A 101882-nucleotide genomic window follows, 5' to 3' on the forward strand; every position below is an offset into this window, starting at 1 on the left:
ATGTGTAGCTCAACATAAATGATTGACTTTGCCAAAAAAATTCCTCCAACTTCTGTAATGCTTACTTCTTCTCTAAATAAGAAGTTTTATAATTCATTCATATCGACCAGAATATATCTGGTATCCTCTTCTGCAAGCTGCCTGATCTCTTCTGAAAAACCTTTTGCCGAAAACAGAAAGAAATACTTTGCATCAATTTTTGCCTGCTTCATACTCTTTAACAATTCTTCTTTCATCTCCATGGTAAATTCCGGCTGATTCCAGTTACAGTATCCGACAATATTCTCCCGCACAGAGTTCTGTGCAATAATGTCGATATTTCCTTCTTTTCCAATCCATGTTCCCATCTTACTGATCTTCATCGGAAGTTTTCCAATCAGATTCAAAAGTCCTACATATTCCATGCATACTTCCTTGAAATAGCGTTCCAGATATTCGTCGATTCCCGATGTGATATACGCATCGTAGAACTGTTCCGGACTCATCATATAAAGTTCGGAAAGATGTGGATACACAAAACGGAACCAGAAATTCACATAATTATCCTTAATACGATAGACACCTTTTTTCGTGTTTTCCCATCCACCTGTCTCAAAAGAGGTCTCCTTTTCCACAATATGGAAGGTTCCGAGATTCTTCATGTACACACTGATTTTTGCACGCGAATAGCCGGTTTTTAAATGAAGTTCATTTAACTTATCATAACCGCTTGCAATATAATAAAGAATCGTCTCATACACAGACAGTTCCCGCAGTTCTGCCGCGATCAGCTGCTCTGCCGCCCGGTGCATATAACCATTCCGATTTAAAATATTTCTGCATATATTGGTTTTCAGATCCACGCGCTGATCCCAGTGGTTGATATAGCCTGCAACGCCGCCGATAACACCGTAAGTTCTGATACAGTCACTGACCTGATACTGTGGAAATGCACGTACCACCTCTAAGAAATTCAAAGGATTAATCTTAATCTTTCCATCGATTCTTTCGCTCTGCTCACCGAGTGTTGCAGGCATCTCCTGTTCCACCCATGCAACCGAAGAACTGCACAAAAGGATCAACACCGGTCCCGGATAAAGACGTTTCATTCTTAATTTTTCAATGCTCTCCATAAAAGAGGCATCTTTTTTTGCGATCAATTGAAATTCATCAATCACAACCACAAGTTTTGACGCATCTCCACTTTTGATCCGGTTAAAAAATTCGTCATAGCTGTGCTTTGTAATATTCGCCGAAAACTTCTGCCGGATTTCTGCCTCCATCTGATTTCTCTGTTCCTGTTCCGATGCCTGTCTGCTGCGATAATAAAAGTACTTCTTATTTGAAAGAAACGCCTTCAATAACTGTTCTTTCTCAGAATCTGTCCGTCCATACAACACATAGAGCTGATTTCCACTCTTCTCATAAATTGTCTCAAGCTCTTTTAAAATGGATGTCTTCGCTACCATAAGAAACCTCCCATTTCTATCTGTTTGTTCGTTACCCTCAATATAGTAAAAATTATATCATTTTTTAACTTTTACGACAACCCGGTTCTTGCCATATAAAAAGATACATAAGAAATGACCGGAACAGCATTTTACTGTTCCGGTCATTTCTTTACAGTCCACACATCTGTGATACGGACTTTTTAAATCGCTATGATGTTCTTTCTTATTTCTTTGTGATGTAACCCTGTGCTTTTAACAGCTCTGCGCAGAGCACTGCACCACCTGCTGCACCTCTGACGGTATTGTGGGATAAACCGACAAACTTCCAGTCATAAACGGTGTCCTCTCTCAGACGTCCGACAGAGATTCCCATACCGTTCTCGAAGTTGACATCCAAGGAAATCTGTGGTCTGTTGTCCTCCTCTAAATACTGGATGAACTGCTTTGGAGCACTTGGAAGATTTAATTCCTGTGGAACTCCACTGTAGTTTCTCAATGCTTCGATCAACTGTTCTTTGGTTGGTTTCTTTTTGAATTTTACAAATACGGCTGCGGTATGTCCATTTAATACCGGAACACGGATACACTGGCATGTGATAACCGGAGATGCTGCAGGAACAATCTCTTTCTTCTCATCATCAATGTGTCCCCAGATCCGAAGCGGCTCTTTCTCGGATTTTTCTTCCTCACCACCGATGTATGGAATGATATTTCCAACCATTTCCGGCCAGTCTTTGAACGTTTTTCCTGCTCCGGAAATTGCCTGATAAGTAGTTGCCACTACTTCGTATGGCTCAAACTCTTTCCATGCGGTGAGAACAGGTGCATAAGACTGGATGGAGCAGTTTGGTTTTACAGCAACGAAACCGCGCTTTGTGCCAAGTCTTTCTCTCTGATATCTGATCACTTCCATATGTTCCGGATTGATCTCCGGTACGACCATCGGCACATCCGGTGTCCATCTGTGTGCACTGTTGTTGGATACAACCGGTGTCTCTGTCTTAGCGTATTCTTCCTCGATCTTTTTGATCTCTTCTTTTGTCATGTCCACTGCGGAGAAAACAAAATCTACTTCTGCAGCAACTTTTTCTACTTCGTTGACATTCATGACAACGATCTTTTTTACTGCTTCCGGCATTGGAGTATCCATTTTCCAACGATCACCAACTGCCTCTTCATATGTCTTACCGGCACTTCTTGGGCTGGCTGCAATCGTTGTCACCTCAAACCATGGATGATTCTCCAACAGAGAGATAAATCTCTGTCCTACCATACCTGTTCCACCAAGAATACCTACTTTTAACTTCTCACTCATTGCCTAATCTCCTCGTCTTTCCCTGTTCGTTCGAAGAACCGTCCCCTGTTACCCTGGCTCTTTTCATTCATGACAATCGAATATCCGCGGATCGTACGTCCTATTGTTTGTCCGTCTATCGCGAACAGATGTCGTTATAGTGAATATATTATGCTATTTTTCTCAAAAAAGCAATGGTCTATTTTGTAAAAAAATGTCATCTTTCCGGGTATTCTTTGTGCATTTTTTACAATAACGTTTTACCGTGTTAAAGTTTCCTTTTTTCCAATCCTCTGCAAGATATGCCTTTTCTGCCTCGATCACTTTCTCCATGGCTGCCTTTCCCGGCGCCCCGATCGTCAATCGGTTATTCACGCATGTCTCCATGGAAATCTCTTCATATATATCTTCCTCAAATACCGGACAGATAGCCTTTAACTCGTCTAAACTCATATCGTCGATCGCAATTCCGCGTTCAATACAGTAGAGAACGATTTTTCCGATAATGCCGTGCGCATCACGGAATGGAACACCATGTTTTACCAGATAATCTGCTGCATCGGTTGCATTGGTAAATCCGTTGTTTGCGGACAGACGCATTTTACCCTTATTAAACTTCATGGTTGCGAGCATTCCGGTAAATAATGCAATACATCCTTTGACGGTATCCATGGCATCAAAAGACAGTTCTTTGTCCTCCTGCATGTCCTTGTTGTAGGCAAGCGGGATTCCCTTCATCGTGGTAAGTAATGACATTAAAGCGCCATAAACACGTCCGGTCTTGCCGCGCACAAGCTCTGCGATATCCGGGTTCTTCTTCTGAGGCATAATACTGCTTCCGGTACTGTAAGCATCATCAATCTCGACAAACTGATATTCATTGGAGTTCCAGATAATGATCTCCTCGGAAAATCTGCTCAAATGCATCATGATGGTTGCACACGCGGACAAAAACTCGATCAGGTAATCACGGTCAGACACACCATCCATACTGTTTAATGTCGGTCCATAAAAGCCTAACAGTTCTGCAGTATATTCACGGTCCAAAGGATAGGTTGTTCCTGCTAATGCACCGGAACCGAGCGGACAGTAATTCATTCTCTCATAAATATCGTGCAGTCTCAGACGATCGCGTTTAAACATCTCAAAATATGCTCCCATATGGTGCGCCAGTGTGATCGGCTGAGCCTTCTGCAGATGGGTAAATCCCGGCATGATCGTCTCGGTATTTGCCTCCATGATCTTAAGGATTGTCTCTAATAATTCTTTTAAAAGATCATCCGTATGTAACAGTTCGTCTCTTGTATACAATCTCATATCAAGTGCAACCTGATCGTTACGGCTTCTTCCGGTATGCAGTTTCTTTCCGGTATCTCCGAGACGGTCAATCAGATTTGCCTCCACAAAACTGTGGATATCCTCGTATTCTGAAGTGATTTCAAGCTTGCCGCTCTCCACTTCATCGCGTATCTCTTTTAATGTGCGGACAATATCGTCTCTCTCCTGCTCTGTCAGAATGCCCTGTTTTGCGAGCATTGTCACATGCGCAATACTGCCTTCAATATCCTGCTTATAAAACTTCCGATCAAATGTAATGGACGCATTAAAATTATAAACAAGCTGATCTGTCTCCTTCGTAAAACGTCCTCCCCATAACTGTGCCATGGTGTTTTCCTCCTTTATATAGTCCTCTTATTGATTCTTCAGGGCAATTTCCCTGTCTCTCTGATTTTTTGAAAAAACACATCCGCAATAATACTGCCGGTACATGCCATACTGCTCGGATAATTCCACAGAACGCTTGTATCCATTCTTCTTCTTAAAATCAGAATTTAAATATGCAATGCCGTATTCTTCCGCCAGGGCATCTCCTATCTCATTGAGCTTTTCTGCATTTTTTAACGGACTGATGGATAAAGTCGTCGTAAAATAATCCATCTGCATTTTTTTTGCAAGCTCTGCCGCCTCCCGCAGTCTTAATTCATAACACAGGAAACAGCGTTCACCGCCCTCCGGGCAGTCCTCAAGTCCTTTTGCCATCTCATAAAAACGCTCTTTCTCATATGCACCCTCCACAAAGTGGATCGGATATTTCACCGGAAGTTTTTCAATAAACTTCTGCTGCTCTGCCACCCGCTTACGATACTCCTCCTCCGGATAAATATTCGGATTATAATAAAAAACAGTAATTTTAAAATAATTTGAAAGATATTCCAGGCAATAGGAACTGCACGGTGCACAGCAACTGTGTAAAAGCAGCGTCGGCACACGGTTTTCGCGCTCGTTTTTTTCAATGGTCTGTTCTAATATTTTTTGATAGTTTACTTTGTTCATATTAGCGAATTTCACCTTAAAGTGCAAGCCAAAAGCTGTTTTGCCTTCTCCTCCCATGTATATTTTTGTTTAAATTCCACGTAAGCATTGTTCTGGATATCTCTGCACAGCGCATGGTTTGTAAGAAGTTCCGCCGCATAATCCGACAAAGTCCTGATGTCCTTCAGTGAATACATGCAAACCTGCTCCCCGTCTTTTAAAATCCGTTTCAGATACGGATTCTGATCTGTCAGAACAGTGCAATGATTCGCCATACCTGCAAAAATGCGGTCATGTGCCCCATGATTAAAAAATGGCGACACATTTAACAGCACATCCGCATGGGCGATTTTCTCAAATGACAGTCCAAACACCACCGCTTTTTCTCTCGTCACATAAGCTTCGTTGCAGCTTTCATACTTTTCCCAGCCCTCGCCGACTAAGCGCACCGGTATTTTTGCTCTCACAAGTTCATCCACCGCCGCCTTGCGGAAATAATCGCGGATAAATGCATCCACCGGATACATTGCATTCATAAAAAGTGAAAACTTATCATCCGGCAATTTCTCGCCGTGCGCCTTTAAAAGCTGCCGGAATGCCTCCTCCATCGGAAGAATCGGGTCTTCGATGCGCATTTCGATCAGCTCTTTCATATAGGACCGCAGCGGTTCCGGGGACAGATCGACCATCTCGTAAATTTTGTCCGGTCTGTCATACGTTCCCATGAAAAGAACGGTGTCTGTCTCCGTCTTTTTGCCTCCTGTCACTGCCTCCGTAGCCCCAAGCGGCATGGTAAGTGTTTTCTTTACTCTCGGATAGTATCGTTTTACATATGCCTCCTGCGCCTCATCCAGAAAAATTCCATTCAGATTTTTCAGGTCAGCATTCAGACAGTTATAATGAAATAACGGATGATCTAAAATATAATCAAAGAATGGGCCATCCAGTTTATCAAGCACCGGTGTTCCGTCCTCCTCCACCATCCTTGTGATCGTGGAATTAAAATCTAAAAGCAGACGGTATTTCTGCCCGTAAAGCGGTTGAAACACCGCATCCAGATCATCGTGTTCATCAAATTCACACACCTGCACATCAAAACCAAGATTCTCAAAGGCATCTGCCATCTGGTTTGCAAAAAAACTGCTCGACTGATAACAGATCTCTCTCGAACTAAATACAATGATTTTTTCTTTTTCCGACATAACATTGATTCCTTTTTCAGAAAAAGACTGCCGCCGGGAAATCGCTTCCACTGTGCAGCAGCCTTCTGTTTTCTACTCTCTGATAAATTTTAAAGATAAAATTCCAACTACATAAACCAGTGCGCATAACACCATAAAAACCAGTTTTCCGCAAATCGCACCAGCTATGATCTGTACCAGCACAACCAGACCATGCAGCCAGATTGGAACATCGTGCAGACAAACCGCGATTCCTGCCTCTAACACAATGATGAGACACACCGGAACCACCGGAATCCTAAGTGCAAGAATGCTCACCAGAATTGCTGCAAGAGCAACTACGATCACTCCAAAAAGGAGCAGATACTGTTTATTATCCTCATAAAAAGCAAGTACCGGATTCTGCTGTCTGTGTCTGAACTTCTTCTTGGACTTCTTCGCATTCGTGCGCTTGAAATCCTCCACTACAACATTCTCCTGCTTATTCTCATTCTCTGCCATTTAAAAATCCTCCAAAAATATTGCTAAATATAAACGTGACCTCATTATATCAATTCCATTTCAAAAGAACAAGTAATTGTGGAAATATTCTTTTTTTTCCTATATAATGAGGCAGAAAATAAGAAAGGCATGGTTATGAATATGAACAATAAAAACTGGGTTTCCGTGTGGGGAAATGCCGTATCCATCGCAGAACACCACCCGGAAGCTTACGCAAAATACATTACATTACGTTATCCTGTATACATTCCATTTGACGGAGACACTCTCCGCTTTACATTTGATAATTACTGCGGAAGCGAGGCCGTTACTGTCACAAGAGCCACTGTTTCTGCAGCCACTTCCCCTGTTTATGAAAAAATGCCGCTCGCCTGTCCATGCAAAAAGGAAACGATCTGCGACATCACTTTTTCAAAAAACGAGTCCGTGACCATGGAAGCTCATCAGACCGCAGTCAGCGACCCGGTTTCATTTCCGGTCAAAAAGGGAATGACACTCACCGTAAGTCTTTATTTTGCTGATTTTACCTTAATGCAGTCCGCTGTTCTTGTGACTGGACCACTTTCCAAAGGATTTTTCTCCCTCGGCGACCAGACACACGCCGATGCCCTTCCAATGGACACGACCAAGACCACAAACTGGTTTTATTTTTTAAGCAATATCGAACTGATGACCGCTGAGGAAAACCATACAGTCATCTGCTATGGTGACTCCATCACCGCCGGTGCATGGCCGGACTACCTCACACTTCTGGCAAGGCAAAACCCGGACAACCACACGGCATTTATCAGACGTGCGACCAGCGGTTCCCGTGTACTGCGCCAGTATGAGTGCATTACCTATGATTCCTATGGGTTAAAGGGGACAAATCGCTTTCCACATGAGATTCCGACTACCGGGGCTGATACCGTGATCATCCAGCAGGGAATTAACGACATTATCCATCCGATCGGCATTGAAACAAATCCGTTCCGCCCGATGAGTGACCTGCCGACTGCAAAGGAACTGATTGACGGTTACCGCTATTACATAGAGGAAGCGAAGAAATTACATTTAAAAGTCTACATGGGCACTCTGCTGCCGATCTTTGGCTGGCGCACTTACGCAACCTTCCGCGATGATCTGCGCAATGAGTTGAATGCGTGGATCCGTTCTGCGAAAGAAATCGACGGATGTATCGACTTTGATCTGGCACTGCGCGGAAGCGAGAATCCATCCGCATTCCGGGAAGGCTTCGACAGCGGCGATCACCTGCACCCAAGCAGCAAAGCCTATCAGGCGATGGCAGAATGTGCATATGAGGTTTTACGGAAGTAAATGCGTGGAATATCTCATTGTATGTTATAGGAAAAGGGACGACCATCTTACAAGTCGTCCCTCTTCTACTTAAAATTAAGATTGCGAAACTTGTCGCACATTGTTATAATATCGACAGGGAAACCAAAGAGCCGGGCGGCTTACCCTCCTACTTCGGAGGGGTCAACCCTCCAGACGCAAGAAAGGAGGGCGTTGCCAATGTATATTACATACTCTGATTTGATTCAGACAGGAATATTCATTTGCGCCCTTGTGAGTCTGTGCTATAAGATTTTCAAGGACAAAAGAAAATAGCCGCCACTATTCCCAGTAGTGACGGCTGACCTCATATAAAGGTTAGTAACTCATTGCTTAGAGGGTAGCCGCTCCTTTGGCTTCCCTTTCTGTTTTCAATATAACACATCAAAAAACTTTTTACAACATCAAAATTCTTTGCCCGTTTTGCAATCTCCAAAAGAGAGTTTCAAATCGCAGTTCAAATTCATTTAATCCCAGTCAACGGCATCATGGGGAACTGTTCCATTTTTTGCTATGCTCTTATCTGCCCTCTCTATAGCTTCTATTTCGTCCGGAAGCGGTACATTTTCTGGTATAAACTTAACAACAACATTGTAAAGCGTTTCTATATCTTCTTCCGACACCAATTCAATGAGACCTTTCAACATTTCTTTGGTCATTTTGCACCTTCTTGTGTATTTGTTTGTAATCTTTGTGTATCATAATTTCAAAAAAATAAACCGACTCATGGTCGATTTATCCTTAGTAGCACTTTTACAGGAATCTCCTTTCCTGTGTGCAAACATTTGTTCTGATTACTATTGATCCCCTAAAATCTCGGAAGCCTTAATTTTACTAGAGTTTCAGAAAGCCAATAAGGGGACTCGAACCCCTGACCCACGCATTACGAATGCGTTGCTCTACCAACTGAGCCATATTGGCATGACGAATCAGTCACGAAAACTATTATATCGGATTTTAAAAAAATTGCAACTATTTTTTTCAGAAATTTACAGAAACTCTATTGACATTTTATTTATAGAATATAAAATGTTTTATAGTTTGTTTATTATTAGTAAACTTTTTGTAACCATTCAGTATTTTTCAGGATTGGAGGCATGCGGTATGGATATTGGGAAACGAATGAAAGAACTTCGTATTCAATATGGACTGACGCAGCAGGAACTTGCCGACCGTTCGGAGCTTACCAAGGGATTTATCTCCCAGCTGGAACGCAACCAGAACACACCGTCGATCGGAACACTGCTCGATATCATTCAGTGTCTCGGAACAACACCGGCAGAATTTTTTACCGATGAGGAACCGGAACAGATCGTATTTAAAAATGAAGACTTTTTCACGAAGGTGAATGAAGACAAACATAATATCATTGAATGGGTTGTTCCAAATGCCCAGAAAGATTCCATGGAACCCGTCAGATTAACCTTGAAAGCAGGTGGATCTTCCGACATTATGCAGCCCCATTCCGGTGAAGAGTTCGGCTACCTGATCAAGGGAACCGTCAAAATATATTATGGTGGAAAAAGCCATGTGCTGCACGCCGGCGAATCCTTTTACCTGAAAGCCGGCAAAAAGCATTACATAGAAAATCCCGGCAGCCGCGATGCCGTATTGATCTGGGTATCTACTCCGCCAAGCTTTTAGATCACGATTGGTAGGATTCAGAAAGGAATTATGTTATGAGCAAAAAGCTAATCAATTTTGTCGATATTTCCAAGTCTTATGGAAACAATCTGGTACTTGATGAATTAAATTTATATATCCGCGAAAATGAGTTTATCACGCTCCTCGGTCCATCAGGGTGTGGAAAAACAACAACGCTCCGTATTTTAGGCGGTTTTGAGATGCCTGATAAGGGACAGGTCATCTTCGATGATGTCGACATTACCAGCCTGCCTCCAAATAAAAGAAATCTGAATACTGTTTTCCAGAAATATGCCTTATTTCCGCACATGTCGATCGCGGAAAATATTGCGTTTGGATTAAAAATCAATAAAAAGAGCAAAGAATATATCAACGATAAAATCAAATACGCATTAAAATTAGTGAACCTGGACGGTTTTGAAAACCGTTCCATCGACTCCTTAAGCGGTGGCCAGCAGCAGCGGATCGCAATCGCGCGCGCGATCGTCAACGAGCCGAAAGTGCTCCTGTTAGACGAACCACTCGGTGCACTGGACTTAAAACTGCGTCAGGATATGCAGTACGAGCTGATCCGCCTGAAAAACGAACTTGGAATCACTTTCGTTTACGTCACACATGACCAGGAAGAAGCACTTACCATGTCCGATACGATCGTCGTTATGAATCAGGGATACATCCAGCAGATCGGTACACCGGAAATGATCTACAATGAACCTACGAACGCTTTCGTCGCAGACTTTATCGGTGACAGCAATATCATCGATGGAACTATGATCCAGGACAAAGTCGTGGAAATCCTCGGTGTAAAGATTCCTTGTGTCGATGAAGGTTTTGGAAATAACACTCCGGTGGACGTTGTGATCCGCCCGGAGGATATTGAGATCGTAGAACCGGAAAAAGGATTTATGGAAGGTGATATCACCTCTGTGATCTTCAAGGGTGTCCACTATGAAATCGAGATTGTGGCAAACGGCTTTGAATGGCTTGTCCACACCACCCTGCTCCACAATGTGGGGGAGCATGTCGGAATCAATGTCATTCCATTCAACATCCAGATCATGAACAAACCGGAATCCGAAGATGAGGAGGCAGTGGAGATCGATGCGTAAATCAGGAAGACAGTTATTCGCCGGTCCATACCTGATATGGATCATCGGTTTTATCCTCCTTCCGCTGGCAATGATCATTTATTATGCGTTCACTACCTCCGGAGGAACTTTTACTTTTGAAAATGTGGCTGCCATCGCAGATCCCGTGCATGTCAGATCCATCCTTTTATCCTTAAAGCTTGGTATAATCTGCACGATAGTCTGTCTGTTGTTAGCTTACCCGCTCGCTATGATTTTAAATGGCTTAAAAATCAAGCAGCAGAACTTTGTCGTATTCATTTTTATTCTGCCAATGTGGATGAACTTCATGCTCAGGATCTTAGCATGGCGTCTGCTGTTATCCAACAACGGAATTGTCAATGCAATCTTCCAGTTTTTTGGATTTGGCACCGTAAAAATGCTCAATACACAGACTGCCGTTGTATTTGGTATGGTCTACGATTTTCTTCCGTTTATGATACTGCCAATTTACAACTCCATGGCAAGAATCAAAAATGATGTCATTGAGGCAGCAAAAGACCTTGGTGCAAGTGACGCCATCATTTTATTCAAGATCATCATTCCGCTGACCTTATCCGGCATTATCAGCGGCATTATCATGGTCTTTGTTCCTGCACTGACCTCCTTTGTCATCTCTGACCTGTTAGGCGGTGGAAAGGTGCTTCTGATCGGTAACGTGATCGAGCAGGAATTTATGCAGGGAACCAACTGGAACTTGGGCTCCGGTCTTTCCGTTGTGTTAATGATTTTTGTCATCGCAAGCATGGCTCTCATGAATATTTTCGATAAAGACGGCGGAGGTACTGCGGTATGGTAAAAAAAGCTGCGTCAAGAATTTATCTTGCACTTATATTTTTATTTTTATATCTTCCAATTTTAGTGTTGATCGTCCTGTCTTTCAACAATTCCAAATCCCGTGTTGTGTGGGGTGGATTTACCTTAAAATGGTACGCAGAATGTTTTAAAAATGAGACGATCACAAATGCTTTTGTGACAACGATCCAGATCACACTCGCCGCTGCTATTATCTCAACGCTGCTCGGAACTCTGGCAGCGATCGGTATCAGCGCCATGAAAAAAAAGAATAAAGCGATCATGTTAGGTGCTACTAACATTCCGCTTTTAAATGCAGATATTGTAACCGGTATCGCAATGATGCTTTTATTTGTAAAATTTATAAACCTTGGCTTTGTCACGGTCCTGATCGCACATATCACCTTCGACATTCCCTATGTCATCTTAAATGTGCTTCCGAAATTAAATCAGGCAAACCGATACACTTACGAGGCTGCCTTAGACCTCGGTGCGACACCGCTCTATGCCTTTTTCAGGATCACATGGCCTGAGATCAAATCCGGTGTGTTCTCCGGATTTTTAATGGCAGTCACCATGTCGCTGGACGATTTTTCGATCACCTTCTTTACAAAAGGTGCGGGCGTCAACACACTCTCTACCATGCTCTACACAGAGCTCCGGAAGGGGATCCGCCCGGAATTATATGCTTTATCGACCATTTTATTTTTGATCGCCTTCCTGCTCCTTCTCGTGATGAACCACCGTTCTTCCTCCGAGGGAAAAGGTGCAAAACAGGCAATCTAGGAGGCAGCTATGAAAAAACGACTTGCAATGCTCTTTGCACTGTGCCTCATGACAGGTGTTCTCTCCTCCTGTGGAAAAGACTCCGGTTCCACTGAGACAACAAAGAAAGATGACAATACGCTTGTAATTTTAAATTACGGAAAATACATTGATGAATCTGTTCTTGATCAATTTGAAAAAGAGACCGGCATTAAGGTCAAATTAGAGGAATACGAAAGTCCTGAGGAAATGTATACCAAGTTTTCTGCAGGCTCCATCAATTATGATCTCGTCTGTACCTCAGATTACATGGTGGAGCGTCTGATCAACGAAGATCAGGTGTTAGAGATCAACTTTGATGATTTCGAATATTATAAAAATCTTGATTCATCCATTATTGAAGCATCACAGATTTTTGACCCGGAAAATAAATATTCCATGCCTTATTTTTACGGTACGCTCGGTATCCTCTACAACACGACGATGGTATCCGACGAGGAAGTATCCACCTGGAACGTTCTCTGGGATGAAGCATACAAAGACTCGATCATCATGCAGAACTCTGTCCGCGACAGCTTTACCCCGGCATTAAGACTATCAGGCTATGATATCAATACGACCGATGAAAATCAGTTAAATGATGCCCTTGATCTTCTGATCCGGCAGAAACCGCTCGTCTATGCCTATTATGTCGATGAGACCGGAGATGAAATGGCAATGGGAAATGCGGCGATGGCTCTTGTTTATTCCGGGGAAGCTGCTTACGCCATGGAATTAAATGATGACCTTTCCTACAGTGTCCCGGAAGAAGGCTCCAACCTCTGGATCGACTCCTGGTTTATGCCAAAATCCTGCCATAACACCGAATATGCAGAAAAATTTCTGGATTTTCTCTGCCGGGAAGACATTGGCATGCTAAACTTTGACTATGTTTATTATGCTACGCCAAATCTCGCTGTCAAAGAAAATTTAGATGAGGAAACATTATCCGACACAACGATTTTCCCGACAGATGAGACGCTTGCCAATTGTGAGGTGTATAAACAATATGACATCGACACGACAAAGTTATCGAATTATCTCTGGAAAAAATTAAAGTCCGAATAATAAAATTTTTCGAAACTTTTTTCTTTTCCTATTGTTTTTCCATTTTATCCATGATAAAGTAAATCCACGCAGTTCCCGATGCGTGGATTTTTTTATAACAGATGTTTGAATTTCCAGTCTGTTATCTGCATATCGTTTTATCATCCGACTGATACGGAATGTAATTGTTTTCCCAGGGCATCTGCCATTGGGAGGATTTTTATGACATATCAGGAATTCAAAGAAAATGTAACAACAGTCATTCAGAACCGGCTTGGTTCTAATGTGAAAGTGACGATTCAGGAGATCATCAAAAATAATGATACTCATTATGATGGTCTCACGATCTTATCCAATCAGCTGAATATATCCCCAACTATTTATCTGAACTTTTATTTTAAACAATATTTAAAGGGCAGATCCTTAGAAGAGATCTGCCATGATATTTTATCTGTTTATGAGGAGAACAAGCCGTCCGGAAATATCGATATCTCCTTTTTTACAAACTATGAGCAGGTAAAAAAACGTATTGTGTTTAAACTTATCAATTATGAACAGAATAAAAATTTGCTGCAAAAAATCCCTCACATAAAAATATTAGATCTCGCCATCATCTTCAATTGTCTTGTAGATGCTGACGAGACCGGAAATGCAACAATATTAATTTATAACCAGCATCTGTCTCTCTGGAATATCACCAAGGACGACCTCTATCATCTCGCCATGAAAAACACTCCTGCTCTCCTCACTTATGAACTGCGGGACATGTCAGATGTTCTGATCGAGTTAATGGCCGGTGTTCCCTGCAATTCCATGAAGGAAGAATTTGAATACATGGTTCCAATGTATGTGCTCTCCAACAAAAGCAAACTGAATGGCTCCGGCTGTATTTTTTACCACAACCTGTTGCATAATCTCTGTGAAAAACTAGAATGCGATCTCTATATTCTTCCAAGCAGTATTCACGAAGTAATCCTGATTCCTGCATACGACCATGATTCTTATGATGAACTCACCTCTATGGTAAAAGAAGTCAATTCTACACAGTTATCCAAAGAAGAGATTTTATCCGATCATGTCTACTTTTATTCCCGTGAGACTGGTCAGATTTCTATGTGATCACTTCTATGTAACTTTATTCAAAATCGGTAAGTTTTTCGTATAATGCTTCATATTTACCGGCAGAACGATTCCAGGAAAAATCCTGCTTCATTCCCCTCTGGATCAATCCATTCCAGTCTTTCTTCCTGTCACGGAAAACAGAGATGGCATAGCGGATTGTTCCAAGCATCTCATGGGCATTGTAATTTGCAAAAGAAAAACCGGTTCCCGTATGTTCATATTCGTTATACGCTTCCACGGTGTCTTTCAGACCACCGGTTTCCCTTACGATTGGCACGGTTCCATACCTCAGGCTCATCAACTGTGATAATCCACATGGTTCAAATAAGGATGGCATCAGAAAGGCATCGCAGGATGCGTAGATACGATGTGCCCGCTCCTCGGAATAACCGATCGTAGCCTGAATTTTATCAGGATATTTCTGTGTAAAATAGCGGAACATATCCTGATACTGTTCCTCGCCTGTTCCAAGCACAGCAAGCTGCACATCCTCGGTTGCCAGCAGTTCATCCATAATATAAGCCACCAGATCAAATCCCTTCTGGCTTGTCATTCTCGATACAATACCGATCAGCATGGTATTCTCTTTCACCGGAAGACCGAGTTCTTTCTGCAGTCTGGCTTTATTCAGCTTCTTGCCTTCCTGAAAATTCTGCTCATTAAAGTGATTATAAATATATCCATCTTTCTGTGGATCATATTCTTCGTAATCCAATCCATTTAAAATGCCATACAAATCATTTTTTCTGGCACGCAGCAGTCCGTCTAAGCCCTCTCCACCCTGTTCTGTTGTGATCTCACGGGCATAAGTCTCACTGACAGTCGTCACTGCATCCGCATAGACAATGCCACCCTTTAAATAATTGGCCTCCCCGTAAGATTCCAGTTTGTCCGCCGTGAAAATCTGTTCCGGCAGACCTGTGATATCCATAACTGCCGGAAGGCTCCAGCGTCCCTGAAACTTCAGATTATGGATGGAAAATACAGTCCTGATCCCCCTGTAATAATTCTCATCCCCATAAAGAGTTTTCAAGAATACCGGGATCAGACCTGTCTGCCAGTCATGGCAATGGATAATATCCGGACAGAAATCAAGAAACGGCAGTGCCTCTAAGACTGCTTTCGAGAAATATGCAAACTTCTCAATATCCTGATACAGTTCATTGTACGGCTTATCTCCGGCAAAATAAAATTCATTATCTACAAAATAATAGGTGATACCATCCTGTTTTGCTTCAAAAATGCCGGCATATTGTTTCCGCCAGCTCAAATTCACATAAAAATGACATTTAAAATGAAGCTGTCCCCTAAAACGTTCGTCCATGCACAGATACTTCGGTAATATGATGCGCACATCATACTTTTTCCTGTCAAAATACTTTGGCAGGGAACCCGTTACATCTGCAAGACCTCCTGTTTTGATAAAAGGAACAGCTTCTGAAGCAGCAAATAATATTTTTTTCATGTTATAAACCCTCCAAACCCCGAAATACTTCGAAATCTTAAGAATATTATAACTCTTTTTTTTCGCTCTGAAAAGCATTAATACATTTTGTATTCCAGCCGGATACGGTCTGTGATCAACGCGATAAATTCAGAGTTTGTCGGCTTTCCTTTGCCATTGTGAATGGTATAGCCAAACATCTCATCAATCGTATCCATCTTACCTCTGCTCCATGCCACCTCAATTGCATGACGGATGGCACGCTCCACGCGGCTTGAGGTTGTCTGGTATTTTTTTGCAATGGTCGGATATAAAATTTTTGTGATGGAATTTAACATATCCATATCATTGACCGACATGACAATGGCATCACGCAAATACTGATACCCCTTGATATGTGCCGGAACACCGATCTCATGAATGATCTCAGTCACATCTGCCTCAAGATTCTTCTCGCTGACATCCTCTGCCTTCTCGTAGGCATTCACCTTGCGCGGCTCCGTGCTCTTTCCTGTTTTTGCTGTCTTTGCCTTCTTGATCCGGTTGATCACCATGTCATTGTCAAACGGCTTCATAATATAGTAATCTGCACCTAATTCAAATGCATCTTCCGTAATTTTTTCCTGACCGATCGCACTGATCATAATAAACGTTGGATGTTTTTTGATTGTCTTATCATGATTCACACGGTCTAATACTCCAAGTCCATCTAATTTTGGCATTACAATATCAAGCAAGACAACATCCGGTTCCTTTGTCTTAATCACATTGTAAGCCTCTTCCCCATCTTTAGCAGTTCCAACGACATTGAGTTCCTCATCACTCTCGATGATAGCCCCCAATAACCGCAACATTCTCTCATTATCATCTGCGATTGCTACATTCAGTTTCTCCATGCTGGTCCTCCTGCTGACTTATTTCAAACATATGTAAAAGCCACGTCTTCCCTTTTCCTGGCAAATCTTTACATGTGTTATCAGCATACTCATTTTCCTCTCGTAAATTTTGTCGAACTTCGTCGGCAAGTGTACCAAAGGACTTTATTTTACAATTTCTTTTTTCATTCTACCATATTCTCAATAAAAATCCCATAGCCCATGGACGAATCTGAGACAAAGACATGTGTCACGGCGCCGATTATTTTTCCATCCTGAAGGATGGGACTGCCACTCATTCCCTGCACAATACCGCCTGTCATGTCTAAAAGCTGCTCATCCGTCACCCGGAATAGAATTCCTTTATTCGCCTCTCTTCCACTGTAATCAAGACTCTCTATCTCAATCGCATACTCTTTCTTCTCTCCGGTAAAACCACAGATGATCGTCGCCGGTCCCTGTTTAATATCCTGCTTGTAACAGATGTTATAGTAATCTCCACGCGGCAGTGCTGCAATATTCCCATCCAGTTTTCCATAAATACCAATGTCTGTATTTTCCTCGATTGTTCCAAGGCAGTCAGCACTCTGGTAACGGATCATTCCCGATAATTCGCCCGGATTTCCTTTTTGTCCTTTTTTCACTCCGATGATCTGTGCATTGTATACATAGCCTTCACTCATCTGGATGCGCCCGCCGACATCTCCATCGCTGACGGCATGCCCTAAAGCACCATAGGTTCCATCTTCTTTGTAATACGTCAAAGTTCCTATTCCGGCAAGATCATCACGCACCCATGCTCCTAGCATATACGTTCCATTTTTATTTTGTACGGGTGTCACACCAACCTCAACCTCTTCTCCCTTGCGGTTAATTTTAAGAATTTCTTTTTCTGCACCGTTCTGCTGTACCAGGCGCTGCAGATCCTCCTTCTCTGCAACCTTCTCCCCATTCACACTTAATATATAATCTCCGGCTTTCAAAATGTTCTCCGCAGGTGCAGCTTCACTTCCATCCGGCCGTTCCACTTCACTGGTACCGATCACGAGGACACCGCTTGTCTTCACATAGATGCCGATCGGCATCCCGCCTGCATAGACCGCATCTCCGTCCACAAGTACAACTTCTATATCTTTCACCGGAAAAATACCAAACAGGCGGCAGGTGACAATGTAGGACTGCCTCACATTGGCATTATTTGTGCTTTTTGCTACAGGCGAGTTGTCCTCCTGTATTTCCATTGTCACAGGCACCTGAAACCGGTAATCGATTGCTTCCCCTGCTTTCACATATATCTGATCCGGTATTGATTTTTCAAATGTATAGACCGCAAATAAAAATACGATACAATAACCTGCATATGCAATTCCACGAAAAAAACTTTTGTATCTGTCCATTTTTTATCTCCTGCACCCCAATGAATATCGGGCTATTTTCCTCGTCGCCATAACAATAGCATGCACGCCCTGCGGACATTCTATTGTCAAAAAAAAGAGTACATATACGCTATGTACCCTTTTATTATGTGTCTCTTTCTTTTTTTCAAACTGTCTTTTTCGTGTCAATTAATGGCATTTTTTCTGATGTGCAAGTTCTTTCATCTCTCTTGCACTCTCCCGGACTTTCTCTGTGATCTCCACACCGCCGAGCATTCTTGCCAGCTCGTCAATACTCTCCTCCCCGGAAAGACACTTGATCTTCGATACCGTGGTCTTATTTTCCACAGATTTTTCGATCAGATAATGTGCATCAGCCATTGCGGCGATCTGTGGTAAATGCGTGATACAGATGATCTGATGATTTTTTGCAAGCACATTCATTTTTTCCGAAACCATCTGCGCGGTGCGTCCGCTGATTCCACTGTCAATCTCATCGAAAATGAGTGTCTCGATTGCATCCTGATCTGCCAATACCGTTTTGATTGCAAGCATAATTCTCGAAAGTTCACCGCCGGATGCGACTTTACCCAACGGTTTTACGGGTTCTCCAGGATTGGTGGAAATCAAGAACTCCGGATCATCTGTTCCGTTTGCCGTATAGTCTGCGGTCTGTCCAAACTCCATCTCGAATTTCACATCTAAAAAGTTTAAGTCTTTCAATGCCTCTGTCACAGCACCTGTCAGTTTTTTTGCATATTTTTTACGGATTTTCGATACTTTATCACAGTATTTCTTTAAATCCTGCTCCGCATCTGCAAGTTTTTGCTTCAAATTTCCAATATACTGGTCAAAATCCTGCAATTGTTGCAATCGGCCTTGTTTTTCTCCAATTCAGACAATATATCTGCAATCGTGCTTCCGTACTTTGATTTTAAATGATTCAGCTCATCCAGACGTTTTTCCATCCGGTAAAACGTTTCATCGTCAAACTCCGTCTCGTCAATATAATCTGCAAGCTCACGATTAAAGTCATTTACAAGGTTATCGATTTCTAATAACTGCTCTTCCAGCCCTTTTACTTTTTCATCATATGCAGACGCCGCATTCAATTCCCGCAATGCCCTTCCGGTAAGTTCAGATACGTTGTCACTCTGATTTCCGGTATACTGATAGGCGGCATTCACCGCCTCCATAATCTTCTTTCCGTTGGAGAATTTCCGGTAGTCAGCCTCCAATGCCTCATCCTCGCCCTCTTTTAAGTCCGCATCCTCAATTTCTTTGATCTCGTATTCCAAAAATGAGATCTCCCGGAGCCGTTCTTCCTCGTCCACATCTGCCGCCTTCAGTTCTTCCAGCAGAGCACGGTAATTTTTGTAGGCTTCCCTTAACTTTTCCTTTGGATCAAAAATTTCTTCTTTTGCATAATCATCTAAGATTTCAAGATGTTTCTTTTTCGACAAAAGCGACTGATGTTCATGCTGTCCATGAATGTCGATCAAAATTGAGGCGATCTCACGCATTTTGGATGCCGGAACACTCTCTGCATTCACTTTTGCAACACCTCTGCCGTTGACGATCTTCCTGCTTAAGATGACTTCGTCATTCTCCGGGAACACGTCCAGCTCTCGTAAGAGTTCTTTCTGTTTTTCATCCGTCACAGAAAAAATAAGCTCCACCAACGCATAATCCGCATTTTCACGAAGCATCTCCTTCTGTACTTTTTCCCCTAACGCCAGATTGATAGAACCAATGATAATTGATTTTCCCGCACCGGTCTCACCGGATAAAATGTTTAACCCATTCCTGAAATCAACCTCTGTCTCGTCAATCAACGCCAGATTTTTCACATGTAGATTCTGTAACATATAGTCTCCTTCTACTCTCCCCAAAAGTATATGTTCTAATCTTCTACAAGCTTACGCAGACGACTCATCACTGCAATCGTGTCATCTACGCTTCGCACTGCACACATTATGGTATCATCACCGGCAATACAGCCGACGATCTCATGCAGATGCATGGCATCTATCGCTGCCGCAACTGCCATTGCCATTCCGGAAACCGTTTTGATCACCAGAATATTCTGCGCCATATCCATAGACACAAAAGCATCCCGAAAAACACGGGTATATTTTTCGGAAAGGTCTTCATTCGCCTCTGTCAGGGCAGCGTACTTCTGTCGACCATTACTCATAGCAACTTTCGTAAGTTTTAATTCCCGGATATCTCTGGAAACCGTTGCCTGTGTCACCTGATATCCTTCTTTCTGGAGATAATCGGATAACTCTTCCTGTGTCTCAATATCATGTTTTTTTATCAGTTCCAACATTTTTGTCTGACGTTTTGTCTTCATTTCCGGTCTGACCTCCTAAGCTTTGTGTTTATGTATAAGCTTTCATTTTTTTGCGCAGTATTTCCAGAAAGCTCATATTGTTGAGTTTACAGATTCTTGTTGTGGAATCTGCTTTCCGGATCAGAAACTTATCTCCAACCTCTAATCCCACAGCATTGTCCCCATCAAAGCTGACTTCCACTGTCTCGTCCTTCTGGGAACGTCTTTCGCCAATTTCGATCATCACTTCGTCTTCAGCACCGATCACAATACTTCTGGAATTCAAATTATGCGCATTGATTGGAGTGATAATGATCATGCTTGCCTTCGGATCGACGATCGGTCCGCCTGCGGACATATTATAGCCGGTAGACCCTGTCGGCGTGGAGATGATGATTCCATCTGCACGAAATGTATTCAGATATTCCCCATTGACAAAAACGATCAGATTTACCACTGACAGCGCCCCTGTCCGGTGGATGACGATATCATTGAGTGCCACTTTGCGCTCTGTCTTCTCACTCTGCTTGATTCCATAACCGCAAAGCATCATGCGTTTCTCAACGGTATAATGTTCTTCCATCAGTTCATCCACTGCTGTAAAAACATTTGACTCCTCCAGTTCGCAAAGATATCCGAGTGTTCCAAGATTGACTCCGATGAGCGCCATATTTTGTTCCACCAGTTTGGAAGCAGCCCTGATCAACGTACCATCTCCTCCTAACACAAGCACACACTCTGTCTCCGGTGCAACCGCATCAGCCTCAGGTGCTGCGTGTTTTGCATCATCTCCGGTACTCGTAAAGCACTGGCAGCTGCCACCCTTTTTTTCGATATACCCTTTGATCTCATTGGTCAGTTTTAAGTTTTTATCTTTGAATGCATTGGTGATAATCAAAAAATGTTTCATATTATTTGTCCAGTTCCCCATGTGCAGCCTCTACCACTGCATGAACATCAACGGATTCCTCTCTGCTGCCTTCGGCTTCTTTTCTGATATAGACAAGATACTCAATATTTCCTTCCGGTCCCTTGATCGGCGAATACTCCAGATTTAAAATGTGAAATCCAATCTCCACCGCATAATCGATCACTTTGTGGATGACTTCCTCATGAACCGCTTTATCCCTGACAACTCCCTTTTTTCCTACCTTTTCCCTGCCGGCTTCAAACTGCGGTTTAATAAGGCAAACCATCTCGCCATTATCGTTTAACAGCTCCCTTGCAGGTCCTAATACTTTGGTCAGAGAGATAAAGGAAACATCCACTGACGCAAAATCAAGGCGGTCTGCGATATCTTCCGGTTTCACATAACGGATGTTTGTCTTTTCCATACAGACAACCCGTTCATCCTGCCGCAGTTTCCACGCAAACTGACCATATCCCACGTCCACAGCATAAACTTTGACCGCGCCGTTCTGGAGCATACAGTCCGTAAAACCACCTGTGGAGGCTCCGATGTCCATACAGACTTTTCCCTCTAATGTGATACCAAAATGTGTCATGGCTTTTTCCAGTTTCAAACCGCCACGGCTTACATACTTTAAGGTGTTACCTTTTACCTCAATATTGGCATTCACGTCAAACGTAGAACCAGCCTTGTCCTCACGGTTATTGTCGACAAATACATTTCCCTCCATGATCATCGCTTTCGCTTTCTCTCTGGATGGCGCAAGTCCTTTATTTACAAGTAAAATATCTAATCTTTCTTTCATTCTCTCCGCTCTCTCTGCTCATTCTATTCATTATCTTAGAATCTTTTATTCTGTCACGTTCTGATACGCTTCTATCGTGCGCGCTATGATCGTATCCGCATCCAGACCGACTTCTTTTCGCAAAAGTTCCACATTTCCATGTTCCACGTATTCATCCGGAATTGCAATATTTACAATGCGGATATCTTTGCAGTTCTCATTATTATAAAACTCGGTCACATGCTCTCCAAATCCACCGCTGATCACGTTTTCCTCCATTGTGACGATCACTTTATGGTGTTCTGTAATGTACCTCAATGCGTCTTCATCCAACGGTTTTGCAAAACGCGCATTGATAATGCTGCACGGATATCCTTCTGCTTTCAATGCATCCCGGACTGCAACCGCAGTTTTTACCATTGATCCCAATGCAAATAATGCGATCCCGGATTCCCGGTAAATCCATTCACACTTTCCAATGCTGATCGGTGCGCGGTACTCTTTCAGTCCATCATATGCCTCACCTCTCGGGTAGCGTACTGCAACCGGTGTACCAAAATTCACTGCATATTTGATCATATCGGACAGTTCCCACTTATTCTTCGGTGCCATGATCGTCATATTCGGAATGGATGACAGATAGGAGATATCAAAAATTCCCTGATGTGTCTCCCCATCGCTTCCAACTAATCCGGCTCTGTCAATGGCAAATACCACCGGCAGATTCTGGATACAGACATCATGTAAAATCTGGTCGTATGCTCTCTGTAAAAAAGAAGAATACACCGCAAAAATCGGTTTCAGCCCAGCCGCTGCCAGCCCTGCCGCAAACGTCACTGCATGCTGTTCCGCAATCCCAACATCGAAAAACCGCTCCGGGAACATGTTATGAAAACGTTTTAATCCTGTTCCATCTGTCATTGCTGCCGTCACTGCCACCACTTTTTCATCCCGGTCGCCAAGCTTTCGCATGACAGTTGAAAAAATATCGGTATAATTTGCCTTCACTCTTGGATTCTTCGGAAGCCCTGTTTCAATATCAAACGGTTCTGTTCCGTGGAATCTTGCAGGATGTCTCTCTGCCGGTGCATACCCCGCACCTTTGTGTGTCATGACATGGATCAATACCGGTCCATCGATATGCGAAGCCTCTCTTAAAAGCTTCACAATTCCATGAAGATTGCCACCGTCCACCGGTCCTAAATACACGATTCCCATTTCCTCAAAAAACATTCCCGGAATCAGAAGCTGTTTGATTCCACTTTTTGTCTTACGTATTTTAGAGACCATTTTTTCTCCGTAAGGCATTTTATTCAGGGAATTTAACACATTTAATTTCAGATCCAGATAGGCGTCTGCTGTCCGGAAACCGGCAAGATACGAGGACAGACCGCCTACATTCTCTGAGATTGACATATTATTATCATTTAAAATAATAATAAAATTGGATTTGAGCCTTGCCGCATTATTGAGTGCCTCAAACGCCATTCCTCCGGTCAACGCACCATCTCCGATCACAGAGACCACCTTATAGTCCTCCCCTGTGATCTCTCTCGCCAGCGCATACCCAAGTCCTGCGGAAATCGATGTGGAGCTGTGACCGGTGTCAAAGCAGTCACATTCGCTTTCTTTCCGTTTTGGGAAACCGCTCATTCCGCCGTACTTACGCAGCCCGTCAAAACCTTCCCGTCTTCCGGTCAGAAGCTTGTGCGTGTAAGACTGATGTCCCACATCCCATATAATCTTATCTTTTGGAAGATCCAGTGCAAGATGCAGTGCCATGGTCAGTTCGACTACCCCCAGATTCGATGCCAGATGACCGCCTGTCACTGAAATCTTTTCTATTAAAAATTCCCGGATCTCAGAGGCAAGAATTTTCAGTTCTTCGTCTGTGAGGGATTTTATATCATTCGGTTGATTTATCTTTTCTAATACCATATCTGGTACCTCGATTTCTTACTTTCTTACGGAAACTCCAAAGTGAATCTCCGTTCTTTCTCCGCAGAGTTCTTATTTTTCTCTGGAAATTAAGTAAAGCAGCAGTTCATTCAAAAACTCATTCTTCACCACCAGCGAATCCATTCTTGCCACTGCGCTGTTTGTATACAATGCAACATCTTCCTTTGCCTTCTCAAGCCCTTCGAAGGACACATAGGTTGCCTTGTGGTTCTTCTCATCGCTGCCAATTGGTTTTCCTAACACTTCCAACGTACTTGTGACATCTAAAATATCATCCTGAATCTGGAACGCCAGCCCGACTTCTGTGGCTGCTTTCTCGATCGTGTTCTGTTCGTTTTTCGTTGCCCCTGCCAAAACAGCGCCGATGAGCATAGAGCTTTCGATGAGCGCTCCGGTTTTCAAACGGTAAATAAAATCAAGCTTTTCTTTTGTGATGTCGCCGGAATCCTCCGACTGCACATCCACAACCTGTCCTCCGACCATACCATAAATGCCCGCCTTTGTGGCAAGAATCTGCATGGCTTTTCCGATATTCCGGTTATCCGGTTCCATATCAAACGCCTTTGCAGCCGTTTCAAATGCATAATTCAACAGTGCATCGCCCGCAAGAATCCCCATCGCCTCGCCATAGACCGCGTGTGTTGTCTTTTTCCCTCTGCGGTACTCGTCATTGTCCATCGCCGGAAGATCATCGTGCACCAGAGAATAGGTATGAATCATCTCCATTGCCGCCATAAAAGGCTCGATCACTTTTGATTTTCCACCAAACAGACGATAGGTCTCCGACATCAACATCGGGCGAAGTCTTTTTCCACCGGCAAGAATACTGTAATTCATTGCCTCCATAATGGTCTTCTGCCAGCCCTCTTCCTCCGGAAGATAGCGTTTTATGATCTGTTCTATCTCATCTACTCTTGTCTGAATCTCTGCTCTAATATCCAACTCTGCTGCTCCTTCTTCCATTCCAGTTTGTTACAGGAACTGTTTCATCACTCGAAATCTGCCAGTGATCCATCGGTCTGCATCACCTGCATTTTCTTCTCAACAGTGTCCAGAAGTAAATTACATGTCTTTAACTTTTCCACGCCTGCCTGATACAGACGAAAAGAATCATCCAGTGTAACTTCAGGACTTTCCAATTGTTTTATGATTGTCTCTATCTGTTCAAATGTCTCTTCCAGAGAAACATTCTGCTTCGTCTGTTCTTCACTCATTGTCAAATACCTCCGTGACATTTGCCTTCAGTGTTCCCTTTAACAGATGTACCGTAAGTGGATCCCCCACTTTTACGGTGGAAGCATCCGTCACCGCCTTCCCGGTTTCATCCGCAACATAAGAGAACCCCTGACTCAGCTTCTTCAAAGGGGATACCCCTTCCATCTGACCTGTCAGTATTGCAAGTCTGTGCTTCTTTTCCGTAAGCACCTGCTCCATCTGCCGGTATAATTTTTCCTCAAGGTCTACCGCATATCTGCGATGTTCATGCAGCCTGCTCTCCGGGCTTACGTACTGTAACTTTGTCTGATACTGGTTTACTTTCAACTTTGCAATATCTAACTTCTGCTGCAAAGCCCGGTTCATCCTTGCAGTTTTTGCTGAAATCTCTGCCACTGCCGCCTGATGATCAAAAACAGCAAGTTCTGCAGCTGCAGACGGTGTCGGCGCCCTTAAATCTGCCACAAAATCTGCGATCGTTGTGTCCGTCTGATGTCCGACAGCGGAGATAACCGGCGTCTCACATTCAAAGATCGCCCTTGCAACCTCCTCCTCGTTAAACGCCCACAGATCCTCGATGGAACCTCCACCTCGTCCGACAATGATCACATCCACGCCAAGTGCATCTAATGCACGGATACCGTTTACAATACTGCTTACCGCACCTTCCCCCTGCACAAGCGCCGGATATAAAATAAGCTGCACATAAGGATTCCTTCTTGCGGAAATATTGCGAATATCCTGTACAGCAGCACCAGTCGGAGCTGTGACAATCCCAAGCCTCCTGATATATGTTGGGATTCTCTTCTTGTACTCCGGGGCAAACATGCCCATCTCTTCTAATTCTTTTTTTAACGCTTCAAATTTTAAATATAAATTACCAGCTCCATCCAGTTCAATCTCCCTGGCATAGAGCTGATACTTTCCATCCCGTTCATAGACTTCCACAGAGCCTGTCACGATGACTTTGTCACCCTCTTTCATCTGAAAAGAGAGCCCCCGGCGGTTTCCTGCAAACATGATCGCATTGATCGTCCCAGCCGGATCCTTCAAAGTGAAATAAATATGCCCTGAGGAATGATACTTGCAGTTAGACACTTCGCCCTTGACACTGATGCGCTGCATCATAAAATCCTGGGCAAACATATTTTTGATGTATGTATTCACCTGTCCAACTGAATAAACATTCTTCATCATGCTAATTTTGCCAATACTCCATTTACAAATGCCGGTGATTCATCCGTTCCATACTGTTTTGCAAGTTCAACAGCCTCATTGATCGCAACTTTTACCGGGATATCATCCTCGTACTTCATCTCGTATACTGCAAGACGAATCAGAGTCAGATCTACTTTTCCCATTCTTCTGGTCTTCCATCCCTCGGAAACCTCATTGATCGCTGCATCGATCTCATCAATCTTCTCTACAATGTTGTGGAACTTGTTGGAAATGTACTCTTTGTCCTTCTCGCTGCACTCCTCCACTTCCTCAAACATATTCATCTGCTCCGGCATATCTTCCACATTGTGGAACTCCACACGGAAAAGCATTTTAAAAACCTGTTCTCTTAATCCTCTTCTGGTCATTGATTGATCCTTTCTGTCTCGATAATCTCCATTCCTTTACAAGGTAAAAAAAGGATGTCGCTCGGACACCCTTTATTCTACTACATCGTCCATAACTTGCGTTACGTTCTGCAAAGGATTATTTATTATTACCCATATCTACGCTTGCAATACGAACATTCACGATAGATACTTCCAATCCTGTCATATTCTCAATTGCTGATTTTACGCGTTCCTGAACTTTCGCAGATACTTCCGGGATGGAGTAGCCGTAAGCAATATTCAGCGCCACATCCACATTCACAATACCGCTCAATACTTCCACGCGAACACCCTTGGAAAGATTCTTCATTCCAAGCTTGCTGACAAGTTCATTGGTAATGTTACCAGCCATGGAACTGACACCTTCGACTTCTGTTGCAGCCAGTCCCGCAATAATTGCAACTACTTCATCTGCTATCTTCACTTCTCCCAAATGTCCATCCTTTATTTTAAATGTTTTTCTATCCTCAGCCATCGCTTAATGCCTCCTAAGTGATATTATGTAACTATTATAACAGACTATTCCATTTTTGAAAACAAAAAATGTATTAATTTTCTTTCCGTTCCATAAAGTCACACATACCGTCACCCGGTTCGGATTTAAAATCATAGGCAATATGCTCTCCCTCAAAGGAAACAGAAAAGCTTCCCTCCATATCCATAAAGGAATGAATGTGCGCAATTTCTGATAAAACATCTGCGAACTCATCTAAAAATGCCTCTGCTGCATCCGCATTTGCACAGTCTGCCTCCTCGATCGCCTCATCCACATATAATCTCAACTCGAATTCATCTAAATCGCTCTCGTTGTCGATCTGTGCGCATTTTATGTATGGGTTTGCATGATTATGCAGCACATTTTCCAGATAGGATGCAGAAGAAAGGATCCTTGACTGCGAAACATCCTCTGCTTCCAAGTATAATTTATATTCGATTTTTAATGCGTTATCTGCCATTTGGGGTTCCTCACTTTTCTTTGGTGTTTGTATTTTGCAAAACTCTAATTTAGGTTATGAATGTTGTGAAAATGTAACAAAATTTTCGAAGACACGCTCCCGCTACGTGTCGCTCACAGCGGTACTAAGAAGCCAGTCACAACTTATCGTTGTTCCTGCCTTCTAAGAACCGGTGGCTCCCCAGTGTCTTCTCAAGCTTTTGTTGCATTTCCACAACTTGCATTACTTTGATTATGAGTTTTACAAATATTTTACCCTATATGGCATAAAAATGTAAATATGTTATAAGCATAAAATATTTTTCATAGTTTTTAAACAGAATCAATGATATACTTTCCATATACGCAATACCTTATTGTGCTATTTGTGCCAAACATATGACAATATTTAGAACAATAAAAATAAATTATTATAAAGGATTTCGCCTATGAATCATACAGATTTTCACCCATTTGAAATGCAATTTGAAGTACCGGATTCCGCAGAATCCATCGTGTATACAAGAAAATTTCAGGCACCGAGACGTCTGATTCTGTTAGGCTGTGGCTATGTTGCACAGTCTCTCTGTCGCTTTGCCTCCCAGTTGGAATTTGATGTCTACGCAGCAGACGACAGACCTTCCTTCGCTAATTCTTACACTATGAAAGAAGCTAAAGAAGTGATCTGTGACAGTTTTCCTGCTGCCATTACCAAAATCAAGCTGACCAATCAGGATTTTGTTGCGATTCTCACCCGCGGGCACGTCCATGATGCCGACTGTATCCGCACAATTTATGCAAGCGGTATCACACCTGCTTATATGGGACTTATCGGTTCCAAAAGACGTGTCGCCGGACTTTTTGAGAACCTATGCACTGAAGGGATTGACCGCTCTTTTCTCGATCAGATCCATACGCCGATCGGTTTAGACATCGGTGCCGTCACAACGGATGAGATTGCCATTTCCATTTTATCCGAACTGATTCTCTGCCGCAGCAGGCTTTCCCCTGGGAAGAAGAACGGGATCCTTGAACAGACTAACCTTGATCCCGTTTTCTTAAACGCACTCCACACAGAGGGACCAAAAGCGATCGCCGTTGTTGTGGATCGCAAAGGCTCTACTCCCGTCAAAACCGGTGCGATCATGTGCGTCAATGCGCTTGGACAGTCTTTTGGCACGATTGGCGGCGGCTGTGGCGAGCATGAAGTACTGCGAAAGGCCTTAGAAGTTCTCTCTGACAAAAAAGATACGTTCCTCTCCGTCGATATGACCAATGATTTTGCCGGGGAAGAAGGCATGGTATGCGGAGGAACGATGGATGTGATCATTCAATATGTACCGGGGAAAGTGGAGATTTATCCCTTCACTTTTCCTATTTACTAACAAGTTTTTCCCACGGTTCATATCCTTTCATATAAGAAAATTCTGTCTCATCGCGGAATCCTTCTAACAGTTTTTCGCGCAATTCGTCTGCATTCCAACGGGCATTTTTCTTAAATTGCAGATGCCGGTATAATTTTGAACCCGAAAAATCTCCAATACTCTCCACATTTTCAAGCAATTGCCTGACCACCTGAAAAGTACCTTCTACATTTTTCTCTGCATATACAACATCAAGCATAGTGGAACACTCACTATATTTTCCCATCTCAAATGTATGGGCGAGTGCTCCCATTTTCTCTGCGAGCACTCTTCCATAGTCAAAATCTTTTTCTTTCAATGCCATACTAAGCAGAAATGAAAATGTAACACCAAGCGTCTGGCTCTGCGAGAGAAGAACTTCTTCTATTGTTTTATATGCTTCTTCGGTTTTTCCCTGCTCTTTGTACAGACGTGCCCTGAATATCTTTTTCATAGGATCATGCTCCGAAAAATAGTTTAAATATTTTTCTGCTGCCACATATTCTTTTTCCTTAAATAAAAGCCAAACAGAGAATCGGCTGCATGGTACTGTATCTCTTCGTTTTCGTCCTGTAACACCATCTCATACCACGCATTGATCTGTTCGTCATATTGTTCCGGATTCCCGCACGCTCCTGTTATTCTTCCTGCGTCAAGCATTACTGCGATCTGCCAGATCAGCATATTGCAGTTCTGATACTTTTTTGTGATCTGCACCGCCCATTCGTAGGTCTTTTCAAATCCTTCTTTCTCTAATTTGTCACCCATCTGCCGGATAAGTGTCTCAATCTCCATGTCCGTCAGTTTTTCCTGAAAAGACAACAGTGTGTCGAGTGAAATATGCAACAGCCGGGCAATCGGTGCCAACAGTTCGATATCGGGATTCGTGTTTCCATTTTCCCACTTATTCACAGCCGGGGTAGTCACCCCTAACCTTTTTGCCATCTCTTCCTGTGTAAGCCCACATTCTTTTCTGTATTTTCTTATTACACTGCCAATCTGCATTTGTGTCATCTCCTCATATTATAAAAATTCAAAGTTATTTTTCCACAACAATACTCTTGCTTGTTACTGCGTAAAAAGTGTTTGCAGAAGCTTCTGTAAATAAATCATAACAGAAGTTTCGAAGCTGCACAATTGAGGAGTTGTTAAATGTTTTTTCATTTTTTTAACTTTGGCTCAAATTTAAAGATTTTATAAAAAGCAATCTTGTATCTTCTCATTGTGCTGTGTTATAATGAATTAAAGCATATTTTACAAAATCTTCATGACATTTTTGTCATCTATATTCTAAGAACGACAGATTCGTTTTTTTAGAATCTGTGTACTTCATTCGTATCTATGCTTTTTGTTACCCATCAACAATTGAAAAGCAGGAGACGATTTATGGCAAAATGCAGAGCTAATGCAACATTGCAGTACATTAAACGAATATGCACAGTATGTTGCCAGAGTGCGTCACTACGCAACAGACATGCCCTTGAACCAAGCTGTGGAGCGTGCTGTAGACGAGTGTATCCAGAAAGGGATTCTGACGGAATTTCTTACCCGGAATCGAAATGAGGTCATCAGTATGAGTATTTTTGAATATGATAAAGAATTGGAAGAAAAGAAGTTACGGAAAGCAGAATATGAATACGGATTCTCTGAAGGTAAGAAAACTGGATTTCAGAATGCTGCAATGGAAACTGCCAGACGCATGCTGAAATCCAACAAACTTTCTTTGGAAGATATTGCTGATTTTTCCGGTTTATCCATAGACGAAATTAAACAACTGCAAAACACGAAATCATGAAATAATTATCATTTTTCATACAGAATCACAGCAGAGATCACTACTGGAATGAACGATATTTATCAATTTTGCGAGTTCTTCAAATACTTTATCTGCATATAACTCCTTGATCTCATGGCGGCTCATTTGGGTGACCTCTGCATTGTATTCATAGTCATACGCATTCTCTCCCACAAGAATACAGAAGAATACTTTTCCCTGCATGCTGTCTGCATTATTCGGGTCGACATTTCCGGTCGTGCCTGTGATTCCGACCGCAATCTCTGTATGAAGGTTTTTCTGAGCAGTTTCAGCCATCGCCCTCGCACATTGCTTAGAATAAACACCGTGCTCTTTTATAATTTTTTCGTCAACACCGCATAAGATTTTCGTTTTGTTCAGATAAGTGACATAACCTCCCGGAAAAACTGCCGATGCCCCTTCCGTATCCGTGATCATGGATGCGATCAACCCGGAAGTGCAGCTCTCCATCGTGGAAATCGTGGTATTTGTGTCAATAAGTTTTCTTACGATTTTATCTTTTTCCTGCTGGTTCATTTTGTTCCTTTCCCCTTGAATTTCACTATAAGATGTCTAAAATGGCTTCTCCAACACGCCTTACCCATCTCTCTTATCTCAGCAGCCGTGCGATTTCCTCCTTATAAGGCGGAATTGTCTTTTTCGTTTCACCTTCTGCGCAAAGCCACGGTGTCTCTAAGATTTTTGGCACATCAAGGAACCGCTCGTCATGCACCACCTTATATAATGGATCAAACCCGATCGTTCCCGCTCCAATATTTGCGTGACGGTCTTTGTGCGCACCGAGAAGATTCAGGCTGTCATTGATATGAAACACTGCAATCTGATCAAGTCCTAAAACCTCTTCGAATTTCTTGAAAACACCGTCATAATCATTGACCAAGTCATAGCCCGCATCGTTTACATGACAGGTATCAAAGCAGACACGCAGACGGTCTTTTTTGTGAACCCCATCATAGATCATTTTCAGTTCCTCAAAAGTGCGCCCAATCTCGCTCCCTTTGCCAGCCATTGTCTCAAGGGCAATGACTACATCATCATCATTAGCATCCAGAACCATGTTCAGGCCTTTTACTGCCTGTGCAATCCCGGCTTCCGTTCCTGCATCCAGCGCAGAACCCGGATGTAACACCAGGATTTTGCTTTGCATCGCTGCGGTACGCTTGATCTCTTTTTCCAAAAATCCCACCGCAAGTTCAAATGTTTCCGGCTTTACAGTGTTGGCAAGATTGATGATATACGGTGCATGCACGATGATTTCTTCAATCCCTGCCTTTTTCGCATACTCCCATCCGGCCTCAATATTCAGTTCTGAAATCTCTTTTCTCCTTGTATTCTGCGGTGCTCCGGTATAAAGCATTAAAATATTGGCACCATAACTTTCCGCCTCCTTCACAGAAGCAAGAAACATTTCCTTTCCAGCCATTCCCACATGGGAACCAAGTTTTATCTGTGACATTTTTGTACTCCTTTTCATCTTTTACTTTACATAGGCGTTTGCGAAACTCTTCATAATCTTCTTTAAATTGTTCAAAATTAACAAAATTTTCGAAAACACGCTTTCGCTACGTGTCGCTGGTAACGGTACTAAGAAGCCAGTCACAACGGTTGTTGTACCTGCCTTCAAGTACCGACCGCTCCCCAGTGTTTTCTCAAGCTTTTGTTAATTTTTCACAATTCAATTTAGGTTTCTATGAGTTTCGCAATTGTCTATTTTACTTTACACTGCGGATCAAAAACTTGATCTCTGCAAAATACTCCCGCAGCATATTGTTTGGCAGATAGAATTTCGTCGAATCTGCCGCAATCCCACATACATCAGAGAGCCCCTGTTTTTTTGCAATCTGCAAAGCGCGGAACATATGAAAATCATTCGTGATGATTCCCACTTTTGCACCTTCCGGCAAAAATTTCCGACTGTACCGCAGGTTTTCTTCGGTCGTTTTCGATTGATCTTCCAACAGAATCCGGTCTTTGTCAATTCCATTCTGCATCAGATACTGTGCCATTCCATACGCTTCGGAATAAGGTTCATTTTTTCCCTGACCGCCCGCTACAATACAGACTGTCTCTGGATTCTCATTCAGATATAAAATTGCCTCATCCAGCCGGTATTTCAATACCACACTCGGTTTATCCGCGTGCACCTGTGCACCCAGCACGATCACATAGTCCAGATTTTTTTCTCCCTGCGCATGCATCTGGTGAATCACCATTCCCTCAATCACAAGAAACGACAGGAAAAATATACCGCACAATATTCCAAATATCCACCTGACGATCTGCGGTATCCTGTCCCACATTCCCATATGAAGCAGACCTGCCAGCACAAAGAGAATCACTGCAATGCCAATCCATACAATAAAAAATTTTGTTCCACCGGAACCTGCAATCGCCACGATCAGCCCATAAACCAGACAAAGCAGTCCCAAAATCAGACAGATGTTCATATATTTTCTCCTCATCCTTCCACCTTTCCTTCTTTTTTCTCATACAGTAAATAAAACTGTTTTTTATCCATAATGTTGAGTGTCACCGCCAAAACGATAGTTGCAACACCAAAAGCCCCCACTGCAAGCCACGCTCGGTCATATCCACTGTTATCAACGATTTTTCCGATCAGAATATTGCCCCAGGCAGAAAATGCACCGCTTACCGTATAAATGAACGAATTGACACGTCCCCAGTGCGTGGACGGCATCCGTCTGGTCATATACGGCTGGTTTCCCAGCGTGTTAAACACTTCGCCAACTGTAAAAATAACCATCAGCACAAAATAAAGCGGCATGATTCCCTGTACAAACCGATACCCGAATAATCCTAAAATAATCAGGCTTTCTCCAATCAGAATTTTTCGGACATCTATTATTCTTCCTGCAAAAGTAGTTATAATTGGTGTTGCAATGATCACTACCAATGCGTTTGTGCTTGTCAGCATGCCAAAAATAGCAGCTCCTTTTGCTCCGTATAATGTTTCCATATTGAGCGGCAGAAGATAATTAAACTGTGCATAGACCAGCCCTCCGAAACCTGCCACCAAAGCATAAATCAGGATTGGCCTGCGTTCCCATAAAATCTTAAACACATGCTCATTCTCCCGTTTTTCCTCGTACTTGCTCACTTTTTTCTTCTCTACCCGAAGCTGTTTTACAAATAAAATAATCAAAAGCGTGGAGGAAAATGTTGCAATTCCAGTAATTATAAATGCCAGTCCCAGATAGTTTTCAAATAAAAATCCGGCAATTGTCGGGGAAAGCACAAGTCCTAAATTCATTCCGAGATATTGCAGACTATACGCCTTTTCCCTGCTCTCGCTGTCACTCAGATCTGCAACCAGCGCATCATAGGATGGACCTTCAATTGTCGCAAACACTCCGGCAAGATAAAAAAGTGCAATGCTATATCCAGACAACGGCAGCAGACCGCAGATAATATAAGAAATAACTGTAACCATATCACAGCATACGATAATTTTTTTACGGTTCATCGTATCTGCCAATTTTCCACCAAGCAGCAGCATTGGAAACTGCAAAATGGACATTGCCATTGTGATGGTGGCGATCGTTGTCGCATTATATCCTAATTTATTTTTCAAAATCAAAGTGAGAAGCGGCCAGATCAGGGAACCCATACTGGTCACAACTCTGCCAAAGAACAGAACGTAAATCTCCTTGCTTAGATTTTTATATTGCTGTATAAATTTCATTTTCCAAACTCCATCCCATTTCTTTTGTAAACCCATTACTTTCCAAATTCCCAGAAAGCAACCGCACTCGCCGCCGCTACGTTTAAAGAATCCACTCCGTGGCTCATTGGGATTTTTACTGTATAGTCACAGTCTGCCATAGTCTCTGCAGCCAGACCATCTCCCTCAGTTCCTAAAATAATTGCAAGCTTTTCTTCTGCATGTAATTTTTCATCATCAATACGGACAGAATCATTCCGAAGTGCCATAGCAACCGTCTTAAATCCGTACTCATGCAATAAGTCCATCCCACCCTGTGGCCAGGAGACATTTTTATTTTCAATGTAAGTCCACGGCACCTGAAATACAGTTCCCATGCTCACACGGATTGCCCTGCGGTAAAGGGGATCACTGCACGCAGATGTCAACAGCACCGCATCCATGTTCAGTGCCGCCGCTGACCGGAAAATCGCTCCTACATTTGTTGGATTTACAACATTTTCCAACACTGCGATACGCCTTGCATTTTTACAGACTTTTTCTGCCGAAGGCATTGCAGGACGATGCATGGCACACAACATTCCCCTTGCAAGTTTATATCCTGTAATCTGTTCTAACACCCCAAGTTTTGCCGTGTAAACCGGTATACTTTTGCATTTTGCAATGATATTTTTTCCACGAGTGTCAAAATCCTTTTGCTCCATCAAAAGGGAGATTGGCTCACATCCGGTCTCTAATGCTCTCTCGATCACCTTTGGGCTTTCGGCAATAAAAATTCCCGGTGCCGGTTCATAATAATGTAATAACTGCGCCTCATTGAGGCTTGTATACACCTGTAATTCAGCTAAAGTTAAATCTGTAATTTCTATCTTGTTCATTTTCTTATGGATTGCAGTTTTTACATGGATCATATCCATATGCAATCGCTTCCTCTCTCGTTCCTGTAAATTCTGCATAATTTTCCGGTTTGATTTTCTCTACACTGTAACATCCCGGCTTATGGAATTTATGTGTGTTCGTGTTCAGCACATATGTCTGCGTTTCTTCGGACTGTGAAGTTTCTTCCTGCGCACTGGTATCATTTACAATTGTTCCGTCCGCAGAGCTTTCTCCTGTCGCATAATCAATTGACACACCCGGCTGCACATTATATGCAAAAACGCAGAATAAAACGCCTTCTCCGTTGTCTTCAACCGATTTTCCCTCCATCAGCACGCCTGCCGCCAGAAGGTTATCACCCTCAAAAACCGGCGTCACACGATACATAACGTGTTGATCTGTCTCTTTCACATAGTCCGCTACCATATTTTCAAAAGGAAGCATTCCCTCTATGTTCAAATATCTGGTTCCGGTAATGAGATTTTTTTCATTTGCATTTTCTCCTGTAAGCTGATAACCTATCAGATGACAGCGGTTATACAAATATTTTCCATCAACAAAATCATATTTCACAGTATGCCAGCCGGTCGGCTTTACCGCACCAATATTCCCACGCTCCTCCGCCGGCATCAGATCCTGTCCCACGCTTGCCACACAGACCGTGCATCTTCCAAGCGGATCCAATTCTCCATACGTCTCATAGGAAGCACTGCTCAACTCTTCCTCTGTAAAAAAAGGAACGTTATCATTGACTGCAACATATGCCTTTCCATCATATGCCGGAACGGCTGCAAAATCAAATGTTTCTGCGATTGTCGTTGCATTTTCCTGTGTACTCTGTGCTGATTCTGTTGTTCCACATCCAGAAGCAAACTGCATCGTCAATGCGAGACAAATCACCATCGCCAGTGCTCTCATATTATTTTTCCATTTTAAAATTTCTCTGTTCTTCCTCATTGCCTTACTCTTACAAAACACTTTTCGTTCTGCTTTTTCTCCTTCTACTCTCTGCAATAAATTTCTTTTGTAATTTTTTCATGTGAAAAACCGGGAAACTCTTCCGTTTCTGTCAGTTTCCATTCGGCTCCTATCTCAACAGAAACATCTGCTGGATATACTCTGTTCCAGCGATAGATTATAAACTGCTCAATTTGTTCGTCATCTGTATCCAATGTTTCCAATTCCTGAAAAACATATTCTCCTTTTTTCGCTTCCTCTTTTGGATTTTCACTGATTTCTAAATTCGAAACAGCTTGAAACAACTTCCGGCTGTAATCAGTTATCCAAAGTTTCTTTTCTCCAACTGTTTTTCTGATATCTTCCGCTACGATGCGGTCCTGCGACTGCCTTCTGTGATTGAAGGCAAGTCCGTTATTGTCGTCTAAGCATATGATGATGTACATTGCGGTGCTCCTTATATTTGTTTAATACTCAAGTTCTATCATATCGTTTTTTCGTTCTTTTGCCAATAAAATTATATCTTTTTCCACTGCTTGATACGTTCCACTTGACCACTGCTGAATAAAAATAGCACCTGACAGATTTTTATTTCCGTCAGATGCTATATGAACACTACACTTTTATTTCATTACACTGATTTCTTTTCTTTCTTTTAAAACATTTGCTAATTTATAATAAACTGTCATTATAGTTTATCATCTCAATATTATATTCTCCATTTTAACAGAAAAGGAACTGCCTTACGACAATTCCAATTCATTAATTAAAATAAATCACTATGCGTTCCAGTTCTAGTAAGATATAAAATTAATTCGTCTTCTATATACTTATATACTAACAACCAATCTGGTAATATGTGACATTCTCTATATCCTTCCCAGTTTCCATGCAAATCTTGATCCTTATTTTTCTCTTCTAGCTTTTCTCCATTAGCAAGTTTTTTGATAATCTGATTAATTAACTCAATGTCATAACCTCTGCTTTTGCATAATTTTAAATCTTTTTCAAACTTTGTTGTCGGTTGTACTTCATATTTCATCCAAGAATATCCTCCATCATTTTATCAACGTCATCATACGTTTTTCTCACTTCTGGATGATTAATTAAATACTCCGTTTCTGCCATTGCTTTTAAGGTTTCAATATTAGGTGTTTCATTCATATCTGGCTTAAATGGCAACGCTTGTTCTCTTACCGCCTGTTTTGCAGCCATTGTAAAGAAAGTTGTCATATCAAGACCTAAATTAGACATAAGTTCCTGTAATTGAGCCTTTAAAGTTTCATCAATTCTCATCGTTACATTCGTATTTGCCATATATATCACCTTCCTTTAATTATATTATAGTTCCCATTTTATCCGTTGTCAATACAATGTTATAACATCGCACATATAAATCTATTATTTACTTATTTCCATTTTACACAATATCACCCAACAACTCAATTACTTCGTCAAGTTTCTCACTCGCTTCTTCCATATTATCAATTGCATCTTCAGAACACATTCCTCTATAGCTGTTCTGTAATCCTTCTGGCATATTATCAAATGCGTCCTGTTCTTCGCTTAATATAGAAGATAACTCAATGTTACGGTAAAGGTATTCAAATCCACAGAAACCGCATATATGGATCTAGGGACAGTGCTTTAAAAGCTATCGGTAAGCAATTAGAAAATAAAATTGTTCCAAACAAGGATAAGTTAAAATGGAACGCACAAATGTTATAAAAGTTATAGGGTATACACCAATCTTAATTGAACTGTGTATACCCTATTTTTTTACTATTTTGCAAAAGTTCTTTGCAGTTGAATTATTTTCCCACAATCTCATCCGTATTAATGAACTGGAACGGTGTCGTCTGATACACGTAATAGTTCAGCCAGTTTGAATAGAGAATGTTTCCATGTGATCTCCACTGCAGTCTCGGTTTCTGTGTGTCATCATCATTCGGATAATAATTGACAGGCATTTTGATGTCCAGACCTTTATCCTTATCACGTTTGTACTCCTTGTCGAGGGTAACCCGGTCATATTCCGGATGTCCCATCACAAAAATTTTACGTCCCTCATCTGCAATGGCAAGGAACACGCCGGCTTCCTCTGATTCTGCTAAAATCGTCAGTTCCTTCACGGCACGGATATCCTCTGCACGCACTTCAGTATGTCTCGAATGCGGTGCCATAAAATAGTCATCAAAGCCTCGGACAAGCGGTACTTTACGGTTCATCACATGATGCTCATACACACCGAATTTTTTCTCCGGAAGCAGATATTTCTTCAAACCGTAATGATAATAGAGCCCTGCCTGCGCGCCCCAGCAGAGATGTAAGGTAGAGGTGGCATGTGTCTTGCTCCACTCAAAGATCTCACACATTTCATTCCAGTAATCCACCTCTTCATATTCCATCTGTTCCACCGGCGCTCCGGTAATGATCAGACCATCAAAATAACGATTTTTAATGTCTGCAAAAGTCTCATAAAACTTATTCAGATGACTCATTGATGTGTTTTTTGACTCATGGGAAGACACTGCTACAAACGTCACATCTACCTGTAACGGTGTGTTTGAAAGCGAGCGTAAAAGCTGAAGCTCCGTATCTTCCTTTAACGGCATCAGGTTTAAAATTGCAATGTTGATTGCTCTGATATCCTGATGTGTCGCACGATTTTCGTCCATAACAAATATATTTTCCTTTTCCAATATTTCCTTTGCCGGCAAATCACTCTGTGTCTTAATTGGCATATCTTCTTACAAACCCTTCCTCGCGATCAGAATCGCTCTCCTATTTTCGACAGTATATCCTGCTATATCTTCCAGTACAGTAAAAACTAAATTCCAAGCATTTCTTTCAACTGTTCTTCTGAAATAACAGGAATTCCAAGTTCCTGTGCTTTAGTCAGCTTGCTTCCTGCATTTTCTCCCGCAAGCACGTAATCTGTTTTTTTTGAGACGGAACCGGAAGCCTTCCCTCCATATTTTTCGATCAGCTCTGACGCTTCTTTTCGTCCCAATGTTGGCAGTGTCCCTGTTACTACAACTGTCTTTCCTGTCAGAACAGATTCCACCGTCTCTGTCTCTTCCGCCTGCATATTCACGCCATACTCTTTCAATCGGTCTAAAATTTCGATATTTTTCTCATCCGTAAAGAAATTTCGGATACAAAGTGCACTCACTTCTCCGATATCGTTGACCTCTGTGAGCTGTTCAACGGAAGCTTCCTTTAAATGATCCATATCTTTAAAATACTTCATGATCGCTTTTGCGGCTGCCTTTCCCACGTTTGGAATTCCAAGTCCGGTGAGAAGCTTATAGGCATCGTTCTCTTTTGACTTTTCAATCGCATCCAAAAGCTTATCCGTATTTTTTTCTTTTCCGATAATTCCCTGATCGATCAATTCATCGCGATGTGTCTTTAGTACAAAAACATCAGCGACATTATTAATATACCCCAAACGGACAAGTTCTTCAATATAAACCGTACCAAAACCTTTGATGTCCATTGCGTCACGCCCTACAAAGTTGATAATATGGCGTTCCAACTGTGCCGGACAGTTTGGTGATGTACACCTAATATCCGCAGTGTCTTTCTCCCTCTCTGTCTTTGCACCGCAAACAGGGCAGACATCCGGGATCACAAACCGTTTCCAGTCAGAAGGTCTTTTCTCTTTTTTCACTTCCTTGATCTTGGGAATGATCTCCCCCGACTTATAAACTACAATTGTATCCCCAATTCCGATATCCAGATCATCAATAAAATCCTGATTGTGCAAAGTTGCCCTCGAAACAGAAGTTCCGCAGAGGCGCACCGGCTCAAACACTGCCGTCGGTGTGATTCTTCCGGTTCTTCCTACCGAAAGTTCAATATTTAATAGTCTGGACTCTTTCTCCTCCGGCGGATATTTGTATGCGATTGCCCAGCGCGGTACTTTGGATGTTTCTCCCAACTGCTCACGGTCAGAAAAACGATTGATCTTCACCACGGCGCCGTCAATATCATATGCCAGATTTCCGCGGTTTTCACCGATTGCCGTGATCGCATCCCACACTTCCTCCGCGGTCGTGCAGACTTTATAATCGTCGATGACATGGATCCCCTGTTTTTTCAAAAATTCATATCCTTCGGTATGAGTTGCAAACTCCATGCCACGCACCTGCTGGATATTGAAAATAAACATGGAAAGATCCCGCTCTTTCGTCACCTTGCTGTCTAACTGGCGGAGTGTTCCCGCTGCACAGTTTCTTGGATTGGCAAACACTTTTTTTCCAAGAAGTTCCTGTGTCTCATTTACCTTTTCAAATGCAGCATTTTTCATGTATACTTCGCCACGGATTTCCAGATACTCCGGTTTGTCCTTTAACTTCTGTTTTACGTCTTTGATCACTTTCGCATTCGCAGTGACATCCTCACCGAAATTAATGCCGTCCCCTCTGGTTTCCGCCAGTATTAATTCTCCGTTCTCATAACGCAGTGACATGGAAAGTCCGTCAATTTTATATTCCACAACAAATTCCGGATGATCTAACTGTTTCTGCATCTCCTCCACGAAGTTAAATACTTCCTCTTTGGAAAAAACATCCTGAAGACTTAACATTGGAACATTGTGGCGCACAAGCACACCCGCTTCTCTTTTTGCTGTTCCACCAACACGCTGTGTCGGAGAATCCGGCGTGACAAGCTCCGGGTGCTCTTTTTCCAGGTTCTTCAGTTCCTGCATCATCATGTCGTATTCATAATCTGAAATCTCAGGACTGTCCTGATTATAATAGCGGTCAATATGATATTCGAGTGTTTTCTTTAACTCGGCAATTCTCTCTTCTGCTGACATTTTTTTCATCCATTTCTACTTTTTTGATTTTTCTTTCATGCGCTCACTTTTGGGATATTTCTTCGGGATGACCGTCTCATTGGAGGAATCTTTAATTAATGATAAAAGCTGTCTGTACTCCTCCGTTGTAACATCCCGGTAGGTTCCAACCGGCAGGTCTCCAAGTTCAATATTCATGATTCTTGTACGAACAAGTTTCTCCACACGATAACCGAAATATTCACACATCCGTCTGATCTGGCGGTTTAGTCCCTGTGTCAAAATAATCTTAAACTGTTTCTTTCCAATCTGTTTTACATGACATTTTCTGGTCATTGTATTCAGTTCAGCAAGCGGCACTCCGTTTGCCAGACCATGGATAAAACTCTCGGTGACTGGTCTGTTGACTGTAACAATGTACTCTTTTTCATGCATATTCCCGGAGCGCATCATTTTATTGACAATATCTCCGTTGTTCGTCAGTAACAGTAGCCCTTCTGAATCTTTATCCAGACGTCCGATCGGATAGATGCGCTTCGGGTAATTAATATAATCGATCACATTATTTTTTTCGCGCTTTTCTGCGGTACAGACAATGCCAACCGGTTTGTGAAACGCAATTAAGATCATTTCCTCTTCTTTTGAAACTTTCTTTCCCTGAAACAAAACCGTCTGTCCTGGCAGCACTCTTGCGCCTGTTTCCGCAACTTTTCCATCAATGGTAATATTTCCTAGTTCTACCTGACGGTCTGCCTCGCGTCTGGAACATACCCCTGCTTCGCTCAAAAATTTATTGATACGGATTCCGTTTTCTTCCATACTTTTCCTTTTCCTGTCATTATTCCATATGATTCTATTTTGTACAGCTTCAAATAACTACAAAAACGGAGACTTCAATTTGCTGGAAGCCTCCGTAGCATTCTGTTACTTTTTATTTTAATAAATCGGTCTTGATATAACCTGTCTTATTCTTCCATGTTACTTTTGTCCAGCCTTCTGCATAACTCATCACAACCGTTACCTTCTCTCCGGCATAGGCAACTCCGACTTTGTCTGCTGTCTCGCTCATGGAAGACCGGATGTTCGTTGTGTTGGAGAGCATGATCGTTGTGCCCTCTGTCAATGCTTCTGATGCCGCTGTCTCAGAAACATTCTCCGGTGCTGCTGCTGATAAAAATTCACTCTTAATATAACCTGTTGTACCGTTGTAATCAACAATACTCCAGTCTCCTTCTGTACCGGTTCTGGTAAGTGCCGTTCCTTTTTCAACAGAGCCAAGCTTGTCTGCTGAGGTATCTGCACCTGACCGGACATTTACCTTGTCTATTGTATATACAGTTTCTGTTGTCTGTTCTGCCGGCGTTTCTTCCGCTGGAATTTCGTCTGTCGGAGTCTCCTCAGCAGGAGTCTCTGTTGCAGGAACCTCTTCCGTTGCAGGCACTTCTTCTGTACTCTCTGTTGCGTCTGCCACAATGGTATTACGCCACTCGGTGATTGCATTTGGAATAGTCGTTGCACAGAGATTCAACAGGTTCTCGTCTGTTGACAATGCAGCTTCGTATTTCTGCTGGATATCATTCTGTAATTCAATGACATCATCGCTGTTGTAGAAGTTCGTGATAAGGTTGCGGATGCTTGTATCCAACGCACTCTCCTGTCTGGACAGGTTGTACTCACTGTAAAGATTATCAATGTAAAGACTTCCATCGTCATTTGTTCTGACATAGAAGAAATAAAGCCCCGGTGCAGGTGTTTCCACTCCCATAAACTTCACATTCAGGCTGACATTTACCATATAAGAATTGCTGTCAAGCCCGGACTTTGTATAGCAGTTAATGTCCTGATACTGCTCAATGTACTGACTGATCAGTGTGATATAACTCTGCTCATTCTGTGTGATCGGTGTTGCCAGTGTCTGTAATGTGACAAGATCTCCGGATGCATAAGCAGTAAAGTAGCTGTTGATCAGCTCATTGACTGCCGGAACTGCATTTTCCTCATATGCTTCTTCTGTCACAACCGTCTCAGTAACCGCCACGTTATTATCGTCTGCGTTTCCGATTCCATTTCCCGTGAATTTCACTAAAATAAGTAAAAGCACAACAAACAGTGCTCCTGCCACGAAATATCTGGCATTCTTTTTTACAAATTCTACCATTTTCTGAATATCTATGTTATTTGATTTATTATCCTGATTCGTTGAAGCCATTTTTACCAAACCTTTCTGTCACAGACCCGAATTTTGTCTGCGGTATCTATTATGAAAAATGTAATTGTTTCCTATCTGCAATTACAAAAAATTAATCTAACAAACATATTACATAATAGCATTATCTCTGTTTATTGTCAACGAATGGCAGGCTTTTCCAATTCTTAATATTTTATTTCAGAGCAAAAAAAAGATGCCACTACTGACATCTTTTTACTGCGCCTGGCGGGAATCGAACCCGCAGCGTCGGAGTCGGAGTCCGATGTTTTATCCATTAAACTACAGCCGCATATATTTTTTTATCTGTTTCACAAACATCCTATTTATCATAGCAGATAAAAATGTAAATTTCAAGAGATTTTTATGCATTCAAATCTTTTAATATCTCAGTTTCCAGCTCCTCTTTCTGCTCCGCTGAAATTGGCAGAATAAAAACACCGACTTTTACTGCTGTCTCGCTAACACTCTGCTCTATCAAAAAGCGCCTGTCCTCCTCTGTGACCTGTCCGCTCATGTATGCACGTATCACTGCATTCAATCTCGTAAATAAAGTGATAAGTTCCCGAAAACGGTTTTCTTTTCTCAGATAGCAATGCCCCGTCCGTTGTAATTCCTGATCCATGGTTGCAATGATCTGCATGGAAAGTTTCAGCTCGCCTGTGATGTCGGATGCCTCCATCAGAACATCCGGCCGCTTTTTTAACATTTCCGCAAAATACGTTTTTGCACCAAAAACATCCATAGAAAAGAAGTAACTCGCAAGCTGTTCTTTCATCTCGCGTGTCTCTGCCTTTTCTCCTAACATGCCCACTTTGCACTCATAAACCTTCAGATGATTTACGCGCACCCACACAAGCAGCAGGAACTCAGAAATAAATCCAAACACCCGTTTGTGATAATCGTCCTCTCCATTTTCCAGACAGATCCGCTTCTGCACCTCAAAAAAAATGTGAAACAGCCATTCACAGTATGTATCAAACCATTTTTTCGATGTGACGATCATATTGCCAAAATACGTTTCCGTTCCGTTCTCGAGCTGTACAAATGTATCGTAATATTCCGGGTAGAGTTCTTTTATCACCTCTCCTGTCATATCGAGAGCATGAATATTATGATTTGTCGCAAAACCATAATGATAGGAGTTGTTCAGCACCACCCTTTTGGTCGTGATCAGATCATAGTCCTTTAAAAGCTCCAGATACTCTGCCTCTGTAAAAATTTTTTCCTGCTCATTCAAAAGATACCTTCTGTAGTGACAGGTTCCTACATATTTATATGTGTGTACATTTTTCCATATCCAATACAATCCGGTCAGTTCACTGTAATAACAGTTTTCCGCAGAAATGTTGTCTCCCGTGTTGTCACAGAGGTAACCAAGATCCTCTTTTTCCTCCCTGCCCACCTGAAGCGGCTGGTACATTTTATCTTGTGGTACTTCAAATTTTTTATGTGTCAGTGCAAAAATTTTTATCTTCATGTGAAACACCTGTCTTTAAAGCATGTTATCGAAAACTTCCGACACTCATTTTACACCATGTTCGGTTTTTATCATAGTGTTTAATTCTTTTAAAAGCGTGGCTGATTTTTTTAACTGCTCCTGTTCCTCCTCATCGAGTTCGATCGGCACAACTGCCTCCACACCATCTTTTCCGACGATTGCAGGCATACTGATGACCACATCTTCCATACCATAAATTCCGTGCATCATGGAAGACACTGGGAGAATGGACTGCTCGTTTCTTATGATACACTCGCAGATTCTTTTTACCGCCATCGCAATTCCGTAGTAAGTTGCCTGTTTTCTCTGAATGATCTCATAGGCACTGTTTTTCACTTCCTCATAAATTTTATCCTCGGATTCCTCGTGAAAATAATGTCCGCGCATCTCACAGAACGCATCGAGCCGCACACCGGAAACGTTTGCATTTGACCAAGCTGCCAGCTCGCTGTCCCCGTGTTCACCGATGATAAACGCATGCACACTGCGGTTGTCGACCTTCAAATGTTCCCCGATCAGATATTTTAATCTTGCCGTGTCAAGCACCGTTCCAGAACCAAGCACTCTGTCCTCCGGGAAACCGGACAGTTTTAACGCTGTGTAAGTGAGAATATCCACTGGATTTGAAACGATAAGAAGCATGCCCTCGCAGTTTCGCTTTGCGATTTCCGGGATGATTGTTTTATAAATTTCCACATTTTTGTGGATGAGATCAAGCCTCGTCTCGTCCGGCTTCTGATTTGCCCCCGCCGTAATGATGATAATCGCCGCATCGACAATGTCATCGTAAGTTCCGGCATACAGCCGGATCGGCCTTGCAAACGGAAGTCCATGTGCGATATCCATCGCCTCACCTTCCGCTTTTTCCCTGTTTACATCGATCATTACCATCTCGGAAAAAATGCCGCTCTGCATTAATGCAAACGCAGAGGACGAACCTACAAATCCACAGCCGATCATGGCGGCTTTTCGAATATTTACCATAATAAAATCACCTCATTTTTACACTAAATCTACGTTCCGAACTATCACCATTGTCTCACACTATCATGCCCGATTCGGTGAATTTTATGTGTCACAACACACAGGTTTGGTATGGGTTATGACATTCGAACATATATTCGTTTTTAGTTTACAGATTTCCTCAAGTTTGCTATAATTGATGTAATGTAAAGCTCGAAACTCGTACATAATGTAGAACGCGTTTCGCACAAACCATTATGATACCAGGAGGAATCTGTATGCACTCTCTCATTTTTCATGTCGATGTGAACTCTGCCTTTTTGAGCTGGGAATCGGCGAAACGCCTGCGTGATAACCCGGATGCACTGGATTTAAGAACCATCAACGCCGTAATCGGCGGCGATGAAAAGATGCGCCACGGAGTGGTCCTTGCAAAATCTCCTTCTGCGAAGAAATACGGCATTATGACCGGCGAACCATTATCCCATGCCAGACAAAAATGCCCGGAACTTGTCGTTGTTCCGCCGGATCATGAACTGTACGCTGCTTCCTCCCGAAAGTTTATCGAAATTTTAGAAGAGGTTGCCCCGGTGATCGAACAGTGCAGTATTGATGAGGCTTTCTGCGATATGACCGGAACGGAAAAACTCTACGGCGATCCCATTGCTTTCGCAACAAAATTAAAAGACCGGATTTATAAGGAGCTTGGCTTTACCGTCAATATCGGTATCTCTACAAATAAGCTTTTAGCAAAGATGGCATCTGATTTTGAGAAGCCAAACCGTGTGCATACTCTTTTTCCGGAAGAGATGGCGACAAAGTTCTGGCCGCTCCCGGTGGAATCGTTATACGGCTGTGGAAAAACCACTGCAAAAAGACTGCGCTCTCTTGGAATCACAACCATCGGCGCACTTGCAAAAGCAGACCGCCAGATGTTACTCTCTAATTTTAAATCCCAGGGCGATTATCTGTGGGAATCCGCCAATGGGATCTCCTCCTCTGCCGTGACTGCAGAATCTCCTGCCAACAAGGGTTATGGCAACTCGGTCACTCTGCCTTATGATGTCACAGATACAGAAAACGCGCACCACATTCTGTTATCTCTCTGTGAGACTGTGGGTGCGCGCATCCGTTATGATAAAGCCTACATCAGCGTGGTGCAGGTTCAGATTGTGGACAATGACTTTCATCACCGCTGTAAGCAGTTATCCCTGCCTTCTGCCACTAACGTGACCGAAAAGATTTATGAGGCAGCCTGCAATGCATTTGACCAGGGCTGGGATCACGCCCCCATCCGGCTGCTCGGTGTCTCTACGAGCAAAGCAACCGACGAAAGCTATGAGCAGTATAATCTTTTCGATCAGGATAAGTTTGAGCGGTTGTCCAAATTAAATTCTGCTATCGATAAAATCCGTGATAAGTATGGGGATGATGCAATCGTGCGTGCCTGTTTTGCGGATACGCACAAAAATTAAGCTACAACATCCTCAAACTGGGAATTATAAAGGTTCGCATAGAAACCTCCTGCTGCGAGAAGTTCCTCATGTCTTCCCTGCTCAATGATATCTCCATCCTTCATGACAAGAATCAAATCTGCGTCACGGATCGTGGAAAGTCTGTGTGCAATGACAAAGCTGGTTCTGCCCTTCATCAGGTTATCCATTGCCTTCTGGATCTCAATCTCGGTTCTTGTATCTACCGAAGAAGTTGCCTCATCTAAAATCAGGATCTTATTGTCTGCAAGGATTGCTCGCGCAATGGTCAGAAGCTGTTTCTGTCCCTGCGATACATTGCTTGCATCCTCGTTTAATTCCATCTGGTAACCACCCGGCAGCGTCTTGATGAAATGATCTGCTCTCGCTGCCTTCGCTGCCGCGATCACTTCCTCATCCGTTGCATCCAGCCGGCCGTACCGGATATTTTCCATGATTGTTCCCTTGAACAGCCAGGTATCCTGCAATACCATTCCGAATGCATCACGCAGTTCCCTGCGGTTGAAATCCTTGATATTATGTCCATCAAGACAGATTGCTCCGCTGTTTACATCATAGAAACGCATAAGCAGTTTTACCATCGTCGTTTTTCCGGCTCCGGTTGGTCCTACGATTGCGATTTTCTGTCCCGGTTTTACGCTGGCACTGAAATCATTGATGATGATCTGCTCTGGATTGTATCCAAAATGGACATGATCAAATGTCACTGCACCTGTAATTTTCGAAACATCCGCCGGATGTTCTACAATCTGCTCTTCTTCCTCTTCCTCCAAAAACTCAAATACACGCTCGGATGCTGCAGACATAGACTGTACCTGATTGATCACCTGCGCGATCTGCTGGATCGGCTGTGTGAAGTTTTTCACATACTGGATGAACGCCTGGATATCACCGATTGTGATCGTGCCACGGATTGCAAGCAGTCCACCTGTCAGGGCAACACAGGCATAACCTAAGTTTCCGACAAACATCATGATTGGCTGCATCATACCGGACAAAAACTGTGATTTCCATGCGGAATCATAGAGAATATCATTCGTTTTCTCAAACTCTTCAATCGTATCTTTCTCGCGGTTAAATGCCTTGATGACAAGGTGACCACCGTATACCTCTTCCACCTGTCCATTGATGTGTCCTAAATACTCCTGCTGCGCACGGAAATATTTCTGCGATTTTTTTGTCACAAATCCAATCAGTCCCATGGAGATTGGTAAGATCACAAGTGCAATAAGTGTCATAAGCGGTGAAATACTGAGCATCATCACAAGCACGCCGATCAGTGTTGCAACGGATGTAATGATCGTGGTAATACTCTGGTTCAGTCCCTGTCCCAACGTATCTACATCGTTGGTGATACGGGACAATACCTCGCCGTAAGTACGGCTCTCGAAGTATTTCATCGGCATGCGGTTGATTTTTTCTGAGATTTCTTTTCTGAGCTGGTAGCACACTTTCTGTGTGATCCCGGTCATGATCCATCCCTGGATAAAGTTGAAAACCGCACTGCACAGATACAGACCAAGCACAAACAAAAGAATGCTTCCAATCTTTCCAAAATCAATGCTTCCGGTTCCCTGAATTTTCGCCATCAGACCTTCCGATAATGCAGTGGTCGCTTTTCCTAAAATTTTCGGTCCTGCAACATTAAATATGGTAGAACATGCTGCAAAAAACATGACAACAAAAATTGCAGCTTTGTATTTTCCGATATAGCTCATCAGCTTTTTGATGGATTTTTTGAAGTCCTTCGGTTTCTCGCCCGGCTGCATGCCATGTCCCATCGGTCCTCTTCTCCGTGGCTGATGTGTTTTAACTTCCTGTTCTCTACTCATTCAAAGCCACCTCACTTTCCTCAAGTCCAAGTTCTTTCGCGGATAACTGTGATTTTGCAATCTGCCGGTAAACTTCGCATGATTTTAACAGTTCTTCATGTGTACCCTTGCCGACAATTTTTCCGTCATCGAGCACTAAAATCTGCTCTGCATGTAAAATGGTACTGATACGCTGTGCCACGATGATCACAGTACTGTCTTTTACATTCTCAGCAAGCGCTTTTCGCAGTGCCGCGTCTGTCTTTAAATCGAGCGCCGAGAAACTGTCATCGAAAATAAAGATTTTCGGATCTTTTGCAATCGCCCTTGCAATCGCAAGACGCTGTTTCTGTCCACCGGAAACATTGCTTCCGCCCTGCGCGATTGCACTCTCATACTTGTCATCCTTCGCCTCGATAAACTCTGTTGCCTGTGCAATCTCTGCCGCTTTCTTAATCTCCTCGTCTGTCGCATCATCTTTTCCAAAACGAAGATTCGAAGCGATCGTTCCGGAGAATAAAACACCTTTCTGTGGAACGAAACCAATCTCATCACGAAGATCAGACATCGTAATGTTACGGATATCTTTTCCATCGAGTGTAATACTTCCGTCTGTCACATCATATAAACGCGGGATCAGATTGACCAGTGTGGATTTGCCACATCCGGTGCTTCCAATGATCGCAGTGGTCTGTCCCGGTTCCGCTGTAAAATCAATGTCATGAAGCACATCTTCCTCCGCACCCGGATATTTGAAATTCACATGGGAGAATTTCACAACTCCATTGTGTGTTGTCACTTTTTCCGGCTCTTTTGCGTCATGGATCGAGGATTCTGTCTGAATGACCTCATCAATACGGTCTGCTGCAACGGCTGCACGAGGAAGCATGATCGACATCATCGTGAGCATTAAGAATGACATAACGATCATCATCGAATAAGTGATAAACGCTGTCATTGCGCCGACCTGCATCGTTCCTGCATCAATTTTGTGGGCACCCACCCAAACGATACCAACGGAAAGAACATTCATGATCATCATCATTCCCGGCATCATAAAAGTCATGACACGGTTGGTAAACAGCATTGTTTTTGTCAGGTCTTTGTTTGCCACATCAAAACGTTCTTCCTCTTTTTTCTCCCTGCCGAAAGCACGGATGACCGAAAGACCGGTCAGAATCTCTCTGGATACCAGATTGATATTATCCACCAGCTTCTGCATCAACTGGAACTTTGGCATGGCAACTGCCATCAGCACCATCACATAACCAAGGATCACAAGGATCGCAAGGACAATGATCCATCCCATTCCGGCTCCGGTCTGCACGACTTTTAACACACCGCCAATGCCTAAGATCGGTGCATACGCTACCATACGAAGCAGCATAACCGAAACCATCTGGATCTGCTGGATATCATTCGTGCTTCTTGTAATCAGGGAAGCTGTGGAAAATTTATCCATCTCCGCATTAGAAAATCCAACAACCTGTTTAAATACTTTCTCTCTTAATGTTCTTCCGATGCCTGCACCGACACGGGAGGCAAAGAAGCCCACTAAAACCGTCACGATTCCGATCATCAGCGCCATGCCGACCATTTTCAGTCCGGCTGTGACAAGATAACTTTTCTGAATCTTTTCCACGTCAATTCCTGCCGCTTTATCGCAGGATACCGCATAGGCTGCGCCCATGGATTTCACAAGGGAACTTCCCATTGTATCAATGGTCTCTTCCATGCTGTCTCTCATGGAAAGTAAGGTGTCTTTTTCCAGAGTACCGGCATCTGCCCCGGTCGGTTTTGCAACATGCTCTTTTACTGCAGAGTCTTCCATCGCACTCATCTGATAATTCATAATGAGCGGAACTGCCAGTGTGTCATCGATCTCGTTTAATTCTGATCTGGATGTCACCTGCAGCCGGTAAATATCACCGTCTTTCTCATAGATACTCTCCCAGAGATCTGCCTCCTCATCCGTCATGAATAACTCTGCCGTTTCAAACTCATCCGCAGTCAATGCCTCCGGCACTACATGTTCCACACCATAGTTCTGGATACCAACATCAATGATATCCGATGTGTAAGACGGTAGTGACAGATCACACCATGCCTGCACAAAGAGTAACGCAATGATAATCACAATTGATTTCCAATATGGAATCATATTTTTAAAAATCTTACTCATGTTCCCTTTCCTTTCTTCTGCCTTGCCCTTTTCTAGCTTCAATCTCTTTTTCCGCAATATGATAAATGTTATCCAAATAAGAAATCAGGCGTTTCATATCTGCCTCATCCACCTGTGACATCACTGACTTTCCAAAATCCGACATTGTCTGCCTTGCTTCCTCTGTCAGTTGTCTTCCTGCTTCCGTCAGTTCCACATAGGTGTTGCGCCTGTCATTTTTGTTGACATTCCGCTCGACGTATCCACGCTCCTCTAACCCTTTTAACGTTCTGGAAATTGCCGGAGGCAGCATCTTTGCCCGCGCAGCCAGTTCCGAAATCGTAATCTGACCGTTCTCTCCTTTATCCATGATCGTACACAGCACAAAATAGTCTGTCTTACACACTTCTGGAAACATCTCGGAAAACTTCAGCTTTCGGAATTGATTCATCGACCGAAAAAGTTCTTCATATAATTTATCCATAATTCACTCACCGTCCGTTATTAGTTAACATTGTTATGTATTAAACGCGTTAAATAATAACACAGGCAAATATCTGTGTCAAGATATCTGTCGGTGTTTATAATAATTTTATAATTTGGTAATTATGAAGCGCCAAGGCAATTCATAAATTTGCAAAACCTGTTGGCGCGAATGAGCGCATTTTACATAATTTTATGGATTCTCTCCAAAATGTCCGCTACCTCGTGCATCTCCATCTGTCCCGGTGCGCTCGCCTTTTTGTGTGCCGCAAAGGTAATGGCAGAACCAAAGCTCTCGCCGCACAGCCTGCTGATCATTCCCATCTTTCCCATGGACATTGTGATGACCGGTGTGTCCGGATTCTCTTCCTTGAACTCATACGTCACAGATAAAAGTTTTAAAACATCCTCCATATTCTGTGGCATAACTGCAAGTTTTACAATATCTGCACCTCCTGCACACATCTGTTCTAACAGCATCTTCATAACTTCTCTGTCCGGCGTCTCATAAAAATCATGGTGGGAGGCAATGACCTTCAAGCCCTGCTTATGAAGCTTTCTGATTTTTCTTGCCGGATGCTCCTCCTCAAAAAATTCCAGATCAAGCAGATCCACGCATCCTGACTCTGCCGCAAGATCATGAAGGTCGTTCAGTTCATCCGGTGCGAGTTCTCCCATACCGCCCTGTTTTTTGGTTCGGAATGTATATAAGAAGATCTTCTCTTTCATGCACTCTGCCGCAGCCGCAAACACTTCGCGCACTGCGTTGTAATTCTTATAATCCACGAAAGTATCTATTCGCCATTCCACTATATCTGCTTCACTTTTTGCAAGTGTCCGTAATTCGTCTATGATCTCTTCTTTATTGCTTTCCATAACCGGAACGCATAAAAGTGGTTTTCCTGTTCCAATTGTTTTTCCTTTAATCTCCATATGCCTGTCCTGCTCCTTTTCTGTCCATCCTAAACCGGATTTGCGAAACTCTGCCTGATTTATGTTCCACGATCATTTCTATTTTAAAACACCAGACTCTAATATTCAATGCATGCAATATAAATAGTATTCATGGAGACTATAAAAAATTGGAACATCTGTGAATTTGACAATTTATTCACAATCTATTAGAATGACTGTTAGTATAACCTATTAAAGGAGAATTTCACATGAGTTTCACATTTTTAAACGAATTACCTTCTCCTGCCCAGATCCAAGAAAGATATCCTCTGTCAGAGAAACTGCAGGAGTTAAAAAACAGCGTGACGCAGAGATCAGCAATGTGATCAAAGGTCTTGACAACCGTTTTCTTGTCATCATCGGGCCGTGTTCTGCAGACAACGAAGATTCTGTATGCGATTATGTCAGCCGTCTCACTTCCATCCAGGAAGATGTCAAAGACAAGCTGATCATCATCCCGCGTGTGTATACAAATAAACCACGTACCACCGGCGAAGGCTACAAGGGAATCGCTTCCCAGCCTGACCCTGAAAAAGCACCGGATATGGTGGAAGGTCTGATCGCCATGCGCAAAATGCACATCCGTGCCATTGAAGAAAGCGGTCTCACCTGTGCAGACGAAATGCTTTATCCGGAAAACTGGGGATATGTAGAAGACCTGCTCTCCTACGTTGCGATCGGTGCACGTTCGGTTGAAGACCAGCAGCACCGTCTTACCGTCAGCGGTTTTGATGTTGCATCCGGAATGAAAAATCCAACCAGCGGTGACTTTGCCGTTATGCTCAACTCCGTTTATGCTGCCCAGCATCCACACCATTTTGTTTACCGTGGCTATGAAGTGGAGACAACCGGAAATCCATTAACCCACGTTGTACTCCGCGGTGCCGTCAGCAAACACGGCAACAGCACGCAGAACTATCACTATGAGGATCTGATCCGTCTCTGCGATATGTATGCCAAAATGGATCTTGTGAACCCGGCTGCCATTATTGATGCAAACCACTCCAATTCCGGCAAACAGTTCAAAGAACAGATCCGTATTGTCAAGGAAGTCATGCATAACCGTCAGTTATCGCAAGACATCCATAACATGGTAAAAGGTGTGATGATCGAGAGTTATATCGAAGAGGGTTCTCAGAAGATCCACGACCATATTTATGGAAAATCTATCACAGATCCCTGCCTTGGATGGGAAGATTCCAGAAAACTGATTTATGATATTGCGGAGATGTGTAAATAAAACATCGCTTTTTATTTTGTTCTATAGTAAAAAAGTCTGCCGACAGGTACTACCTGCCAGCAGACTTTTTTCATACACCTTACAGTGCTCATTTTTCATTACAGATCTGATGAAGATTATTCCGCACGGGACATAGCTTCTTCGTAATCTTTTGTGCCTTTCCAGATCTCATCTTTGTAAGGATTCTTCTTTAACTTCATAGAACGTTTGATAATTGCAGCGAATACAACAATGTTGACTACAATTGAAAGAACAGAGATCACACCCTGTGCTGTAGGATCTACTGCTGTTGGATGTGTAGCTGCATCCATGAATCCATCTGCGTAGAGCCTTGGGATAACTGCAAATTTACCCTGATCCTGGAATAATGGGAATACCTGGGCAAACATACACCATAATGCTAATGTGTTAGCACGGTTCTGAATCCAGCCACCTTTGTTCCAGAATGCTGCAGCAAATGTAGGTGCAAGTAATAATGCAACACCACAATACCAGGAATGAGTCGGAAGGTTTAAGTAAGTATACTGGAAGTTCCATACATCATAAGCTAAGATGAACATCCATGTCATATCCGGCCATAACATATCATCTTTTTTCTTAGATGTGTAGATTCCCCACCAGCCTGTCATACATAAGATATTGATAATACCTGCAAGACCGTTGAGAACGTTCCACCATCCACCATATAACCATACGCCTTCAGATGATAACCACCAGCTTGTTCCTGTCTCTGCGAGTGCTTGTGCACCTCTGATGGCAGATTCGAAATCGCTGCATACTGCGATCAAGATGTTGATTGCTACGATGACAAATGGGAAAGCCTTAAACCACTGTGTTTTTCCAATACCCCATTTGTATTTGAGCATCATAAAACCAATACATCCAGCTGTAGCTGCATATAACTTCGCATAGTGGAACCAGCTTGTCATATGTACATATGTATTGTTATTGAGCGCCCATTCAGCTCCCGCTGCTGCTGAAACGTAAATTGCAATAAAGTAAACTGTCAGAATGATCGGAAGAACAACGAAACATAACATTCCGCCGGCTTTTGTACGTCTGGCAATTTCATTTGCAAGTACGAGACAGGTAAAAACTAAAATCCAGCCAAGAAACTGCCATGCAGCTCCCTCGCCGTAAACCTGAAACAACAGTCCATGATTTAACATATTGTTTCCTCCCTTATAAAATTATTATTTCTGGTCATACCAGTGATTGTTATGATTTTAACACTTTTTTTATAAAGTTTCAACATTATTTACATTTTCATATACTTTTTGACAAAATTGTATATTATTTCTAGCTGATCATTTCCCTTTTTTTGGGGATTTTCGGAAAAACTCTTCAAAAATGTTCACAAGGATATTCTTACTTTAACTGATTTTGCATTAAAAAAGATGTTCTGTGGTACAACCAGAGCCACGAACATCTTTTTCCTTATATTATCTATTTGTACAAACTTATGTTATATAGGATATAAACCTCTCACAGGTTACTTTTCATCCTCGATCACAAGTTTTCCTGCTGACACTTCCATAAATACACTCTCCGGGTCTGCCTTTTTCATCGCAAGCAGTAATTCCCACAGATTGTGGATCTGATTTGCCAGTACACCGGACGCCTGAACCGCATACGGCAGCAGCATTGGCAGCTGGAACACACGGATTCCAAGCGGTGGAAGGAAGATCATGTTGGTCGTATGTACCTTATCTCCGGCGGTTTTGATCATCTCATAGGTGATCATCAGAAAATCCTGTCCCTTATATTTGCAATAATAGGAAACATAACATTCATCGATCGTCCAGGAAACACCATCCTCCACTTCGACCGGTTTCTCGGATACTTCATTATTTTCCGTTGTCTGCACACTGAGGTTCCAGCGGATTTTTCCATCCTTCGTATCATTGTACATCTCTGTCAGCATATGACTCAATTCTTCTGGTCTTTTCATTGTTTTTCTCCTTATGTTGTTCTTTTCTATTTCTCCAACGCATGTTCCCCGATGCGCACTGCATGCACTACAAAACGTTTTCCCGTGGTGGAACAGGTCGACAGTGTCATAATATGATCGTCTTTCGTCACGTTCACTCCTGTATCATCATAGGACTTTTGCTTCATCTTATCAATAAATTTTTGAAAAGTCTCATCCGGTGCAAAGCCAACCGTGTAAACTTCGTCGGTTTCCGGCACATCATAGTAGGCAAAAATCTGATAACGGTACGCACACTCTGATGTATAGATTGTAAAAAACTGATGATCTTTATAAAAATCCTCTGTTTTATATTTTTTCAGGCTGCCAAACATGCTTAAGTTTTTCATGTTGTGCCCATATAGGATTGTATGGTAATCCTGAAAATCCGGTGTGTTCATCCCCTCCATAAAAATACATCCGGCAATCGTCTGATTTCCGTAAATATCCGTGCGAAGATACTTCTCATCATCCCCGGAATATAAAACCGGATAACTGAGCTGCTCCAGATTGTCAAACCGTATCCAGCCGATAATATCCGCATTGACCTGCTGAAGTTCTTCCAGCTTCACATCTACATCTGTATACCACCACGAATCATCCCCCTCTGTCTCCTCCGCCACTTCCGTATTCTCCGCTTTCTCTGAAATATAGTTTTCCTTTAATGCCTCATAGGTGTCGTTGGACTGTTTGTAATTCAAAAGATCCGGCACCAGCATAATGAGTGCTGCCACGATCAGCGCTGCGCCAAGAAGAAAAAGAAGAACCGTTGACCGGCTGCTTTTATTTTGTTTCATGCCCGTTTCTCTCCCACTTTACTCTGCTGTGCACGTAAAAAACTATCTGCACTGTTTTAGATTGTACCACAAAATGAGCAGACCTCATAGTCCCTATGAAAAGTCTGCTCAGATGTTTTACCTTTTATTTAGTTGAAAGAAACCTGTGCAAGTGCGTCTGTGTAATTTGCAAAGCCGGCTGCCTGAACTGCACATGCAGAAACTTTAATATCGGTAAATGTGGTATTCTCTGTCACATTGTTTCCAACCGTTACTTCTTCAAAGATGGTAGAATGAGCGGATTTGGAAATCACATCTTTTTTTGCATATACTTTGTAGTCAATATTATTTAAGTTCTGTGCTGTTTTATAAGCGTCTGTCACATCTACCCAGTCAGAAGCATATGTGATCGTAAGTTCCGGGTTTTCATTCACGATTTTCGCAAATACCCATGCGTCCTGTGAATCATCTGCCATGTGTACGGTCGGATCTTTGTATACCACTTCTCCTGCAACCAGATCCTCGTACTTATTTTCTTTTACCGTCCACTCTCCGGTGCCATCAGCATCCACATACAGATTGCTGTTTTCATCTCTTGCCACTTTGGACTCGGATAAACCGCCTGTCAGCGGATCATCATCAAAGTTTACATTTCCGACGGTAAAGGTGTTGGTGACAGTTCCGGTTGTGCTCGTCAGGTAAGCAAATGTGCTGCCTGCGCCGATTGCACCGATCAGGCTGATTGCTCCAAGCAGTGTGATTAATTTTGTTTTCTTCATAATTTCTGATCTCCTTTTTCATTTCATGATAATCTTTTCATTCTTATGTACTTTCCATTCTGTAACTTGCGGTTCCTGCCTTATCAGAAACCGTTTTATTACGATACTGTTTTATCACTCAATGGTCACACGGCGGTCATATATCAGAATTTTCAGTAACGTTTCTTCATTCCGTATCTGAAATTTTCTTCTTATCCTCCTCTAAAAATATCCGGAATGAAGTTTAAGAGGATCAGCACGATCAAAACACCGCACACTACCGCAATACCGAGCGGTGTCTTTGCATAAATGGAAATAAATCCAAGATACGGGATATGAAATGCATACACCCCGACGATCTGCTGCCATGCAACGGGAGCTGTATCCGCAATATTATTGGCGTCTCCCTGCGTGACAACGGTCTGTTCCTCCTTATCCACCGAAATGATCCTGTGCGTTACCAGCGTTCCCGCCGGAAGCTGATAAGTGACGACTGCTCCATCCCTCGCCTCACTCCCGGTAAAATTTTTATCGTAGACGATCGCCCCGACCGGGATCCCTGGTTCCATGCTGCCGCTCAGGACCGCATACTCATCATATCCAAGCATTTTCGGGACAAACAGAAAGCCTGCGATCACAAGCAGTCCGAGAAATACCACCATTGATAATACATTGCAAATTTTCTTTGTCATTTTCTTTTGCGCCTTTCTGACTTATTTGGTTACTTCTGCAAAAAATCCCTTCAAAACCGGAAGCCCTACTTTATCTCCGGCCTCATAACTTCCGGCAAACACTGCCTCCTGATAAACCGTGATATCGAAATTTTTTGTCACATTTCCAATTTTTACTGCATCAAATAAATTATCCGTGTTCTGCCCCGGCGCAACCGGACTGTTGTAGTAAAACCAGCCGTCCGTGCCCTGATACCAGCCGGTTCCGTCACCATCGGGATCATACAGCGTACTCTCGGTCGCAATGCTGTCCGCTGCCTTGCCTTTCTCCGTAAAAGCAGTTCCGTTCCAGGTGCCGTTTAACAGCGTCACTTCTGTCTGTTCCGGTGAGATTGTGATCCTGGCCCGGACAAATGCATCCGAAATTCCAGTGTTTTTTACACTCGGATTCTTTTTCACGGTGCTTCCTGCTTTGATTTTGCCCTCAAACTCTTCCTCGATCTCAGTCGCCACTTTTGCCGCCTGAAACGTATTGGTCACCGTTCCTGCTGTTGCTGTGATAATTGCAAATGTTGCTGCTGTTCCAATAATTCCAACCATCAGTGCAATTGTAATCACAAATATTTTTTTCTTTTTCCATATTTCTTTCATACACACTGCCTCCGATTATTTGCGCACATCTGTTGTGGAATGATTATCAACATCTGTCGTCCTGGTTGCTTTTTCATGGATCACAAATTGATTTTTCACGGCATCCGTATCCGTGAGCTTTCCATCACTTCTGGTCTTATTGTTTTTGGCTGTGACGTTCACACGGTCTGCCTGCAAGTGTAAATCTGCCGCTGTTGTGACAAAGTCCTCTGCGTCAAAGCTGCAGGCCTCGTCTCTGCTGCGGATACCAACTGCAAATTGTGCGCTGTTTCCGGCAATCTGTGATGCACAGTTTGTGTCTGCGGTAAACTCTTTTAACGTAAAGCCCATCGTGTCAAGTTCTTCTACTTTATAGATTCCCTGCGCAAGTCCTTCCAGTGTCGTCTGTGCTTTCACATTGAACATTCCGGTTGTCGTGTTCTGCTTCTCTGCGCTTTTCTCTCCAAATCTTAACGTCTTATAATAAACATCGCCTGTCGTCTGATTGGTGATCTTAAATGTAAAGATCGGATCACCCTCACACGCTCTGATATCTTTTTTACTGATTTTCTTTGTGATCGTAAGCGTTCCCGTTTTCACTTTCACGTCATATTTTCCTGCATAGGCTTCCCCATCCGCATGCGCTGCCTCCACCTGTGTCTCATTTTTATAGATCACACCGTTTAACGTGGAGTTTGCGCTGGAAGCATCTGTCGCTTCCTCCACCGGCAGAAATGCTTTTGCGTAATACGTGGTATCCTGTTTAGGTCTCTCTTTTTTCAGGTTTTCCTGCGTGATCTCCTCACGGCAGCCTTTGTCCGTGTAGAACGTCAGATACACCTTTGTCATTTTGGCGCTGTCCGCATCTTTCATGCGCACTGCCGCATCATCTGCATAGTTTTCCAGATTTTCCCCGAGAAAAATCGTATCTGCTGTGTCTGTGATCTGATACGCAATTCTCACATTCACGGTCGGCTGCGGCAATTCCAGCTGTGTGCCGCCAAAGCTTAAAAAGGAATACGGATTTACATTTGTAGTCATATTATTTCCACCCAGACAGGATTCTTTTGCCACGATATGGATTGTTTTCTGCCAGCCGGAGGCGCCGTTTTCCTTCGGCTTTACTTCCTGATCAAGCCAGCTGACCGTCGTTGTGCCATCCTCATTGACCGTTACCTGTGCGCCATCCGCTCTCAGACGTTGGATCTCGGCATCTGTCAGCTCAAATTCCGCATCAATAATGTCCGTCACCTGCACTCCGGTCAGGGATCTTGACTGTGTGATCGTGCTCTGGATGTTCTGAAAGATTTTGTTTAACTCCTCCGCAGTATCCGCCGTAAATGCACAGCCGGCTGACGCCACTTTCTCTCCCAGCCATGTGGCAGTCTCGTTATTTAAACCAAGCCCGACTGTGATGACCGTATAGCCTGCCTCTTTCAGCTTCACCGCTGATGCTTCTGTCTCCATTTTGTCATTGCTGTCCGAAGGCTCTCCGTCGGAGAACAGGATCACATATTTTTTGTTGCCATCTTCTGCCTTCTGCAATTCGCTGTATGCATGCTCCAGTCCTTTCTGTGGAGAGGTACCGCCGTCCGCAAAAAGCGCATTGACGGACTTTAACATCTCATTTTTATTTACCTTCGAAAGACCGTGGTTTAATTTGCCCTCGGTACTGCTGTTCCACCCATTGCCAATGCCATAAAAGGTGGCGATTCCGACCAGACTGTCCGGTGATGTATCGGAAATACCTGTCACAAATCCGCTGGCGGCGTCTTTTAACGCAGAAATCTTAGACGTCCATACTGCCATCACATCACTGTCTGAAATGCTCTGATAACTGCCGTCCACATACTTTTTCCATTGTCCGTCGATATATTTTACCGGATACTTCGCATACACATTACCGGATACAGCCGCTGTTCCCATCCCGACACTCTTATCATATGTCCATGGCCACCAGCCACTCTTTTCATATTTATTCCAGTAGTACACTTTATTGATATCCATCTGATTCTTCACTCTGCTGAATTCTCCGATATCCTTTAATTGATTTTGACCGGACATAATTTCATTCATCGAGCCGGACAGATCAAATACCATCATGGCATCCACTGTCTGTATTTTTTCAACTGTGCTCTGCGAGGTAGCAAGCGAACTTGCGTCAAGATCAATCTGATACTCTCTGTTCTCCCAGTCAGTCAGTTTCGCTGTCTTATGATATTCCACATCCTTCTCCGTAAAATCAACCGGTTTCTCCGGCGGGATATCCGGCACGTCGTCGTCCACCACTTTGATCACGTCCGCATTCGGAAGCGTAAACTTCATGTTACAGTTTGCCTTTCCTGCACCGCGCTCCATATATAAAATGGTCAGATGATGTTCTTTGTTTTTGTCTGTCCTGTCAATATATTTCCAGAGATCGACCGTATCTGTCAGAGCGTCATGGATACCGCCAAGATCGATGACCACCTGTTTCCCATCCAGAATCACCCAGAGATCATCATCCCCGGTAAAAGAATAGTTCAGTTCCCCGATATAATCTCCAAGTGTAAAGGTAACGTCATAGCGGAGTCCAAAATAAAAATTATTATTTCCAAATGGCAGGAAATCCGCCCCCGCAGTTGCTGCCACGTTGTCCTCTTTGTCTAAAACTTCTTTCAGTTCATAAGTGTCACCACTTTGTGAAAATTTTAACCTGTATCCTTCTTTTACTGTCAGTCCTTTTTTCCCTGCCGCAGCTGCTCCGTCTTTCGGAAAAACGCCCGGTTCATTCACACTGAAAAGAACTTCTTTGTAATCATCACTTAACCCGGTAACGATTCCTGTTTTTTTTGCATTTTCTCCAGTTCCTCCGGTATACATGTTGATATGCTGGTCGTCTGTGGTTCCGTTTTGACCTGTTTTTTTCGTGACGGTGTCATATTGATTTTCACTTAAATTCTGGGATACCGTCCCGACCGTGAAACGGTTGTCTTTTTGTTCAGACGGATAGTTGGAATCCGCATTGATACTCAGATCCGCCCTCTGCTGTCCGGCTTTGTCATAAGGGATCACCTCGTAGTCATAAAACGATGCCTCACCGATATAGTCCGTATTTTTTGCCTGATAAAAAACTTTTACAACACTGTCCTCATGGATCTCAATGTTTTCAAGTTCACTTTTGGAAAATGCTTCTCCGTTTACCTGCACATGATCCACATCCCAGTTTAACGCCTTATTGTAGTCGTTAATCTTTGCTCCCGGTGCCATCGTGCGGACGTCATCGCTGTAAATTTTTGCACTCTGCTCATCCTGCGCCTGATATTTGCTGTTGTCATAATGTTCGATGGTCACGGTCACGTTGTTATCTCCATGATTGACGATGACATATTTTGAAAAATGATCCGTGCCAAATGTCACCTCGCCGTCGGCAGAAGTGTTCGCATTCATATCCAACATCTCATTTTTTGTCTCATCAAAATGATACACGCTCGCCGAATCGCCCTCTTTCACCTGCGCAAGCGATAACTGCACCTGCACGGTTGCCCCGGGCTCCACTTCTTTTCCATCTTTTACAAAGGAGATGTCATACGCCACAACCTCTTCTTTTTCTTTCGACTCGCCCTCCATCGCTTTATCGATGGATGCTTCCATTTCTGCTGTGACGGCTACCGGTGCCACGACAAGCTCTGCGCCTGCCGGAAGATCGGTCTCATTCGAAAGTGTCACGACCACGCGGACTGCGTCATTGGAATAGTCGAAGACGGTTTTTAATTCCGGTTGTTCTGTCTCCTCTGTGTTCTCCGTCTCCTCGATTGCTTCAGTCGCCTCAGTGCTCTCTGTGTCATCGGTCACTTCTGTGTTCTCGATTGCTTCGGTGCCTTCGACTGCTTCCGTGCCTTCGACTGCTTCCGTGCCTTCGACTGCTTCCGTGCCTATTGCATTCCCGATGTTGTTGGTCACTTTCGTGCTCTCGCTGTTCTCTGTATTCCTGACTTTTTCTGTATTTCCTGTTCCGTCTGGATCTGACATTTTTCCTTCCTGCCCGGTACTTTCCTGCCCTGCATTTTTCGTCTCATTCAACATCTCTGTGGAAATTTCCGTAAAAACATCCGTGGTGTCTACACTTGTCGCATTGGTGACGGTCACATCGGATGTCAGCAAAGCCAAACATAACAGGAATGCTATCACTTTTTTTACACTCGCTGCAAATTTCATAGAATCCTCCTTACTTTTGCCCTTTGATCTACTGTTTTCTCTTCCAAAGATCTCATCCACTGTATTTGTTTAAAATATGTTCCGCTGTTTTCACTTTCTCTATATGGATCTTGATTTTCAGATTCCGGTAAACTTTATGATCCTGATAAAATTTTGAAATAATCCGGTTTGCGGCCAGCATTCCACCCTCATAAGTGCATGCAGAAAGCAAAATCACATACTGCGAATCACTGAACTGTGCCACTGCATCCCCTGGACGGAGCGATTTTTTCAATGTCTCCGCCAGATGCGGCATCGCATTGCGGATGCGGAACAGATCTACATCACTGACTCTGCTTCCGGTATACTCCCCCGCCTTTAAGGTCAGAAGCAGAATATATTCATTTTCATCAAAACGCGCTGTCTTTCTCACCTGAAGCCTGCAAATTTCCCGAAAGACCGGATACCCGCACAAAAACGCTCCCGCTGGATTCTGTTCTGCAATATCCTGATGTACCTGTGCAATTCCCTGCACATTTCCGCTTTTATTCTGTCTCAGTAATTTGTCATAAACGCCCTTTAATTTTGACAGTCCACAAATTCCAAGCTGCTGCTGCAACGTCCGACAGGCATTCTCATAAACTTCCAGGGCGGAACCAATTTTATTTTTCCTGCCAATGCTCTAATCAGATAACAATATAACTCTTCATCAAGACTTTCCCATTGAAGTGCCTGACTGCAAAGCTGTTCTAACTCTTCAAATTTTTCTGTGCTGACATAATATTCGCACAGATACCGGACGCAGTTTAAATACAAAGAGTGATAATAAGTATTCAGCGTCATCACCCAGTGCATATCTGCAACTTTTGTCATGAAATCACCCTGATAGAGTGCAAGCGCCGCTTTTAATTTCCGGATTGCCTCCCCCTCTGAAATAGTTTTCTGCTTTGCAGATTCAAACATTTGTTCGAACTGTTCTGCATCCACCGCCACCTCCTGTCTGGGATTCCAGCGGTAGGAACCATGATCGGTCAGGATAAAGTCCTCTTCTCCAAAGTTTTTCTTCAGAAGAACTCTCAGACGATACATCAGATTCTTCAATGCCCCTGCCGGATTTCCCGTTTCTTCCTCCTGCCACAACGCATCCGCCATGTCATAAAACGTCAGTGTCTGATTTCTGTGAAGAATCAGATACGCCAGTAAATTTATCATTTTCGGAGATCGTATTTCTTCCTCATTCACAATATGTTCTTCATTCCTTATCTGAAATTTCCCCAGAGTACGAATCGTCAGCATGCAGTTCTCCTCCTCTTTTCCGGCTCTGACTGCCAGATTTTTCCTGTAAGTCTAACATGCATGTATTGCCATAAAAGTCGAATACTGTACCTAAAAATCCTGGTTACTTCGACTTTTTTCTATTTTTATATATAAGGAAAACAATCAGTCCCACAACAAAAACTGCCGTGATACCGCCAATCACCGGCACTGCCACAGGTACGGATGCTGCATCGATCTCCTGCGCTGCAAGGTCTGCATCTTTCCCGTTCACATCACCGGAAGCGGTACTCGCATCCTCTGCTGTGTTCGCCAACGGTGTCTCGCTCTCTTCGATGGCGACAACTCCATCATTCCCATCTCCATCCACCAACGGTGTCTGCTCCTCCGGAATTTCAACATTGCTATCGTCTACGGTCTGGTCTTCATTATCATCTGCCGGAGCATTTACCGCATTGTCCGCTGCATTATTTGCGTTATTATCTGCCACGTTATTTGCTGTATTGCCTACCGGCGCATTCACTGCATTTGACGCATTATTTACTACATTTGCAGTAAATCCTGTCGGCTGGGAGGTTCCGGGAACGATGACCGTCTCCTCAACCTCGTTCACAACTGTCTCTGTCCGTGTTGTGCCCGGAACCACATTTGTCACCGTGCTGGTGATTGTCTCCACAGCCCCGGTGTAGCGGTATTCAAACGTTGCCGTGTTCTCTTTCCCTTTTTCCAGTTTTATAATTTTACTGCTCTCTGTCGGTGTATAATCCGGAACAGTCACCGGAATGACCGTGATTGTTTCCTCTGCATTTCCATAGGTGATCTGCGGAGCCGCAATCTGTTCCTTTGTCTGACTGTCTATGAAACTCACCGTATAGGAAACCGGATCGATCAGACGTTTATAATCCAAAACATACTCTGTATTCCGCTCCACCGCAGTTCCCACAACACCGTTAAAAGCTTTCAACCCATATGCTGCCTCTTTTTCATAGTGCAGGCAGTTAGAAAACCATGATGTCAGCCTTGCATCACTTTCCCAGCCAGGCACTGTGAAAGCAAGTGTATCTCCCTTTGCAACTTTTACCTTAATATAATTTTTTGTCACTTCCATCCCTTCGGAAACAGTGATCTTATCTATATCAAAACAAGCAATATTTCCTGCACGGAATGTCACTGTATACATTCTTTTTTCCACCACTTCTTTCTCTTCCGAAGCTTTCACCGTTGTCATTGGAAGCACCAGCGCCATGAAGATAAAAACCGTAAGAAAGCCCGTAATTATTTTTTTACTTTTTTCATGACTTGCGCTCCACCTTTCTTTTTTTCACTGCGATACTAACAATCACTATACCTGCCACCAGAACTCCTGCAGATACCGTCACTGTCAGAGGATCTCCTGTCCTGACACCATTTGCCAGTGGAACAAGCTGTTCTGTGACAGTCTTTGGAATCACTTTCTTTACAACCTTTGTCACCACATTGTCTTCTCCGTGCTCCGTCACATAATTTGTGATCACAACCGGCTTTCTGTCGTCTGCATAGTACGCCCGGAATTCAAATTCCATCGCACCTGCTGCACGCGAATAATCAATTCCATCTGCGCTGTCCATGCCCTCGCCGTCTAAGGTCAATGTCACATAGACATCCGCCGACTCCCCCGGATCCAGAGCTGTCATATAACGATACTCATTCAATTCTGTAATTTCTGCTAAACCTTCGGCACTTGCCACATTTTCCGCATATCCACCGGCATCTGCATCCAGCAAAGATATCCTTCCGGTATCATTGCCGATCTCCACCTGAAACTCATATGCTCCGCCAGACGCTTTTCCTGCTTCTTCCAAAGCATCCGTTGTCTTCTGCGAAATAAAAAAAGATGCCTTATGACTGTTTTGATTCTCGATTTTAATGACAACGGTCCTGCTGTCTCCGGGTGTCATGCCATCAAAAGCACCGGCAAGTTCTGTCTTATCTTTTGTATACACAAGCTGATTTTCCTCTGTCAGCTGCACAGTCTGAATTTCCGCCGCACTGACCACCGATGAAAATCCACAAGTCCAAATAAGCAACAGAACGGCTGCTATGTTTTTATTTTCATATGATCCAATCTCCTTCAACCGTTATCTTGTTTCTGAAACAGACAAAATCGTTCCATTTTCATCAAACTCCGGGAACACGCCAAGCTCTGCTGCGATCGCATCTTTTGCGTTATTCGCCTGAACTGCCGTAACTTCGTATTCTAACGTATAGACTGCATCTGCAAATCCATTTCCCATAGATTCCTTAAAATGAATTCCGTCCATAAAGTTTGTTGTCGTCTGTTCTGGAGCCAGCGGCTTTGTGTAGTACATCACCATCTGCTCATCATCCTCATACCCGATGATCCAGTCCTGATTATGTACATAGATATCATCCGCCTCCCCTGCACTCACAAGTCCGCCGCTTTTTGTATCCCATGCATGATAAATGACTACTTTTACATACACATCATAACCATCCGGGATATCGTTTTGTACTGCCTTCGGCATGATGATCGTTTCCCCCGGTACGATCGTAACCGGTTCTTTTTCCCCGCCGTCTGCCAGTGCCACAGGTTGATCCCCGATCACCGTGACTCCCACACTCTTAATGGAAATATTTGCCACTGCCTTTTCACTTTTTGTATTCAGAGCTGCAAGCGTTCCGCCAACCATCGTTGCCAGGATCAATACTGCAGCGATTCCCATAAGCATGTATTTTTTCTTCACTCTCCATCTCCTCCGCTCATCCATTGAATTTTTTATAAATCCTTGTGTTATTATAGGTATCCCCGGTCACACAATGGTCACACGAATATTTTATGCAGCAGACCGCACGAAAAATGCACTTTGTTTCTTCAATTACGCAAAAATACCTCCCGGCAGATTCGGGGTTGTTACCCGCATCTGCTCAGGAGGTATCCTGTCATTTCATAAATATTGATTTTTCTTCACATTTTAAGCAATCATTTTACATCCACTATCTCACATAGATATTGGAAAGATTGTCCAAAATCTCTCCTGCAACATCCGGTTTATTCATCGTGTAAATATGCACATGATTGACACCGTTGGCGATCAGATCAATGATCTGCTCTGTTGCATATGCAATTCCCGCCTGACGCATTGCTGTCGGGTTGTCTCCAAACCTGTCTACGATCGCAAGAAATCTCGGTGGAACCATATTGCCGGACAAAGATGTGATACGTTTGATCTGGCTTGCGTTGGTGACAGGCATAATGCCTGCTACAATCGGAACATCTATTCCTTTTTTTAATGCCTTGTACATAAAATTGTATAAAATGTTATTGTCAAAAAACATCTGTGTGGTGAGGAACTCGCATCCTGCATCCACTTTCTCTTTCAAATGGTCGAGATCTTCAAAAATCGTTGCTGCTTCCGGGTGTCCTTCCGGGTAGCATGCACCACCGATACAGAAATCACCCTGTGCTTTGATATCTGCGATCAGTTCACTTGCGTGCTTGTACTGATCCGGCAGCGGAAAATCTGCATTTGCAGGAATATCGCCACGGAGTGCAAGGATATTCTCGATATTTGCTGCCTTTAACTCCTCAATGACAGATGCCACCTTTTCTCTGGTGGAAGAGGCACAGGTCAGATGTGCCAACGCCGGAATGTTATTGTTACGTACTTCCTCTGCTAGCTTTACCGTATAATCAGATGTTCCACCTGTTGCGCCGTAAGTGACACTCATATATGCCGGCTTTAATGCCGCCATATCTTTTACGATATTTTTATAATTTTCCAACTGCGCACCCTGTTTTGGTGGAAAAAGCTCGCAGGAAATCGTCACTTCATCTTTGTTTAATAATTCTGTTAATCTCATCTTTTTGTTCCTCAATCTTCTTTCTTATATATTAAAAACTTCTCAGTTTATCCGTTCCATCATCCACCGTATTCTCGATTTTTCGTATCTCTACAAAATAGGAATAGTTATCGTTTACTTTTACTTCGCAGCGGTCACCTATTTTGTGTCCCAACAATGCTTTTCCGAGAGGCGATTCGTTACTGATCAGATTTTTCAGGGAATTGCCGCGGATGGTTGTGACAATTTTATAGGTTTCTTCCTCGTCATCATCCTCAAAATAGACGGTAACGGTATTGTTCATTCCGACTTCATCATCCGCAGAATCCGTGGAAATAATCTTTGCCGTTCTGATCATTTTCTCCAGATAACGGATACGGCTCTCATTCTGATTTTTGTCTTTTTTTGCTGCATGGTATTCAAAATTTTCACTGAGGTCGCCATGTGCACGTGCCTCTTTGACTGCTTCCAGCGCATTTTTTCTCACAACCAGCTTCCGATACTCAATCTCTTCTTCCATTTTTTTTATGTCCTGTTCGGTCAACTCGTCATACATGAATCCCAACCTCCATTTTCCATCTCTATCGGTACTGATCCTGTACCATTCTCATTATGATCTGCAGATCTGTCTCTTATAAAAACACCTGTTCTAATGCGATTTTCTCCGGCAGACAGCGTTCGATTGCACTCCCTTTCCGGCAGACAGACAGCCAGACATCCCGTTTGACATTCCATGTTTTCAGATAATATTCTCCCACCTGTTCTTCCATCGTGGAAAAAGAATCCAAAGACATTGCGATCCCTGTTCCAACCGCCTTGATATAGGCTTCCTTCCTCGTCCATATTCCGGTAAAAGCCTCATCTGTCCAACATTTTTCCAGATATTTCCTCTCATCTTCTGCAAAAAAACGCTGTGCGATCTTCTGTTTTCCGGTGCGCATCAGCTCCACATCCACACCTATATCCTCTGTGCCAAAAGCTGCTGCCACATACGTGCCCGAATGGCTGAGGTTAAACATAAGCGGAAGCCGTTCTCCCTGCCCTGTCCCAAGATACGGCTTCCCATTTTCACCATAAACGAATCTTACCTGCTGCAAAGACCGTGTTTGTCCGGTCTGCTCCAACTCTGCTGCAGCAGACGATCCCACAGGTATTGTCTGCGTGTAACCATACTGCCGCAGACCGTATTCCAATAACAAACCTGCCCCAAAGGCACGAAGCCTGTCATCTTCATTTTTACATTGTTTTATTTTCTGTTGTCTGGCGCAGCACAAAAACTCCCACAACTGTGGTTGATCTGATCTGTCACGCAAGGCACTGATATCTGAATAAAACACACGCAGTTTTTTTTGCTTATCCACTACTTCTGATGCTCCTGCAGAACTTCTTTTTTTCGCCTTGTGGAATCCCAGACATTCTGCACACGTCTGGTCACGATCTCCGGAATAAACGGTTTTACAATATAATCGCTTGCACCTAATTCCATCGTCAATACCTGTTGTTCTGTTGTATCATCCGCCGTGATGATCACCACCGGAATATTTAAGATCCTTGGATCATTCTTCCTTTCCTGCATAAACGTCTGTCCATTCATGCCAGGCATCATCAGATCTAACAGGATCATATCCACTTTATAATTCTGTTCCTCTAAAATACGAAGTGCCTCTTCCCCATCTCCTGCCTGCAGGATACGGTAATCTGTTTCAAAAATACTCTCCAGCGATGCCCGGTTAATCTCCATATCATCCACGACAAGCATGGTTTTCTCGTTTACCTCTTCTTCCATCAGTGCAAGACGGTACTTTGCAAGTTCATTGTCCATCTCCCGCTGGACCGTGATATCGTCAATGCAGCCAAAAATAATATGGCGATCCCCTACCCTGTTAATATACTTCAGGCGGAGCTTGATCCAGATTTCCCTGCCAGACTCGAGAAAACGTTTCACTTCACATTCCGCAGTACTTTGATTCTCCACAACCTGTGCAAAAGTATCCATAAACCTTTCTCTGTCAACATGATCAATGGATCCCTCAATCTCTTTGTGCACACGGTCTGTGTCATGATAACCAAACATGTCAAAATAAGCGTCATTTACACGCACCACTTCAATATTTCCGTCGCTGTACTCATAAATTGCGGCTGCCTGCATCATGTTGGAGAAAATCATTTCCATCTGCATATTCGCTGTCCAGATGGCATTCGTATCGTTGGATGTTCTCCTTGTCTCATCATCTTCAAAGTATGGCTGTTCATACAACAGCTTTTCATATTCTTTTACCGGCATTGGTCTTGCAAAATAAAATCCCTGCACATATTCGCATCCGATGCTGTGCAGAAACGATACCTGCTCTTTGCGCTCCGCACCCTCAGCTACGACCGGCATGTTCAGCCACTTTGCCATGCGGACTACCGATGCCAGAATGTTTTCACTCCTGCCATCATCTCCGGAGCCATCCAGAAACTTCATATCAATTTTCAGGACGTCAACCGCAATATCTTTTAGTACATTCAGTGAGGAATAACCACTTCCAAAATCGTCCATTAAAATAGAAAAACCTTTTTTCTGAAGCTGTTCCATCATCTCTTTGATTGCTTTTGGGTTTCCTGTATATGCACTCTCTGTCAGTTCTAACTGCAGCCATTCCGGTGGAATATTGTATTTTTCTGTCAGTCCACAGATCACATCCACAATTTTTGGATTATAAAGACTTACACGCGAAATATTGACGGAAACCGGAAATATTTTTCTTCCCTCATCTCTCCATCCCGCAAGCAGCTGGCATGTCTTTTCCCAGACATACTGATCCAGCTTCAGGATAAAACCGTTCCTCTCAAATACCGGGATAAATTCTCCCGGCGATATCATCCTGCCATCTGCTGTGATCCATCGCACCAAAACTTCTGCTCCTGCAATGGAATTTCGCTGAAGTTCATATTTGGGCTGCAAATACAGCACAAACCCTTCGTTCTTCAGCGCATTCTTCATATTGTTGATGATGCGCTGCTCCTTGATAATCTCCTCACTCATCTCTTTTGTGTAAAAGAAATAGTTCTGGATATAATTTCCCTTACAGTTTTTGGATGCAAGATTGGCTTTGTCATACATTTCGTTGATGGAAAGATCACGGTTTTTCACAAGATATATCCCAAAGAAAGGCGTGATATCAAAATCCAGAGGATATTTTTCCATCTGATTCGTGAATTTCTTCACAAAGTCTGTGATCTCTTTCTCATTTTCATAAGAAAAGCATACCGCAAAAATATCTGCCTCAATTCTTCCATAAGTAATATAACGATATTCTTTTTCCACATTCTGCAGATAATCTGCCATATACTTTAATAAATTATCACCCTCATCCATTCCAAAAAAGGAATTGATCAGCTGGAATTTTTCAATATCGATCCTGATGAACACAAAATCTTCCGTACCGAAAATATTCAGCATATTTCTCGTATTATAAAAGAACTTTGATTTGTTCAAAATGCCGGTAAGCACATCATACTCCGCACGGTACTTTAATTCATCATCCACTCTCATCTGACTGCGCTCGATCACATTCTTTACACGAAAACGCACGATCGTCGGATCATAAGGTTTCCGCATCAAATCCCATGCTCCGTATTCCAGACACTTGCACTCGATCTCATCATTGATGTCTCTCAACATTGCGATCACAGGTATATTCTGATACCTTGCATCTTTGTGAAAAATTTCTAAGAGTTCCAGTCCGCTCATGTCCGGCATGATCAGATCTAGAATGATCACAGTTACCGCCTGATACTTCTCCTCTAAAACTGCTAATGCATTCTGTCCATTTTCTGCTTCAAGCACGATATAATTGTCATTTAAAATGTCCCGCAATGCAGTCCTGTTATGTCTTGCATCATCCACAATTAATATTGTATGTTTTCTTGTCATATGCCCTTGTGCCAGTCCTTCTCCATTTGTAGTGGTTTCAGCCACCTGTCAAATTCTTTTTCTTCCGTACAAACCATATACTTATATGATAACAAACTTATTTTTTCTTTTCAATACAAGAATTTTTATCTGTCGTTTACTTAAAAATCCATGTAAGAGAGATACAGCTCCTCAAAATCATTTTCTTCTGCCAGATTGATGACTTCTGCCATGGTCTGGATTTTTTCAAGTTCTTCTTTTGAAATTCTGCCAAGTAAAACCTCTTTTGTCCCTGCAAGAACTGTATTTCCGGCCGGGATCGTTTTCATCTCCAGTTCTTTCGGGATCAGGCCAATCCCTGCCGCCTTTTTGATATCTATCTTTGTTCCAAATCCACCTGCAAGATAACAGTCGTCCACTTCGTCAAACGTAATGCCCGCCTTTTTTACTAAAATATCCACTCCTGCACGGATCGCCGCTTTTGCCATCTGAAGTTCCCGGATGTCATTCTGTGTGAATTTTACTTTTTCTGCCAGTTCATATCCAGTGTCAAAATAAAGATCCGAATATGTTCCATGTTCATCGATCATCTGATGCTCCCGGAGTTCATAAACCAGATCGATCATACCTGTTCCGCAGATTCCGATCGCCTGCTGTTTCTTATTTTCTCCATCTGTTTCACCGATCACCTGAAATCCGGCTTTCCCTGTCTCTTCCATGAAAACATGTGAGATCACTCCCGGAATGCTCGCCATGCCACAGGAAATATTTCCGCCTTCAAACGCCGGTCCTGCAGACGTGGACGTCACATACATATGACGGCAATTTCCAAGCACCATCTCCCCATTCGTTCCAATATCCAGCAGCAAATGATATCCTTCGGATCTGTGCATATTCATTTTTGCAATGCCAGCCATGATATCAGCCCCTACAAATGCTGAGATTCCAGGCAAAATCACAACTTTTGTATCCAATTCTTTCATTCCAAGAAAATCCGCAGCACTGCCTTCCATCCATGAAAGGTCAACTGGCAGAAAAGGTGCCACACCCAGCGTCTCACATGAAAATCCGCGAAGCAGATGACACATCGTTGTGTTTCCAGCGATCACGATCCTTTGTATCTGCTGTTCCGTTATCTTTTCTTTTTGAAGAAGCTCCCTGATCAGTTTCTGAAGATCCTGCCGGATACACCGCTGTATCTCCCACTTTTTTCCACCATTAGATGCAGAAATTCTTGAAAGCACATCCGATCCATAAGTTCTCTGGTGATTAACGGAAACAGCAGTCTGGCAGTCTGCCTCTGTTTCCAGATTCACAAGCAGTGCCGCCAGAGTCGTTGTTCCGATGTCGATGCAGATTCCATAAAGTGCATTTTCTGTTTTCTCTGCCGTTCCTTCTGCTGTTTCTTTGTCCTGTATGCCGCCGCTTGTTTTCGCTTCTGCTGGCGTTTGGGTATAAGCTTCTGTAAGTTCTTCTGTATCCGTTTTCTGCTGCTTCTCCCACTCTGAAAGAACTTCTATCGTTTCTTCTGACTCTGGGAGTTCCACTTCATATGCACCTACCGGATGAGATTGACAGGCAAGACGGTATCCATCCTCCAATTGTTTTTCCGAAAAAACTTCTCTATCCCGCCTTGTCGGTTCTGTTGCGCCACGTTTGTACCGCACAATACATTTTCCGCAGATTCCATTGCCATTGCATGGAGCACTGATGTATTCATTTTTTTCCTGTAACATTTCCAGAAGATTTTTCTGTTGTTTTGATCTGTCTATAATCATTTTTTTCCTTCACCTTGAAAAAGCAATAAATCAGCACTGCTTCCTCGATGGAATCAGTGCTGATTTTTGTATTTTATAGTTTTTCAACTACGACTTTGCAACGTTTTTTACAGAATGCAATTCCATATGCAAGAAGATCGTTTCGTCCATCCTCACGGAGTTCTGCGTCATATCTGTGATTCTTAATCTGCTCCATAGCTCGTTCACACGCCTTGTCAAGTTCATTCATGGAATGTGCGTATTTCAGTTCTATCACGATTCCAACATCTGGATTCTTAGGCTTAAGCAAAATATCTGCATATCCATCACCAGATTCTCTATTCGATTTAACCGCCCAGCCCGAATAATTTTTTAAAATACCGATCAAAATACCATGATAAAAAATCTCTTTTTCTTCGTTTCTTGCTTTCGTATCTAAAACGCTGATTGTTTCGCCAAGAAACATTGTAAGTTCCTGCTGGATATCATCTGTCTTTCCTTCAAGAAAACCCCTGTTGATTTTTTCCGTAGATGCGTGGTCATTCGCAACTACCTGGTCAAACCAGTCACGGATTTGTAAAAGAAAGACTTCCCTGACTTCCTTGTTTGGAATGATCAATCTATACATCCCATTTTCTACATCACCATTTTTTGTGAGATATCCGGTTGTAAAAAGAACACTCCACAAATTATCAATGCTGTTATCAATCTCGTCGTAGGTCAGATCCAAACGGATTCTCTTTTCGACTGCCTCTCCCACAATCAATTGTTCGATTTCATCCTTTGTAGTTTTATCTGCCATGTCGATAAATCGTTTTACAAGATCATTTCCACTACTGTTAATCCAATATGCCTTTGGCTGCGATTTAGCCTCACTTACCAAATCGTCAACATAATTGATTACATCCCATGGGCAATAAATATCTGCATTACCAAAACGATAGCCATCATACCATTCCTTCACTTCTGTGAAATGCTTCTGCAGATTGTAGTCTTCCAGCTAATTTTTTTACTTCTTCATTCGTAAAGCCGAATTCTTCATCATATCGAACATCGTCTGCCGAATAAACCTTAAAATTATTCAAGCCAGTAAAGATGCTCTCTTTGGAAACCCGAAGGCATCCTGTTAATACAGCAAACTGTAGAAAATCATTTGTTTTAAGTGCTTCACCGAACAATCCACGAATAAGTGCCACCATTTCTCTATAATAGCCATGCTGAAAGGCCTTATCAAGTGGAACATCATACTCGTCGATCAAAACAATCGTTTTCTGACCATAGTGTTGATATAAAAGTTCTGAAATTTTCTTAAGTGAGAATTTCAGCTTCGTTGCAAGAGTAGTTTCCTGTTCCCCTTGAAGTGAAATCAAATCACGATATATATTCTTTTCGTCATTGTCCAGTCTGCTACTGTTCAGCAAGAACTTAAATCGTCTCACCTCGCCAGCAATCAACTCACACAGGGCAGACCGTGCTTCTTCAAATGTTAGTCCATCTACACCTTTGAGAGACAGAAATATAACAGGATACTTTCCCATATATTCCTTACAAAGTTCTTCATTCTGCGAAATATAAAGGCCATCAAATAATGCTGTGTCTGTTCCAATCTCGAAAAAGCTCTTAAGCATACTCATATTTAAGGTTTTTCCAAATCGGCGTGGTCTGGTAAATAAATTCACTTTACTCCAATTTTCAAGAAGCTGCTCTACCAATTTTGTTTTATCCACATAATAAAAGTCTAACTTCCGAATTTCCTGAAAGTTCTCAAAACCGACTGGAAGCTTTTTTAATTCCTGCATATTTTACACACTCCTCCGAAGCTTTAGTCTTAGGATTGGGTTACATACAGCAAGGTAGACCTGTCCTAGTGTGGTTTAATTTTACCATTTAGTTTGACAAGTATCAAGCCGATAAGTCGTTGCTAAACAAAAATAACACCGATTTTCTTATGTTAGTTTCTTTATGAACAAAAGCAAACGAGACATTTAAATGAATATTCAAAGAATCCGAGATTTGAGAGAAGATTCCAATTATACACAGGAATATATTGCAAAGCTGCTGAATGTAAACCAGCGCACTTATTCCAGATATGAAAATGGAGAACATGCAATTCCACTTACAATACTTTCTTTTCTGCAGACACACAAAAAACTTCTCCAAAGAATGAGTACTCTTATTTATTGCTGATAGCTGCCTGAGCAGAGTACACATTACATGGTGTTACCTTAACCCTTATTTGTAGTGCACAGCTGTATTGCAGGTGCCATAGTTGAAGGGGGTAATGCTGAGATTTAAACTCTCTTCTAAACTGAAATTTCATGAATTATCGCTTGCCTTAAACTTGCTGACACAAATCATTTAGTTTCCAATCCACTCAAATAGAATTGATATAACAAATACACCAGAGAAAATATACCAATTAACAAATACGCCACATTTTCTTTTAAAGATACTAGATACGATGAGAATACAACAAAGCCAATAACCTTGATTACCGCTTTAATTTTTCGATTTTCAATCTTATCAATTTTACAACAGATAAAACGTACTCCAATAACCATAGGAGAAAATAAGATTGCAATCAAAATTAATATAATATTTTGCTTATTAAAAATAAGCTTTGATAACTGTTTTTTCTCATTATCCTTGATGTCCAAATACTGGTATAGCAATATAAGAGAGGCTTGGTCAGGAACACTTTTTCCCAATTCCCATTTCGAAATTGTCTGTCGCGTAACAAAGACAACATCAGCCAGTTGTTGTTGGGTCAAGCCCTTTTCAATTCTGGCTGATTTAATCAAATCTGATATTTCCATAGTTGTACTCCATTTATTATCTGTTTTTAATAGTGTCGCATAATGTTATTGCTAAACAAGCAACTATTACAAGAAAACTCATCTGATGTTTAATAACAACGCAAAATAGGCTAATTGCCAATAACATACCGATAAAAGCAATCATACTATACTTGTATATCCTAGGATGTTTTTGGGATAATGCATTCGATATTTTTACAATTACTGCTATCATAGGAATAATTAATACCCCCATAACACCAAATAAAATTCCAGTTGCAACAACACTCATTTTGTTTTTCTTTAATTCCTTCAACATAAAAAGAACCTCCTTTGTTTTTGATACTTTGATATTAAAATAGAATTCTTTTTATGTCACGCAACGCTTGTGAAAACAGGCGCAACGGTAACGATTTTCATTCTGGTCATCGAAAGCAAAATTCAAATTCATGTGCGCTTTCAATCTCACCGGAAGACTGAAATTTTAAAGTGTGCGTGTTTACAATAACAATCTTTCTGCTTCACATATATTTTCGACAGTTAAACCAATACTTGCATCTGTAAGTATTTGATGTTTTCTAATTTCTTCATTATGCAAATCAAGGTCATCAATCACTATCCACTTTTCAATATTGTCGTACTGTGATACCCATGCAAGTATTTCACTCGCTTTGACAAGACTAAATTTTTTGCTTTTTCTTATCTCCTCCGTTGTATGGTCTGGAGTTACACCATTGACTTTTATACCTTCCTTTTCAAGCATACTTATCAAGCGTTCTGCTTCTCTACGCAATGGCTTTACTTCACTATCAAACCAAAACTTCCAACCGGAATGTAATATAACCTTTGCACTTGTGTTTCTTATAAGTTGCCCCAATAACATTACTTTTTCTTCATCAATAAGTGTTCCATCACTTATTTCTCTTTGATGTGTATCATTCCAGAAATTAGAGTTAAGAACACCATCAATATCTAAAAATATTACTTTCATAATATATAATTCCTCGCTAAATTCACAGTTTTTATCTTGTAGTAATCATATTACATCTTCCCCAAGATTCATCCTTAAAACTAAACGCATTCTCTGTTAACGTTCTTTCCTTAAATCCCGCTTTTTCATAACATTTCTTCGCACCAGGATTTTCCGGAAAAACATTCAAATGTACTGCATCTGCTTTCGCTATTTCAAATGCATATTTAATAAAAAGATTAATAGAATTAAAAGAGAATTTACCACTAAGAAAAAAAACCTCGCTACTGATAGAAATACCGGTAGTGAGGTTCTTTTTATTATATTCATTCCTGCTATTGAATTAAGTTATTAATTCTCACAGAAATATATCCATATTCAGCAATACCTTCTCAAAGTTTTGCTTCTTAATTTAGTGATAAATCACTCGCCTACTTCTGAGAGATAGCTGCCTGAGCTGCTGCTAAACGAGCGATTGGTACACGGAATGGTGAGCAGGAAACATAGTCCAAACCAATCTTGTGGCAGAACTCTACGGAAGATGGATCTCCACCGTGCTCTCCACAGATACCAACATGAAGTTTTGGATTTACTGGTTTACCAAGTTTGATTGCCATATCCATTAACTTACCAACACCATTCTGGTCAAGTTTTGCAAATGGATCGTTCTCGAAGATCTTTGTATCATAGTAAGCATTTAAGAACTTACCAGCATCATCACGAGAGAATCCAAATGTCATCTGAGTTAAATCGTTCGTACCGAAGCAGAAGAAATCAGCTTCTGTAGCGATCTCATCAGCTGTAAGAGCAGCTCTTGGGATCTCGATCATAGTACCAACTTCATACTCTAATTTAACGCCTGCTGCTGCGATCTCAGCATCTGCTGTCTCAACAACAACTTTCTTAACGTATTTTAACTCTTTAACTTCACATACAAGTGGAATCATGATTTCTGGTTTTACTGTCCAGTCTGAATGTTTCTTCTGTACGTTGATAGCTGCACGGATAACAGCTTTTGTCTGCATCTTAGCAATTTCTGGATAAGTAACTGCAAGACGGCATCCTCTGTGTCCCATCATTGGGTTGAACTCATGTAAAGAAGCGATGATGTTCTTGATTGTCTCAACGGATTTACCCTGAGCTTTTGCAAGTTTCTCGATATCTGCTTCTTCAGTTGGAACGAACTCATGAAGAGGTGGATCAAGGAAACGAATTGTAACTGGGTTACCTTCCAATGCTTCGTAAAGTGCTTCGAAGTCTCCCTGCTGATATGGAAGAATCTTCTCAAGAGCAGCTTCTCTTTCTTCTACTGTATCAGAGCAGATCATCTCACGGAATGCAGCAATTCTGTCTTCCTCAAAGAACATATGCTCTGTACGGCAAAGTCCGATACCTTCTGCACCAAGCTCACGAGCTTTCTTAGCATCTGCTGGAGTATCTGCATTTGTACGAACTTTTAATGTTCTGTATTTGTCAGCCCATGCCATAACACGACCGAACTCACCAGCGATTGTAGCATCAACTGTCTTGATAGCTCCATCATAGATGTTACCTGTTGTACCATCGATAGAGATGTAATCTCCTTCATGGAACTCTTTTCCAGCTAATGTGAATTTCTTATTTTCTTCGTCCATAGCGATATCGCCACATCCGGATACACAGCATGTACCCATACCACGTGCAACTACGGCTGCGTGGGATGTCATACCACCACGTACTGTTAAGATACCCTGGGAAGCCTTCATACCAGTGATATCTTCTGGAGAAGTCTCAAGACGTACTAATACGACTTTCTCTCCTCTTGCATTCCAAGCCTCAGCATCTTCTGCTGTAAATACAACTTTACCACAAGCAGCTCCTGGAGATGCTCCAAGACCTTTTCCAAGTGGAGTTGCAGCTTTTAATGCAGCAGCATCAAACTGTGGATGTAATAATGTATCTAAGTTACGAGGATCGATCATTAATACTGCTTCTTCCTCTGTCTTATGTCCTTCATCAACAAGGTCGCAAGCGATCTTTAATGCAGCTGGAGCTGTTCTCTTACCGTTACGGCACTGTAACATGTAAAGTTTCTTGTTCTCTACAGTGAACTCCATATCCTGCATATCATGGTAGTGATTCTCAAGAGTCTCACATACTTTTAAGAATTCAGCGTAAGCTTCTGGGAATTCCTGCTCCATCTGTGCGATTGGCATTGGGGTACGAACACCGGCAACTACGTCTTCACCCTGTGCATTGATCAAGAACTCACCCATAAGTTTGTTCTCACCTGTAGCTGGATCACGTGTAAATGCAACGCCTGTACCGGACTCGTTATTTAAGTTACCGAATACCATTGGCATTACGTTAACAGCAGTTCCCCAGGAATATGGGATATCGTTGTCACGACGGTAAACGTTTGCACGTGGGTTGTCCCAAGAACGGAATACAGCTTCAATAGCAAGTTTTAACTGCTCTACAGGATCTGAAGGGAAGTCTGTTCCTAACTGGTTCTTGTACTCAGCTTTGAACTGCTCTGCTAATTCTTTTAAGTCTGCTGCTGTGAGGTCGATATCGAATTTAACGCCTCTTTCTTCTTTCATCTTGTCGATAAGCTGTTCGAAATATTTCTTACCAACTTCCATAACTACGTCAGAGAACATCTGAATGAAACGTCTATAGGAATCGTAAACGAAACGCTCGAATGCTGGATCTGGGTTACCAGCGATCATAGCTGCTACTACTTCGTCATTTAAACCAAGGTTTAAGATAGTATCCATCATACCTGGCATAGAAGCTCTTGCACCTGAACGAACAGATACTAATAATGGATTCTTAAGATCGCCGAATTTCTTTCCGTTGATCTCTTCCATTTTCTTAACGCCTTCCATAGCCTGAGCCATGATCTCGTCGTTGATCTTACGTCCATCTTCATAATACTGTGTACAAGCCTCTGTTGTGATTGTGAATCCCTGTGGTACAGGAAGTCCGATGCTTGTCATCTCTGCAAGGTTGGCACCTTTACCACCAAGCAGGTTACGCATGGTCATGTCGCCTTCGCTAAACATATAAACCCATTTGTTTGCCATTTTATAATTCCTCCTAATATAAAATACTGTAACTTTTATTCAAACAGAGAGCATTAACCCCTGTTCTTGTCACAAGTATGCACGTTTTTCCAAAACGCACATACTTATAATACCACACATTAACCAAAAGGCAACAACTTTTTTGCTTCTTTTCGCCTATTTTTTATGCACATTTCACAATTTGAAATTCTATTCCATATTATGGAACTCTTACCATTCAAATTTCTTTGCAAAATATGCATCCAGATCTTCGATCTTGATACGCTCCTGCTCCATCGTATCACGGTCACGGACAGTCACTGCTCCGTCTGTCTCAGACTCGAAATCGTAAGTAACACAGAATGGGGTTCCGATCTCATCCTGTCTTCTGTAACGTTTTCCGATATTTCCTCTGTCGTCAAACTCACAGTTATATTTCTTTGCAAGCTGTGCATATACTTTCTCAGCGCCCTCATTTAACTTCTTGGATAATGGAAGTACACCGATCTTAACAGGCGCAAGTGCCGGATGGAAATGAAGCACGGTTCTCATGTCCGGTTTTTCCTCTGTACCAATGTTCTCCTCATCATAAGCAGCACATAAGAATGCAAGTACCACACGGTCAGCTCCAAGAGATGGCTCGATCACATATGGGATATATCTCTCACCTTTTTCATCATCAAAGTAAGTGAGATCCTGTCCTGATACGTTCTGATGCCGTGTGAGGTCATAGTCTGTTCTGTCAGCGATACCCCATAACTCGCCCCATCCAAATGGGAATAAGAACTCAATATCGGTTGTTCCCTTGCTGTAGAAGCTAAGTTCTTCCGGTGAATGGTCACGAAGACGCATCTCATCCTCTTTGATACCAAGTGTCTGTAACCAGTCACGGCAGAATCCTCTCCAATACTGGAACCACTCAAGATCAGTACCCGGCTCACAGAAGAACTCTAATTCCATCTGTTCGAACTCACGGGTACGGAATGTAAAGTTACCCGGTGTGATCTCGTTACGGAAAGATTTACCGATCTGACCGATTCCAAATGGGATTTTCTTTCTGGAAGTTCTCTGTACATTTTTAAAGTTTACGAAAATTCCCTGTGCTGTTTCAGGTCTTAAATAAACTGTGTTCTTTGCATCTTCAGTAACACCCTGGAATGTTTTAAACATTAAGTTAAACTGACGGATGTCTGTGAAGTTATGTTTGCCACATGTAGGACATGGGATCTGATGTTCCTCGATGAAATCTCTCATTTCTTCCTGTGTCCATCCATCCACAGAGCCCTTTAATTCAATGTTCTTCTCAGCAGCAAAATCCTCAATGATCTTATCTGCACGGAAACGCTCATGGCACTCTTTGCAATCCATTAACGGATCAGAGAATCCTCCGAGATGTCCGGATGCAACCCATGTCTGTGGATTCATAAGGATGGCACAGTCAACACCTACGTTGTAAGGGTTTTCCTGAATGAATTTCTGCCACCATGCTCTTTTTACGTTGTTCTTCAACTCTACACCAAGATTTCCGTAATCCCATGTATTTGCAAGACCTCCGTAAATCTCAGAACCCGGATATACAAATCCTCTTGATTTTGCAAGTGCTACGATTTTGTCCATCGTCTTTTCCATAATAAATTCCTCACATTCTATTATATTATTGCTGTATTATGCAATTATTTATAACTCGTACTTATGATTTATTGTATCATCGCGAGCCTATTTGTAAATGATATAAGTATAGACATCTGTACCGGATGAACCGCCGGAAAGATTTGTGACTACATCATTGCCGGAAGCTTCCTCTGTTCCTATGATCACTTCTCCCTCAATGACATCCCCTGCGTCTTCCGTACTTTCTGTCTCCAAGACGGCCTCTGTGGATGGTACTTCTTCTGCTTCCGTGATCCAGGTTTTCTCGATTCCGGTTCCCTCTTTAATGGAAACAGAATCTTTTCCTGTCACCGTCACGTTATCGCAGGAAACATATAAAATTTTGCCGTCAATCTTCACATCGGTATTTGCCTTAATAATGACAACTTTCAGATCTTCCTGTGCGAGAATATCCCCTCTCGTCACTCCCGTGACACTGCCGTCTTTATCCACGCCCGCAAAATCTGTGTCAAAATCATACCCGGCAGCCAATGCCTGCACGATTTTACCCTCATACAATTCCACACCATTAAACGCTGTATAATCATCCACCGTTTCATAGTCCATCCGGAGTTTTGCTGTGCCATCTTCCACGGTCAGATCATCCACTTTTACAGAATTTTTTCCATTCTCTGTATTGTACTCATCCACTGCGGAATCCACAAACTCTTTCAGCTCCGTCTCATCATAATAAGACTGGTCAAGCTGTTCCACATCCATTGAAACTACTTTGCCATGTTTTGAAACATAAACGGTATTTGTGTCTGCCTCCAGACTGGAACCACACCCGGCGAGCATACCTGCGCAGATCATGATTGTCAGTCCAATACACCCTAATCTCTTCATGTTACAGACTCCATCCTCTTTCTATTTCATTCAATGTTAATCTTGGATATTATACAATTTTTATATCATGTTTTCAACCTCTTCCAAAATTTTTAATGATTTAAAAGAATGGTTGATATAATATTTCATGTATTCCCTGATACACTGCTGTAATTCCCACAATACCTGATCGGATACAGAAAACGTGTAAAGTTTTGCAAGCTTTGCTGTCATAATATACTGCATGGTATAGACTGTGGATTCCTGCACTTTCTGATAGGTCGGCAACGCCGCCATATTTTCAGGTTTCCGCCTTAACTCATTCACGCAGTGATCGCAAAGCATGCGCGCCGTCTTTCCCGAAAACCAGTGCAGTGCCTCTTTTTTTCCGCATTTTGTGCACCCGAACACATTCGGTGCTTCCCCGTTGATTGTGAGTGTCCGGAGTTCATAGATACATCTCACAAGCCGGTTGGAAAAAGCAGGGCTTTCGAGCGCCCGGAGTGTCTGGTAAAGCAGTTTTAACATTTCTGTCTCATCGTTATTTTCCTGACAATAATAATCTGCAAATTCCAGAAAATAAAATCCATAATAGGCAGCGTTGAAATCTGCTGCAAGCTCCCGGAAATAATTCTGGATGGACACTTTGGCAACTGTATATGTAGAACGTCCCTCGAAAAGTTCAAATTCCCCGAAGGAGAAAGGATTTGTCGCAGCTAAAAACTGACTGTTTGGTTTTCTTGCCCCTCTGGCAAATGCTGTGATTTTTCCTCTCTCCCTCGTGAGCAGTGTTATTCTTTTGTCATAATCGCCAATCGGCATCGCATTTAAAACCATTCCGGTCATTACAAGGTTCTGCCCCATTCTGCCTTACTTCCTGCTCTCTGTCACTCTCTTTTTCTCTGCATATCTCCAGATAATCGTCAATCCGTCCTGTTTCCCAAAAAGTGTTCCAGGTTTTCTCCATCGTTTTTCCCTCCTGCCATCTGTATACAGATAGGATTTGCGTTGTGAAAAACCTTATACACGTTAAATATTGGCAACGGTTTAAATTTCGTCCTTATTGTATCCAAAATTTTTGATCAGAAAATCGCTGTCACGCCAGTCTTTCTTCACTTTCACCCAAAGTTTCAGATTTACTTTTGTATCCAATAACCGCTCGATCTCGTAACGCGCATTGCTTCCGATTTTTTTGAGCATTGCACCGCCTTTTCCGATGATAATTCCCTTGTGGGAATCACGCTCGCAGACGATCGTTGCGTCAATGTCAATGATATTCTGTCCCTTTCTGCCCTTCATCCGGTCGATATAAACGGCAATTCCATGCGGAATCTCATCATCGAGCGCATGCAGTGCCTTCTCACGGATGATTTCTGCAACAATAGCGCGCTCCGGCTGGTCGGTGACCGTATCCTCATCATAGAACTGCGGTCCATACGGCAGATATTTGAAAATCATGTCAATGACCGTGTCCAGATTCTTTGCACGCAGTGCAGACGCCGGAATAATCTCCGCAAAATCGTACACTTTGCGGTATGTGTCAATATATTCCACGATTTTTTCACGGTCTACGGTATCCACTTTATTGATGATCAGAATGACCGGTGTTTTTACTTTTTTCAACTGCTCGATAATGTGCTGCTCGCCGGCTCCGATAAAATTAGACGGTTCCACAAGCCATAAGATCACATCCACCTCATTTAAGGTATGCTCTGCCACATTTACCATGTACTCCCCAAGTTTATTTTTTGCCCTGTGGATCCCCGGTGTATCCAGAAATACGATCTGCCCACGTTCCATATCCGTATAGACCGTCTGGATGCGGTTTCTGGTCGTCTGCGGTTTGTTCGATGTGATTGCGATCTTCTGTCCGATCAGATGGTTCATTAATGTGGATTTTCCCACGTTTGGTCTTCCGATGATCGTCACAAATCCGGATTTAAATTTTTCGTTCATAAACTTCCTCTCTTTGTATTTATTTACTCAGATAATTGTAAATTTCACAATCATCGTTCTGATTCATTCAAGTGTTTTACTTCCCCAAACATTCCTTCACTTGCCTGCAAGGTTTCCTCATTTCCGACTACACAGAGATTATTCTCTGCGAGAACAGATGCGATCATATCCCGGAGTCCCCGGATATCCTCCTGCGTCGCACCGATCACCTGATCACGCTCTTTCTGGATCTCTTCGTACGAAATATTCTGTAAATAAGCTGCCATGGACCGATCGCCCTTCGTGCTTGGATTCATTGGCACATCCATATCACTGATCGTCCCGATGATATATTTTGTCATGTCACGTTCATCCGCAGTAAACTGCTCAATATATGCAGGGATTCCGTCATAAATCTCATTTGTTTTTTCCAGATTTGGATCACGGTAAGAGACAAAATAAGTGTCTCCATTCTTCATATAACCGTTCATGCAGCCGTATGCTCCGCCTTTCACACGGATATTGATCCAGAGGTAATCATACTCCATGATCACTTTTAAAATGCGCAGTGCACCGTGATAGTCAAAGCCATGTGCACGGAAATTTCCGGCTCTCGCCACATACAGCACCTGGGAGGCATCCATAAATCCCTCATTCTTCCGGACCGGGACGATCTCTGCCTGTTTTTCCTCCCCGGAAGTTTCATATAACATTGGAATAAATTTTTCCAGCTCTGTTTCTACGATAGAAAGCCCGTCTTTTTCGCAGGTGACGCTGACCAGAAGATGTTCTTTTGTAAAAATTGAGGAAACCATCTCTTTTAGTTTTGCGGTCAGTGCTTCTTTTCTCTCATCAAAATGTGCTTCCAGATCACACAGCGTCTCATAGAATGTGATCGTATCTTTGTAAGCAGCCGCCTTGGAAAAATAAGTCATGGCTCTTGTCGAAGCCACGGAATGTCCGGCGGAACTGATGCTTACCTGAAGTCTTGATTTCAACTCGGCAATAATCTCATACAGACGCTTTTCATCATCAATGTTTGAGGTGAAAAGCATTTCTTTCATCAATGTAGCTGCTTCCGGCAATTTGTCATATAATGCCTTGGTGCGCACCTCAAATTTCACCTGATAATCATCTTTATCCTTCACGCTCGGATACACACCGATCGTACTGCTGATTCCTCCGGTATGGATGTTCACCTCATTTGCAAAATCCGCATAGGAATAATTTTTTGTATCCACATAGCCAAGTACCGCCTTCAATACGCCAAGATACGGAATGTCCTCTGCCGGAACGTGCGCAATATCAAACAACATGGTCAGATAAATGATCCCATTCGAATAAATATCATGGTGTACCACCGGGATACCTTTCACTGAAAGTTCTGTATTATAAAAAGGTGCTGCCTCCTTTTTCATATCAGAGCGCGCAAGCATCGGAATTTTTTCCAGATCTTCTTTTGGAGAAGGTGTCTCCTGATATTCCTTCAGGTGTTTTGTATCTGCGATCAGCTTTCGGATCTCATCTTCTGATAACCCCGCTTTATATTCCGCAAGTTTTTTCTCTAAGGCAGCCTCATTTTTTGCATTTAAGCCTTTCTCAGGTTCAATGATTACAACAGATGCATGCTTGTTATTTAATAAATACTTCTGAATCAGCTGCTCAAAATAATCTGTCTCCACCTGCTCTTTTAAGAAACGGTAAGTATCTAATGCCTCCAGATGAAGGAATGGACGCATATCATCATAAAGCCAGCTGTCCAGACACTGGATCCCATATAAAAGTCCTTTTGGGAAATGTCCGAAATCAGCCTCACGGTAACGGAATTCAGAACTATTGATCCCTGCCAGCAGCGATTTTTTATTTAATCCATTTTTTACAAGCCCTTCTAATGTCTCACGGATGACAGCCAGAAAATGCTCTTTTTCCTGCGGATTGGTATTTTTTGCAATCACAGAAAATGTCGGCTGCAGCGTTCCACTGTCATATCCGCCTGTGATCTCTGAACCGATCCCGGCATCGATCAATGCCTGTTTTAACGGTGCTCCCGGCGCACTGACCAGCGCATAATCCAAAATATCAAATGCGAGATACAATTTCTCGTCCAGTGCTGTTTCTATCACCGTGTTATAAGAAAGATAGGTATTGTTTTCTTCGGATTCCGTGGAAGAAATGGAATACTTATGTGTCACTTCGATTGGTTTTTCAAATGGTTTCTGAAGCTTTATCTCTGAATCAAGCCCGATTGCCTCATATTTCCCCAGATATGCTTCATCCATCCACGCAAGCTTCTCTGCCACATCCATATCTCCATAGAGATAAATGTAGGAATTACAAGGATGATAATATCTGCGGTGGAAATCCAGATATTCCTCGTAAGTCAGTTCCGGAATATGCAGAGGATCTCCGCCGGAAACGTTTGCATAAGTCGTGTCCGGAAAAAGGGATGTCATGATCTGACGGCTTAAGACATCATCCGGTGAGGAAAAAGCGCCTTTCATCTCATTGTATACAACACCGTTGATGGTCACCGGAGCATCCTCGCTCTCTAATTCATAGTGCCATCCCTCCTGCTGGAAGATCTCCTGATATTTATAAATATTCGGATGAAAAACCGCATCCATATAGACACTCATCAGATTCTGGAAATCTTTATCATTGCAGCTTGCGATCGGATAGATTGTCTTCTCCGGATAAGTCATTGCATTCAAAAAGGTGTTCAAGGAACCCTTCACCAGTTCCACAAAAGGATCTTTGACCGGATATTTGTCAGAACCACACAAAACAGTGTGCTCAATGATATGTGCCACCCCCGTGGAATCCTCCGGCGGTGTGCGAAAACCGATATAAAAGACCTTATTGTCATCATCGTTGGAAATCACTGCGATCCGCGCTCCGCTTTTTTTGTGGCGGAGAATGATTCCTTCGGAATTGAGATCTTTGATCGGGCGTTTTTCTAAAATTTCATATGCCTGTAAATCTTTTAACTGCATCTGTCTGTCCTCTCTCTAATACATACTGTTCTATAGTATACCACACTTCGCGGCATTATCCTATTTTTATCTTCGAAAATTTCTGAAACAAAAAAAGACTGTAACAACCATTCCCTATTCTTAAGGAATACCGTGTTACAGTCCCCCGCTTTTCAGATTCTCATCTATGAATTAGCCGATGCGTCTTACATTTGCTGCCTGAGGTCCTTTTGCTCCCTCTGTCACTTCAAATTCAACTTTTTCACCGTCTTTTAACTCTTTGAATCCATCCATGTCTAATGCAGAAAAATGAACAAATACATCGTTACCATCTGCGTCGGAAATAAATCCGTAGCCTTTTTTTGCATTAAACCATTTTACAGTTCCCTGCTGCATAACAAAATCCTCCTAATACCTCTAAAACCTTTTTGTAAATTTGACATGTTTTTGTGCATGTCACACAAATTGAAGTTAGCATACATCGGATTTTTTGTCAACAACTATTAATAAATTTTACTGCTTGATCTGCACATCAATCTGCTGATACGGAATCGAAATATGATTTTCATCCAGTGCATATTTGATATTTTCCATCAACCGCCACTTCGTATCCCAGTAATCTGCTGTTTTGACCCAGATCCGGATACCAAGGTCCACCGAAGATGCACCAAGATTATCTACGAACACCACAACGTCCTCTTCCGGCAGTCTTGCCGGATCATTTCTGCCGATCTCATATAAAATATTTTTTGCAGTACGGATATCTGCTTCATAACCAATACCTACCACAATGTCCACCCGCCGTTTATCCATATGCGATACATTGACCAGGCTGCTGTTGGACAGATTACCGTTTGGAATCACGATCATTTTATTGTCTACGGTCTTTAACTTGGTATAGAAAACAGAAATCTCGTATACCGTTCCTTCATTTGAGCCCTCAATGATATAATCTCCTACCACAAAAGGTTTTAGCAAAAGGATCAGCACTCCGCCTGCAAAGTTGGAGAGACTTCCCTGCAGTGCAAGACCAACCGCCACACCACAGGAACCGAGCACTGCCACCGCTGAGGTAGTTGCTATCCCAAACAGGCTTAAGATTGTCAGGATCAGGATAAAATACAGTGCATATTTCACGACTGCAGACAGGAACTGTATCACTCCGACATCTGCATTTCTGCGCTCCATCGTTTTTCTTACGATCTTAACGATCAGACCGATCAGTTTAGCTCCCACTGCATATACGATGACCGCAATGACAACCTGCAGTGCAAAATTCAAAAGATCCGGAACAAGGTTTTGAAAATAAGTGCGGAGAATCCCGGGATTTTTTGCAACCTCCTGAAGATTTTCCTGCGCTTCGGCAATGGCTTCCACTGCCTCTGTTGTACCAACTGTCAGCAACATTTTTCTGCCCTCATTTTTTATTTTACTTTACGGACTTTTAAGACGCCCTCAATGTTCTCTAACTTCTGAATGACTTCATCTGTTACAGGTGAATCCACATCGATCAATACATATGCATAATCACCTTTGGATTTGTTTGTCATTCCTGCAATGTTCATTCCGGCATCTCCCAATGTTGTGGAGTACTGACTGATCATACCACTTACATTCCGATGCAGGATACCGATTCTTCCTGCGGTAGTACATGCGCCCATAGAACAATCCGGGAAGTTCACGGAATGGACAATGTTACCATTCTCCATATAATCACGGATCTCTCTGACTGCCATGATCGCACAGTTATCCTCTGACTCTGCGGTAGATGCTCCAAGATGTGGTGTTACAATACATCCCTTTGCTCCGACTGTGGTTGGATTTGGGAAATCAGATACATATTTTTTGATTTTTCCGGCAGCTAAAGCTTCCACCATAGCTTCTTCATCCACAAGAAGGTCTCTGGCAAAATTTAAAACAATTGCATTTGGTTTCATCATGGCAATTGCTTCTGCATTGACCATCTTCTTTGTAGAATCCAAAAGTGGAACATGAATCGTAATGTAATCACACTCTCGGTAAATATCTTCCACATTGCTGATATGTTTGACACTTCTGGAAAGATTCCATGCTGCACTGACGGAAATGTATGGATCATATCCATATACATCCATACCCATATGGATGGCTGCGTTGGCAACTAACACACCGATAGCACCAAGTCCGATGACGCCGAGTTTCTTACCTGAAATCTCAGTTCCTGCAAAGTTCTTTTTCTGTTTTTCTGCTGTTTTTGCAATGTTCTCATCATTCTGATTTGCAAGGCACCAGTCGATACCACCTACAATATCACGGGATGCATAAAGCATTCCTGCAAAAACAAGTTCTTTTACACCGTTTGCATTTGCCCCCGGAGTATTGAATACAACGATTCCTTTTTCTGCACATTTATCAAGAGGAATGTTGTTGACACCAGCTCCTGCCCTTGCTACTGCAAGCAGGCAATCCGGAAGTTCAAGATCATGCATGGCAGCACTTCTTACGAGTGCTGCGTCTGCCTGACCTAAGTCCTCTACTTTTTCATAGTCGTTTGAGAAAAGATCTAATCCTACGGATGCAATTGGATTTAAGCAATTATATTTGAACATCATGCATTTTCCTCCTCAAACTTCTTCATGAATTCTACTAATTTTTCAACGCCCGCTTTCGGCATTGCATTGTAAATGGATGCTCTCATACCACCTACGGTACGATGTCCTTTTAAGTTTACAAATCCGGCTGCTGCTGCCTCTTTTACAAACTTGGCATCTAATTCTTCATTGCCGGTCACAAATGGAACATTCATAAGGGAACGGTCTTCTTTTCTTACGGTTCCCTTGAACAGTCTGCTCTGGTCTAAAAAATCATATAAGATTTTTGCTTTCTCTTCATTGCGCTCTTTCATCACAGAAAGCCCGCCCATCTTCTTTAACCATTTGAACACTTTGCCGCAGATATAAATATTGTAGCAAGGTGGTGTATTGTAAAGGGAATCATTATCTGCCTGTGTTTTCCACTTTAACATGGTTGGGGTTCCCGGAAGGACATCATCGGTAATTAAATCCTCACGGATGATTGCGATCACAACTCCGGCAGGACCGATATTCTTCTGAACGCCGCCATATACAACTCCGTAATTTGTGACATCCATCGGTTCAGACAAAAAGCAGGAGGATACATCGGATACTAAAATCCTGCCTTTTGTGTTTGGAAGTTTTTTGTATTTTGTTCCATAAATTGTATTGTTTTCACAGATGTATACATAATCCATATCATCTGTGATCGGAAGATCAGAACAATCCGGGATATAAGAGAATGTCTCATCTGCAGAAGAAGCAAGTTCAACTGCCTCTCCGTAGATTTTTGCTTCCTGGAATGCTTTCTTTGCCCACTGACCAGTTAAGATATATCCGGCCTTGCGGTTTTTCATCAGGTTCATAGGAACCTCTGCAAAGAACTGTGAAGCTCCGCCCTGTAAAAACAGTACCTTGTAATTGTCCGGGATATTTAACAGATCTCTTAAATCCTGCTCTGCCTCTTTGATGATGTTATCATACACTTTGGAACGATGGCTCATCTCCATAACAGACATTCCACTGCCCTGATAGTCCAACATCTCATCTGCTGCTTCCTTCAATACTTCCTCTGGCAGAACGGCTGGTCCTGCGGAAAAATTGTAAACTCTGCTCATAATCATTACTCCTCCTGTTTCTTTTTCAAGTCATCCCCGGTAAAAGCAGAACTGATTGCTTCACCCGGAGCAACCATCGGCCATACCTTGTCATCACTATTTATGATACAGTCTATTACAACCGGGGTATCAGATGCAAGTGCTTTCTTCAGAGCTTTGTTAAACTCTTCACGATTCGTTGCCCGATAGCCCGTTGCACCCATGGCTTCCGCCAATTTCACATAATCTACACCGTCATCTAAAACGGTTGCAGAATAACGTTTCTCATAAAACAAATCCTGCCACTGTCTGACCATTCCAAGTACATGGTTATTAATGATCACTTCGATGAGTGGTAATTTTTGTCTCACTGCAGTTGCAATTTCATTCATATTCATACGGAAACATCCGTCTCCGGCAATATTAATGACCTGTTTATCCGGGCATCCGATCTGTGCACCGATCGCAGCACCAAGACCATACCCCATTGTTCCAAGACCACCGGATGTCAGAAGTGTTCTCGGTTTTTTGTATTTGTAATACTGTGCCGCCCACATCTGATGCTGTCCTACTTCCGTCACAATGATGGCATCCCCGTTTGTCTCTTTATAGATATCCTCAATGACATAAGGACCTGATAATCCGGTTTTTGGATAAGTCAGTGGATACTTTACTTTGTAATCCATGATATGTGTGATCCATTCCGTATGGTTCATCTGTGTCAGCCGCTCATTCACACGAAGCAGGATCTCTTTGATATCACCGATCACAGATGCATCTGTCTGGATATTTTTATTAATTTCCGCAGGATCCACATCAAACTGTAAAATATCTGCCTGACTTGCAAATTTCTTTGCATTGCCGAGTACACGGTCTGAAAATCTTACGCCGACAGCAATTAAAAGATCACACTCACTGACACCGAGATTGGATGCTTTTGTTCCATGCATTCCAAGCATTCCGGTATAAAGATCATCCTCTCCGTCAAAAGCTCCTTTTCCCATGAGGGAATCACAGACAGGCGCATCTACCATTTTGACAAATTTCTTTAATTCCTCACTGGCGCCGGAGATCACGGCTCCACCACCGACAAATATGTATGGTTTCTTTGCCTTCTGGATCATCTTGACCGCTTTGCTTAAGTCTTCCTCTGTGATCGTCTGTGAAATTCCTGCGATCACTTCCGGCTCTTTTGCCTTGTATTCCGTCTTTGCTGCCGTGATATCTTTCGGGATATCCACAAGAACCGGACCCGGTCTTCCGGTCTGCGCAATTTTAAACGCACGGCGGATCGTGTCTGCCAGTTTATGAATATCCTTTACAATAAAGTTATGTTTTGTGATCGGCATTGTGATTCCCGCAATGTCGATCTCCTGAAAACTGTCTTTTCCAAGTAATGGAACATTTACATTGCAGGTGATCGCCACCACTGGAACAGAATCCATATATGCGGTTGCGATTCCGGTGACAAGGTTCGTTGCCCCCGGTCCGCTTGTTGCAAAACAGACACCTACTTTTCCCGTACTTCTCGCATAACCGTCCGCTGCATGGGACGCACCCTGCTCATGGGAAGTTAAAACATGTCTGATCTCATTCTGATGTTTATATAATTCATCATATACATTTAAGATAGCGCCGCCCGGATATCCGAATACAGTATCAACCTTCTGTTCTTTCAGACATTCGATCACGATCTGCGCACCTGTTAACTGCATTCTCTAAATCCCCTTTCGTGTTTCCATATCTAATTGCTTCACCAATGCTTCCAAAATCCGGAAAGCACACATGAACCTCTTTTCTTTAATCATTCTTTCCCGGAATCTGTAAGATTGCTCCTCGGTTGCCGGATGTTACCATAGATGCGTAACGCGCAAGGTAGCCGGTGGTAACTTTTGGTTCTCTTGGCTGCCATTTTGCCTTACGTGCCGCCATCTCTTCATCGGACACTGCAATATCCAGGGTCATCTCAGGGATATTGATTTTGATGATATCTCCCTCTTCCACAAGAGCGATCGGTCCGCCAACTGCTGCCTCCGGTGACACATGACCGATGGAAGCTCCACGGCTCGCACCGGAAAAACGTCCGTCCGTGATGAGTGCCACGGAGGAACCTAATCCCATTCCTGCAATTGCGGAGGTTGGATTTAACATTTCTCTCATGCCCGGTCCGCCTTTTGGTCCCTCGTAACGGATCACGACAACGTCACCTGCCACGATCTTTCCACCTTTGATCGCAGCAATCGCATCTTCCTCACAGTCAAACACTCTTGCCGGACCTTCATGCACCATCATCTCATCTACCACTGCGGAACGCTTTACAACGCCTCCATCCGGGGCAAGATTTCCTTTTAATACTGCAAGACCACCTGTCTTACTGTATGGATTGTCAACCGGACGAATTACCTCCGGGTTCTTATTCACTGCATTTTTAATATTTTCTCCGACTGTTTTTCCGGTAACGGTCATACAGTCTGTGTTGATCAGTCCAATGTCTGCTAACTCTTTCATAACGGCATAGACACCGCCTGCCTCATTTAAGTCCTCCATATAAGTCGGTCCTGCCGGTGCTAGATGACAGAGGTTCGGTGTTTTTTCGCTGATCGGGTTAGCAAAAGATATATCAAAATCAAAACCTACTTCGTGGGCAATCGCAGGAAGATGTAACATACTGTTTGTGGAACATCCCAATGCCATATCTACGGTCAGGGCATTTAAGATTGCTTCTTTTGTCATAATATCTCTTGGTCGGATATTCTTATTGTACATATCCATGACTGCCATTCCTGCATGTTTTGCAAGTTTGATACGCTCTGAATAAACTGCAGGGATGGTTCCATTTCCGCCTAATCCCATACCGAGTGCTTCTGTCAGACAGTTCATCGAGTTTGCGGTGTACATTCCTGAACAGGAACCGCAGGTTGGACAAACTTTCTCTTCATACTCTTTTACTTCCTCCTCCGTCATCGTTCCTGCTGCGTAGGAACCGACTGCCTCAAACATAGAGGAAAGACTTCTCTTTTTGCCGTGCACATGACCTGCAAGCATTGGTCCACCGGATACGAATACAGTCGGAACATTGATTCTTGCTGCTGCCATCAAAAGTCCCGGAACGTTTTTATCACAGTTTGGAACCATGACAAGTGCATCGAACTGATGTGCGAGTGCCATACACTCGGTGGAATCTGCGATCAGATCTCTTGTGACAAGAGAATATTTCATCCCGATATGTCCCATTGCAATTCCATCGCACACTGCGATCGCCGGGAATACAACCGGCACACCGCCTGCCTCTGCAACGCCTAATTTCACTGCATTTACGATTTTATCCAGATTCATATGACCCGGTACGATCTCGTTGTAGGAGCTTACGATACCTACCATTGGTTTTTTCATTTCTTCTTCTGTAAAGCCCAGTGCGTTAAAAAGACTTCTGTGTGGAGCCTGCTGCATCCCTGATTTTACATTATCACTCTTCATATTCTATCATTCCTTTCCCTCACCTGAAATTATCATTCAGCCCGGATATTCCTCCTCAGGTGATACCATTCCATCTTTCTGTATTAAATACGCTCACAGATCAGATCGCCCATCTGTGATGTGCCAACCTGTGTTACATATGCTTTCTTTGCATCTTCCTGCGGCATAATGTCGATCGTGCGGTAACCGTCTTTTAACACCTGTTTGACGGCTGCTTCTATCGTATCTGCCTCTTTATCAAGATCAAACGTATAGCGGAGCATCATCGCTGCGCTTAAAATCGTTGCGATTGGATTGGCAATTCCTTTTCCTGCGATATCCGGTGCAGAACCGCCGCTTGGCTCATACAGACCAAATTTGGTATCGTTCAGACTTGCGGAGGATAACATTCCGATAGAGCCTGTCACCATACTTGCCTCGTCTGATAAAATATCTCCAAACATATTCTCTGTTAAAATGACATCAAACTGTTTTGGATCTTTGACAAGCTGCATTGCGCAGTTGTCTACGAGCATATGCTCATAAGTAACTTCCGGATAATCCTTTGCGACTTCTTCCACTACTTTTCTCCATAATCTGGAGGAATCTAAAACATTTGCCTTATCTACGCTTGTCACTTTTTTTCTGCGCTTCATGGCGATATCAAATCCGCGCTTTGCGATTCTTCTGATCTCGTTTTCATTGTAAGTAAGTGTATCGGTTGCAGTTATCACACCATCAACCATCTCCGTCTTTCTCGCCCCAAAGTAAAGACCTCCGGTCAGTTCGCGCATGATCATCATATCAAATCCATCTCCGATAATATCGTCACGGAGCGGACAAGCTTCTTTCAATTCTTCATATAAATAAGCAGGTCTTAAATTTGCAAATAAATTCAAAGACTTTCTCAATTTTAACAGTCCTGCTTCCGGTCTTAATTCCGGAGCCAGTTTGTACCATGGGGAAGTCTGTGTGTTTCCACCGATCGATCCCATCAGAACTGCATCCGATGCCTTTGCAGCTGCAATTGCCTCATCGGTAAGCGGCACGCCTGTCGCATCGATCGAACATCCTCCCATCAGAATATCCTGATACGTAAACGAATGTCCGTATTTCTCCCCTGCTTTATCTAAAACTTTTTTCGCCTCTGCCACGATCTCCGGTCCGATTCCATCGCCTGAGATCACACCAATATGACACTCCATATCCAATCCCTCTTTTCTTTCATCTCAAAGCCTGTCTGTGCACCTCAGTGAATCCATATCTTTTTCACTTTAGCACAGTAATTACCGACAGTATTTATAAAGACTATAATATAGTATCTTTGGAAACATTTCAACTATCATTGCTATTTTTCTTTTTCATAATAGTTATAACTGTTACCTATAGAAAGTATAGCTTATCATTCCTCACATACATAATGATAAACACTTTCGTATAATTCTGTGCGCACGCTCTGAAACTCATCCTCTGAAAGCGGTTCCGGTGCTGACATGATCCGCAGGGGGATTTCATGCCGGTCTTCTCCCATCGGCGGCTGGATATATGGATATTCGTTAAAAGTGAACCCATGCCGCTCATAAAATCCTATTCTTCTTTTTTTCAGGGAATCCTCCGGCAATTCCACCTCCAGAACAACTTTTCCTGCTTTCTGCCTTGCCAGTTCCTCTAACATTTTTCCGCCGATCCCACTGTTTCTTGCTTTCTCACTGACTGCAAAATGCTCGATAAAGACAAATTCCGCAAACTCCCAGACTGCTAAAAATGCCAGAAGCCCTCCCTCGTTTCTTACACCGAGCAGCTCATATTTTTCTTCATCCAGAAGTTTTTTCTGCCCTTCCTTTTTTCTTCTCTCATCTGCCGGAAAACTCTGTTCCATAATACGATAAACTTCTTCAAAATCACTTCTATCCAGCTTTTCAAGACAAACCATTTTCTTTCCCTTTCATCATCATATTTTGATCCGGATCATGCGTGAAACAGCAGTTCCATAAGCAGTCCGCTTCCCTGATGCTCTTTCAGATACAGATAAGACGCCGGCAACTGCCGACGTCTTATGATAAAGCACTCTATTTACATTATGCTTCTTCCGGTTTTTCAACTGCTGCAATTGCAGATTTCTGCATTGGGATACGGCAGTTCTTGTTGCTTCCAAACTCAACAATGACTGTATCGTCTGTGATATCAATAACTGTACCGTAGAAGCCACTTGTTGTCAAAACAGTATCTCCTGTTGCAAGTTCCGATAACATTGCATTTTTCTTCTGAGTCTCTTTCTTCTGTGGACGGATCATGAAGAAATACATAAATGCAAATAAAATAACTAACCAAAGGATCATTCCACCCATTCCTGCTGCGGATGATGCTCCTGATGATGCCAAGATTGATAACATCTTTCTTCCTCCTAAAAACTTATTGCTCTCTAATATCGTATTTTGATATTTTTAGAAACTATAAAACATTGTACACAAAACCTTGCGTTTCGGCAAGCTTTTCCAATTAATTTTATAAAATATTTAGTCTTAGACAATATCTGTCCTTTTAATGGAACTTCTTCTGTCCGCTCATTTCTTTTTCACGGTCGATCTGTCCCATGTTATAAAGTTTTTCTTCCTTATAAGATCTGAAGTTTCCGGCATCAAGCGCATCCCGGATCTCTTCCATCATCGTATTGTAGAAATAAAGGTTATGCAGTACACACAGACGCATTCCAAGCATTTCTTTTGCTTTCAGCAGATGGCGGATGTATGCCCTGCTGTATCTGCGGCATGCCGGGCACTGACAGCCTTCCTCGATTGGGCGCATATCTTTTTCATATTTCTGGTTAAACAGATTGATCTTTCCCTGATTGGTGTATACATGTCCATGACGGCCATTCCGTGACGGATAAACACAGTCAAAGAAATCAATACCGCGGTCAACGCCTTCTAAAATATTTGCCGGAGTTCCCACTCCCATCAGATAAGTTGGTTTCTTTCTCGGCAGATAAGGAACTGTCTCATCCAAAATATAGTACATTTCCTCATGTGTTTCCCCGACTGCGAGACCTCCGACTGCATAGCCGTCGAGATCGAGCTCCGAGATTCTCTTGGCATGATCGATACGGATATCCGCATAAATCGCACCCTGGTTGATACCGAAGAGCATCTGGTTTTTATTTACGGTATCCTCTAACGAATTGAGGCGGTTCATTTCTTTTTTACAACGCTCCAGCCATCGTGTCGTTCTCGCTACGGATGCCTCCACATAAGGGCGTTCCGCAAGAGCCGGCGCACACTCGTCAAAACCCATGGCGATCGTTGAGCCGAGATTTGACTGGATCTGCATACTCTCTTCCGGTCCCATGAAAATTTTGGCTCCGTCAATATGAGAATGGAAATAAACGCCTTCCTCTTTGATTTTTCTTAAACCGGCAAGGGAAAACACCTGAAATCCACCGGAATCTGTAAGGATCGGGCGGTTCCATGACATGAATTTATGTAATCCGCCCATCTCCTTGATGAGTTTATCTCCTGTTCTCACATGCAGATGGTAAGTGTTCGATAATTCCACCTGACATTTGATCTGTTCTAAATCCTCAGTGGAGACAGCTCCCTTGATTGCTGCCACTGTGCCGACGTTCATAAACACAGGGGTCTGGATGTCTCCGTGCACCGTGTGAAATACTCCACGTTTGGCTCTTCCCTCTTCTTTTAATAACTCGTACAACTTTTTCATACTCCTTCCTGCTTCCGTTATATTAGGCAATTGCGAAACTCGATTTTACGTTATGAATATTACGAAAAGTTAACAAGATCAACGAAAACACGCTTCCGCTACGTGTCACTCGCAATGGTACTAAAATTCTTTTTTTCATTGTATATGATCACTCTTGAGTCAATATTGTAAACAGTTCGAAATAATTTTCAAATGTTTTTTTGCAGCATAGCGGATCGTCTATTATGATCCCGTCAGTCCGTAAACCAAGCAGCGAAAATGCCATTGCCATGCGGTGGTCTTCATATGTTTTTATCACAGCTGCATGCGGCACTCCCGGATAAATGGTCAAAGCGTCTTCTTCTTCCTCGCACCGGATACCGGCACGCCGCAGTTCTGTCACGATCGCATGGATCCTGTCAGACTCCTGAAGTCTGATGTGGCCAATGTGCGAAATATGCACCGGTGCATCTGCGTATGGCGCCATCGCCGCAAGCGTCATCGTCTGGTCAGAAAAATCGTTCATATCTATATCGATTCCATGAATATTTCCATGTTCCGGGCCTTCCACACAGATCCCTTTTGCGGTATCTGTCACTTTACAGCCGAGCTGCTCCAACACCTTTAAGAATTTTTTATCTCCCTGCGTGTTGTCCATATGCACATTTTCGACTATGGCTTTTCCTCCGGTGATCGCTGCCGCACCATAAAAATAACATGCCGCCGACATATCCGGTTCTACGACATAAGTAGTTTTATGATAAGCTGCCCCCGGCATCACCTCATAATTCTTTCCATCAAACTGCGTCTGCACACCCCAGTTTTCCATCATATTGCGTGTGATCCGGATATAAGAACCATCCGTCTTCTCACTTGTGATCTGAATATGCAGTCCCTGCGGAAGCATCGGCGAAATCAAAAGCATGGCACTCAAAAACTGGGTACTCCTGCTGATGTCAAGCCGGACTGTAAGCTTCTGGTCTTTTCTCTGCCCATTAATTTTCACAGGAAGAAAACCCTCCTGTTCCAGATATATAATCTCTGCCCCCGTATGCTCCAATAAGACAAACAGATCTTTCATCGGTCTTTTTTTCATCTGCCCGGATGCCTGGATCACATAACTGCCATCTGACATTCCAAGCATTGCTGTCAGAAATCTGGCGGCTGTTCCTGCACTTCCAACATCAATCTCTGCTTCTTTTTTCGGAATTGTTCCGCCTTCTCCTTTTACCGTCACACGCCTTTTTTCCTCTTCCACGAGAACATCAAAGCCCAACGCAGTCAGTGAGCTGATAAAATGTCTGGAATCATCTGAAAAAAGCACGCCGTCTAATGTCACTGTCCCATCCGAGAGTGCTGCCATTAAAAGCGCCCGGTTTGTCATGCTCTTAGACCCCGGCACTGTCACGCACCAGTCGATCGGTTTTTCTATTTTTCTCACAGGGTATTGTTCCATTCTTGGAACCTCCTCACAAATTTTTTTACAACTTTTTATATTTTACCATATTCTTATTGTCGCGCAAAGCGAAATCTTTTATAATCATTTTATATTTGGTGATAAAGGAGTACATACCTATGGCAGGATCAACATTTGGAAATATATTTAAAATAACAACCTGGGGGGAATCCCACGGAAAAGGAGTCGGTGTCGTTGTAGATGGATGTCCGGCAGGACTTTCTCTCTGTGAGGAAGATATCCAGAAATTTTTAAATCGCAGAAAACCGGGACAGTCCAAATTCACTACCCCGCGTAAGGAGGATGACTCCGTTGAGATTTTATCCGGTGTATTTGAGGGAAAAACAACCGGAACTCCAATCTCACTTGTTGTATATAATAAAAACCAGCAGTCCAAGGATTACAGTGAAATTGCATCCTATTATCGTCCGGGACATGCTGATTACACCTTTGATATGAAATATGGTTTCAGAGATTACCGCGGTGGTGGCCGTTCCTCCGGCCGTGAAACAATCGGACGTGTGGCAGCCGGTGCGATCGCAGTCAAAATTTTGGATCAGCTTGGCATCAGACTTATAACCTATTCTAAATCCATTGGTCCAATCGCATGCGATCCGCGTCATTTCGATGCCGAAGAGATTCTGAAAAATCCGGTGTACATGCCGGATGCCGATGCCGCAGAAAATGCAATGGCTTATCTGGAAGCCTGCATCGCTGAACAAAATTCTTCCGGCGGTGTCGTGGAGTGTATCATTTCCGGTGTTCCGGCAGGTATCGGCGATCCGGTCTTTGAAAAGCTGAACGCAAACCTCGCCAAAGCCGTCATGTCCATCGGTGCTGTAAAAGGTTTCGAGATTGGAGATGGTTTTGACGTTGCCAAAGCAACCGGCAAGAACAATAACGATGCTTTCCGCATCGGAGCGGATGGTTCTGTTTCCAAAGAAACAAATCACGCCGGTGGTATCTTGGGCGGCATGAGTGATGGTTCCGATATCATTCTCCGCGCCACGATCAAACCGACGCCTTCCATTTCTGCCACCCAGCACACGGTCAATAAATCCGGCGAAGAGATCGACATCAATATCAAAGGGCGCCACGATCCGATCATCGTACCGCGTGCTGTTGTTGTCGTGGAGTCTATGGCAGCTGTCACGATCGTGGATGCGATGTTTGCAAATATGAGCGCACGCATGGATTCGCTGGAGCGGTTTTATAAATAAACCGGAGTTTAATTGGCGTAGTGTCGCAGATTCTGTGGTGCAGTTCCTAGGTTGTGAAGGGCAGATATACGTG

General features: G+C 42.8%; 91 protein-coding genes, 2 tRNA genes and 3 pseudogenes. 13 read left to right on the plus strand and 83 right to left on the minus strand.

What is annotated here, in order from left to right; genetic code table 11:
- Positions 1–86: 86 nt before the first annotated feature.
- The 6 genes from ROSEINA2194_RS11905 to ROSEINA2194_RS11930 all read right to left on the minus strand — a co-directional run bounded on the left by ROSEINA2194_RS11905 (position 87) and on the right by ROSEINA2194_RS11930 (position 6719).
- Positions 87–1448, minus strand: a complete 1362-nt coding sequence (locus tag ROSEINA2194_RS11905) for an ATP-binding protein (protein ID WP_007887298.1) — start codon at positions 1446–1448, stop codon at positions 87–89.
- Positions 1449–1653: 205 nt separating this feature from the next.
- Positions 1654–2745: an aspartate-semialdehyde dehydrogenase gene (gene asd, locus ROSEINA2194_RS11910; RefSeq protein WP_007887304.1), complete on the minus strand. Its 1092-nt coding sequence runs from the start codon at positions 2743–2745 to the stop codon at positions 1654–1656.
- A 162-nt stretch (positions 2746–2907) separates the two neighbouring features.
- The gene (gene argH / locus ROSEINA2194_RS11915) at positions 2908–4389 is read right to left on the minus strand and encodes an argininosuccinate lyase (RefSeq protein WP_007887306.1); all 1482 of its coding nucleotides are present in this window, start codon (positions 4387–4389) and stop codon (positions 2908–2910) included.
- 27 nt (positions 4390–4416) lie between these two features.
- Positions 4417–5058, minus strand: coding sequence for an epoxyqueuosine reductase QueH (locus ROSEINA2194_RS11920; protein WP_044927865.1), 642 nt, complete (start codon positions 5056–5058; stop codon positions 4417–4419).
- Between the two features lie 11 nt (positions 5059–5069).
- Positions 5070–6239, minus strand: coding sequence for a glycosyltransferase (locus tag ROSEINA2194_RS11925; protein WP_007887309.1), 1170 nt, complete (start codon positions 6237–6239; stop codon positions 5070–5072).
- Between the two features lie 72 nt (positions 6240–6311).
- On the minus strand, positions 6312–6719 hold the full coding sequence (locus ROSEINA2194_RS11930; RefSeq protein ID WP_007887310.1) for a hypothetical protein: 408 nt from the start codon (positions 6717–6719) through the stop codon (positions 6312–6314).
- Between the two features lie 135 nt (positions 6720–6854).
- Here ROSEINA2194_RS11930 and ROSEINA2194_RS11935 point away from each other — a divergent pair, with 135 nt between their 5' ends.
- Positions 6855–8036 carry a GDSL-type esterase/lipase family protein gene (locus ROSEINA2194_RS11935; protein ID WP_044927868.1) on the plus strand — a complete coding sequence of 394 codons (1182 nt, stop codon included), beginning with the start codon at positions 6855–6857 and terminating at the stop codon, positions 8034–8036.
- 485 nt (positions 8037–8521) lie between these two features.
- Here the strand turns inward: ROSEINA2194_RS11935 and ROSEINA2194_RS11940 are convergent, their stop codons facing one another.
- Both ROSEINA2194_RS11940 and ROSEINA2194_RS11945 read right to left on the minus strand, forming a co-directional pair.
- Positions 8522–8713, minus strand: a complete 192-nt coding sequence (locus ROSEINA2194_RS11940) for a hypothetical protein (protein WP_007887324.1) — start codon at positions 8711–8713, stop codon at positions 8522–8524.
- A 189-nt stretch (positions 8714–8902) separates the two neighbouring features.
- Positions 8903–8975, minus strand: a tRNA-Thr gene (locus ROSEINA2194_RS11945).
- Between the two features lie 183 nt (positions 8976–9158).
- Between ROSEINA2194_RS11945 and ROSEINA2194_RS11950 the strand changes: the two genes are divergently transcribed.
- The 6 genes from ROSEINA2194_RS11950 to ROSEINA2194_RS11975 all read left to right on the plus strand — a co-directional run bounded on the left by ROSEINA2194_RS11950 (position 9159) and on the right by ROSEINA2194_RS11975 (position 14590).
- Positions 9159–9698 carry a helix-turn-helix domain-containing protein gene (locus ROSEINA2194_RS11950; protein ID WP_044927837.1) on the plus strand — a complete coding sequence of 180 codons (540 nt, stop codon included), beginning with the start codon at positions 9159–9161 and terminating at the stop codon, positions 9696–9698.
- Between the two features lie 35 nt (positions 9699–9733).
- The gene (locus ROSEINA2194_RS11955; protein ID WP_007887335.1) at positions 9734–10807 is read left to right on the plus strand and encodes an ABC transporter ATP-binding protein; all 1074 of its coding nucleotides are present in this window, start codon (positions 9734–9736) and stop codon (positions 10805–10807) included.
- Positions 10800–11624, plus strand: coding sequence for an ABC transporter permease (locus tag ROSEINA2194_RS11960; protein WP_007887336.1), 825 nt, complete (start codon positions 10800–10802; stop codon positions 11622–11624). The genes ROSEINA2194_RS11955 and ROSEINA2194_RS11960 overlap by 8 nt, the downstream gene beginning before the upstream one ends.
- Positions 11618–12406 (plus strand): ABC transporter permease, encoded by a 789-nt coding sequence (locus ROSEINA2194_RS11965; protein ID WP_007887337.1) that lies wholly within the window; start codon positions 11618–11620, stop codon positions 12404–12406. The genes ROSEINA2194_RS11960 and ROSEINA2194_RS11965 overlap by 7 nt, the downstream gene beginning before the upstream one ends.
- A 9-nt stretch (positions 12407–12415) precedes the next feature.
- Complete coding sequence (locus tag ROSEINA2194_RS11970) at positions 12416–13492, plus strand: ABC transporter substrate-binding protein (RefSeq protein WP_007887338.1); 1077 nt, start codon at positions 12416–12418, stop codon at positions 13490–13492.
- A gap of 201 nt (positions 13493–13693) precedes the next feature.
- Positions 13694–14590 (plus strand): DUF5688 family protein, encoded by an 897-nt coding sequence (locus tag ROSEINA2194_RS11975; protein ID WP_007887340.1) that lies wholly within the window; start codon positions 13694–13696, stop codon positions 14588–14590.
- A gap of 16 nt (positions 14591–14606) precedes the next feature.
- On the opposite strand, the gene glgA is transcribed toward ROSEINA2194_RS11975, so the two are convergent.
- From glgA to ROSEINA2194_RS12045, 14 genes and pseudogenes are all read right to left on the minus strand, one after another.
- A complete protein-coding gene (glgA, locus tag ROSEINA2194_RS11980) occupies positions 14607–16058 on the minus strand; it encodes a glycogen synthase GlgA (RefSeq protein WP_044927840.1) in 1452 nt (483 codons plus the stop codon).
- Between the two features lie 77 nt (positions 16059–16135).
- Complete coding sequence (spo0A, locus tag ROSEINA2194_RS11985) at positions 16136–16933, minus strand: sporulation transcription factor Spo0A (protein ID WP_007887342.1); 798 nt, start codon at positions 16931–16933, stop codon at positions 16136–16138.
- Positions 16934–17097: 164 nt separating this feature from the next.
- Complete coding sequence (gene spoIVB / locus ROSEINA2194_RS11990) at positions 17098–18309, minus strand: SpoIVB peptidase (protein ID WP_007887343.1); 1212 nt, start codon at positions 18307–18309, stop codon at positions 17098–17100.
- 168 nt (positions 18310–18477) lie between these two features.
- Positions 18478–20156 (minus strand): annotated as a pseudogene (gene recN / locus ROSEINA2194_RS23580) (DNA repair protein RecN).
- Positions 20157–20191: 35 nt separating this feature from the next.
- On the minus strand, positions 20192–20644 hold the full coding sequence (gene argR, locus ROSEINA2194_RS12000) for an arginine repressor (RefSeq protein ID WP_007887370.1): 453 nt from the start codon (positions 20642–20644) through the stop codon (positions 20192–20194).
- 28 nt (positions 20645–20672) lie between these two features.
- Complete coding sequence (locus tag ROSEINA2194_RS12005; protein WP_007887378.1) at positions 20673–21554, minus strand: NAD(+)/NADH kinase; 882 nt, start codon at positions 21552–21554, stop codon at positions 20673–20675.
- The gene (locus tag ROSEINA2194_RS12010; RefSeq protein WP_007887379.1) at positions 21535–22338 is read right to left on the minus strand and encodes a TlyA family RNA methyltransferase; all 804 of its coding nucleotides are present in this window, start codon (positions 22336–22338) and stop codon (positions 21535–21537) included. Before ROSEINA2194_RS12010 ends, ROSEINA2194_RS12005 begins: the two co-directional genes overlap by 20 nt.
- Before the next feature lie 45 nt (positions 22339–22383).
- Positions 22384–24255: a 1-deoxy-D-xylulose-5-phosphate synthase gene (gene dxs, locus ROSEINA2194_RS12015; protein WP_007887380.1), complete on the minus strand. Its 1872-nt coding sequence runs from the start codon at positions 24253–24255 to the stop codon at positions 22384–22386.
- Between the two features lie 72 nt (positions 24256–24327).
- The gene (locus ROSEINA2194_RS12020; protein WP_044927874.1) at positions 24328–25218 is read right to left on the minus strand and encodes a polyprenyl synthetase family protein; all 891 of its coding nucleotides are present in this window, start codon (positions 25216–25218) and stop codon (positions 24328–24330) included.
- A gap of 47 nt (positions 25219–25265) precedes the next feature.
- Positions 25266–25490, minus strand: coding sequence for an exodeoxyribonuclease VII small subunit (gene xseB, locus ROSEINA2194_RS12025; RefSeq protein ID WP_007887384.1), 225 nt, complete (start codon positions 25488–25490; stop codon positions 25266–25268).
- Positions 25483–26688, minus strand: coding sequence for an exodeoxyribonuclease VII large subunit (xseA, locus tag ROSEINA2194_RS12030; RefSeq protein ID WP_007887387.1), 1206 nt, complete (start codon positions 26686–26688; stop codon positions 25483–25485). The genes xseB and xseA overlap by 8 nt, the downstream gene beginning before the upstream one ends.
- A complete protein-coding gene (nusB, locus tag ROSEINA2194_RS12035; RefSeq protein WP_007887389.1) occupies positions 26685–27077 on the minus strand; it encodes a transcription antitermination factor NusB in 393 nt (130 codons plus the stop codon). Before nusB ends, xseA begins: the two co-directional genes overlap by 4 nt.
- Positions 27078–27195: 118 nt before the next feature.
- Complete coding sequence (locus tag ROSEINA2194_RS12040; protein ID WP_007887391.1) at positions 27196–27573, minus strand: Asp23/Gls24 family envelope stress response protein; 378 nt, start codon at positions 27571–27573, stop codon at positions 27196–27198.
- 73 nt (positions 27574–27646) lie between these two features.
- On the minus strand, positions 27647–28054 hold the full coding sequence (locus ROSEINA2194_RS12045; protein WP_007887392.1) for a hypothetical protein: 408 nt from the start codon (positions 28052–28054) through the stop codon (positions 27647–27649).
- A 427-nt stretch (positions 28055–28481) separates the two neighbouring features.
- On the opposite strand from ROSEINA2194_RS12045, the gene ROSEINA2194_RS12050 reads away from it, so the two are divergent.
- Entirely contained in the window at positions 28482–29417 is a 936-nt protein-coding gene (locus tag ROSEINA2194_RS12050) for an XdhC family protein (RefSeq protein WP_007887394.1), read from the plus strand.
- On the opposite strand, the gene ROSEINA2194_RS22110 is transcribed toward ROSEINA2194_RS12050, so the two are convergent.
- Entirely contained in the window at positions 29407–29934 is a 528-nt protein-coding gene (locus ROSEINA2194_RS22110; RefSeq protein WP_007887396.1) for a hypothetical protein, read from the minus strand. The two genes, ROSEINA2194_RS12050 and ROSEINA2194_RS22110, sit on opposite strands and share 11 nt — an antisense overlap.
- The gene (locus ROSEINA2194_RS22115; RefSeq protein WP_252832619.1) at positions 29913–30440 is read right to left on the minus strand and encodes a helix-turn-helix domain-containing protein; all 528 of its coding nucleotides are present in this window, start codon (positions 30438–30440) and stop codon (positions 29913–29915) included. Before ROSEINA2194_RS22115 ends, ROSEINA2194_RS22110 begins: the two co-directional genes overlap by 22 nt.
- A 400-nt stretch (positions 30441–30840) precedes the next feature.
- Here ROSEINA2194_RS22115 and ROSEINA2194_RS12060 point away from each other — a divergent pair, with 400 nt between their 5' ends.
- A complete protein-coding gene (locus ROSEINA2194_RS12060) occupies positions 30841–31230 on the plus strand; it encodes an RpnC/YadD family protein (protein ID WP_007887403.1) in 390 nt (129 codons plus the stop codon).
- Between the two features lie 15 nt (positions 31231–31245).
- Here ROSEINA2194_RS12060 and ROSEINA2194_RS12065 read toward each other — a convergent pair whose 3' ends face one another.
- From ROSEINA2194_RS12065 to ROSEINA2194_RS12145, 16 genes are all read right to left on the minus strand, one after another.
- Entirely contained in the window at positions 31246–31767 is a 522-nt protein-coding gene (locus ROSEINA2194_RS12065) for a CinA family protein (RefSeq protein ID WP_007887406.1), read from the minus strand.
- A 73-nt stretch (positions 31768–31840) separates the two neighbouring features.
- Complete coding sequence (locus ROSEINA2194_RS12070) at positions 31841–32707, minus strand: deoxyribonuclease IV (protein ID WP_081453910.1); 867 nt, start codon at positions 32705–32707, stop codon at positions 31841–31843.
- A 256-nt stretch (positions 32708–32963) separates the two neighbouring features.
- The gene (locus ROSEINA2194_RS12075) at positions 32964–33698 is read right to left on the minus strand and encodes a YdcF family protein (RefSeq protein WP_227970667.1); all 735 of its coding nucleotides are present in this window, start codon (positions 33696–33698) and stop codon (positions 32964–32966) included.
- A gap of 11 nt (positions 33699–33709) precedes the next feature.
- Positions 33710–34954, minus strand: a complete 1245-nt coding sequence (locus tag ROSEINA2194_RS12080; protein ID WP_044927885.1) for an MFS transporter — start codon at positions 34952–34954, stop codon at positions 33710–33712.
- A 35-nt stretch (positions 34955–34989) separates the two neighbouring features.
- Entirely contained in the window at positions 34990–35850 is an 861-nt protein-coding gene (locus tag ROSEINA2194_RS12085) for a TrmH family RNA methyltransferase (RefSeq protein ID WP_007887417.1), read from the minus strand.
- Positions 35816–36769, minus strand: coding sequence for a DNA/RNA non-specific endonuclease (locus tag ROSEINA2194_RS12090; RefSeq protein ID WP_081453911.1), 954 nt, complete (start codon positions 36767–36769; stop codon positions 35816–35818). The genes ROSEINA2194_RS12085 and ROSEINA2194_RS12090 overlap by 35 nt, the downstream gene beginning before the upstream one ends.
- 44 nt (positions 36770–36813) lie before the next feature.
- Positions 36814–37215 carry a hypothetical protein gene (locus ROSEINA2194_RS12095; protein WP_007887419.1) on the minus strand — a complete coding sequence of 134 codons (402 nt, stop codon included), beginning with the start codon at positions 37213–37215 and terminating at the stop codon, positions 36814–36816.
- A 320-nt stretch (positions 37216–37535) separates the two neighbouring features.
- On the minus strand, positions 37536–37811 hold the full coding sequence (locus ROSEINA2194_RS12100) for a type II toxin-antitoxin system YafQ family toxin (protein WP_007887420.1): 276 nt from the start codon (positions 37809–37811) through the stop codon (positions 37536–37538).
- Positions 37808–38086, minus strand: coding sequence for a type II toxin-antitoxin system RelB/DinJ family antitoxin (locus ROSEINA2194_RS12105; protein WP_007887427.1), 279 nt, complete (start codon positions 38084–38086; stop codon positions 37808–37810). Before ROSEINA2194_RS12105 ends, ROSEINA2194_RS12100 begins: the two co-directional genes overlap by 4 nt.
- Positions 38087–38580: 494 nt before the next feature.
- Complete coding sequence (gene metA, locus ROSEINA2194_RS12115; protein WP_007887431.1) at positions 38581–39513, minus strand: homoserine O-acetyltransferase MetA; 933 nt, start codon at positions 39511–39513, stop codon at positions 38581–38583.
- A gap of 86 nt (positions 39514–39599) precedes the next feature.
- Positions 39600–41597, minus strand: a complete 1998-nt coding sequence (gene ligA, locus ROSEINA2194_RS12120; RefSeq protein ID WP_044927891.1) for an NAD-dependent DNA ligase LigA — start codon at positions 41595–41597, stop codon at positions 39600–39602.
- A 15-nt stretch (positions 41598–41612) separates the two neighbouring features.
- Positions 41613–42395: a 23S rRNA pseudouridine(2604) synthase RluF gene (gene rluF, locus ROSEINA2194_RS12125; RefSeq protein WP_007887435.1), complete on the minus strand. Its 783-nt coding sequence runs from the start codon at positions 42393–42395 to the stop codon at positions 41613–41615.
- Between the two features lie 112 nt (positions 42396–42507).
- A complete protein-coding gene (locus ROSEINA2194_RS12130; protein WP_007887437.1) occupies positions 42508–43785 on the minus strand; it encodes an SH3 domain-containing protein in 1278 nt (425 codons plus the stop codon).
- 217 nt (positions 43786–44002) lie between these two features.
- Positions 44003–44074, minus strand: a tRNA-Arg gene (locus tag ROSEINA2194_RS12135).
- Positions 44075–44146: 72 nt separating this feature from the next.
- Positions 44147–45262: a DUF4422 domain-containing protein gene (locus ROSEINA2194_RS12140; RefSeq protein WP_007887439.1), complete on the minus strand. Its 1116-nt coding sequence runs from the start codon at positions 45260–45262 to the stop codon at positions 44147–44149.
- A 45-nt stretch (positions 45263–45307) separates the two neighbouring features.
- Complete coding sequence (locus tag ROSEINA2194_RS12145; RefSeq protein WP_007887441.1) at positions 45308–46267, minus strand: L-lactate dehydrogenase; 960 nt, start codon at positions 46265–46267, stop codon at positions 45308–45310.
- Positions 46268–46524: 257 nt separating this feature from the next.
- Between ROSEINA2194_RS12145 and ROSEINA2194_RS12150 the strand changes: the two genes are divergently transcribed.
- Complete coding sequence (locus ROSEINA2194_RS12150; RefSeq protein ID WP_044927848.1) at positions 46525–47721, plus strand: DNA polymerase Y family protein; 1197 nt, start codon at positions 46525–46527, stop codon at positions 47719–47721.
- On the opposite strand, the gene ROSEINA2194_RS12155 is transcribed toward ROSEINA2194_RS12150, so the two are convergent.
- From ROSEINA2194_RS12155 to aroD, 4 genes are all read right to left on the minus strand, one after another.
- Positions 47718–49571: an ABC transporter ATP-binding protein gene (locus tag ROSEINA2194_RS12155; protein ID WP_007887444.1), complete on the minus strand. Its 1854-nt coding sequence runs from the start codon at positions 49569–49571 to the stop codon at positions 47718–47720. The two genes, ROSEINA2194_RS12150 and ROSEINA2194_RS12155, sit on opposite strands and share 4 nt — an antisense overlap.
- Positions 49564–51732 (minus strand): ABC transporter ATP-binding protein, encoded by a 2169-nt coding sequence (locus tag ROSEINA2194_RS12160; protein ID WP_007887446.1) that lies wholly within the window; start codon positions 51730–51732, stop codon positions 49564–49566. Before ROSEINA2194_RS12160 ends, ROSEINA2194_RS12155 begins: the two co-directional genes overlap by 8 nt.
- A complete protein-coding gene (locus tag ROSEINA2194_RS12165) occupies positions 51725–52195 on the minus strand; it encodes a MarR family winged helix-turn-helix transcriptional regulator (RefSeq protein ID WP_007887448.1) in 471 nt (156 codons plus the stop codon). Before ROSEINA2194_RS12165 ends, ROSEINA2194_RS12160 begins: the two co-directional genes overlap by 8 nt.
- A 182-nt stretch (positions 52196–52377) precedes the next feature.
- Complete coding sequence (aroD, locus tag ROSEINA2194_RS12170; RefSeq protein ID WP_007887450.1) at positions 52378–53127, minus strand: type I 3-dehydroquinate dehydratase; 750 nt, start codon at positions 53125–53127, stop codon at positions 52378–52380.
- Between the two features lie 230 nt (positions 53128–53357).
- On the opposite strand from aroD, the pseudogene ROSEINA2194_RS12175 reads away from it, so the two are divergent.
- Positions 53358–54388: pseudogene (locus ROSEINA2194_RS12175) on the plus strand (3-deoxy-7-phosphoheptulonate synthase).
- 116 nt (positions 54389–54504) lie between these two features.
- Here ROSEINA2194_RS12175 and ROSEINA2194_RS12180 read toward each other — a convergent pair.
- From ROSEINA2194_RS12180 to ROSEINA2194_RS23585, 18 genes and pseudogenes are all read right to left on the minus strand, one after another.
- Entirely contained in the window at positions 54505–55542 is a 1038-nt protein-coding gene (locus tag ROSEINA2194_RS12180) for a DUF5692 family protein (RefSeq protein WP_044927894.1), read from the minus strand.
- 338 nt (positions 55543–55880) lie between these two features.
- On the minus strand, positions 55881–56339 hold the full coding sequence (locus ROSEINA2194_RS12185; RefSeq protein ID WP_007887464.1) for a hypothetical protein: 459 nt from the start codon (positions 56337–56339) through the stop codon (positions 55881–55883).
- Between the two features lie 26 nt (positions 56340–56365).
- Entirely contained in the window at positions 56366–57154 is a 789-nt protein-coding gene (srtB, locus tag ROSEINA2194_RS12190; RefSeq protein ID WP_007887466.1) for a class B sortase, read from the minus strand.
- 128 nt (positions 57155–57282) lie between these two features.
- Entirely contained in the window at positions 57283–57912 is a 630-nt protein-coding gene (locus ROSEINA2194_RS12195) for a SipW-dependent-type signal peptide-containing protein (protein WP_007887468.1), read from the minus strand.
- 191 nt (positions 57913–58103) lie between these two features.
- Positions 58104–58583 carry a signal peptidase I gene (locus ROSEINA2194_RS12200; protein WP_007887469.1) on the minus strand — a complete coding sequence of 160 codons (480 nt, stop codon included), beginning with the start codon at positions 58581–58583 and terminating at the stop codon, positions 58104–58106.
- Positions 58584–58604: 21 nt separating this feature from the next.
- Entirely contained in the window at positions 58605–59213 is a 609-nt protein-coding gene (locus ROSEINA2194_RS12205; RefSeq protein WP_007887470.1) for a BsaA family SipW-dependent biofilm matrix protein, read from the minus strand.
- A 15-nt stretch (positions 59214–59228) separates the two neighbouring features.
- The gene (locus tag ROSEINA2194_RS12210; RefSeq protein WP_044927851.1) at positions 59229–63389 is read right to left on the minus strand and encodes a fibro-slime domain-containing protein; all 4161 of its coding nucleotides are present in this window, start codon (positions 63387–63389) and stop codon (positions 59229–59231) included.
- 52 nt (positions 63390–63441) lie between these two features.
- Positions 63442–63987, minus strand: a complete 546-nt coding sequence (locus ROSEINA2194_RS12215; protein WP_007887481.1) for a nucleotidyl cyclase domain-containing protein — start codon at positions 63985–63987, stop codon at positions 63442–63444.
- A complete protein-coding gene (locus ROSEINA2194_RS12220; RefSeq protein ID WP_007887487.1) occupies positions 63948–64664 on the minus strand; it encodes an AfsR/SARP family transcriptional regulator in 717 nt (238 codons plus the stop codon). The genes ROSEINA2194_RS12215 and ROSEINA2194_RS12220 overlap by 40 nt, the downstream gene beginning before the upstream one ends.
- 103 nt (positions 64665–64767) lie before the next feature.
- Positions 64768–65871 (minus strand): hypothetical protein, encoded by a 1104-nt coding sequence (locus ROSEINA2194_RS12225; protein WP_044927854.1) that lies wholly within the window; start codon positions 65869–65871, stop codon positions 64768–64770.
- Positions 65872–65935: 64 nt separating this feature from the next.
- Positions 65936–66709 (minus strand): hypothetical protein, encoded by a 774-nt coding sequence (locus ROSEINA2194_RS12230; RefSeq protein ID WP_172727116.1) that lies wholly within the window; start codon positions 66707–66709, stop codon positions 65936–65938.
- 51 nt (positions 66710–66760) lie between these two features.
- Entirely contained in the window at positions 66761–67387 is a 627-nt protein-coding gene (locus ROSEINA2194_RS12235) for a hypothetical protein (RefSeq protein WP_044927857.1), read from the minus strand.
- 250 nt (positions 67388–67637) lie between these two features.
- Entirely contained in the window at positions 67638–68504 is an 867-nt protein-coding gene (metF, locus tag ROSEINA2194_RS12240) for a methylenetetrahydrofolate reductase [NAD(P)H] (protein WP_007887499.1), read from the minus strand.
- A 31-nt stretch (positions 68505–68535) separates the two neighbouring features.
- A complete protein-coding gene (gene greA, locus ROSEINA2194_RS12245) occupies positions 68536–69039 on the minus strand; it encodes a transcription elongation factor GreA (protein WP_007887502.1) in 504 nt (167 codons plus the stop codon).
- Between the two features lie 76 nt (positions 69040–69115).
- Positions 69116–69844, minus strand: coding sequence for a 4'-phosphopantetheinyl transferase family protein (locus ROSEINA2194_RS19790; protein WP_007887505.1), 729 nt, complete (start codon positions 69842–69844; stop codon positions 69116–69118).
- A complete protein-coding gene (locus ROSEINA2194_RS12255) occupies positions 69844–72447 on the minus strand; it encodes an EAL domain-containing protein (RefSeq protein ID WP_007887507.1) in 2604 nt (867 codons plus the stop codon). Before ROSEINA2194_RS12255 ends, ROSEINA2194_RS19790 begins: the two co-directional genes overlap by 1 nt.
- A 95-nt stretch (positions 72448–72542) precedes the next feature.
- Entirely contained in the window at positions 72543–74159 is a 1617-nt protein-coding gene (locus ROSEINA2194_RS12260) for an ASKHA domain-containing protein (RefSeq protein ID WP_007887509.1), read from the minus strand.
- A 73-nt stretch (positions 74160–74232) separates the two neighbouring features.
- A pseudogene (locus tag ROSEINA2194_RS23585) lies at positions 74233–75937 on the minus strand (AAA family ATPase).
- Positions 75938–76127: 190 nt separating this feature from the next.
- Here ROSEINA2194_RS23585 and ROSEINA2194_RS12270 point away from each other — a divergent pair.
- Positions 76128–76325 carry a helix-turn-helix domain-containing protein gene (locus tag ROSEINA2194_RS12270; protein WP_007887516.1) on the plus strand — a complete coding sequence of 66 codons (198 nt, stop codon included), beginning with the start codon at positions 76128–76130 and terminating at the stop codon, positions 76323–76325.
- Between the two features lie 167 nt (positions 76326–76492).
- Here ROSEINA2194_RS12270 and ROSEINA2194_RS20450 read toward each other — a convergent pair whose 3' ends face one another.
- The 21 genes from ROSEINA2194_RS20450 to aroA all read right to left on the minus strand — a co-directional run bounded on the left by ROSEINA2194_RS20450 (position 76493) and on the right by aroA (position 100589).
- A complete protein-coding gene (locus ROSEINA2194_RS20450) occupies positions 76493–76954 on the minus strand; it encodes a helix-turn-helix transcriptional regulator (protein ID WP_007887521.1) in 462 nt (153 codons plus the stop codon).
- 16 nt (positions 76955–76970) lie between these two features.
- Positions 76971–77252, minus strand: coding sequence for a hypothetical protein (locus ROSEINA2194_RS12280; protein ID WP_007887522.1), 282 nt, complete (start codon positions 77250–77252; stop codon positions 76971–76973).
- Positions 77253–77432: 180 nt separating this feature from the next.
- Positions 77433–77924 (minus strand): HAD domain-containing protein, encoded by a 492-nt coding sequence (locus ROSEINA2194_RS12285; RefSeq protein ID WP_007887523.1) that lies wholly within the window; start codon positions 77922–77924, stop codon positions 77433–77435.
- A 410-nt stretch (positions 77925–78334) separates the two neighbouring features.
- Complete coding sequence (gene ppdK / locus ROSEINA2194_RS12295) at positions 78335–80971, minus strand: pyruvate, phosphate dikinase (RefSeq protein WP_007887525.1); 2637 nt, start codon at positions 80969–80971, stop codon at positions 78335–78337.
- A 210-nt stretch (positions 80972–81181) separates the two neighbouring features.
- Positions 81182–82579 carry a glycine--tRNA ligase gene (locus ROSEINA2194_RS12300; protein WP_007887526.1) on the minus strand — a complete coding sequence of 466 codons (1398 nt, stop codon included), beginning with the start codon at positions 82577–82579 and terminating at the stop codon, positions 81182–81184.
- Positions 82580–82666: 87 nt separating this feature from the next.
- Positions 82667–83446: a hypothetical protein gene (locus tag ROSEINA2194_RS12305; RefSeq protein WP_007887528.1), complete on the minus strand. Its 780-nt coding sequence runs from the start codon at positions 83444–83446 to the stop codon at positions 82667–82669.
- Positions 83447–83506: 60 nt separating this feature from the next.
- The gene (gene recO, locus ROSEINA2194_RS12310) at positions 83507–84289 is read right to left on the minus strand and encodes a DNA repair protein RecO (protein ID WP_007887529.1); all 783 of its coding nucleotides are present in this window, start codon (positions 84287–84289) and stop codon (positions 83507–83509) included.
- Positions 84228–84392, minus strand: coding sequence for a hypothetical protein (locus ROSEINA2194_RS21180; RefSeq protein ID WP_007887531.1), 165 nt, complete (start codon positions 84390–84392; stop codon positions 84228–84230). The genes recO and ROSEINA2194_RS21180 overlap by 62 nt, the downstream gene beginning before the upstream one ends.
- Positions 84393–84472: 80 nt before the next feature.
- A complete protein-coding gene (era, locus tag ROSEINA2194_RS12315; protein ID WP_007887532.1) occupies positions 84473–85381 on the minus strand; it encodes a GTPase Era in 909 nt (302 codons plus the stop codon).
- A gap of 50 nt (positions 85382–85431) precedes the next feature.
- On the minus strand, positions 85432–88353 hold the full coding sequence (locus ROSEINA2194_RS12320; RefSeq protein ID WP_007887535.1) for an insulinase family protein: 2922 nt from the start codon (positions 88351–88353) through the stop codon (positions 85432–85434).
- A 171-nt stretch (positions 88354–88524) separates the two neighbouring features.
- Complete coding sequence (locus ROSEINA2194_RS12325) at positions 88525–88728, minus strand: cold-shock protein (protein WP_021922434.1); 204 nt, start codon at positions 88726–88728, stop codon at positions 88525–88527.
- A gap of 117 nt (positions 88729–88845) precedes the next feature.
- Positions 88846–89739 (minus strand): mechanosensitive ion channel family protein, encoded by an 894-nt coding sequence (locus tag ROSEINA2194_RS12330; RefSeq protein ID WP_007887536.1) that lies wholly within the window; start codon positions 89737–89739, stop codon positions 88846–88848.
- A gap of 17 nt (positions 89740–89756) precedes the next feature.
- On the minus strand, positions 89757–90920 hold the full coding sequence (locus ROSEINA2194_RS12335; protein WP_044927909.1) for a phosphoglycerate dehydrogenase: 1164 nt from the start codon (positions 90918–90920) through the stop codon (positions 89757–89759).
- A complete protein-coding gene (gene serC / locus ROSEINA2194_RS12340; protein ID WP_044927911.1) occupies positions 90920–92002 on the minus strand; it encodes a 3-phosphoserine/phosphohydroxythreonine transaminase in 1083 nt (360 codons plus the stop codon). Before serC ends, ROSEINA2194_RS12335 begins: the two co-directional genes overlap by 1 nt.
- A gap of 5 nt (positions 92003–92007) precedes the next feature.
- Entirely contained in the window at positions 92008–93696 is a 1689-nt protein-coding gene (ilvB, locus tag ROSEINA2194_RS12345; protein ID WP_007887545.1) for a biosynthetic-type acetolactate synthase large subunit, read from the minus strand.
- 85 nt (positions 93697–93781) lie between these two features.
- Complete coding sequence (gene ilvD, locus ROSEINA2194_RS12350) at positions 93782–95458, minus strand: dihydroxy-acid dehydratase (RefSeq protein WP_007887550.1); 1677 nt, start codon at positions 95456–95458, stop codon at positions 93782–93784.
- Between the two features lie 83 nt (positions 95459–95541).
- Positions 95542–96642 (minus strand): 3-isopropylmalate dehydrogenase, encoded by a 1101-nt coding sequence (gene leuB, locus ROSEINA2194_RS12355; RefSeq protein WP_007887551.1) that lies wholly within the window; start codon positions 96640–96642, stop codon positions 95542–95544.
- 197 nt (positions 96643–96839) lie between these two features.
- Positions 96840–97370, minus strand: a complete 531-nt coding sequence (locus ROSEINA2194_RS12360; protein ID WP_007887552.1) for a GNAT family N-acetyltransferase — start codon at positions 97368–97370, stop codon at positions 96840–96842.
- A 145-nt stretch (positions 97371–97515) separates the two neighbouring features.
- On the minus strand, positions 97516–97830 hold the full coding sequence (gene yajC, locus ROSEINA2194_RS12365) for a preprotein translocase subunit YajC (protein WP_021922441.1): 315 nt from the start codon (positions 97828–97830) through the stop codon (positions 97516–97518).
- Positions 97831–97978: 148 nt separating this feature from the next.
- Positions 97979–99145: a tRNA guanosine(34) transglycosylase Tgt gene (gene tgt / locus ROSEINA2194_RS12370; RefSeq protein WP_408639586.1), complete on the minus strand. Its 1167-nt coding sequence runs from the start codon at positions 99143–99145 to the stop codon at positions 97979–97981.
- Between the two features lie 157 nt (positions 99146–99302).
- Entirely contained in the window at positions 99303–100589 is a 1287-nt protein-coding gene (aroA, locus tag ROSEINA2194_RS12375) for a 3-phosphoshikimate 1-carboxyvinyltransferase (protein ID WP_007887556.1), read from the minus strand.
- A gap of 119 nt (positions 100590–100708) precedes the next feature.
- Between aroA and aroC the strand changes: the two genes are divergently transcribed.
- A complete protein-coding gene (gene aroC, locus ROSEINA2194_RS12380) occupies positions 100709–101809 on the plus strand; it encodes a chorismate synthase (protein WP_007887557.1) in 1101 nt (366 codons plus the stop codon).
- Positions 101810–101882: the final 73 nt, after the last annotated feature.

It is taken from the genome of Roseburia inulinivorans DSM 16841, from assembly GCF_000174195.1.
In the GTDB taxonomy this organism is placed as follows: domain Bacteria; phylum Bacillota; class Clostridia; order Lachnospirales; family Lachnospiraceae; genus Roseburia; species Roseburia inulinivorans.

Coding starts and splice junctions, on each gene's coding strand:
- ROSEINA2194_RS12210 (WP_044927851.1), bottom strand. CDS start 63,389: ATGAAATTTGCAGCGAGTGTAAAAAAAGTGATAGCATTCCTGTTATGT.
- ROSEINA2194_RS12220 (WP_007887487.1), bottom strand. CDS start 64,664: ATGCTGACGATTCGTACTCTGGGGAAATTTCAGATAAGGAATGAAGAA.
- argH (WP_007887306.1), bottom strand. CDS start 4,389: ATGGCACAGTTATGGGGAGGACGTTTTACGAAGGAGACAGATCAGCTT.
- asd (WP_007887304.1), bottom strand. CDS start 2,745: ATGAGTGAGAAGTTAAAAGTAGGTATTCTTGGTGGAACAGGTATGGTA.
- ROSEINA2194_RS12225 (WP_044927854.1), bottom strand. CDS start 65,871: ATGACAACGGTGAAAGCTTCGGAAGAGAAAGAAGTGGTGGAAAAAAGA.
- nusB (WP_007887389.1), bottom strand. CDS start 27,077: ATGACCAGAAGAGGATTAAGAGAACAGGTTTTTAAAATGCTTTTCCGT.
- ROSEINA2194_RS11925 (WP_007887309.1), bottom strand. CDS start 6,239: ATGTCGGAAAAAGAAAAAATCATTGTATTTAGTTCGAGAGAGATCTGT.
- ROSEINA2194_RS12040 (WP_007887391.1), bottom strand. CDS start 27,573: ATGGCTGAGGATAGAAAAACATTTAAAATAAAGGATGGACATTTGGGA.
- ROSEINA2194_RS12140 (WP_007887439.1), bottom strand. CDS start 45,262: ATGAAGATAAAAATTTTTGCACTGACACATAAAAAATTTGAAGTACCA.
- ROSEINA2194_RS12160 (WP_007887446.1), bottom strand. CDS start 51,732: ATGAGTAAGATTTTTAAAAATATGATTCCATATTGGAAATCAATTGTG.
- ROSEINA2194_RS12045 (WP_007887392.1), bottom strand. CDS start 28,054: ATGGCAGATAACGCATTAAAAATCGAATATAAATTATACTTGGAAGCA.
- ROSEINA2194_RS11940 (WP_007887324.1), bottom strand. CDS start 8,713: ATGACCAAAGAAATGTTGAAAGGTCTCATTGAATTGGTGTCGGAAGAA.
- ROSEINA2194_RS12075 (WP_227970667.1), bottom strand. CDS start 33,698: ATGAACATCTGTCTGATTTTGGGACTGCTTTGTCTGGTTTATGGGCTG.
- rluF (WP_007887435.1), bottom strand. CDS start 42,395: ATGGAAGAAAACGGAATCCGTATCAATAAATTTTTGAGCGAAGCAGGG.
- ROSEINA2194_RS12270 (WP_007887516.1), top strand. CDS start 76,128: ATGAATATTCAAAGAATCCGAGATTTGAGAGAAGATTCCAATTATACA.
- ROSEINA2194_RS20450 (WP_007887521.1), bottom strand. CDS start 76,954: ATGGAAATATCAGATTTGATTAAATCAGCCAGAATTGAAAAGGGCTTG.
- ROSEINA2194_RS12005 (WP_007887378.1), bottom strand. CDS start 21,554: ATGGGGAACTGGACAAATAATATGAAACATTTTTTGATTATCACCAAT.
- leuB (WP_007887551.1), bottom strand. CDS start 96,642: ATGGAGTGTCATATTGGTGTGATCTCAGGCGATGGAATCGGACCGGAG.
- ROSEINA2194_RS12090 (WP_081453911.1), bottom strand. CDS start 36,769: ATGAGGAAGAACAGAGAAATTTTAAAATGGAAAAATAATATGAGAGCA.
- ROSEINA2194_RS11950 (WP_044927837.1), top strand. CDS start 9,159: ATGGATATTGGGAAACGAATGAAAGAACTTCGTATTCAATATGGACTG.
- aroC (WP_007887557.1), top strand. CDS start 100,709: ATGGCAGGATCAACATTTGGAAATATATTTAAAATAACAACCTGGGGG.
- ROSEINA2194_RS12060 (WP_007887403.1), top strand. CDS start 30,841: ATGCAACATTGCAGTACATTAAACGAATATGCACAGTATGTTGCCAGA.
- ROSEINA2194_RS11970 (WP_007887338.1), top strand. CDS start 12,416: ATGAAAAAACGACTTGCAATGCTCTTTGCACTGTGCCTCATGACAGGT.
- ROSEINA2194_RS21180 (WP_007887531.1), bottom strand. CDS start 84,392: ATGGAGAAAACCTGGAACACTTTTTGGGAAACAGGACGGATTGACGAT.
- xseB (WP_007887384.1), bottom strand. CDS start 25,490: ATGAGTGAAGAACAGACGAAGCAGAATGTTTCTCTGGAAGAGACATTT.
- ROSEINA2194_RS12260 (WP_007887509.1), bottom strand. CDS start 74,159: ATGATTATAGACAGATCAAAACAACAGAAAAATCTTCTGGAAATGTTA.
- ROSEINA2194_RS11960 (WP_007887336.1), top strand. CDS start 10,800: ATGCGTAAATCAGGAAGACAGTTATTCGCCGGTCCATACCTGATATGG.
- ROSEINA2194_RS12165 (WP_007887448.1), bottom strand. CDS start 52,195: ATGGATAAATTATATGAAGAACTTTTTCGGTCGATGAATCAATTCCGA.
- spoIVB (WP_007887343.1), bottom strand. CDS start 18,309: ATGGACAGATACAAAAGTTTTTTTCGTGGAATTGCATATGCAGGTTAT.
- ROSEINA2194_RS12305 (WP_007887528.1), bottom strand. CDS start 83,446: ATGAAGAGATTAGGGTGTATTGGACTGACAATCATGATCTGCGCAGGT.
- metA (WP_007887431.1), bottom strand. CDS start 39,513: ATGCCAATTAAGACACAGAGTGATTTGCCGGCAAAGGAAATATTGGAA.
- xseA (WP_007887387.1), bottom strand. CDS start 26,688: ATGATGAAGAATGTTTATTCAGTTGGACAGGTGAATACATACATCAAA.
- ROSEINA2194_RS12145 (WP_007887441.1), bottom strand. CDS start 46,267: ATGGTAAATATTCGAAAAGCCGCCATGATCGGCTGTGGATTTGTAGGT.
- ROSEINA2194_RS12150 (WP_044927848.1), top strand. CDS start 46,525: ATGCACTCTCTCATTTTTCATGTCGATGTGAACTCTGCCTTTTTGAGC.
- ilvD (WP_007887550.1), bottom strand. CDS start 95,458: ATGAAGAGTGATAATGTAAAATCAGGGATGCAGCAGGCTCCACACAGA.
- ligA (WP_044927891.1), bottom strand. CDS start 41,597: ATGTCAGCAGAAGAGAGAATTGCCGAGTTAAAGAAAACACTCGAATAT.
- ROSEINA2194_RS12080 (WP_044927885.1), bottom strand. CDS start 34,954: ATGAAATTTATACAGCAATATAAAAATCTAAGCAAGGAGATTTACGTT.
- glgA (WP_044927840.1), bottom strand. CDS start 16,058: ATGAAAAAAATATTATTTGCTGCTTCAGAAGCTGTTCCTTTTATCAAA.
- ROSEINA2194_RS12065 (WP_007887406.1), bottom strand. CDS start 31,767: ATGAACCAGCAGGAAAAAGATAAAATCGTAAGAAAACTTATTGACACA.
- ROSEINA2194_RS12105 (WP_007887427.1), bottom strand. CDS start 38,086: ATGGCAAATACGAATGTAACGATGAGAATTGATGAAACTTTAAAGGCT.
- ROSEINA2194_RS12050 (WP_007887394.1), top strand. CDS start 28,482: ATGAATCATACAGATTTTCACCCATTTGAAATGCAATTTGAAGTACCG.
- ROSEINA2194_RS11975 (WP_007887340.1), top strand. CDS start 13,694: ATGACATATCAGGAATTCAAAGAAAATGTAACAACAGTCATTCAGAAC.
- ROSEINA2194_RS12100 (WP_007887420.1), bottom strand. CDS start 37,811: ATGAAATATGAAGTACAACCGACAACAAAGTTTGAAAAAGATTTAAAA.
- recO (WP_007887529.1), bottom strand. CDS start 84,289: ATGGGGCAGAACCTTGTAATGACCGGAATGGTTTTAAATGCGATGCCG.
- ROSEINA2194_RS12325 (WP_021922434.1), bottom strand. CDS start 88,728: ATGCAGCAGGGAACTGTAAAATGGTTTAATGCAAAAAAAGGCTACGGA.
- ROSEINA2194_RS12095 (WP_007887419.1), bottom strand. CDS start 37,215: ATGTACATCATCATATGCTTAGACGACAATAACGGACTTGCCTTCAAT.
- srtB (WP_007887466.1), bottom strand. CDS start 57,154: ATGAAACAAAATAAAAGCAGCCGGTCAACGGTTCTTCTTTTTCTTCTT.
- ROSEINA2194_RS11905 (WP_007887298.1), bottom strand. CDS start 1,448: ATGGTAGCGAAGACATCCATTTTAAAAGAGCTTGAGACAATTTATGAG.
- ROSEINA2194_RS11935 (WP_044927868.1), top strand. CDS start 6,855: ATGAATATGAACAATAAAAACTGGGTTTCCGTGTGGGGAAATGCCGTA.
- yajC (WP_021922441.1), bottom strand. CDS start 97,830: ATGTTATCAATCTTGGCATCATCAGGAGCATCATCCGCAGCAGGAATG.
- ROSEINA2194_RS12155 (WP_007887444.1), bottom strand. CDS start 49,571: ATGAGTAGAGAACAGGAAGTTAAAACACATCAGCCACGGAGAAGAGGA.
- ROSEINA2194_RS12010 (WP_007887379.1), bottom strand. CDS start 22,338: ATGAAAGAAAGATTAGATATTTTACTTGTAAATAAAGGACTTGCGCCA.
- ppdK (WP_007887525.1), bottom strand. CDS start 80,971: ATGGCAAACAAATGGGTTTATATGTTTAGCGAAGGCGACATGACCATG.
- ROSEINA2194_RS11930 (WP_007887310.1), bottom strand. CDS start 6,719: ATGGCAGAGAATGAGAATAAGCAGGAGAATGTTGTAGTGGAGGATTTC.
- ROSEINA2194_RS12070 (WP_081453910.1), bottom strand. CDS start 32,707: ATGTCACAGATAAAACTTGGTTCCCATGTGGGAATGGCTGGAAAGGAA.
- ROSEINA2194_RS12300 (WP_007887526.1), bottom strand. CDS start 82,579: ATGGAAAAGACGATGGACAAAATCGTAGCACTTGCAAAATCAAGAGGA.
- era (WP_007887532.1), bottom strand. CDS start 85,381: ATGAACGAAAAATTTAAATCCGGATTTGTGACGATCATCGGAAGACCA.
- ROSEINA2194_RS12360 (WP_007887552.1), bottom strand. CDS start 97,370: ATGGTTTGTCTTGAAAAGCTGGATAGAAGTGATTTTGAAGAAGTTTAT.
- ROSEINA2194_RS11965 (WP_007887337.1), top strand. CDS start 11,618: ATGGTAAAAAAAGCTGCGTCAAGAATTTATCTTGCACTTATATTTTTA.
- ROSEINA2194_RS11955 (WP_007887335.1), top strand. CDS start 9,734: ATGAGCAAAAAGCTAATCAATTTTGTCGATATTTCCAAGTCTTATGGA.
- ROSEINA2194_RS12085 (WP_007887417.1), bottom strand. CDS start 35,850: ATGGATATGATCCATGTAAAAACTGCAATCCATAAGAAAATGAACAAG.
- ROSEINA2194_RS12285 (WP_007887523.1), bottom strand. CDS start 77,924: ATGAAAGTAATATTTTTAGATATTGATGGTGTTCTTAACTCTAATTTC.
- aroD (WP_007887450.1), bottom strand. CDS start 53,127: ATGGAGATTAAAGGAAAAACAATTGGAACAGGAAAACCACTTTTATGC.
- ROSEINA2194_RS12320 (WP_007887535.1), bottom strand. CDS start 88,353: ATGCAGTTAAAAGATTTACAGGCATATGAAATTTTAGAAAAACGCCCG.
- aroA (WP_007887556.1), bottom strand. CDS start 100,589: ATGGAACAATACCCTGTGAGAAAAATAGAAAAACCGATCGACTGGTGC.
- ROSEINA2194_RS22115 (WP_252832619.1), bottom strand. CDS start 30,440: ATGCAGATTGGCAGTGTAATAAGAAAATACAGAAAAGAATGTGGGCTT.
- greA (WP_007887502.1), bottom strand. CDS start 69,039: ATGTATGACGAGTTGACCGAACAGGACATAAAAAAAATGGAAGAAGAG.
- spo0A (WP_007887342.1), bottom strand. CDS start 16,933: ATGGAGAAACTGAATGTAGCAATCGCAGATGATAATGAGAGAATGTTG.
- ROSEINA2194_RS12195 (WP_007887468.1), bottom strand. CDS start 57,912: ATGAAGAAAACAAAATTAATCACACTGCTTGGAGCAATCAGCCTGATC.
- metF (WP_007887499.1), bottom strand. CDS start 68,504: ATGAGATTAACAGAATTATTAAACAAAGATGAAGTGACGATTTCCTGC.
- ROSEINA2194_RS12330 (WP_007887536.1), bottom strand. CDS start 89,739: ATGTTGCTGACAGTTGGTACAACAGAGGCAGTGGAAGCCATTGCCGAA.
- ROSEINA2194_RS12130 (WP_007887437.1), bottom strand. CDS start 43,785: ATGGCTTCAACGAATCAGGATAATAAATCAAATAACATAGATATTCAG.
- ROSEINA2194_RS12335 (WP_044927909.1), bottom strand. CDS start 90,920: ATGTTCAAATATAATTGCTTAAATCCAATTGCATCCGTAGGATTAGAT.
- ROSEINA2194_RS11920 (WP_044927865.1), bottom strand. CDS start 5,058: ATGAACAAAGTAAACTATCAAAAAATATTAGAACAGACCATTGAAAAA.
- serC (WP_044927911.1), bottom strand. CDS start 92,002: ATGAGCAGAGTTTACAATTTTTCCGCAGGACCAGCCGTTCTGCCAGAG.
- ilvB (WP_007887545.1), bottom strand. CDS start 93,696: ATGCAGTTAACAGGTGCGCAGATCGTGATCGAATGTCTGAAAGAACAG.
- ROSEINA2194_RS12185 (WP_007887464.1), bottom strand. CDS start 56,339: ATGAAAAGACCAGAAGAATTGAGTCATATGCTGACAGAGATGTACAAT.
- argR (WP_007887370.1), bottom strand. CDS start 20,644: ATGAAGACAAAACGTCAGACAAAAATGTTGGAACTGATAAAAAAACAT.
- ROSEINA2194_RS12200 (WP_007887469.1), bottom strand. CDS start 58,583: ATGACAAAGAAAATTTGCAATGTATTATCAATGGTGGTATTTCTCGGA.
- ROSEINA2194_RS12280 (WP_007887522.1), bottom strand. CDS start 77,252: ATGTTGAAGGAATTAAAGAAAAACAAAATGAGTGTTGTTGCAACTGGA.
- dxs (WP_007887380.1), bottom strand. CDS start 24,255: ATGGTATTAGAAAAGATAAATCAACCGAATGATATAAAATCCCTCACA.
- ROSEINA2194_RS12205 (WP_007887470.1), bottom strand. CDS start 59,213: ATGAAAGAAATATGGAAAAAGAAAAAAATATTTGTGATTACAATTGCA.